Genomic DNA, 115,343 nt, shown 5'->3' on the forward strand with positions numbered 1-115,343 from the left:
CCCCGAACCGCCCGTGCTCGGCGTCTCGCCCTGGGTCCACCAGCGCGCCTCCCAGTGCCGGCCACCGTGCGAGACCTTCGCCCCGCCGTTGTAGACCGCCCCGGCCGACCACGCGTCGTACGTGCACGCGCCCGGCTCACCCGTGCCCGGGTCCGTCGGGTCGGTCGGGTCCGTCGGGTCCGTGGCGCACGCACCCAGGTCCTTCCACACCCCCGAACCGCCCGTGCTCGGCGTCTCGCCCTGGGTCCACCAGCGCGCCTCCCAGTGCCGGCCACCGTGCGAGACCTTCGCCCCGCCGTTGTAGACCGCCCCGGCCGACCACGCGTCGTACGTGCACGCCCCCGGCTCACCCGTCCCCGGGTCGCCCGGGTCCGGGTCGGTGGGCGTGCTCGTGCCGCCGACGTTGACGTCGACGCAGCTGTAGAAGGCCATCTCGGTGTTGGAGACGTTCCAGCGCGCCAGGATCGTGTGCTCACCCGCCGGGAGGTCGGTGAGCGTGTGCGAGACGGTCGACGGCGGCTGCTGGCCGCCCTGGTCGAAGGTGCGGTGGAGCACGCCGTCGACGAAGTACTCCCACGTGCTCGTGTTGTGAGCGGCCGTGAGGTTCCAGCGCAGCGTGACCGAGCTGCCCACGCCGGTCACGGGCCACGCACGGCTGTCGTCGTCGAGCACCGCGAAGCGCTCGTTGCCGCCGCTGCACTCGAGCGAGCCCTTGGGCGCCTCGACGCTCTGGGGCTCGTACTGGATCTGGCCGCAGTCGAACGCCGTCGCGCCCGAGGCGCAGTGGTCCTGCCGGCTCGGTGGGGACGTCACCCACCCGTGGGCCTCGGCGCTCGGCGCACCACCGACCGGGACGGCCAGCACCGCGACGAGGGCGGCGGTCAGCACCGCCGCACGGAATCGCTTCATCGAGACTTCCCCCTCTGCTCCGCCGGGCGGCACGCCGACCGGGTGGACGTTGCGTCGCACGCTAGGGCGGACGAGGGCCGGTGTAACTCGTGGCTTTCACGTGCCGGGCGGCCGACGCCGCACGTCGCGCACGGCGGCGACCGGCACCTACGGGTTTTCCCTCAGGGGGCGGGCCGGGGCCCGCCGGTGAGCACGCGGAGCGCGAGCTCGGTGCGTGAGCGCACGCCCACCTTGCGGAAGATGCTCGTCAGGTGGACCTCGACCGTGCGCACCGAGAGCCCGAGCACGCGAGCCACGTCCCGGTTGGACCCACCCGCGGCGACCGTGCGTGCGACCTCGAGCTCCCGCTCGGTGAGCGGCGCGGCCCATCCCGGGCGCCCGCAGCCGCCGTCCCCACCGGGCGGCTCCCGCCGTGCACCGGCGTCCTGCCCTCCGCCCCGCCGCGCGGGCACGCCCAGCGGCGCCGGGGCACCGGGCCGCACGTCCTCGCCGCGTGCGGTGCGCGCTCCCGGCGGCACCGCCCTCGCGGCGTGTGCCATGCGTCTCACGGGTGTCGCCGTCGCCGCACGGCGGTCGGAGGTCGCCCTGCGTCGCTCGACGGCCACCGCACCGGCTCCGTGGACCTCCCCGATGCCCGGGAGCCACAGCTCGAGCGGGCACGGATCGGGGCGTGCGGCGACCGCCGGCACCGTGCGGTGCCCGAGGACGCCCGGGCCGCCGTCCCCGTGCTGGGGCACGTGCCCGAACGATGCGGCCCGCAGCCGCGCCGTCGCCGCCAGACCCGCACGGATGCCTCGCGGCGGGCGCGCGGGCAGCAACCGTTCGAGCGCGGCGGCGAGCGCGTCGGGCCGCCCGTCCCGCAGCGTCGCGAGTCGACCCGCGACCAGCGCCGCGGCGCCCTCCCAGCACAGGGTCACGGGCGTGCGGCAGGCCGCGACGCGCACGGCGGTGAGCGCGGCGTCGAGCTCGTCGGCGCGCGCCTCGACCAGGGCCTCGGCGAGCTCGGTGCACGCCCGCGCGAGAGGGGGGAGGACGCCCGGGCCGGCGTGGTCGACGTCGGGCTCGAGGTCCGTCCAGGCCCCCTGGCCGGCCACGGGACCACGTGCGGCGCGCAACCGGGCGAGCACCGCGCGCGCCTCGTCCGTGCGGCGTGCCGCGCTGAGCGCGAGGGCCGCGACCGTCGCCGCCGCGGCGGCGAGCAGCGGGTCGTCGACGGGCACCGGGTCGAGCGTCGCGGCACGGTCGGGTCGACCGGACGCGAGCTCGACCACGGCGCGCGCGAGCTCGCCCGCGACGCCGTCGTCGGGCAGGTCGAGGCGGTGACCGCAGGGCGCGGACTCGTGCGCGCAGCGCTCGACGTGCAGCAGCACCGCGAGTGCGCGTCCGACGGCACCACCGGGGGCCGCGGGGACGTCCTGCCCCGTGACCAGCCTCGTCGCGAGGCCGAGGTCGTCGAGCACGGCAGGACGCGGTTCGGTGTGCAGGCGTGCGGCCCGGCGCAGCGCGGACTCGGCGTCGGCCACGTGCCCGGCGTGCAGCGCGGCGCGGCCCGCGAGCGCGAGCGCCTCGGCGCGTGTCTGGGCCGAGGCGTGGCTCGCGGCCTCGAGCGCCACCCGCTGCGCCCAGACGGCCTCACCGCGCTCGAGCATGCGTCCCGCGACGGCGAGCAGCGGCGGGACGAGCTCGACGTCGCCCGCGAGCGCGCTCAGCGCGCGGTGCCACGTCGCGGCCGCCACGTCACCGCTCTCGGTGCGCTCCTGGGCCAGGGCACGGTGCACCTCGGTGCGCTCCTTGAGGCTCGCGCGGGCGTGCACCACGGCGCGCACCCGCGGGTCGCGCACGCGCACGCGGCCCGCCACGAGGTGCAGCAGCGGCGCGGCCGGGCTCTCGAGGAGGGCGGCCATGTCGGTCGCGCACGCCCGCAGCACGGTCTCGGCCGAGTGGCCCACGTCGACCGCCGCCGTCAGGAGCAGTCGCAGGTCGCCGTCGGTGAGCGCGGTGAGCAGCGGGTCGACCGCGCGTCGCACGCTCGGCGCCACGGGGAGCGGGTCCGGGAGCAGGGCGAGCCCACGCAGCTGGGCGGGCTCGAGCAGCGTGGCCGTCTCGAGCAGCGCCCCCGGGGCGCCGTCGAGCTGCTCGACGAGGTGGACGGCGACGTGCGGAGCGACCGGGTGGGTGGCGTACAGGTGCAGCAGCTCGACCCCCTCGAGGGGCGTGAGCGGGACGAGCGGTCGCTCGACGAGGCCCGGCACGGCGCTGCGCAGGCCTTCCTCCGCGCCGGTGGCGAGCACCACGACGCGCCGCCCGCAGGTGAGCACCGCGTCGACGACAGCGTCGCGCACGGGTGGGGTGAGGGTGTCGACGTCGTCGACGGCGAGCACGACGACGCTTCCGGGTGGCCTGCTCGCGAGCAGCTCGAGCAGCCCGCGCCGCACTCCGGCCGGGGTCGAGCGCGCGTCCTCGGCGCGGCGGGTGGGTGGGGCCCCTCGGGGTCCCGGTACGTCACCTGCGTCGACGGCGACGACGGGTCGCCACGGGGCATGGGCGCCCGCTGCGCCCGACCACGCGCTCGGCGGGAGCCGGACGACGTCGGCCCCGGCGATCGCCGCGAGGTCGAGCACGTGCGCGAGGAGCCGGGTGCGACCCGATCCCGGACCACCGACCCACAGCACCCCGCCGGCGCCCGTGCGCACCGCGTCGAGGGCCGCCGCGATGTCGTCGGCACGACCCACCAGGCCGGGCCCGCCGGGCTCCGGGCCGCGTGTGCGGACGTCGACCTCGTCGGGATGTGCCTGCGGTGCTCGCACGGGACCTCCGGTGCCGGGTTCGGGCGCCGTGGCCTCGTGCACCGCATGCGCCCCCTGCATGGCCCGAGCCCCCGTCGTCGTCGACGGCGTCCCGTGAGGGGCCCGACCCGTGACCGCTGGATCCGTGACCGCCTGATGGACGTTCGTAAGGACTCTTTACTGATCCTGCCGCGCCTGCCCCGTCCGCGCAACCACCCTGCGCGCCCGCCGTTGCCGTCCGTGCGCGCTCAGATCCCCTGCCACGCGGGCTTGTCCGCCCACGTCTCGCGGTAGTAGCCCGCGAGCTGCAGCCGGCTCGCGGCCGCCTCGTCGACGAGCACCGTGACGTGGGGGTGGTGCTGCAGCACCGTCGCGGGCCACATCGCGCTCACGGGCCCCTCGACGAGCTGGTGCACGGCCTCGGCCTTCGCGCGCCCGCTCGCGAGGAGCACCAGGTGCCGAGCGCCCATGATCGTCGCGAGACCCTGGGTCAGCACGTGGCGGGGCACGTCGTCGCGCCTGCCCTCGAAGAACCGCGCGTTGTCCTCGCGGGTCTGTGCCGTGAGCGTCTTGATGCGGGTGCGCGACCCGAGCGACGAGCCCGGCTCGTTGAACGCGACGTGACCGTCGGTGCCGATGCCGAGGATCTGCAGGTCGACGCCCCCGGCGGCGGCGATCGCGTCCTCGTACCCCGCGCACGCGGAGGCGAGGTCCGCCGCGTTGCCGTCGGGCCCGCGCACCGCCCCGGGCGCGAAGTCGACGTGCGCGACCAGCTCGCGGTCGATCACCCGCCGGTAGCTCTCGGGGTGGTCCGGGGGCAGGCCCACGTACTCGTCGAGCAGGAACGCCCGGCTCCGCGCGAACGAGACCGCGCCCGCCCGGTGGCGACGCACGAGCTCGTCGTACACGCGCAGCGGGCTCGAGCCCGTGGCGAGGCCCAGCACCGCGTCCGGCCGGCGCGTGAGCAGACGCTCGACGGCGTCGGCCGCGACACGTGCGAGCGCGTCGGGCGAAGGATCGATCACGACCTCCATCAGGCGGGCACCTCCGTCACGGTGGGCAGCACGACGGCGTCCTGCGCGAGGCGCGCGGCGCCGACCGCCGCGACGTGGCCCTCGCGCGGCGCGAGCAGCACACGCTCGTCGAGGCGCAGGCTGCGCAGGAACGGCGACCCGGCCTCGGCCTCGCGCAGCACGCCGACGACGGCGTCGAGCAGCGGGGTGCCCAGCGCGCTGACTCCCCCGCCGAGCACCACGGTCCGCACCCCGGTCGTCAGGACCAGCACGCGGACGCACATGGCCACCGCCTCGGCGTGCTCGTCGCGGATCCGCACGGCACCAGGGTCCCCCGCGGCCGCGGCCTCGTACAGCTCGACCGGGGCGGGACGCCCCCGGCCGCTCGGCCAGGCGGCCCCGATCGCCGAGCCGGACGCGTAGAGCTCGAGGCACCCGCGCTGCCCGCACGGGCACTGCCGCCCGCGGTCACCCCAGGGCACGTGCCCGATCTCGCCCGCGACGCCGAGGTGACCGCGCCGCAGCCGACCGTCCAGGATGAGCCCCGCGGCCACCCCCGTGCCGAGGGCCAGGTACGCGAGGTCGCCCTCGATCCGCAGCACGTCGGCGGCCCCGAGCGCCGCGACGTTGACGTCGTTCTCGACGCGCACGACGTCGACCCCGAGCCGCTGCTCGAGCAGGCTCGCGAGCGGCACGGGGGCCTCGCCGAGCCCCAGGTTGACGGCGTGCGAGACCACGCCGCTCGCGCCGTCGACCATCCCGGGCACTCCCACGCCCACGCACGACAGCCCGGTCGGCGTGAGCCCGACCCCGGCGCACAGCCGTTCGACAGCCTCGACCACCGAGGTCACGACCCCGTCCACGCCGCGCCGGGTGAGCGTGCGGACGGCGGCACGCACCCGACCGTCCTCGTCGAGCAACGCGGCGTCGACCTTGGTCCCTCCCACGTCGACGCCCGCCGACCACGTCGCGCTCTCGACAGCCTGTGCGGTGGCCTGCGCGAGCGGCCGCACGCCGCTCATCCCTTCACCGCGCCGGCGACGAGCCCCGCCGTCATGCGGTGCTGGACGAACAGGAAGAACACGATCACGGGGACGGCCACGAGCGTGGCCCCCGCCATGACGACGCCCCAGTCGGTCGCGCGGTTCGTCTCGACCAGGCCCTGGAGCCACAGCGGGAGCGTGCGCTGCGCCGGGTCGGTCATGACCACGAGCGCGAGCGTGTACTCGTTCCACGCCTGGAGGAACCCGTACACACCCGACGCGACCAGCCCGGGGGCGAGCAGCGGGAACGTGATCCGGAAGAACGCGCCCACACGCGAGAGGCCGTCGACCATCGCGGCCTCCTCGAGCTCGATCGGCACACCCGCGACGAACCCGCGCAGCATCCAGATCGTGAAGGGCAGGATCGCCGCGACGTAGACGATCGTCAGACCGAGCACCACGTTCACCAGGCCCCAGCCGTCGAGCATCTGGTACTGGGAGATGAAGAGCCCCTCGGCCGGGATCATCTGCACCACGAGCACCGCGACGATGAAGCTCTTGCGGCCCCGGAACCGGAAGCGCGAGACGGCCACCGCGGCGACGAACGCGAAGACGATCGCCACGAGCAGGGTCAGGCCCGTCACCGCGAGCGAGACGCGGAAGGAGGCGTAGAAGCCGGGATCGGCGAGCACGCGCCGGAAGTTCGACAGCGTGCCGTCGACCGGGAAGAACGTGGGCGTCGGGGTGCGCAGCCGGTTGGTCGGCAGGAACGCGCTCGCGACCATCCAGTAGATCGGGAACGCCCACGCGACGGCGACGACCACCGCGAGCGCACCGAGCAGACGCGACCGCCAGCGGGCGCCGTCGGGCCGCCTGCGACCGCGACCCCCGGCCGGTTCGGCGCCCGCGGGCACCACCCCGCCACCGGGCAGCTGACCCTCCGACCGCCCCGGGGCGGTCGCCGTGCCCGCGGCGCTCACAGCTCCTCCGCCCTGAGCATGCGACGGATGTAGAACGCCGTGACCACGAGGGTCAGGACGAGCATGATCGTGGCCATGGCACCGGCCATCGAGAACTCCTCGGCGAGCGAGTAGATGTAGGTCCCCAGCAGGTGGGTGTCACGCGTGGGGGCGCCCGCGCGCTGGAGCACGTAGATCTGTGTGAACACGCGCAGGTCCCAGATCACCTGGAGCAGGATCACCACGAACAGCACGGGCTTGATCATCGGCACCGTGATCCGCCAGAAGCGCTGCCACGCCCCCGCACCGTCGAGCTGGGCGGCCTCCATGGTCTCGGCGGGCACCTGGAGCAGGCCCGCGTAGACGGTGAAGACCACGAAGGGCACGCTCATCCAGACCACGATCACCGTCGCGACCAGGTAGAACGACGTCGGCTCGATGAGCCACGAGTGGTAGCGCATGCCCTCCATGCCGAGCGGCTCGGCGAGCAGCCAGTTGATGACGCCGTACTGCGAGTCGAACAACCACTGCCACACGGTGAGCGTCGCGAGCACGGGCGTGCCCCACGCCAGGAGCATGCCCACCTGCAGCGTGATGCGCGCGGCCCGGCCCACGCGCGCCATGAGCACCGCGAGCGACATGCCGATCGCGACCGTGAGCCCGGCGTTGACCGCGCAGAAGAGCAGCGAGCGCCCGATCACGCCCCACACGTACGGGTCGGTGAGCAGTGCGACGTAGTTGTCCAGGCCCACCCACTCGGCCGGGCGCCCGAACTGCTGGGCGAGCCCGTACTCCTGGAACGAGAGGACGAACTGCCGCACGAGCGGGTAGCCGAGGCCCAGCGCGATCGCGCCGACGGCGGGGACGAGCAGCAGGTAGGCGGCCCAGCGCGACCACGGTCGCCGGCGGGGGCGCCGGGCGGGGGCCGCGGGACCCGGGACGGCGGGTGTGCGCACCGGGGTGCGGGAGACGGACATCGGGGCTCCGGTCGATCAGGGGACGACGGCGCGGCAGGGCGTGCAGGCGTGGCGTGCCGGCGTGGCGCCCGGCCCGGTCCGCACGGGGCGCGGCAGTGCCGCGCCCCGTGCGTCCGTGCGTCAGTTCAGCGTGTCCGCGATGAGCTGGTCGGTCGTCGCGGCGGCCTCGGCGATGTCCGCCCCGGCCGCGACCTGCTGGAAGAAGTCCTCGAGCAGGCGCTCACCCTCGACCGCGGCCCAGTTCTCGGCCGCCGGCGTCAGCTTGGCGTCGAGCGCCGCGGCGACGGCCGTGGTCGCGTAGACGTCGTCGCCCATCGCGCTCGCGTAGGTGCTGTTGCCCGGGATGAGCCCGTTGGACGCCAGCATCGTCTGGTACTCCTCGCTGAAGATGATCCGCAGCAGGCTCTCGGCGAGCTCGGGGTGCTGGGACTTCGCGGGGATCGCGATGTTGGAGCCGCCGGCGAACACCGTGGCGACCTCGCCCTCGGTCATGCCGGGGAGGGCGAAGATGCCCGTCTTCTCCTCGTTGCACGCCTGCTGCTCGGCGCGGAGCGCGGTCGCCTCCTCCGAGGTGTCCTCGGGGTCCACGCCCTTGTTGCACTCGGGCAGGTCGATGCTCCAGCGCGCCCAGGTGGGGGCCGAGAACATCGCGGCCTCACCGTTGTTGAAGGGCACCCAGGGCTCGTTGGAGTCGGCGTCGACGGGCGCGTTGGTGGCCTCGGTGAACAGCCGCTGCACCTCGGCCAGACCCTCCTGCGCCTCGGGGGCGGACAGGGCACCGACCCACTGGTCGCCCTCCTGGACGGCGAGGTCGCCGCCGTGGCTGTAGACCCAGGCGGTGCCGTTGTACCAGTCCTGCCCGGGGAACCAGAAGCCCGAGAAGTTCTCGGTGCCGTTCGGGTTCGCCTCCTGCATCGCGATGGCCGTCTCGGTGAACTCCGCGAGCGTCGTCGGCACCTCGAGCCCGGCCGCCTCGAACAGGTCCTTGCGGTAGAAGACGGCACGCGCGCCCGAGTAGTAGGGCACCGCGTACACGGTGTCGTCGGCCGTGCCGGCCTGGACGAAGCCCTCGAGCAGGTCGTCGCCGCCGAGCTCCTCGTAGAGCCCGTCGAGCGGGCGGAACGCACCCGCGTAGGTGAACGTGGGCGCCTGGGTGTTGCCGATCTCGACCACGTCGGGGGTCTGCGACTCGGAGGCGAGCGCGGTCTGCAGGCGCGGCACGAGGCCGTTCCAGTCCTGCTCCTCGATCACGAGGGTCGAGCCGGGGTTCTCGTCCTCGAACGTCGAGACGAGGTAGTCCCGCAGGTCCTGGGGCGTGTCGCCGCCGTTGATCCACAGGCGGATCTCGGCGGCCTCGGTCTCACCGGACGTGTCGTCGCCCTCGGCCTCCGGGGACGCCGTGCCGCCGCCACCGCTGCAGGCCGCGAGCGCGAGGACGCCGACGAGGGACGCGGCGACGCCGCTCTTTCGCACACTCTTCACTGGGGGTTCCTTCCCGATCCGTGGGCGGCGCCGGTCAGCGTCGTCACTGGGGTGCGCCCCGGGCCACCGACCGCCCGGGGATGGTGCTGCAGCGTGCGGAGGGGCGCATCGACCCGCCCGCGGACGAGGGCACGCGAGTTGCTCGCGCCGGCGACGCGCTGCTCGCCGTCCGTGCGGGGCCTCGTCGTCGAGACCCGGGCCGTCGTCCGTGGCTGCATATTTGTTAGTAGAGCGTCCTTACTATCCTGTGTCAAGGTGTTCGCACGGTCCCGCACGACGCTCGGACGCGTCGGCGCGGCCGTCCCTCGCGAGCCCGCACGTCCGCACGGAGGTCCCGATGGAGCCGCACCCCACCCCGACGCTCGCGCTGCGCGGTCGCGTCGTGACACCTGACGCGACCCTGCCCGACGGCGTCGTCGTGGTCCACGGGAGCATGCTCGCCTGGGTGGGGCCCGCCGACGACGCCCCGCTCCCCCACCTGCCGGCGCCCAGCGACCGGACGCTCCTCCCGGGCCTCGTCGACGTGCACTGCCACGGCGGCGGGGGCGCCGGGTTCCCCGAGGCGACCCAGCTCGCGCAGGTCCGCACCGCCGCCACCGAGCACCGCCGGCACGGGACGACGACGCTCGTGGCCTCCCTCGTGACCGCCGACCCGGCGACGCTCGAGGCGCGCACGGCCCTGCTCGCCGAGGCCGCCGACGCGGGCGTGATCGACGGCATCCACCTCGAGGGGCCGTTCCTCTCCGCGGCACGCTGCGGCGCGCAGGACCCTTCGCTCATGCAGCCCGGCTCGGCCGAGCTCGTGCGCCGGCTCGCGCGCACCGCCCACGGGCACCTGGTGAGCATGACGCTCGCCCCGGAGGTCCCGGGCGTCACCGGGCCCGACGGCGTGGTCGCGGCGCTCGCCGCTGCGGGGGCGCTGCCGTCGATCGGGCACACCGACGCCGCCGCGGGGGTGGTCGAGGCCGCGCTCGCCGAGGCGCGCGCGGCACTCGCGGGCCCCGGGGGGCGCTCGGCACTCCCCACCGCCACGCACCTGTTCAACGGCATGCCGCCGCTGCACCACCGCGCGCCGGGGCCGGTGGCCGCGCTGCTCACCGCCGCCTCGCACGGCGACGCCGTGCTCGAGCTCGTCGCCGACGGCGTCCACCTCGACCCGTTCACCGTGCGCACCGTCCTGGACCTCGTGGGCCCCGACCACGTGCTGCTCGTCACGGACGCGATGGCCGCGACCGGCATGCCCGACGGCGCCTACGAGCTCGGTTCGCTGAACGTCGAGGTCAGCGGCGGGACCGCGCACCTCGCGGGCACCACGACCATCGCGGGCAGCACCGCGCACCTGCTCGACGTGGTGCGGACGACCGTCGCCGGCGGGGTGCCCCTCGAGGTCGCCGTCCGCTGCGCCTCGCTCACCCCCGCGCGCGTGCTCGGCCGCGACGACGTCGGCGCCCTCGTCGCGGGCAGGCGCGCCGACGTGGTCGAGACCGATGCCGCACTCACCCCGCTACGCGTGCTGCGCGCGGGCCGCTGGACGGAGGACGCATGACCCCCACGCTCGTCCCGCTCCCGCTCGAGCTGCGGCCGGGCGACGGCGCGCCCTTCGTGCTCGGCGACCGGCTCGACGTCGTGGTGGACGCAGGGCTCGGGAGAGCCCCCGACGACGCCACGTCCGCCGAGGCGGTGGCAGTCGCCGGCGCCGTCGCCGAGCGGCTCGCCGCGGCGGCACGAGCCGTCGGCACCCCGACCGACGTGCGCGTGCACCCCCGCCGTGGGTGGGAGACGCCCGCGGACGAGGACCACGACGTGGCCGCCCGCACGCCCGACCCGGACGGCGTGGACGTGCCCGCCGTGACGCTGCGGCTCGTCGACGACGGCGTGCGGCTCGGGCTCACCGACGACGTCGCACCCGAGCGCGCTGCCGGCGCCTACCTGCTCGAGGTGACCGCGGACGCCGTCGTCGTGACGGCGCTCGCGCCCGCGGGGCTCGCGCACGGCGCAGCGACGCTCGTCCAGGCGCTCACCGCGGGGCCGCAGGACGTGCCGCACGTCCCCGCGATGACCGTGCGGGACGTCCCACGGTTCGGCTGGCGGGGGCTGAGCCTCGACGTCGCACGGCACTTCTTCGACGTGCCGACCGTGCTCGCGGTGCTGGACCTGATGTGGGGCCTGCGGCTCAACGTGCTGCACCTGCACCTCACCGACGACCAGGGGTGGCGCGTCGAGGTGCCGTCACGGCCGGAGCTCACCGACGTCTCGGGCAAGACCGCCGTCGGGGGCGACCAGGGCGGCTCGTACACGGTCGCCGACCTCGCCCGGATCACCGCGCACGCGGCCGCGCGGGGCATCACGGTGGTGCCCGAGGTCGACGTGCCGGGCCACGTCAACGCCGCGCTGCACGCCTGCCCCGAGCTCACGCCGGGCGGTCGCCCGGTCGACGCCTACACGGGGATCGAGGTGGGCTTCAGCCGGCTGCACGCCGACCTGCCCACGACCGACCCGTTCCTCGCGGAGGTGTTCGCGGCGGTGGCTGCCCAGACCCCGGGACCGTGGGTGCACGTCGGCGGGGACGAGGTGCTCGAGATGGAGCGGGAGGAGTACGTGCGGCTGGTGCAGGCCGCCGTCGGGCACGTGCACGCGGCGGGCAAGCGTGCGGTCGCGTGGCAGGAGGCCGCGCACGTCCCGCTGCCGCCCGGCACGGTGCTGCAGTACTGGACCCACGAGCAGGCCCCCGAGCCGGTGGCCGCGGCGGTCGAGGCAGGTGCGCTGCTGCTGCTGTCACCGGGCAACCGCGTCTACCTCGACATGAAGTACGACGCGGCGTCGCCGCTCGGCCTCGAGTGGGCCGGGCACATCGACCTGCGCCGGGCCTACGAGTGGGAGCCGCTCGACGTGGTGCCGGGCGTGCCGGCGTCGTCGGTGGTGGGTGTCGAGGCGGCGGTGTGGTCCGAGACCCTGCGCGACCTCGACGAGCTGTCGTGGATGCTGCTGCCCAGGCTCGCCGCCGTCGCCGAGGTCGCCTGGACCGAGCCCCGGCGGCGCGACTGGACGGACTTCCGTACGCGCGTGCGCGCCGTCGCCCCCACCTGGGCTCCCTTGAGCTGGAACGCCGACGCCCTGGACGCCTGACGCCCCTACCCCACCACCACGCGCGAGTTCGCACGGCCGCACCGAGTTCGCACCTGTGGAGGTGCGAACCGGGTGCGCGGGTGCGAACTCAGCGCTCGGGAGGCGTCGGAGCCGGACAGCGCGACGGCCCGGCACCCTCGTGGTGCCGGGCCGTCCTCGGGGTCACTCGGTGGGGGGCTCGTCCTGGCCGGACTCCTCGGCCGCGTCGGCCTCCTCCTTGGTCGCGTGCACCGCGCCCTCGGCGTGCTCGGGCGGGCCGTACACCGTGTAGAGGATCAGCGGGTTCTCACCCGTGTTGACGAAGTTGTGCTTGCGCCCAGCGGGCACCACCACCAGGTCACCGGCCGCGACCTTGCGCTTCTCGCCGGAGACGATCGCCTCGCCCACGCCGCTGACGAAGCTGAGGATCTGGTCGATGTCCTCGTGCACCTCCTCGCCGATCTCGCCGCCCGGCGGGACGGTCATGATGACGAGCTGGGTGTTCTTGCCCGTCCACAGCACCCGGCGGAAGTCCGGGCTCTGCTCGGCGACGGTCGCGATCGTGTAGTGCTCCATCGAGGGTGCTCCTTCGGTTGCGGTAGATCCTTGATACCGCTGCGGGGACCGCCCCGCGCGGTGAACGCGTCACTCGTCGTCGGCGTCGTCCGTGCGGCCACGGCTGAGACGAAGACGGCGGCCCTTGGCGACGTCCTGGGCGTGCTTCTCGAGCTTCTTGTCGCTCGCACGGGTGTCGCGGGGCGGCAGCTGGATGGTCTCCTCGGCGCGGATGCCGGCCTGGAGCTGACGGCCGCGCTCGAGCTCGGCGTCGAGCTCCGCCCCGAACAGCAGCGCGTTGTTGGTGAGCCACAGCCACAGCAGGAAGACGATGACGCCACCGAGCGTGCCGTAGGTCTGGTCGTAGGAGCCGTAGTTGGCGACGTAGAAGCCGAAGCCCATGGTCGCGACGGCCCAGACGAGGATCGCGACGAACGAGCCCACGCTCACCCAGCGGAACTTGGGCTGCTGCACGTTGGGCGTCGCGTAGTAGAGGATCGCGATGATCAGCGCCACCATGACCACGACGACGGGCCACTTGGCGATGCTCCACACGGTCACGGCGACGTCGCTCAGCCCGATGACGCCGCCCACGGCCTCGGCCACCGGGCCGGACAGCACGAGGGCCGCGCACACGAGCGCGACGAGCACCAGCATCACGAGCGTGACCAGCAGCATCACGGGACGCAGCTTCCAGATGGGCCGCCCCTCGTCGATCTCGTAGATCCGGTTCATGGCCCGGCTGAACGCGTTGACGTAGCCGGACGCCGACCAGAGCGCGACCGCGAGACCGGTGACGAGGGCGAGACCCGCGCTCGGCTGGTCCGCGAGGTCCCGCACGATGGACCCGACCGCATCGAGGTCCATCCCGGACGCGGTCTCCGCCTCCTCGAGCACGTCCGCGACGATCTGGTCGCCGTCGCCGAAGACGCCGAGCAGCGAGACGAGTGCGAGGGCCGCGGGTGCCACCGCGAGCACGGCCCAGTACGTGAGCGCGGCCGCCAGGTCGGGCACCTGGTCGCGCAGGAACTCCCGGAACGTCTTGAGGAGCACGTACAGCCAGGACGGCTTGGTGAGGTCCGGCGGCGAGTCGGGCTTGCGCGGGTCCTCCGGGTCGGGTGCGTCGACCCGTGCGGACGCCGGGTCGATGCCGTCGTCGGCCGCGACGCGGTGCTTCGGCTGGTCGGTGGTCATGCGTGACTCCTCGTCGGCGCGGGAACGGGCGGGGCGGGGACCTGCTGCGAGCGCGCGTAGGAGCGGGCACGCAGCCGGGCCACGAGCGGGTAGGTGCCGAGGCCGGTCGGGGCGTCGGCGGGGTCGAAGCGCACGTCGGGTGCGGTCTCGCCGCCGAGGGTGAGGCGCCCGACGACGTGCCACGGGCCGCGCGTCGCACCGTGCAGGAGGGCGAGCACCATCGGGCGGTGCGCGAGGCTCCGCAGCAGCGCGGCGGGGGCCGCGGGCCTGGGCACGCCGTCGACCGCGCGCGCGGCGAGCAGCACCGGGCCGCGGCGGCTCGCGAACGGGATCACCGAGCCGTAGAACGCCGTCGACGGCGACGCGTGCAGGGCCGGGACGTGCCGCAGCACGGGCGCGGCCCCCGAGCTCGAGAGCAGCACGTCACCTGCGCCGCAGCGCAGCGCGAGGCCCTGCACGTCGGGCAGCCACGTGGGCAGACCGCCACCGCGGGAGAGGCGCACGACGACGTCCTCGTCGCCCGGGGTGTCGAGCCACGCGACGCCCGTGGCCTCGCTGCCGGCCGGCGCGCCGTGACGCTCGAGCCGGCCGCGCACCGTGACGCCGTCGGGGTGGAGCGCGCGGTCGTGGCGCATCCGGGCGACGACGCCGAAGACGCCTCCGAGGATCCGGCCGGCGGCGACGCCGACGAGTCTCGGGAGCAGGTCACCGCGACGCCGACCCCCGACGCCTCGGACGTCGTCCGCACGCGCGGGATGCGTGGGGGCGGCGGGTGGTGCGGAGGTGCTCACGCACCGACGCTAGGCAGACCCACGGCTCCCCGCGACCGGAGCCGGACCGGTCCCGTCCGCCAGCCGATGTGGAGCGTTCCGGATGCGACACGCCGGGCGGGTGGGTCGGGAACGCTCCACATGGGCCGAGGACGCTCCACATCCGGGGGCGCGCCGTGCGCGGTCGCGGACCGGGGACGATCGGTGCGTGGGACCTCGGGCCCACGACCGACGGTGAGCCGTGGCGTCCGGGTGACGGTGCACCGCGGGTTACCGCCGATCGGGGTCACGGTTCGGTCACGGGAGTTGACGCCGGGACGGGGCGGGCGGGAACGTATTTGCACGGTCGGTGAGACCGGTCCCACACCTCGGCCACCGATGGCCGCGGCCAAAGGTGGGATCGATCCCACCGCCGAGGGTCTCCCTCCCCGGCGGGCCCGGCACCCGGACGGCACCGAGGCCGTCCCTGAGACGAAGGAGTCAGACGTGCGCTCGACTAGGACCTGGCTCGGCCTCACGGCCGGGATGGCCGGAGTGGCGCTCGCCCTCACCGGCTGCGCGAGCGACGCCGGTGACGGCGGCGACGGTGGCGACGGCGGGAGCGGTGGCAGCAGCGACGAGAAGATCACCCTCACGGTCGCGACCTTCAACGAGTTCGGCTACGAGGAGCTCGTGAAGGAGTACATGGAGCTCAACCCGAACATCACGGTCGAGCACAAGAAGGCCGCGACCGCCGACGAGGCGCGCGACAACCTCAACACCCGCCTGGCTGCCGGCTCGGGCCTGTCCGACATCGAGGCGCTCGAGGTCGACTGGCTCGCCGAGCTCATGCAGTACTCGGACAACTTCAACGACCTGTCCTCGGCCGAGGTCGACGGGCGCTGGCTCGACTGGAAGACCGAGGCCGCCACCACGGCCGACGGCAAGCTCATCGGCTACGGCACGGACATCGGCCCCGAGGCCATCTGCTACCGCGCCGACCTGTTCGAGGCGGCCGGCCTGCCGACCGACCGTGCCGAGGTCGCCACCCTGCTCGAGGGCGACTGGGACCGCTACTTCGAGGTCGGCAAGGAGTTCGTCGCGAACTCCGACGCCGCGTGGTTCGACTCGGCCGGCGCCACCTACCAGGCGATGATCAACCAGGTCGAGAACGCCTACGAGGAGGACGACGGCACGGTCATCGGCATCGAGCACGCGACCGTCAAGGACATCTACGACGACGTCCTGACCGCGAGCGTGGACGACGAGCTCTCGGCCGGCCTCGGCCAGTGGAGCGACGACTGGAACGCCGCGTTCCAGAACGGTGCGTTCGCGACGATGGCCTGCCCCGGCTGGATGCTCGGCATCATCGAGGGCAACGCGGCCGGCGTCGAGGGCTGGGACATCGCCGACGTCTTCCCCGGCGGTGGCGGCAACTGGGGCGGCTCGTACCTCACGGTGCCGACCCACACCGAGCACCCCGAGGAGGCCATCGCGCTGGCCCAGTGGCTGACCGCCCCTGAGCAGCAGATCAAGGCCTTCAAGTCGAAGGGCACGTTCCCGAGCCAGATCGAGGCGCAGGAGAGCGACGAGCTCCTCTCGACCACCAACGCGTTCTTCAACGACGCGCCGACGGGCGAGATCCTCGTCAACCGCGCCGAGGCCGTCACGGCCACGCCGTTCAAGGGTCCGAACTACTTCGCGATCCACCAGACCGTCGCGGACGCGCTGACCCGCGTGGACGTCGACGAGACCGACGACGCGAACTCGTCGTGGGACAAGGCCGTCCAGGCGTTCAAGGACCTCGGCCTCGAGTGACGAGTACCGGCCGGGTCGCCCTCGTGGCGGCCCGGCCGGTCCCCTCCCCTTCCCACGCAGGAGCAACCCATGGCCGTGACCCCAGCACCTGCGCCGCCCACGTCGGCCGCGCGGACCAGCACTCCCCCTCCCCCGCAGCGGCGGTCGTTCCGCGACCTGCGCGGCAAGCTCGACGTCAAGCTCTCGCCCTACCTCTACATCTCGCCGTTCTTCATCGTGTTCGCGGTCGTGGGCCTGTTCCCGCTCGCGTACACGGCGTTCGTGTCGGTGCACGAGTGGCACCTCATCGGTGGCCAGGGCGAGTTCGTCGGGCTCGGCAACTTCATCGACGTGATCCAGCAGCCGACCTTCGCGACGGCGCTGCGCAACACGTTCAGCATCTTCCTGCTGTCGTCGGTGCCCCAGGTGATCGCCGCCATCATCATCGCGGCGGTGCTCGACGCGAACCTGCGCGCCCGCACCTTCTGGCGCATGGGCGTGCTGCTGCCCTACGTGGTCATGCCCGTCGCCGCGGCGCTGATCTTCTCGCGCCTGTTCGCCGACGACGCCGGCCTGGTCAACACGCTGCTGGGCGGGATCGGCATCGACCCGATCCGCTGGCACGCCGACGTCATCCCCAGCCACGTGGCCATCGCGACGATGGTCAACTTCCGCTGGACGGGCTACAACGCCCTCATCTTCCTCGCGGCCATGCAGGCGATCCCGCGTGACCTGTACGAGGCCGCGGTGCTCGACGGCGCGAGCCGGGTGCGCCAGTTCCTCTCGATCACGGTGCCCATGCTGCGCCCGACGATCATCTTCGTGGTCATCACCTCGACCATCGGCGGTCTGCAGATCTTCGACGAGCCGCGCATGTTCGACCAGTTCGGCCGCGGTGGCTCCGACAAGCAGTGGATGACCGTGACGCTGTTCCTGTACGACCTGGGCTGGGGTGCCCAGAAGAGCTTCGGTCGCGCCGCGGCCGTCGCCTGGCTGCTGTTCCTGATCATCGTGGTCATCGGCCTGCTCAACTTCGCCCTCACGCGACGCATCGCCTCGGCGGGAACCGCCCTCGAGACCAAGAAGCGCCGTCGTCCCGGGGCCCGCAGCAACGGAGGTGCGCGATGAGCGTGTCCGTCCCCATGATCCGGCAGACCGCCGGACCCGCGGCCGCACGCGCGGCCGGACGCAAGCGCGGGATCGGCGGCCCCAACCGGCGCCCCGGCTGGGTCAGCTACACGCTGCTCGGCCTCGTGATCGCCCTGTCGTTCTACCCGATCTACTACTCGTTCCTGCTCGCGTCGTCGGACTCGGCGACCATCGCGCAGAACCCGGTGCCGTCGCTCATCCCCGGCCCGCACTTCTTCGACAACATCGGTCGCGTCGTCGGTGCGGACATCAAGTTCTGGGAGGCCGTGGGCAACAGCGTCATCGTCTCCGTGGTGACGGCGGCGTCGGTCGTGTTCTTCTCGACCCTCGCGGGCTTCGCGTTCGCGCGGCTGCACTTCCGCGGGCGCCGTCAGCTGCTCGTCTTCATCATCGCCACGATGGCCGTCCCGGCCCAGCTGGGCGTGGTCCCGCTGTTCATCGTGATGTCGAAGCTCGAGTGGACGGGCAAGCTCATCGGCGTGATCGTGCCCGGCATGGTCACCGCCTTCGGGGTGTTCTGGATGACCCAGTACCTCGAGAGCGCCCTGCCGCACGAGCTCATCGAGGCCGCGCGCGTGGACGGCTGCTCGATGATGCAGACGTTCTGGCACGTCGCCGCCCCGGCGGCGCGGCCGGCGGCCGCGATGCTCGCGCTCTTCACGTTCGTCTCGTCGTGGACGAACTTCTTCTGGCCGTTCATCGTGCTCGGGTCGTCGAACCCGACGCTGCCCGTGGCGCTCCAGCTGCTCCAGGCGTCCTACTTCAAGGACTACGCGCTCATCATGGCCGGTGTCGTCATCGCCACCGTCCCGCTGCTCGTGCTCTTCGTGGTCGCCGGTCGGCACCTGGTGTCCGGGATCATGCAGGGAGCGGTCAAGGGATGAGCCTCCCGAAGGACTTCGTCTGGGGGGCCGCCACGGCGGCCTTCCAGATCGAGGGAGCGAGCCACGAGGACGGCCGCACGGACTCGATCTGGGACACCTTCTGCCGCGTCCCGGGCGCCGTGGCGAACGGCGACGACGGCACGGTGGCGTGCGACCACTACCACCGCGTGGACGAGGACGTCGCGCTCATGGCCGAGCTGGGCCTGGACGCGTACCGTTTCTCGGTCGCGTGGCCGCGCGTGCTGCCCGAGCCCGGTGTCGTCAACCAGAAGGGCCTGGACTTCTACGGGCGCCTCGTGGACCGGCTGCTCGAGCGCGGCATCACGCCGTGGCTCACGCTGTACCACTGGGACCTCCCCCAGTACCTCGAGGACCGCGGCGGCTGGGCCTCGCGGGACGTCGTCGGCCGGTTCACCGACTACGCGCTGACCGTCCAGGAGGCGCTCGGGGACCGCGTGCGGCACTGGACCACGCTCAACGAGCCCTGGTGCTCGGCGTTCCTCGGCTACGGGGGCGGCCAGCACGCCCCCGGCCGCCAGGAGCCGCAGGCCGCGGTCTCGGCGGCGCACCACCTGCTGCTCGCGCACGGCCAGGCCGTGCGGGCGCTGCGCTCGGTGCGTCCGACGGCCCAGCTGGGCATCACGCTCAACATGGCCGTCTTCGACCCGGCGGACCCGGACGACGCGGCCGACCTGCGGGCCGCCGACCGCTCCGACGCGGCGCTCAACCGGGTGTTCGCCGAACCGCTGTTCCGCGGCACCTACCCGCAGGCGGCGGTCGACGCCTTCGCCTCGGCGGGCGCCGAGCTCCCGGTGCACGACGGCGACCTCGAGATCATCGCGGCCCCGCTCGACTTCCTGGGGATCAACTACTACACGGGCCACCTGGTCACGGGGCACTCCCCCGAGGCCGCGGACCGGCTGACGGCGACGGCCCCGGTCGAGCGCGTGACCTCGAACCCCAACGTGGGGGTCGACGACGTCGTCACGCTCTCGCGGTCGCTCCCCCGCACGGCGATGGACTGGGAGGTCCAGCCCGAGGGTCTGCGGCGCGTGCTCGAGCGCGTCCAGCGCGACTGGAGCGGTCCGGCCGGTGTGGCGCTGTACGTGACGGAGAACGGCTCCGCCTACGACGACGTCGTCGGGCCCGACGGCGAGGTCGAGGACGAGGAGCGCACGCGTTACCTGCTCGACCACCTCGACGCCGTCGAGCGCGCCCACGAGGCGGGCGTCGACGTGCGCGGCTACTTCGCGTGGTCGCTGCTGGACAACTTCGAGTGGGCGTACGGCTACGCGAAGCGGTTCGGGATCGTGCACGTGGACTTCGACACGCTCGAGCGCACGCCCAAGCGCAGCGCCCAGGTGTTCTCGCAGATCGCCCGGACCGGCAGCCTCCCGGTCGGCGGTACGGTCGGCGTGTGACCACCACAGCCCCACGCCCGGGGCCGCCGACGATCCGCCAGGTCGCGGCGGCCGCCGGGGTGTCGAGGGCCACTGCGTCGCGGGTCATCAACGGCGGTCACCTGGTGAGCCCGCAGGCGCGCGCCGCTGTGGAGGCCGCGATCGCCGAGCTCGGGTTCACGCCCAACCCGGCGGCACGCAGCCTCGCGACCCGGCGCACCGGCACGGTGGCGCTCGTCGTGCCCGAGCCCAACTCGCGGCTGCTGACCGACCCGTTCTTCGGCGGGATCATCAACGGGCTCTCGCTCGCGCTCGACGACTCCGACCTGCAGATGGTCCTGCTGATCGCGCGCCCCGGGGCGAGCACCGAGCGCGTGGTGCGGTACGTCACCACCGGTCACGTCGACGGGGCGGTGGTCGCCTCGCACCACCGTGACGACTCGCTCAACCGACGGCTGCTCGACGCGGACCTCCCGCTCGTCTTCATCGGCCGCGCGCTTGAGGACCCCACGGCCCTGCACGTCGACCTCGACAACACGACCGGCGCACGCCTCGCGACCGAGCACCTGATCTCGACCGGGCGGCGACGCATCGGGACGATCGCGGGGCCGCCCGACATGACGGCGGGCCTCGACCGGTTCGAGGGCTGGCGGGGAGCGATGGAGGCCGCCGGCCTCGCGACCGACGTCGTGGGCCACGGCGACTTCACCGTGCGCAGCGGGGCCACCGCAGCCGCCGAGCTGCTCGACGCCCACCCGGACGTCGACGCGCTGTTCGTCGCGTCGGACGCGATGGCGTCGGGTGCGCTGAGCGTCCTCGCGGCGCGCAAGCTGCTGGTGCCCGACGACGTCGCCGTGTTCGGCTTCGACGACCTGGGCGTCGCCGAGACCACCGATCCCCCGCTCAGCACGGTGCGCCAGCCGGTGAGCGAGATGGCGTCCGCGGCCGGCCGCCTGCTCCAGTCCGTGCTCGCGGGCGAGGACCCGGGCGACCCCGTGCTGTTCTCGCCCCAGCTCACGCTGCGCGAGTCGGCCTAGGTCACACCACCGTCGCGCCGAGCGCGGCCCCGATCGCCCAGGTGGTCGCCATCGCGAGCGCACCACCGAGCACGAGCCGCGCCACGGCGCGCAGCCGGTTCGCCTTGCCCAGCCGGGCGCTGATCGACCCGGTGAGCGCGAGCGCGACCACCACGGCCACGAACGTGACCGGCTCGCGCGCCGTCGGCGGCGCGAGGACCACCGCGAGCAGCGGCAGCAGCGCTCCCACGGTGAAGGCGACGGCCGAGGCGAGCGCGGCGTGCCACGGGTTGGTGCGCTCGTCGGGGTCGAGCCCGAGCTCGGCCTTGACGTGCGCCGCGAGCGGGTCCTTCGCCGTGAGCTCGCGCGCGACCTGCATCGCGGTGGCCGGCGTGAGGCCCTGGTCCTCGTAGATCTGGGCGAGCTGGAGCAGCTCGCCCTGCGGGTCCTCGGCGAGCTCGCGCATCTCCTCGGCGATGAGGGCGTGCTCGGTGTCGCGCTGGCTGCTCACCGACACGTACTCCCCGAGCGCCATCGAGACGGCCCCCGCGACGAGCGCTGCGATGCCCGCGACCAGGATCGCCGTCGCGTCGGACGTCGCGGCGGCCACGCCGAGCACGAGGCCCGCGGTCGAGATGATGCCGTCGTTCGCACCGAGCACACCCGCGCGCAGCCAGTTGAGACGCGCCTGGAGACCCACCCCGCCGTTGCGCGCGGGGACCGGCGCTGCGCCCGTGGGCGCGGTCACCACCGGGACGTCCTGCGGCTCCATGGGTCCGACGCTAGGCCTGCGCCGGCGCCCCCGCCAGCAAGGCAGGACTCAGCAAGGTGAGGCTCAGCGAACCTCGGCGAGCACCCCGCGCACCACGTCGAGCAGTCGCGGGTCGGCGAGCACCCGGAAGTGCCCCGGCGTGGACAGGCGCACGTTCATCGCGCCCTCGAGCTCGCTGCCCGCGGGCACGTGCGGGTCGAACACGCTGCCCACCGACGTGATGCGCGCGTTGACCTCGCGCTCGGCCGCGAGGCCGACCAGCGTCGCGTCGGTCGGCAGGAACGCGCGGACGGCCCGCACGGGCACCAGGCGTGCGTAGACCGAGCCGGCGAAGGGCGTGCTGACCGCGACCATCGCCCGCAGACGCCCGTCCGGGTCCTCGGCGAGCATCGCGAGCTTGCCCACCAGGCCGCCCTTGCTGTGGGCCACGACGACGACGTCGTGCAGGTCGTGCGTACGCAGGTGCTCCCCCACGAGCCGTGCGGTCTCGGCCACGGGTGCGCGGTTGTAGCCCAGCACGGGCAGCACGTGCACCGGGTGGCCGTCGTCGTGCAGGGCGTTCGCGAGCGGCCACATGAACCCCCACGGCTCGTAGACCCCGGGGAGCACGACGACGGGCGTCCGGTCACCGGTGCGCAGGTCCGCCGGGTCCGCGCGTGCGACCAGGGCGCCGAGCTGCCGGGCGGTCACGTAGAGGTAGTCCAGCGCCCACCACCAGGCGCGGCGGATCACACCCACCGGGCCACCAGCTCGGGCCGGCGCAGCATCGCGACGTGCCCCTCTCCGGGTACCTCGGCGAGCACCGGCTCCGGGTGCTCCGCCGCCCAGCGGGCCAGCACCTCGCGCGGTGTCACCGGGTCGTGCTCGCCCCGCAGCAGCGTGACCGGCGGTCGCACCTGCGCGAGCCGGTCACCGAGCGGGTAGTCGACCATCGGGCCGAGGCTGGCGGCGTACCAGCGCGGTCCGCACCGCAGCCAGTCGCGCAGCATGAGGACGTTCGCAGCCACGGACTCGCGACGCACGTCCCGGAGCAGCCGCCGGGCCTGCCGGCCGGCGCTGCGCGCCGCAGGGTCCGTCACGGGGCCGAGCAGCACGAGGCTGCGGACGAGGTCGGGTCGCACGAGCGCGAGCTCGGTCGCCACCTGTGCGCCCATGGAGTGCCCGAGCACGGTCGCGGGGCGGGACGGGTCGAGCAGCGGGTCGAGCAGCTCGGCGAGGACGCGTGCGTGCTCCTCGATCGTGAGGGGGCGGCGAGGCCTCGGGCTCCGGCCGAAGCCGGGCAGGTCGGGCGCGAGCACTCCCCGCCCCTCGCGTGCGAGGTGGGCCGCGAGCGGGCGGAAGTAGCGGTGCGAGACCCCGATCCCGTGCACCAGCACGACGTCGGGCTCGCCACCCCAGCGGTGCAGCGCGACCTCGTGGCCCCGCACGGTCACCTCCGAGGTCCGAGGTTCGACGGCGAGCATGGCTCGCACGCTACGGGGCGGCGCTCACGACCGCTCCTCGGCCCCACCGGTCACGACCGGTGCGGGCTCACGCGGGCCGGACCTCTGCGAGGGGACGTCGGCCGCGAGGACCTGCGGCACGCGACTCTCGATGTCAGCCACCTGATCGGGCACGCGCTCGGCCGGCACCGGCCGTCCGATGCCGTAGCCCTGGGCCGCGAAGCAGTTGAGCTCCTGCAGCGCGAGCAGGGTCGGTGCGTCCTCGACGCCCTCGGCGACCACGTCCAGCCCGAGGTGCCGGGCGAGCTCGATCGTCGAGCGGACGATGGCGGTGCTCGCCCCGCCCTGGGCGAGGTCGGCGACGAACGAGCGGTCGATCTTGAGTCGTCGCAGGGGCAGCCGCTGCAGGTACGCGAGCGAGCTGTAGCCGGTGCCGTAGTCGTCGACCGAGACCGTGATCCCCAGCCGGTCGAGCTCGCCCAGCACCTGGACGGCGCGCGTCGGGTCGAGCATCGCCATCGTCTCCGTGAGCTCGAGCTCGAGCATGGAGGCGGGCACGGCGTGGCGCTCGAGACAGGCCCGGACCTGCTCGACGAAGTGCGGATCGAGCAGGTCGCGCGCCGAGAGGTTCACCGAGACCGTCAGGTCGGACCCGGCGGCGCGCCACGCCGCCGCCTGCGCCACGGAGCGGTCGAGCACGTGCAGGGTGAGTAGCCGGATCAGGCCCGTCCGCTCGGCAGCCGGGACGAACGCGACGGGCGGGAGCAGGCCGAGCTCGGGGTGCTGCCACCGCACCAGCGCCTCGACGCCGAGCACGCGGCCGGTGCTCAGGCTCACCTGGGGCTGGTAGTGCAGCACCAGCTCCTCGTGCTCGATCGCACGCACGAGCTCGCTCATCAGCCGCGACGCGGTCGCGCCGTCGCGGTCCATGTCCCCCGCGTAGCGCGCGACGCGCTCGGGATGCTCACGCGCGGCCGCGAGCGCGACCACCGCGCGGTCGAGCAGCTCGTCCGACGTGGCGGCGTCGTCCGGGGCCCCCGCGACACCCACGGCGACGTCCACGGTGAGCGTCACCTCGCTCAGCGCGAACTGAGCGGCGAGCAGGTCACGCACGACGTGCGCCCTGCGGCAGGTCGCCTCGTCGGCCGCGGCCGGCAGGAGCACGCCGAAGGCCTCGGCGTCGATGCGCGCGACCACGCCGTCAGGTGCCGTGGCCTCGACCAGCCGATCGGCGATGGCCCGGACGAGCTCGGTCCCGGCGCGCTCGCCCAGGGTGTCGTTGATCTCGCGCAACCGGTCGACCCCCACCACCAGGAGGGTCACGGGCTCGTCGTCGTCGATCCGCTCGTCGAGCCGCTGCGCGAGGCGGCGCCGGTTCTCGAGGCCCGAGCGCGGGTCGGTCGCCGCGATCACCTCGAGCCGCCGCGCCTGCTCGTGCAGGTGCCTGACCACGTCGAACATCCGCATCATCACGAGCCCGATCAGCGCCACGGCGGCGAACGAGACCGCCGTGGTGTGGGTGGGCAGGCCGAGCGCCGACTCGACGAGGATCGTGCCGGGCAGGATGCACACCGCCACCGCCAGCAGCGCGACGCGACCCAGGGTGAGGGAGCCGGTGACCGAGCGTGGGTGGCCGTGGTCGGCCATCGTCGGGTGCAGGGCGGCGGTGCCCCACACCACGTAGGCCACGAGCCACGGGAGGTCGAGCCACAGCACGTGCTCGTCGAGGGCCGGGACGTAGGCGCTCGCCTGGAACAGGGTGTCGGCCACCAGCACGCCCACGAAGCCCGTGGTCAGCAGGCGCAGCGTGAGGGTGCGGCCCGTGGACGTCGCGGCGAGGTGGAGCAGCAGCGTCAGCAGGGCGGCGTCGCCGAGCGGGTAGGCCACCCCCACGAGGCGTGTGACCAGGTCGCCCTCCGCGGCCGTCCACGTGGGTTCGATGAACACCACCCACAGCACGAGCCCGAAGCAGCTCGCGGCGATGAGCGGGTCGAGGATGCTCGAGCGCCCGACGACACGCCGGTGGTCGGCGGACATGCGCCACACCGCCAGCACGAACAGCGGGTACCCGGCCAGGTAGGCGACGTCGGCGGCCGAGGGGAACGGGTCGATCCCGACGACGTGGTCGAACCACCACCACAGCAGGTCGCCCACGGCCCACGAACCGATGCCGGCGGCGAGCAGGTACCAGCCGGTGCGCTCGCGCGGGCGGTGGAGCCGCACGCCGATGAGCACGGCGACGACGGCGGCGACCGCGACCGTGAGGTACACGAGGTCGCGGGCGGAACCGCCGGGCATGGCGAGCTCCACGCCGGTGAGCAGGCCGACACCGACGGCGAACACGGCCCACGGCTTCATCGAGAGGTCACCACGATCACCTCATCGGCCGGGCGGACGCTCTGTGAAGCAGTCAGACCACCCCGCCGTGCTCGTCCTCGTCACGCCCCGGGAGCAGCTCGACCGGCAGCTGCGCGACGGGTACCACGACGACGTCCTGCACCTTCCAGTCGACGTCCGCGGCCGCACGTCGCGCCTCCTCGAGGTGCTCGAGCCTCAGCCCACCGCGGGGAACCACGAAGCACTCGACGTGGAACACGTGCCCCTCGTCGCGGACGCGCGACTGGGCGTCGGCGACCCACGGGAGCGCGCGCAGGCGCTCGTCGACCTGCTCGTCGAGCGGGTGCGGTTCCCCGTCGACCGTCAGCCCGCGCGCGTCCATGAGGGCCGTGACCGCGATCCGCAGGTTGCGCACGCCGTCGTGCAGGATGCTGCCGGAGATGAAGAGCGCGGCCGCCGCGTCAGCCCACCACAGCCCGAGGCCGATGCCGAGCACACCGACGATCCCGCCCGCCGCCGTCATCCAGTCGGCCTTGTTCATGTCCGCGTCGGCGTGGAGCACCCTGTCGTGCAGCGCCACGGCGAGCGGCAGCTTCGCGCGGCCGAGCAGCACCGGCGGCACCGCGGTGTACGCCAGCACCGCGATCATGAGCCAGCCCGACCAGACGGGCTGGCCCGCGAGCACCACGAGACCCACGGGCGGGTGCTCGGCGGCCAGCAGTCCCGAGGCCGAGTCCCACACCATGAACGTGCCCATGATGACCAGCGAGGTCGCGGCGACGAGGTGCCCGATCCCGACCGAGCGGTGGAACCCGTAGGGGTGCTTCGCGCTCGGCCGACGCCCCGCGATCCGGACCGCCACGAGGAACGTGACCGGGGGGATGAACGACAGCATGTCCTCGGCCCACGCGGCCTTCATCGCCTGCGAGCTGCCCATCGCCAGGTAGACCGCCACGACGGCCGTGACGAGGAAGCCGATGGTCCACCACGCGAGGTGCTCGGCCCTGCGCAGGGCTTCCTGCTGCTCGTCGGGCAGCGAGGTGTGCCCGAAGCTCGAGGGCCGACGCGTGAGCGACCGTCGTGCGGTGCGCGTCATCCCCGCTCCCGGTGCTCGAGGAGGAACCTGTCGACCTCGACGAGGAAGGCGTTCTCGCCCATGGGGGCTGCCCACACGTGCAGCTCGTCCTCGCCCCGGGGGCCGCGCACGGTCGCGAAGGCGGCGGTCAGCGCTGCCTTCTGCGACCACGGCGACGTCGACGTCAACCCGCCGACGACGAGGTCCAGGTCGCCCTCCTCGAGGGATGCGATCAGGCTGCCCTCACCGCCGACCGTCCACTCGACCTCGGCGTCGAGCCGGGTCGCGAGCTCCTCCACGAGCTCGACCTCGATCCCCGCGGGCTGCAGCCCGATCCCGGCGGGCCGCACGTCGTCCGACGTCGGTCCCGGCTCGAGGACCACCCAGGGCTCGTCGAGCGAGACCCCCACGGCGAGGGTCCCGCCCGTGACCCTGTCGAGCGTCCCCTCGGGGTCCGACGGGATCGTCGCGCCGCACCCCGCGAGCACGAGGGCCGCCGCAAGTCCCACGAGCGCCTGCGCCCCACCGCGGCCCTGCACCACCATGGAGCCATTGAAGCCCGCGTCCGCAGATCCGCATCCCGAGCCGGCGCGGGCGGCGTGCGAGCGGCGGCGGTCAGACCTCGCCGGCTCGCACGGCTCTGCGGTGAGCGACGACGTAGCGCCGGCCGGTCCACAGCCAGGCGAAGAGGACCACCACGAGGACGACGACGGCGACCAGGGCGGGGTGCGTCATCGTGGGCACCGTCCCGGGGCGCTCGAGGTCGAGGCCGGACGCCACGGCCCACACCGTGAGGACGAAGGCGGGGGCGGACACGACGAGCACCCCGAGCAGCAGACCCCACGCACGCGCGAGCCACACGTGGCCGCGGTGCTCGGTGGCGCGGACGGTCCGACCGAGCCGGAGCGCGGTGAGCACCACGGCGACGAGCACGAGGGCCGCCGCGAGCAGCGTCGCCACGAGCGGGTCCCCCTCACCTCGCGCGGTCGTGACGATGCCGAGGTCCCCGGGCATCGCCTCGAGGAACCCGCGCACCGGTGCACCGAGCACCACGAACCAGTCGAGCACCACGACCAGCGCCACGACCGGCACGCCGATCACCACGAGGAGGAAGGCGAGGCTGCCGAGCCCGCGGATCGTCCCGCCCACGCCGACACCTGCGCCGGGACCGCCCGCACCCGCCGGGCCGCGCGCGCCGGCGGCGACGTGGCCGGCACCACCGCACCTGTCGCACCAGACCGCGTCCTCGCGCCCGAACATCCGGCCGGAACCCCCGCACGCGGGGCACGTCGTCCTGGTGTCGGGCACGGTCGCCTCCCCTTCGCGCGACCGGGGGCGCCGCGCGTCCGTGCGACCGACCGTAGCGAAGGGCGCTCACCCTGCGCCGTCACCCGTTCGGGTGGTCGCCCTATGCTCGACACGTGCGCCGAGGAATCACCCGTGCCGGGCTCGCAGCCCTCCTCTTCGGTGCGTCGACCCCGTTCGCCGCACCGCTCGCGCGCGAGACGAACCCCTTCATGCTCGCGGGCCTGCTGTACCTGGGCGCCGCGCTCGCGGTCCTGCCGAGTGCCGTGCATCGCCCACCGGACCCTGCGGCGCTGCGTCGCGGGGGTGGGCGCCTGGTGGTCGCCGTCGTGCTGGGCGGGGCCGTCGGCCCGGTGCTGCTCGCCCTCGGCCTGCGCCGCACGTCGGCGGCCGACGCCTCGCTGCTGCTCAACCTCGAGCTCGTGCTCACGGTGGTGGTCGCGGCGCTCGTCTTCCGTGAGCACGTCGGACGGCGCGTCGTGGCCGGGGCCGCACTCGTCACGGTCGGGGCGCTCGTCCTCACCGGGCCCGGTGCGGCGCCCGAGATGCGGGTCGGCGCCCTCCTGATCGCGGCGGCGTGCCTGTGCTGGGCGCTCGACAACAGCGTGACGGCCGAGCTCGACGAGCTCGCACCCGCGCACCTGACCCTCGCGAAGGGCCTGGTCGCCGGTGGCGCCAACACCGCGATCGGCCTGGCTGCGGGAGCGTCGCCCAGCACGGGCACCGTCGCGGCGGCCCTGGTGATCGGCGCCCTCGGCTACGGCGCCTCGATCACGCTGTGGGTCGCCGGTGCCCGGGAGCTCGGCGCCGCGCGCGCCCAGGTCGTGTTCGCGACCGCGCCGTTCCTGGGCGCCGTGATCGCGTGGACGCTGTTCGGCGAGCCCGTCACCGCCGCCGCCGTCGCCGCCGTCCTCGCGGCCGGCGCGGGCGTCGCCCTCGTGACGCGTTCCGACCACGCCCACGAGCACGTGCACCCCGCCCTGGTGCACGACCACGAGCACACCCACGACGACGGCCACCACGACCACGAGCACCCCGACGGCTTCCGTGGGCGCCACCAGCACCCGCACGAGCACCGTGAGCTCGTGCACGCCCACCCGCACGTGCCCGACGTCCACCACCGGCACGAGCACTGACGACATGACCACGTCGCTGCCCCGGGCCTGGCACGGGACCCACCTGCCCGGGACCCCCGTCGTCGTGCTCGGCGTGACGCCGGGACTACCGGCCTCGGTGGTCCGGGCGGCCGCCGACCTCTCCGTACGCATGGGCGCCGATCTCGTCTGCGTGTGGGCCGACCCGAGCCGCGTGGCCGTCGGGCAGGACGACGACGGCACCCTGCGCTCGGTCCCGCTCGACCCGGACGCGGTCGACGAGGACGCGGTCGTGCCCGAGGAGGAGCGCACGATCGACGAGCTCGAGCACGCGCTCGCGGGCCGCAGCCTCGCGTGGCGGTTCGTCTACGCGGTCGGTGACCCGGCACGCGCCCTTGACGAGGTGGCGCACCGCACCGACGCCCTGCTGATCGCCGTCGGGCCGCGCCGGCCCGGCCTCGCGGGGTGGATGGACCGTCTGGTGGGAGGCACGGTCGCCGGCCACCTGGTGCACACCCAGCACCGCCCGGTCCTCGTGGTCCCGCCCGCGCGGCCCGACGCATGACGCGGCCGGCCCACCTCTCCGCGCCGCTCGTCGCCGTCGTCGCCCTGGGCGGCGCGCTCGGGACCGCGCTCCGGTACGCGACCACCGCGCAACTCGGCGCGCCCGGCGGATGGCCGGTCGGGACCCTCGTCGAGAACCTGCTCGGAGCGTTCCTGCTCGGGGCGCTGCTCGAGGTGCTCGTGCGCCGGGGCGACGAGTCACGCCGCGGCACCCTCGTGCGCCTCGCGCTCGGCACCGGCGTGCTCGGGGGCTTCACGACGTTCAGCAGCCTCGCGATCGAGCTCGAGCGCCTCCTGGCCGACGGCACGGTGGTGCAGGCCGTCGCGTACGCGACCGTGTCCGTGGTCGCCGGTGTGACCGCTGCGTTCGCGGGGGTGGTCGTCGGGGCACGCCATCACCGGTGGCGCCGAGACCGCGCACAGCCCGGTGCCGAGGCTCCCGCCCCGCGGCCGCAGCGCGCCGCGCCCGAGGCCTCCGGGCGCACACCCCCCGTCCCGACCCGAGAGGAACCCCCGCGATGACCGAGCTGCTCCTGGTCGCGCTGCTCGGCGGGGTGGGTGCGGCGACGCGGTTCGTCGTGGACGGCGCCATCCGGGCCCGCCGCGCGAGCGCGCTCCCGCTCGCGACCCTCCTGATCAACGTCAGCGGATCCGCCGTCATCGGCGCCCTCACGGGCGCCCACCTGTTCCACGGCCTCCACGACGGCGTGTTCACGGCCGCCGCGGTCGGGTTCTGCGGCGGCTACACGACGTTCTCGACCGCGATGGTCGAGACCGTCCGCCTCGTCCAAGGTGAGGAGTACCGCCGGGCGGCCGTCTACGTGCTGGGGTCCCTCGCGCTGAGCCTCGCGGCCGCTGCGCTCGGTGTCCTGGCCCTCTGGCTCACGCGCTGAGCCGCACGGCGCGGCTCACGCGCTGACCCGCACGGCGCGGCCGCCGCGGGTGCCACGCCCGTCGCCTCGTACCTGCCGCGCAGCTCGCGCGTCCCGCCCCCCGCGCCCGGACGTGCGACCTGTGCGACGGTGGCAGCACCCCGTCGTCGGCGCCTCCACGACGCGTCGTCCGCGCCGCCCGCACGTCGGAAGGAGCAGCCGTGCCGAACCGCCTCGCCCGGAGCACGAGCCCCTACCTGCAGCAGCATGCCGAGAACCCCGTCGACTGGTACGAGTGGGGCGAGGAGGCGTTCGCCGCCGCCCGTGAGCGCGACGTCCCGCTCCTCATCTCCGTCGGCTACGCCGCGTGCCACTGGTGCCACGTGATGGCGCACGAGTCGTTCGAGGACGAGGCCACGGCGGCGTTCATGAACGAGCACTTCGTCAACGTCAAGGTGGACCGCGAGGAGCGGCCCGACGTCGACGCCGTCTACATGGAGGCCACCCAGGCCACCACGGGGCGCGGCGGGTGGCCCATGACCGTGGTCGCGACCCCCGACGGTCAGCCGTTCTACTGCGGCACGTACTTCCCGCCCGTCCCTGCGCACGGCATGCCGTCGTTCGGGCAGGTGCTCGCCGCCCTCGCCCAGGCGTGGCAGGCCGAGCGCGCCGAGGTCGAGCGGAGCGCGCACGGGCTGCGCGACGCCCTCGCACGCCGTGCCGGCCCCCTCGTCCCGCACGCGGGCGACCAGGCCGCGCCCCTCGACGACGGCATCCTCGCGACCGCTCTCGGCAGCCTCGCGCACGCGTTCGACACCACGCGGGGCGGGTTCGGCGGCGCCCCCAAGTTCCCGCCGTCGATGCTGCTCGAGTGGCTGCTGCGGCACCACGCGCGCACCGGTGAGCCCCAGCCCCTCACGATGGCCGAGCGCACGCTCGCGGCGATGGCACGCGGCGGCCTGCACGACCAGCTCGCGGGCGGGTTCGCGCGCTACTCGGTCGACGCCGGCTGGGTGGTGCCGCACTTCGAGAAGATGCTGTACGACAACGCGCTGCTGCTGCGGGTCTACGCGCACTGGTGGCGCCTCGCCCCGCCCGGGTCGCCCGAGCGCGAGCTGGCCCGGCGCGTCGTCGTCGGCACGGCCGACTGGATGTCGCGGGAGCTGCGCACGCCCGAGGGCGGCTTCGCCTCGGCCCTCGACGCCGACAGCCCCGGGCCGGACGGCGTGCCGCACGAGGGGGCGTTCTACGTGTGGACCCCTGCGCAGCTCGCCGAGGTGCTCGGCGACGACGACGGCGCGTGGGCGGCCGAGGTGCTCGCGGTCACTCCCGAGGGCACGTTCGAGCACGGCACGTCGGTGCTGCAGATGCCGCTCGACCCGGACCCCGCGCGCTGGGAGCGCGTGCGCGCGGCCCTGCTCACCGCGCGCGACCGGCGGGCCCGGCCCGCACGCGACGACAAGGTGGTCGCGGCCTGGAACGGGCTCGCCGTCGCTGCCCTCGCCGAGGCCGGTGACCTGCTCCAACGGCCCGACTGGGTCGCCGCCGCAGTCGGTGCGGCCGAGCTGCTGCGCACGCACCTCGACGGCGGACGCGTCGCGCGGGCCTCGCGCGACGGTGTGGTGGGCGCGGCGGCGGGCGTGCTCGAGGACCACGCGCACGTCGCCGACGGCTTCCTCACGCTGCTCCAGGTGACCGGGGACGCGAGCTGGCTCGAGCCCGCCCGCGCGGTGCTCGACGAGGTGCTCTCGCAGTTCCGGGCCGACGACGGCGGCTTCTTCGACACCGCGGCGGACCGCACCGACCCGGTGCTCGCCCGGATCCGCCGTCCGCGCGAGCTCGCGGACGGCCCCACCCCGGCCGGGCAGACCGCGGCCGCCGGGGCGCTGCTGACGTACGCGGCGCTCACCGGATCGGCACGGCACCGTGAGGCGGCCGAGCGGGCGCTCGTCGGGCCGTTGCGCCTCGCCGTCGAGGTGCCGCGCGCCGCCGGCTGGGCCCTCGCGGTCGCCGAGGCGCTCGCGGACGGGCCGCGCGAGATCGCCGTCGTCGGGCCCGACGGCGAGCGCGAAGAGCTGTGGCGCGTCGCGGCGCTCTCCCCCGCACCGGGTGCCGTGCGGGTCGCGGGTGCGCCCGAGGCCGACGGCGTCGCGCTGCTGGCCGACCGGCCGGCGCTGGACGGCCGCCCGACGGCGTACGTGTGCCGCGGCTTCACGTGCGACCGGCCCACGACCGATCCCGTCGAGCTCGCGGCGCAGCTCGCGGGGCCGCCCTCCCGATGAGTTCCGCGTGGTCGGCGGGTCGGTACCTTCATCGCAACCCGCCACGAGAGGACCGCGCATGTCGTTCCAGGCCTACCTCGACGCCGTCGAGAAGAAGACGGGGCTGACCCCGCGCGAGTTGCTCGCCGTCGCGCGGCAGAAGGGCTTCGACGCGCCGTCGACCAAGGCCGGCGAGGTGGTCGCGTGGCTCGCGGAGGACTACGGCGTGGGTCGCGGGCACGCGATGGCGTTCTGGCACGTGCTGCGCAACGGCGCGCAGATCAGCACGAAGCACGTGGGCTCCGCGGGCTCGCACCGTGACGAGTCCGACACCCTGTGGCTCGACGGCGCCGCGAACCGCCCCGCGGGTTCCTGAGCCCACACCACCGCCACGCCCTGAACCCGCACCACCGGTCCACCGTGGACCCAGCCCGGTGTGGAGCGTTTCCGGGGGCGACACGCCGGTGGACCCGGCGGGAACGCTCCACACCGGCCGGGAACGCTCCACTCAGGTCGAGAACACTCCACACCGGCCAGGAACACCCCGCACGCCGCCGACGGTCCACACAGCGCAGGCAGCAGAGGGCTGACAGAGTGGTGGGATGAGCAGCGCGGGGGTCGTGGCACCGTCCTGGAACCTCGCGATCGCCGTCGTCGTCCTGGTGCTCGTGGCCGTGGCTGCGGTCGGCGCGGCACGGCTCGACCTGCGCCGCGCGATCCTCACCGCGGCCGGCCGGGCGACCGTCCAGCTCGCCGTGATCTCGGCGCTGCTGGTCGCGGTGCTCGGCTCGGTGTGGCTCACGTTCGCCTACCTCGCCGTGATGCTGACCGTGGCCGCCCTGACCGCCGCGGGCAGGCTGGGCCTGCCTCGCGTGCGCCCGTGGACCGTGCTGCCGATCGCGGCGGGCGCCCTGCCCACGGCCGCCGTCGTGCTCGCGTCGGGCGCCGTGCCGTGGGCACCCGAGAGCATCCTGCCGGTGGTGGGCATCCTGCTGGGCGGCGCGATGACCGCGACCACGCTCGCCGGCCGGCGCATGACCGACACCCTCGAGCAGCGGCACGGTGAGTACGAGGCCGCGCTCGCCGTCGGCCTCGAGCCGTGCCCCGCCGCGCTCGAGATCGCCCGGCCCTCCGCGGGCCTCGCGCTCGTCCCGCCGCTCGACCAGACCCGCACGGTCGGCCTCGTCACGCTGCCCGGCGCGTTCGTCGGTGTGCTGCTGGGCGGCGGCTCGCCCGCCGAGGCGGGGGCCGCACAGCTGCTCGTGCTCGTGGGCCTGCTCGCGGCCGAGGCCCTCGCGGTGCTCGTGACGATCCAGCTGGTCGCGCGGCGCCGCCTGCTCTCGCCCTCGCTCGTGGCGCGCCTGCCCACCTGAGCCTCCTGCGGCCGTTCTCACAGCGCCCGACGACGCTGTTCTCACAGCGCCCGACAGCGCGGCGTGCGGACAAGGTTCCGTGGCGGTAACACCGGCCGTCGCCGGGTGAAACACCCGCTTCCTAGCGTCGGGGCACCCGCTCGCCAGGACGCAGGAGGCACCATGACCGTCACCCGACCAGGCACAACGACGACGACGTCGGCCCCGCCCACCGCGCCTGCGGGCACGACCGAGACCGCGACCGCACCGCACGTCGTCGTCCGCCGGGGTCGGTGGATCGACCGGTGGGACCCCGAGGACGTCGCGACCTGGGAGGCCGAGGGCCGGCGGATCGCGCGCCGCAACCTCTACCCCTCGATCTTCGCCGAGTTCCTGGGCTTCGCGGTGTGGGCGTCGTGGAGCATCGTCGTGCCGCAGCTGTCACGCGTGGGCTTCGCGCTCACCGTCGACCAGCAGTTCTGGCTCATCGCGATCCCGGCGCTCGTCGGCGCCACCCTGCGGATCCCGTACACGTTCGCCGTCCCGCGCTTCGGCGGGCGCAACTGGACGATCGTCTCGGCCCTGCTGCTCCTGCTGCCGGCGAGCGCGCTCGCCTACGTGGTGACCGACCCGACCACGCCGTTCGGGATGCTCCTGGTGGTCGCGGCGCTCGCCGGGCTGGGCGGGGGCAACTTCGCCTCGTCGATGGCCAACATCTCGTTCTTCTACCCCGAGCGCGAGAAGGGCAAGGCGCTGGGCCTCAACGCCGCGGGCGGCAACATCGGCACGGCCGCCGTGCAGCTCGCGGTGCCGCTGGTGATCGTCGCGGGCGCCGGTCTGGCCCTCGAGCGCGCCGGGCTGATGTTCATCCCGCTGATCCTGCTCGCGGCGTTCCTCGCGGCCACGCGCATGCACAACCTGAGCGGCGCCCGCGCGGACTACAAGGCGTTCGGCGCCGCCGTGCACAACCGGCACACCTGGATCATCTCGTTCCTCTACATCGGGACGTTCGGCAGCTTCATCGGCTACTCGGGCGCGTTCCCGACGCTGCTCGCGGGGCAGTTCCCGCAGGTCACGCTCTCGCTCGCGTTCCTCGGCGCGCTCGTGGGCTCGCTCGCCCGTCCCGCGGGCGGGATCCTCGCCGACAAGCTGGGCGGTGCACGCGTGACCATCGCGTCCTTCGCGACCATGGCGTTGGGCGCCGTCGGCGCGGTGCTCGCGCTCCAGCGCGGCAGCTTCGCGCTGTTCTTCGGTTCGTTCCTGGTGCTGTTCGTCGCGACGGGCGTGGGCAACGGCTCGACCTACCGGATGATCCCCGCGGTCTTCCAGGTGGGCGCGACGACGCCCGAGCGCGCCGCGCGGGCCCGCAAGGCCGCGGCGGGATGCATCGGGATCGCCGGCGCGATCGGTGCCTTCGGCGGGTTCCTCATCCCGCGCGGCTTCGCGGTCTCGAACAGCGCCGCCGGGTCGCTCGAGCCGGCGCTGTGGGCGTTCGTCGGGATGTACGTGCTCATGGGCGCCGTCACCTGGTGGGTCTACCGCCGCCGCGGCGCTGTGCTGAGCGCGGCGGGCATCTGACGTGCCGGCCGGTCCCGGGACGCGGACGCACTGCCCGTACTGCGCGCTGCAGTGCGCGATGACCCTCTCCCCGCCCGACGACGACGCGCGGGCCGTGGGTGCGCCGGTCACGGTCGCAGGGCGGGACTTCCCCACCAACCGCGGCGGGCTGTGCCAGAAGGGCTGGACCAGCGCCCAGGTGCTGCGGGCACCCGACCGGCTGACCACGCCCCTCGTGCGCGACGCCGACGGCGAGCTGCGGCCCGCGTCGTGGGACGAGGCGCTCGACGTGGTGGCCGACGGCGTACGGCGCCTCCAGGCCGAGCACGGCCGCGAGGCGGTCGCGGTGTTCGGCGGCGGCGGGCTCACCAACGAGAAGGCGTACGCGCTCGGCAAGTTCGCGCGCGTGGTGCTGCGCACCCCGTTCATCGACTACAACGGGCGCTTCTGCATGGCGAGCGCGGCGGCCGGCGCCAACCGGGCGTTCGGGATCGACCGCGGGCTGCCGTTCCCGCTCGCGGACGTGGGCGCGGCGTCCGCCGTCGTGCTCCTCGGTTCGAACCTCGCCGAGACCATGCCGCCGTCGACGGCGCACCTGGGCGACGTCCGTGCGCAGGGCGGGCTGGTGGTGGTGGACCCGCGGCACTCGGCGACCGCCGCGCTCACCGACGACGGTGGCGGCCTGCACCTGCAGCCCGTGCCCGGCACCGACCTCGCGGTGCTGCTCGGCCTGCTGCACGTGGTGCTCGGCGAGGGCCTGGCCGACGAGGAGTACCTCGCCGCACGCACCACGGGGGCGGACGAGGTGCGGCGCAGCGTCGCGGCGTGGTGGCCCGAGCGCGTCGAGCAGGTCAGCGGCGTGCCGGCCGACCTGGTGCGCCGCACCGCGCGCATGCTCGCGGCCCGCGCGGCGCTGTCCCGGCGTGAGGGACGCGGCGGTGTCGTCGTCCTCACCGGCCGAGGCGTCGAGCAGTCGAGCCAGGGCACCGCGACGGTGAGCGCGGCGATCAACCTCGCCCTCGCGCTCGGCCTGCCGGGCCGCCCCGGGAGCGGGTACGGCGCGATCACGGGGCAGGGCAACGGCCAGGGCGGGCGCGAGCACGGCCAGAAGTCCGACCAGCTGCCCGGCTACCGGCGCATCGACGACCCGGCGGCGCGTGCGCACGTCGCGCGCGTGTGGGGCGTGGACCCGGACACGCTGCCCGGGCCTGGCGTGCCCGCGGTCGAGCTGCTGCGCCACCTCGGCACCCCGGCGGGGCCGCGCGCCCTGCTGGTGCACGGCTGCAACCTCGTGGTCTCGGCACCCGACGCCGACCGCGTGCGTGAGCGCCTGCGCGCGCTCGACCTGCTCGTGGTGTGCGACCTGGTGCCGTCGGAGACCACGCGCCTGGCCCACGTGGTGCTGCCCGTCACGCAGTGGGCCGAGGAGGAGGGCACCATGACCTCGCTCGAGGGGCGCGTGCTGCGCCGCCGTCGGGCCCTGCCACCCCCGCCCGGGGTGCGCTCGGAGCTCGACGTGCTGCACGACCTCGCCGCGCGCCTGGGAGTGCCGACGGGCTTCCCGACGGACCCGGCCGAGGTGTTCGACGAGCTCGCACGCGCGAGCGCGGGGGGCGTCGCGGACTACAGCGGGCTCTCGCACGCGCGCCTCGACGCGGCCGAGGCCGCGGGCCAGGCGCTGCACTGGCCGTGCCCCGAGGGCTCCGCCGGCACACCGCGGCTGTTCACGGAGTCCTTCCCGACCCCCGACGGCCGCGCGCGCATGGTCGCCGTCGACCACCACGGTCCCGCCGACGACCTGCGCCGCGACGCGCCGATCTACCTCATCACCGGGCGCGTGCTCCAGCACTACCAGTCGGGTGCGCAGACCCGTCGCGTCCCCGCGCTCGCGACGGCCCAGCCCGAGCCGTACGTCGAGCTGCACCCGCTGCTCGCGGACCGGTTGGGCGTGAGCGACGGCGAGCTGGTCGAGGTCACCTCGGCGCGCGGCACGGCGGTCGCGGCCGCGCACGTCACGCCGTCCGCCCGGCCCGACGCCGTCTTCATGCCGTTCCACTGGTCCGGCGAGGGCAGCGCGAACCGGCTCACGAGCGACGCGACCGACCCGGTCTCCGGGATGCCCGAGTTCAAGGTGTGCGCCGTGCAGGTGCGCGCCGTCGGCGAGACGTCCCGGGGAGCGGCCGACGAGCTGGAGGTGGTCCGGTGATGCGTGTCGTCGTCGTCGGGAACGGCATGGTCGGGTCGAGGTTCGTGGAGGATCTGCGGGCGCGTGCACCCCAGGCCGAGATCACGGTGGTGGGCGCCGAGGAGTACGAGCCGTACAACCGCGTGCTGCTGAGCGAGGTGGTCGCGGGTGCCGTGGGAGTCGCATCGATCACCCTGCCCACCTCCGACGTCGACGGTGTGCGGGTGCTGCGCGGGACCAGCGCGACCGCGCTCGACCGCACGCGCCGCGTGCTCGTCCTCGACTCAGGCGAGGAGCTCCCCTACGACCACCTGGTCCTCGCCACCGGGGCGCGGGCACGCATCCCGTCGGTCCCCGGTCTCGAGCGGCTCCCCGCCGGCGTGCATCCGCTGCGCTCCCTGGACGACGCCCGCGAGATCGTGGCGGCGACCGTCAACACGCGCCGGGCGCTGGTGCTGGGCGGCGGGGTGCTCGGGCTCGAGGTCGCGTGCGGACTCCGGCGCCGCGGCCTCGCCGTGACGCTCGTGCACGGCGGCCCGCACGTCATGGACCGGCAGCTGGGCGACGGTGCGGGCGCGGCGGCGCTCGCCGGGCTCACGCGGCTCGGGATCGAGCAGCGCACCGGCGTCGTCGCGGCGGAGGTGCACGTGTCGACCTTCGGGACGGCGGCCACGTGGGGCGCCCCGGACGGAGCGACGGCGGACGTGGCGACGACGGACACCGGTGCTGTCTCCCGGCGCGTGACCGGCGTGCGCCTGACCGACGGCAGCACCGTCGCCGCAGACCTGCTCATCCTGACGGCGGGCACGGTGCCCGACGTCGACCTTGCCGAGCGCGCGGGCCTCGAGGTGCGCCGGGGCGTCGTCGTCGACGCGGACCTGACCACGGCGGACCGGGCGGTCCACGCGATCGGCGACTGCGCCGAGCCGCCCGAGGGCGGCACCGGGCTGATCGCGCAGGGTTGGGAGCAGTCGCGCAGGCTCGCCGCGGTGCTCGCGGGCGCCGACGCACCGACGTCGTCGCCCCTCGGCGGCACCGACGTCGTGCGGCTCAAGGCCCACGGCCTCGACGTCGTCGCCATGGGCGCGCCGGTGGCCGGGGCACGCACCGTGACGCTGAGCGACCCCGCCGCGGGCCGGCACGTCGAGGTGTCCGTGGCGGACGGCGCCGTCGTCGCGGTCGCCTGCGTCGGGGCCCCCGAGGTGGGAGCCGACCTGACCACCGCCTACACCCGGGCCACGCCCGTCCCGGCCGACCCCGCGCAGCTGCTCCTCCGGCCCGTCCGCGGCGCGGCGACGACGGCCGAGCCGTCACCCACCCTCATGCCGGACCGCGCCACCGTCTGCCGCTGCAACGGCGTCACCAAGGGTGACATCGTCCGCTGCTGGGAGCACGGCGCGCGCTCGACGGACGACGTCGCCCGGGCCACACGGGCCACCACCGGCTGCGGCGGCTGCACCGAGGCGGTCTGCGGCCTCGTCGACTGGCTCGCCAAGGCGTCGCCCGACCCGTCGGCCGGGGCGCCTCACTCCAGGACGGCGAACGGCGCCCAGCCTGCGAGCACGTCACCCGCGGCGGTCACGTTGAGCGAGCCCGTGCCGTCGGGCAGCGGCACGGCCCAGCGGCGCGTGCCGTCGTCGAGGTCGTAGGCGGCGGCGCGGTAGCCGTCCGCCGCGTCGTACTCGAGCAGGGCGACACGGACGCCGTCGGTCACCGGCACCAGGTCGTGGAGGCTGAGCAGCGGGTCACGCGGCAGGCTCCACGCCTGCGCACCGGTGCGCAGGTCGACCGCGACGTGCGCGTCCTCGGTCTCGAGCAGCAGCCGGTCGCCCAGGCGCAGCAGCGCGCGGGAGACGGCCGGGCGCTCCCACAGCGTGCGGCCCGCGCGCACGTCGACCGCCCGCAGCCGATCCGCGTCCGTGACGAGCACGACGCCGTCACCCGCCGACGCGCCGACCGACGCCGAGCCGTCAGCAGCGACCGAGTCGTCGACGAGGACGGGCACGGGCCCGCCGGGGAGCTCGGCGCCCGCCCGCCCCGCGGCGTCGAACCACGTCGACGAGCGCTGCGACGTCGCGAGCACGAACCCTCCGGCGGCCGGTGCCGCGATCGCCTCCGCACCTGGCTCGCCGCCGCGCGCGGCCAGCACCGCGCCGTCGTCGGCGTCGAGCGCGGCGGCCACCGAGCCGCCCACCAGCACGAGGTCGCCGTGCGCACCGACGCGTACGCCGCGCGCACCCTCGGCGGGCACGACGTCGCGGAGCTCGGCACTCCAGCGCACCTCGCCGGTCGCCGTGTCGGAACGCCGCACGAGCACGTCGGAGCCGTCGACCGCTGCCCGCACCAGGTCGTCGTCGACCATGGTCCACGCGTCGCCCGCACCGACCTCGCGCACCGTCGTGCCGTCGTCCGCGTCGAGCACCAGCAGGCCGGCGCGCACCTCGCACACCAGCAGTGCGCCGTCACGCGTCGCGTGGGGGCAGCTCGCGTAGCCGTCGGGCACGGCCCGGGTCCACCGCAGCGCGCCGTCGGCGAGGGCACGCGCCTCGATCGTGTCGGACGACGCCGCGGGGCGCGCGATCACGACGTCGCCCGCCCACGAGACAAGCAGCCCGCCGCGCCACCGCTCGACCGGCGGCTCACGCAGCGGGCCGGCGACGTACGGCACGTCGTCGTACGCGGCCACCCGCGCGTCGTAGCGAGCGGCCTGCGCCCACTCGACCAGCCCACCTCCGCCGATGAGGGCCACCAGAAGCGCAAGCGCGACGAGCGTCCCGCGTCGCGGGCGGGGCCATGGGCGCCTCGTCGAACGGCCCGGATCGCCCGGGCGCGGATCCCCGTCCGCGTTCGGCCTGCCGTCCGGCTGCGGCGCGCCACCCCGGCCCGTCCAGCCCTGGCCCGCCCGGCCTCGGCCTGCGCCGCCTCGGCCTGCGTCGCCCCGGTCTGCGTCCTGCTCGCCGACCGCGACCGGTCCGGATCCCGCAGGGGCGCGCGCGTCGCCGTCGTCGTCGACCAGCTCGACGCCGACCATCTCACCCGTCTCGCCCGACCCGCGCCCCACACCTGACCCTAAGCCGCCCACTCCCCCGCGTCCTCGGCTCGCCCCCACCCCGGGCCCGCCCCGACCCCCAACCACCGCGAGTTCGCACCGGCGCACCGAGTTCGCATCCGCCCAGGTGCGAACTCGGTGCGCGAGTGCGAACTCGGCGGGCGGGCGCTTGGGGGGCCCGGGTGGGGGTGGGCGTGGGGCTGCGCGTGCCATTCGTCCCAGGTGTGGTGACGCTGGCCCGCCGATGATGGGGTGGGCAGCGAGCCCGACCTGGGAGGGGTGGCATGGGACAGCGTGTAGTGGTCGTGGGTGGCGGGTACGGCGGGGCGAGCCTCGCACGGCGGCTCGACGAGCACGTCGAGGTGGTGCTGGTCGAGCCCAAGGACGCGTTCGTGCACGCGTCGGCCGCGCTGCGCGTCGTCGTCGACCCCGCGTGGGAGGAGCGCGTCTTCCTCCCGCTCGACCGGCTGCTCACCCACGGCCGGGTGGTCCACGACTGGGCGCGCCTGGTGACCGACGGTCGCGTGCACCTGTCGGCGGGCGAGGCGATCGACGCCGACGTCCTGGTGCTCGCGACCGGCACCGGCTACCCGTTCCCCGCCAAGTTCCTCGAGGACAGGACCGACCTCGCGCAGGCCCGCCTGGCACGCCTGCGCGCGGACCTCGAGCGCTGCGAGCGCGTGATGATCGTGGGCGGCGGTCCCGTGGGCCTCGAGCTCGCGGGCGAGCTCACCGCGGCGGTCCCCGGGTTGGGCGTCACGGTGGTCGACCGCGAGCCCGACGTGCTGATGGCGGGCGACTACCTGCCCGAGCTGCGCACCACCGTCCGCGAACAGCTCGCGGCTCGCGGCGTGGACTTCGTGCTCGGCGCACCTCTGGGCTACCTGCCCATGCAGGACGTCGGCCTGTACGCACCGTTCTCGGTCGAGACGACGGCGGGCACGCGGATCGACGCGCAGATGTGGTTCCGGGCGTACGGGTCGCGCGCCCAGACCGACTACCTCGACACGCGCCTCGCGTCGCTGCGGCACTACGACGGCACGCTGCCGGTGACCGAGCACCTGACCGTGCGCGGCTACGACAGGCTGTTCGCGATCGGCGACATCAGCGACGTGCGCGAGTCCAAGCGTGCGAGCGCCGCGATGGACCACGCCGAGGTGGTCGCGACGAACGTCCTCGACGTCCTCGCCGGGCGGGCCCCGAGCGCGACCTACACGCCCGCCCGCGAGCGCATCGTGCTGCCTCTCGGCCCCGAGGGCGGCGCGTCGCAGCTCGAGGGAGAGCACGGTCGCGTCGTCGTCGGCCCCGTGCAGACGAGCGAGATCAAGGGCCGCGACCTGTTCAGCACCGCGATCGCGGAGCTCTTCAACCGCTGAGGACCAGCCGCTGCCGCCGCTCGTCAGATGGTCGGGAGCGCTGCCCGGGCCGGACCCGGCTCTTCGTCGGCCGCCTCGAGGAGGTCGACGACCACCGAGCGGAGCAGGAGCACGAGGCCCTGCGCCTGCAGGTCCGCCGAGTCGACGCGGTAGGGGTCCATGCCGCCCGCCACGCTACGGAGGTGCTCGCGTGCGACCGCGGTGTCGGCACCCGACGACAGCGCGCGCCCGAGGCGGTCGACACCGTCGGCCAGGTCCTCGAGGAGCTCCGGGAGCGGGTCGAGCGCGGGCGTGCCGACCACGAGCTGCGCCCGACGAGCCACGACCCGGGCCGTGCGCATCGCCCGGTCCACCGCGACGGCCGACGCGAGCAGCCGGGCGAGCTCGGGCAGGCGACGGCGGTGCGACGCGGAGACGCGCGCCGCGTGACGGGCGTCCTGCGCGACCGACCGCCAACGGTCGAGGGCGGGCCCCGACGTCCGCCCCCGCAGGAGCGCCTCCTCGACCTCCCCGGCGTCCGCCTCCCGCAGCCCGTGCCCGGTGAGCCGCAGCACCTGGGCCAGGGCGGAGCAGGACTCCCCGGCCAGTGCGTGCACCTCGCGGCGCGGGTCCTGCGGCGAGAGCGCCGCGACGACGAGCGCGACGGCGCCACCGACGAGGGCGTCGGTCCAGCGGGTGACCGCCGAGCCGACCTGCGCCGCGGGCAGCCCGACGATGACGATCGCCTGCACGCCGGCCTGCGTCGCGAGCAGGTCGCCCCGGTCGACGACGCGCGCGACGAGCGCCGCGACGGCCAGGACGAGGCCGACCTGGAGCGCCCCGGCGCCGATGAGGTGCACGAGGAGGTCACCGAGGAGCACGCCGACGGCGACCCCGACCGCGAGCTCGCCGACCCGGCGCGGGCGGCGGTTGGCGCTGAAGCCGAGCGCCACCCACGCCGACACCGGCGCGAAGAACGGCGACGGGTGTCCGAGCACGTCGGCGGCCAGGAACCAGGCCGCCCCGGCTGCCAGCGAGGCGAGCAGCACCGGGACGAGAGCCACGCGCGCCCGTGCGAGCCCGTCACGCGCAGCGACGGCGACGCGGCGACGCATCACCGTCCACCGCCGCGGGACGGTGGACGCGGACGGGGGCGAGGAGCTGACACGCACGGCCCCAGTCTCCCGCGCCGGCGTCTCCTGTGCCGACGACCGGGCACGTGCCCCGCCGGGATGACGATCGCCTGCGGCGAGGCGCCGGAGGGACCGCCGTCGCGACAGCGGGTCGGCGGGCTCGGTCAGGTGTCGCCGCGCAGCAGCTGGTCGAAGGGGGTCGGGTCGGCGAACGGGTCAGCGACCTGGCGCGGCTCGCGTGCCGCCACGAGCCCCGCGAGCTCCTCGGCCGCACGGTCGACGCGCGCCGCGAGGGGCGGGGTGCCGTCGCTCGCCGCGCGCCCGGCCGTGGCCCCGAAGTCCTCGGTCGCGCCGAACACAGCGGTCGGCACGGTCACCGCGCGCAGGTAGCTCAGCAGGGGCCGGACGGCGTGCTCGAGCGCGAGGGAGTGCCGCGGCGTCCCGGCCGTGGCCGCGATCAGCGTCGGCACCCCCGCGAGCGCGCCGTCGTCGATCACGTCGAAGAACGTCTTGAACAGGCCCGTGTACGAACCGCTGTAGACCGGGGTCACGGCGACGATCCCGTCGGCCGCCACCGTCGCGTCGAGCACGCGCTGGAGCTCGGGCGTCGCGAATCCCGTGAGCAGCATGTTCGTGAGGTCGTGCGCGTGCTCGCGCAGCTCGACGACCGTGACCTCGACGGGCACCGACCGGCTCGTGAGCGCCGCGACCGTGGCCTCGGTCAGGCGGTCGGCGAGCAGCCGCGTCGAGGACGGCTGGCTCATGCCGGCCGAGACGACGACGAGCCGGCGTGGGGCGCTCATCGCGTCACCGGCGCGGGTGCGCGGCCCGTGACGCCGTCGGCGTCCGCGTAGACGGTCGCGTCGCGGCCGCCACCCGCGGCCTCGACGCGGGCGGCGTGCGTGGGCGCGTCGGGCACGCGCGCGGGGCGTCCGACGGCGAGCTCCTTGCGCAGCACGGGCACCACCTCGGTGCCGAGGATCTCGATCTGCTCGAGTACCGTCTCGAGCGGCAGGCCGGCGTGGTCGATGAGGAACAGCTGGCGCTGGTAGTCGCCCACGTGGTCACGCATCGCGGCGTAGCGGTCGATGACCTGCTGGGGCGAGCCCACGGTGAGCGGGGTCATCTCGCTGAACTCCTCGAGCGACGGGCCGTGCCCGTAGACGGGCGCGTTGTCGAAGTAGGGTCGGAACTCCCGCACGGCGTCCTGCGAGCTCTTGCGCATGAACACCTGCCCGCCGAGCCCCACGATCGCCTGGTCGGCGCTGCCGTGGCCGTAGTGCTCGAAGCGGCGACGGTAGAGCTGGACCATCTGCTTGGTGTGGTGGATCGGCCAGAAGATGTTGTTGTGGAAGAAGCCGTCGCCGTAGTAGGCCGCCTGCTCGGCGATCTCGGGGCTGCGGATCGACCCGTGCCACACGAACGGGGGCACACCGTCGAGCGGACGCGGGGTCGAGGTGAACGACTGCAGCGGCGTGCGGAAGCGGCCCTCCCAGTCGACGACGTCCTCGCGCCACAGCCGGTGCAGCAGCGCGTAGTTCTCGACGGCGAGCGGGATGCCGTTGCGGATGTCCTGGCCGAACCACGGGTAGACGGGGCCGGTGTTCCCGCGACCCATCATCAGGTCCATGCGCCCCTCGGACAGGTGCTGGAGCATCGCGTAGTCCTCGGCGATCTTCACCGGGTCGTTGGTGGTGATCAGCGTGGTCGCGGTCGAGAGCGTGAGCCGCTCGGTCTGCGCGGCGACGTACGCGAGCGTCGTGGTGGGCGAGGACGAGAAGAACGGCGGGTTGTGGTGCTCACCCAGGGCGAAGACGTCGAGGCCCACCTCCTCGACCTTCTTCGCGATCGCGACGGCGGCGCGGATGCGCTCGTGCTCGCTCGGCGTGCGGCCCGTGGTCGGGTCCTGCGTGAGGTCGCTGACGGTGAACACGCCGAACTGCATCTGGGGTGCGGGCGCGGCACCCTGGGACGGGTGGGTGCTGGCGCTGGCCGGCTGGTCGCTCATCGTCACTCCTCGGTGTTGATAGTGAAACATTCAACCATCTGACTCCGAGAACCGCATCCGCCTCGCGGCTATTCCGCGCACACCCGTCCGCCTGTGCCCGGCTCGCTCACCCCACACGTGCGGCTCGCTCACCCCCACACGTGCGGCTCGCTCACCCCCACACGTGCGCGAGGGTCTGCGCGGCGTTGACCGCACGCAGCTGTCGCCGGCTCCACGCGCACAGCGCGGCGAGCCGCCGCGGCTCGACGACCTCGCACACCCAGTCCCAGTGCATCGTGCACCAGTCGCCGGGACGCAGGTCGCCCGCGAGGGCACGCCCGAAGGCCGCGACCCGCACCGTCTCGGGCCGCAGCGCCCCCTCGACCACCCGGTGCCCGTCCCACTCGAGCGGCCGCGAGCGCACGACGGCGTGCTCGGGCCCCACCGCGAGCACCTCGCCCCAGCGCACGCGACAGCGGTCGAGCACCTCGAGCGGGCGGTCGACGACGCCCGTGCGCAGCAGCCCGAGCCACGGCGACAGCGCGAGCACGTGCGCGCTGTGGTGCGGCGCCATCGTCGGCAGGGGCGCGGCCATGCGCTCCCACGCGGGGCCCAGCCGCGGCAGGCGGCTGCGGAACCGCTCCTCGGCCGCGCGCAGCAGCGCGCCGGGCGGCAGGCGCAACAGCTCGTTGCCCACCCAGTAGGCCTCGACCACGCGCTCGTCGAGCGGGTCGTCGATCCCGTGGGCCCCTGCGATGAGCTCGAGGTAGGGCCAGGCCCCGGCGAACCCGCGCGCGAGCGCCCGCAGCTCGCCGCCGTCCGGGCCCGACGGAGCCCGAGCCCCTCCGGTCGGCCGGGGGCCCTGCGTCGACGCCACGCTCGACACGCTCTCGAGCAGCTCGGCCGCGGCGTCGGGGCCGCAGTAGCCGCGCTCGTTGGGTGGGTACGCGTAGCGCGCGAAGAGGACGGGGCCGCTCACGTCACGTCGCGGCCTCCTCGAGCGAGCGGGACGCCGCGTGGGTGTCCCGCAGCACCGACCACGTGAGCACCGCGCCACCCAGGCCCACCACTCCGAGCCACAGCAGGTCGGTGGCCGCGACCTGTCCCGTGCGCACACCCGCGAGCGTCGCGGTCACGAGTGCGGCGAGCACCAGCACCGCCGTCACGTCGACCGCCTGGGCGCGCGCGAGCGCCGCGAACCACGTGCCGACGTACGCCGCGAGGACCACGCCGGTCAGCAGCACCCAGCGCAGCTGCTCGCCCGTCATCGCGAGCAGCGCACCCGCCTGGCCCTGCACCGCGAGCCAGCCCACGAGCACCGCGGAGCCCACGCCCATGCGCACCAGCGCCACGGTCCACGACGACACCGACGCGAGCAGCCGCTTGGCCACGACCACCTCGACCGACCAGAGCAGGGTCGCGGCGAGGATCATCGCCTCACCCGAGCCGAACCCGCGCGGCACGCCGCCCGACAGGCCGAGCTGCCCGAGCACGAGCAGCGCGACCGCCAGCGCGTGCCACCGGCCGAACCGCTCGCCGAGCAGCGGGACGGCCAGCAGCGCGACCCACACCACGAGCGTCTTGTGCAGGAAGGCCGACTGCGCGGACGACGCCCGCGCGAGACCTTCGAAGAACAGCACGAAGGGCACGCTGCCGCCGAGCACCCCGACGACGGCGAGACCTGCCCAGCCCCGGACGTCGTGCGGCCAGGTGAGGCGCGCGCGCCCGCCCGCGCCGAGGACGACGAGCCCCGCCGTGCACCACCGCACCGTCGCGGACCGTCGGTCCGACGACCGTGTACCCGCGCGCCGCGAGGGCGTCGATCAACCCTTGCAGCCCGTCGAGGTCGAGCACCCGCGTCACACCCATGGGACGCCTCCAGCGGCGAGGTCACCTCCCACGCTGCTCCCGCGCCCCGGAGGGGACCAGGGACCAAGGTCGCGGACCGGGACGAGACGGGCGGCTCGACCGAGGTCGCCGACCGGGCGAGAGGGGCGGCAACCCGTGCGCGTACCCCCTCCCGCGGCCGGGGCGTCGTCCGGCAGGATGGCGCGCGTGATCGACGACGACGGGGGCGCCCCGGTCAGGACCGCGGTACGCACGGCACCTCTCGCACCCCGACCAGCGTCGCTCGCGAGCTGGACGCAGCGCGTGGTCGCGTCGGTGCTCGACAACCTGCTGCTCGGGGGTGTCGTCTTCCTCGCGGTGCCGGTCCAGCCCACGGCGGCGCCGGACATGCTCGGTCCGGGTCTCCCCGCCGACGGCAGCGTGGTGTGGAACGACCCGTGGGTGCTCTCGGTCTTCGCCGCGATGCTCGTGATGCAGGCGTACCTCGGCTCGTCACCGGGCAAGCTGCTGCTCGGTATCGCCGTGGTGGACGCGGACCGCGGCCGCCCCGTGGGCCTGCTCCGCACGCTGGCCCGCTGGGTGCTGCACGTGCTCGACGCGATCCTGCTCGTCGGCTTCCTGCGGCCGTTGTGGCACCCGTGGCGGCAGACCTTCGCCGACTCGCTCGTCTCGACCGTCGCGCTCAGCACGCGCTCACCGCTGCCGCACCGCGGCCTCGAGCGCCTCGTCTCCCGCCGACGCGGAACGCAGGCCGTACCCGCGCACCCCGTCGCGACGCAGGCCGACCTCGCACCCGAGGTCGAGCTGCGGCGCCGCCCCCGGCCCGCCCCGGGTGCGGTGCTGCGCAACGTCGACGACCGGTCGCCGCGCTGGCGCCGGCTCACGACCCTCGGGTCGGCCGTCGTGGTGACGGCGGGCGCCGCGTTCGCGATCGGCCCCACCACCGGGACGAGCGCCCCGCAGACCTACTCGTGGTGCGAGGTCGCCGACCCACCGGACGCACCGTTGCGGCTCGTCCACGGCTCGGTGAGCACGTGGCCCGAGCCGTGGACCGAGAGCCGCTGGGGTGTCGAGCGCGTGCGCCTCACCGACCAGCCCCGCGGGCTGCACGTCGCCTGGGGGTGGGACGGCGAGGTGCCCCAGGAGGACGTCGTCATGCGCCTGCGGCTGCGCGACGCCGACGGCGGCACGCGCACGATCGACCACGTCTCACGCGGGGGCCAGATCCAGGACGGGCTCGGCACACCGGTGGGCGACACGAGCACCGAGGTGCTGCTGCCGCTGTCGGTCCTCGACGACGTGGGCGAGGAGTGGGGCTGGGAGCTCTCGATGGTCGTCGACGGCGAGGAGCTCCCGGGCTGCGGCGCGAGCGCCCCACCACCCGCCTGAGACCGGCGACCGCCGCGCCACCCTGGCGACCGGCCCCGCTTCAGGGCAGCGGGTCACGCTTCGTCGGGCACGTCATGCAGCGCGCGCCGCCGCGTCCCTTGCCGAGCTCGAAGCCCTCGATCTCGAGCACCTCGACGCCGTGCTCGGCGATGGTGCGGTTGGTCCAGACGTTCTTGTGGTATCCGACGACGACGCCCGGCTCGAGCGCGAGGAAGTTGTTGGCCGAGCCCCACTGCTCACGCGCCTGCTGGTCGTCGTCGCCGCCCGTCGGGACCACGACCAGCTCGGGCACGCCGAGTGCGTCGGCGAACGCCGCGAACACGTCGTCCTCGGGGAGCACCTCGAGGGAGCCGTCGCGGTCCCCAGGGCGCAGGGAGTACGCGCGCGCCGAGCCCATGACGGGCATGAACGCGGTCGCGGTGCCCACGTCGAGCAGCGTGAAGACCGTGTCGAGGTGCATGTACGCGCGGCTCGGCGGCAGGTCGACCACGAGCACACGGTCGGCCGCGTCGGCGCGGAACAGCTCGAGCGCGAGCTTCTCGACCATGGGCGCCGTCGAGCGCTCGCCGATGCCGATCGCGACCGCGCGGTTGCCGAGGGGCATCATGTCGCCGCCCTCGATCGAGGCACGACCGAAGTCCTCCTCGTCGAGCCCGCCGTCGTCGCCGAGCGGCGGGTACCAGTACTGCAGGCCCGCGTCGGCGAAGCGCGGGTGGTAGCGGTAGATGAGCGACTGGTTGACGGTCTCGAGGCGGCGCGCGTGCCAGAAGACGGGGTTGAGGCACACCCCGCCGTACAGCCAGGCCGCTGGGTCGCGCTGGAAGAGCGAGTTGGGCAGCGGCGGCAGGATGAAGTCGCGGCGGCGGGTCAGCGACGCCACGAGCGAGTCCGCGGGGGTCGCCCCCACACCGCCCGGCAGCCCGATGCCGAGCTCGTCCTTGGTGAGCCCGCCGATGAGGTGCCGCGCGAGCCGCGGCCCGTCCCAGGACGTGAGCTCGGCGCGCACCTCGTCCACGAGCACGGGCCCCACCGTCAGGTGGCTGACGGTGCGTTCGACGGCGTGCTCCTTGGCCTCGGGGCTCGCGTCGAGGGCCTCGGCGAGCAGCTCGTGGTGGTAGAGCACCTCGATGCCGCGCTCGCGCATGAGCGCGACGAACGCGTCGTGCTCCTTCTGCGCGTGCTCGACCCACAGCACGTCGTCGAACAGCAGGTCGTCGTGGTTGAAGGGCGTCAGCCGCTCGAGCGAGAGGTCGGGACGGTGGACGATCACCTGCCGCAGCCGACCGACCTCCGAGTGCACGCCGTAGCCGCTCACGTGGACCTCCCTCACCGCGGAGCCGACGTCCGCGCCGGACCCACCCCATCGCGTGGCCGCGGCGGACGCAAGACGGCCGCGACGGCCGATGGCCTCAGAGCCGGGCCGCCACCAGGAACGCCGTCCGGACCGCGTCGGCCACCTTGCCCGGTTCGACGCAGTCGCCCACGCGGTGCACGTGCGGGTCCTCGCCCACCGAGGCGCCCGTGAGCATCGCGTTGGGACGCATGCCGAACGCGGTCACCACGGTGTCCGCCTCGAGCCGCACCAGGCCGTCGTCGCCGCGGATCACCACGCCGTGCTCGTCGACCGACGTCACGCCGTGCTCGGTGATCACGCGCACACCCACCCCGGCGAGATGACGCAGCAGCGCCGCACGGTTCATCGGCACGGCGTCACGTGCGACCTCCTCGCGCTCCTCGACCACCGTGACCTCGTGCCCGCGCCGCGCGAGGTCGAGCGCGAGGTCGCAGCCCGAGAGCCCGCCGCCCGCGATCACCACGCGCCTCCCCACGTGTGCGCCGCGGTGCACCTCGATCACGTCGAGCACGCCCGCGCGCCCCTGCCCCCCGACCTCGACGGGGTGCGCGGGGCGTGCACCTGTCGCCACGACCACCTCGTCGGCGCGCGTCAGCACCCCCGACGCCGCGGAGATCGTGTGCCGGTAGTGCACCGTGACCTCGAGCTCGACCAGGCGGTGCCGGTACCAGTCGACCAGCTCGCGCAGCTCGTGCTTGAACTCCGGCGTGCCGGCCTGGGTGAGCACGCCGCCCAGGCGGTCGGTGCTCTCGTAGAGGTCGACCGTGTGGCCGCGCAGCGCCGCGACCCGCGCGGCCTCGAGGCCCGCGGGCCCACCTCCCACGACGACGACGTGCTTGTGCCGCCGCGCGCGCGTCACGGTGCGCGCCGCCTCGTGGCCGGCCTGGGGGTTGACCGCGCAGGTCACCGTCCCGCCGTCGAGCACCGCGGCGATGCACTGGTTGCAGCGGATGCACGGGCGCACGCTCGCGGGGCGGCCCGCGGCGAGGTGTCGGGGCAGGTCGGGGTCGGCGAGCAGCGCGCGTCCCATCCCGGCGAAGTCGATCGCGCCCGCCGCGAGGGCCTTCTCGGCGGTCTCCGGGGTCAGGTTGCCCACGGCCATCACGGGGATCCGCACCGCACGGCGCACCGCCGCGGCGTGGTCGAGGGAGGGCGCGTCGCCGTCGTACGCGGACGGGAACAGCCGGTCCGCGGTCTCGGCCGCACCCTCGTCGAGCACCAGCAGGTCCACCCCGGCGGCCTCGAGGAGCTCGGCGATCTGCACGGCCTCGACCAGGGACCGACCGCCCGGGACGTGGTGCGACGTCGCGAGGCGGAACGTCACGGCGAGGCCGGGCGCCGCGTCGCGTACCGCGCTCACGAGCCGCGTCGCGAACCGCACCCGGTTCTCGAGCGCGCCGCCGTACTCGTCGGGACGCCGGTTCCACACCGGCGTGAGGAACTGGTCGATCAGGTGGCCGCCGTGCCCGTGGAGGTCGATCGCGTCGAAACCGGCCGCGGCGAGGCGGGCGGCAGCGGCCCCGGTGGCCTCGACGAGGCGGTCGATCTCGTCGACGGACAGCGGACGGCAGAGCTGCTCGGGGTCGCGCAGCCACGGCGTGTCGGAGGACGAGACGGCCACGGTGCCGCCGGGCTCGGCCGGCCCCACGCGACCGCTGCCCGGCGAGAGCTGTGCGCCGATCCGGCCGCCCGCGGCGTGCACGGCGGAGGTGAGCCGCGCGAGGCCCGGGACGAACGCGTCGTCGTCCACGCGGGTCATGAGCGCACGCGGACGCTCGTGCTCGACGCTCGCGAGCATCGCACCCGTCATCACCAGGCCGGCTCCGCCGCGCGCGCGTGCCACGTGGTACGCGATCTCCTGGTCGCTCGAGCCGCCGTCGTGCGCGGCCGTGTGGGAGCGGACGGGAGGCATCACGATGCGGTTCGGCAGCTCGAGGCCGCCGATCCGTCCGGGTGCGAGCAGGTGCGGGTGAGCGCTCATCGACAGCCTCCTGGGTCGAGCGCGGGCCGACCCGCCGCGACGGTGCGGCCCGAGGACCAACCCATCATCTGCAGCGGACGGCCGCCCGCCCCGGGCCCATGGTCCCGAGCGCGCACTCCCCGCCCCGTCTCCCTCCCCCACCCGACCCCGTCTGCCTCACGCCCCTCCACCCGGCCCGCATCCCCGCCCAGATCAGCCTTTCCGTCGCTCTCCGCCCCGGGAAGGCGACGGAAGGGCCGATCTCGGGCGGGTCGGGGCCAAGGGGTAGCGTGCGGCGGGTGAGTGACGAGCGCGCCCCGAGCCCCTCCGACCCCCGACCCACGGCGCGCGCAGTCGCCGACCAATGGGTCGAGACGTTGGCGGACCTCGACCCGGTGGTGGGCACCGTGCTGGGCATCCGACCCGACGACACGCGGATGCCCGACCACTCCCCCGACGCACTCGCGGCCGAGGCCGACGCGATGCGCGCCGTGCTGACGGAGCTCGACGCCGCCGTGGTGCTCGACGAGGACGACCGGCGCTGCGCGACGCTCGTGCGCGAGCGGCTCGGCGCACGGCTGCTGGTCCACGAGTCCGACGAGGACCTCGTGAGCCTGCGTCCGATCGCGTCGCCCGTGCACACGCTTCAGTCGATCTTCCTCATGATGCCCACCGCGACCGACGACCACTGGTCGGCCGTCGCGGCCCGCATGGCACAGGTGCCGGCCTCGGCCGCGTCGTACCGCCACGCGCTCGAGGCCGGTCTCGAGCGCGACGCCCTGAGCGCACCACGCCAGGCCGAGGCCGTCGTCGGGCAGCTCACGGCATGGCTCGAGGGGGACGACGGCGTGGGCTGGCACCGCGGGTTCGTCACGTCGCCCGCGACCGAGCACCTGCCTGCGAGCCTGCGCGGTGACCTGCTGCGCGCCGCGGAGGCCGCCGAGCAGGGCGTGGCCGGGCTGCGCGACTGGATCGCGGGCACCTACCTGCCCGCCGTGGCGCACGTGCCCGACGGCGTGGGGCGCGAGCGCTACCTCGTCGCGGCGCGGCTGCACCTGGGTGCGCGCCTCGACCCCGACGAGGCCTACGCGTGGGGCTGGGAGGAGCTCGCGCGGATCGAGGCCGAGATGGCGCGCGAGGCCGACCGCGTGCTGCCGGGTGCGACGCCGGCCGAGGCGTTCGCGCACCTCGACGTCCACGGTCCCGCGGTCGAGGGCGTGGAAGAGGTGCGCGCGTGGCTCCAGACGATGATGGATCGCGCGATCGCCGACCTGGACGGCTCGGTCGTCGACGTGGCGGAGCCGGTCAAGCGGGTCGAGGCGATGATCGCGCCGCCGGGCGCGGCCGCCGCCCCGTACTACACGCGCCCGTCGCTCGACTTCTCGCGCCCGGGCCGCACGTGGCTGCCGACGCTGGGCCGCACGCGCTTCCCGACCTGGGACCTGATCAGCACCTGGTACCACGAGGGCGTGCCGGGCCATCACCTGCAGCTCGGCCAGTGGGCCTACCGCGCGGCGGAGCTGTCGCGCTTCCAGGTGAGCGTGGGCTCGGTCGCGGCGAACACCGAGGGCTGGGCGCTGTACGCCGAGCGCCTGGTCGACGAGCTCGGCTACCTCGAGGACGCGGGCGCCCGCCTCGGCTACCTGGACGGGCAGCGCATGCGGGCCGTGCGGGTCGTCGTCGACCTCGGCATGCACCTGGGCCTGCCGATCCCCGCGTCGTCACCCTTCCGCCCGGGCGGCACGTGGTCGGCCGAGGCCGGCGAGGAGTTCTTCGCGGCGCGCAGCGGGTCCCCACGTGAGTTCGTGAGCAGCGAGATCGTGCGGTACCTGGGCTGGCCCGGACAGGCCATCAGCTACAAGCTCGGCGAGCGCGCGTGGCTCGCGGGCCGGGCCGCGGCGCGGGCACGCCACGAGGCCGACGGCGGCACGTTCGACCTCCGCGACTGGCACACGGCCGCCCTCTCGCTCGGCTCGCTGGGCCTCGACGACCTCGAACGCGAGCTCGGCGCGCTCTGACGGGGTCGAGCGGGCCGCGGGAGGAGCTCACCTCAGACGCGGAAGCGCGCCGCCAGGCGGTCGTGGAGGGCGTCGAAGCGCTCGTCGACGACCTTGCGGGCCGGGTCCGCGTCGAACCACTCGACGATCTCGCGCGCACCCTGCTCGAACCGCACGTGCGTCGTGAAGTCCGGAACCACGCTGCGCAGCTTGCTCGTGTCGAAGACCGCGCAGTGGGCCTTGTCGCCCAGCAGCCACGGCCCCCACTCCGGGTCCTCGGCGGCGATCACGTCGGACGGCACGTGCACGATCCGCGCCTCGGCGCCGGCGGCGGCCGCGAGCGTGTGCGCGATCTGGTCCCAGGTCAGCACGTCGTCGCCGGTGATGTGGAACGCCTCGCCGAGCGTGCGCGGGTTGCCGAGCAGCGGCACGAGGCCCCGTGCGACGTCCGTGTGGTGGGTCAGGGTCCACAGCGAGGTGCCGTCACCGTGGATGACGACCTCCTTGCCCTGGCGCATGCGCTCGACCGCCGTCCAGCCGCCGTCGATGGGCACGAGCGTGCGGTCGTAGGTGTGCGACGGCCGCACCACCGTCGCGGGGAACGCGTGCTCCCGGTAGGCGCGCACCAGCAGGTCCTCGCACGCGATCTTGTCGCGCGAGTACTGCCAGTAGGGGTTGCGCAGCGGCGTCGACTCGGTGATGGGCAGGCGTGCGGGCGGCGTCTGGTACGCCGAGGCCGACGAGATGAAGACGTACTGGCCCGTGCGCCCGGTGAACAGGTCGAGGTCCGTCTGCACGTGCTCGGGGGTGAAGGCGACCCAGTCGACGACGGCGTCGAACTCGTGGTCCCCCAGGGCGGCCCGGGCCGACTCCGGGTCCCGGATGTCGCCGTGCAGCACGGTCGCGCCCTCGGGTGCAGGCCGCGTGGTCGAGGCGCCGCGGTTGAGCAGGTAGAGGTCGTAGCCGCGCTCGACCGCGAGGGCCGACGACGCCGAGCTGATGATGCCCGTGCCGCCGATGAACAGGACCTTGGGTGCGCTCATGCACCCACGCTAGCGTCGAATCGATCCGACGCCAGTGCTCACCTCTGCCCCACCCCGCTGCCTCTACCCCGCTGTCTCCGGCGGTGCCGCGAGCCAGGCCTCGACGTACGCGCGCGACGTCGCACCGTCGAGCACGTCGTCGGTCACCTGGGTGTAGGCCTCGCGCGCGGCCGCGGGGTCCACGAGCGCGAGGTACATCGCGAGGTACTCGCCGAACTGGACGCCGAACCCGCCCGGCGTGGCCTCGGCGACCGCCGCGCGCACGTGCGCGGCGTCGGCCGCGAGCGCTCCGTCGACCGGGACCATCGGGATGAGCTGGATCCCGAGGATCGCGTGCGGCTCGGCCGAGAACCAGGTGGCGTGGTCGCGCTTGGCCGACCAGACGATCGAGAACGTCTCACGCTCGAAGCCGACGAGCGACGGGTCGTCGAGGTCCGGCTCGGTCCAGTACGCGCGCGCGGTCGCCGCCTCGGTCGACAGCAGCCAGCGCGCCTGGGTCTCGAGCGCGTCGTCACCCGTGGCGCGCGCCCACAGCGCGAGCCCGTTCCACGCGGCGACCGCCTCCGACGTCGACTCCTGGTTGTTCCCGTCCGCGAACGGCGCGGTCCCCGAGGCCCACGAGTGCCCGCGGTACGCGTCGAACCCGCGCAGCGCGGGCAGCAGGTCGCTCGCGGTTCCCGAGGCGATGTCGGCGGCCACCGCGTCGAGCACGGGCGCGAGGTCGGCCGCGAGCTCAGGGTCGTCGGCCGCGAGGATCCCCGCCGCGCTCAGCAGGTAGCCGTGGTGGAAATGGTGGTCGTTGAGCTCCTCCGAGCCGAACGACGCCTCGAGCCCGACGACGGCGTGGGCGACCGGGTCGTGGACGAAGCACCGCACGTCGCGTACGACGCACCCGTCCGGCTCGGCCCACTCGCGCAGTGCCGTCTCGAGGCGATCCGCCTCGGGGGCGACGACGTCGTCCGCACCCAGCTCGCGCCCGAGCGCGACCAACGTCGCGGAGCGGTGCAGCGCCTTGGTCCCGAAGTACGTGTCGGACGGGTACGGCGGCGCCGCGGCGACGTCGGCCCGCAGCTGCTCGACCAGCCCGGCGCGCACCTCGTCGCCCAACCCGTCGAGATCGGGCACGACGGCGGCCTCGAGCGCGGGCGCCTCGGTCACGAGCGGTCCGGGGCAGAGCGCGAGCGTCCCGTGCACGCTCGGGTAGGTCCCGAGGCAGCCCTCGGGCCGCTCGTGGTGCGGCATCGCGACGACCAGGCCCGGCTCGTCGTCGTCGGTGCGCAGGTCGAGCGTCGTGCGCGCCACGTCGCCGAGCTCCCAGCCCACGTGCGCACGGACGACGGCGTGCTCGGCCGCCCGCGCGAGAGCAGCGCGCGTCGCCTCGGTCGCGTCGTCGGGCACGAGCGCGAGCGTGACGTGCTCGTCCGCCTCGAGCCGCACACCGCCGGCATCCTTGGACGTCCCGTCGGTCCACAGCCCGAAGGTGTGTCCTTCCGCCTCGAGCTCCGCACCCTCGGGCTCTCCCGCGGCGCCCAGGCCATCCCGGGCACCGGCGACCTCGACCTCGAGCCCCCCGCTCGCGACGAGGGTCACGAACGGCGACCCCTGCGCGAGCTCGAGGCGCGCGACCTCGCCGTCGGCACCCGTCAGCGCGACGGTCACCGAGGCGGCGTCGTAGGCGACGACCACGGGCTCGAGGGGCAGGCCGAGGTCGAGGGTGAGCGCCGCGACGTGCGGCCCGACCACGGCTGCGGGCGAGGCCGTGGGACGCGGCGCCCCCACCTCGACACCCGAACCCGTCACCGCGACCGAGAGCGGCAGCGGGAACACCGGCTGCGGTGCGTCACCGAACACCAGTCCGGTGAACCACCGGTTCGTGGGCGGGACGAGGCCGTGCGCGAGCCGCATCTCACCGAGGTCACCCGGTGAGGCCTCGGGGAGCTGGGCCAGGAGCTCCGCGTGGTCGTCCAGGCGCGTCGCGGCCGCCTGAGCGACCTCGCCCGGTGAGCGGGCAGGCCCCGCTCCCACGTCGTCGCCTCCCCCACCGGGCGTGCACGCGAGGAGCCCGCCGAGCGCGACGACGGTCGCCGTGGTGAGCAGCCCGGGTCGCGACGTCTGCCGCAGCGCCGGTCGCCGTGTACGTCGCCGGTCCCGCCCGGCTCGCGTCCTCATCCGAGCACCCGGGCGAGGAGGTCCTCGAGCGTGTCAGCGACAGTCGTCACCACGCCGTCGTTGCGCAGGTGCAGCACGGTACGCACCGGGGTCCCCGTGGCGGCGACGGCCGTGTCGTCAGCCGCGAGCACGGGCGTCGCGACCGTCACGGTCACGTCGGCGACCCCGCCCGCCGTGGTCACGACCGTCTCCTCGACCCGTCCGGTGACGGTGCTCGAGTCCGGCAGGGTGACGGTCACGCGCGCCTGGGGTTCGAGCCGTGCGAGCTGCTCGGGCGTGAGCCGGTGCTCGGCGCGTACGTGCCTCGTGCCGGCCCGCTCGATGCTCGCGAGCGTCGTCCCGGCCTGCACGAAGGTCCCGGCCTGCGCCGCGACCTCGCTCACGGTGCCGTCCCCGGTCGCGGTCAGGGTGAGCGTGCCGTCGTCCGCGACGAGGGCCCCCGCGGCGTCGTCGGTGACGAGCCCGATCTGGACGTCGTGCCGCAGCGTCGCGCTGTCGACCACGAACAACGGATCACCCGTGCGCACCTCGTCGCCCACCTCGACGAGCTGCGTGCGCACAAGGCCTGCGTAGGCCGAGCCCACGTCGTACGTCTCGGCCGCGACGGCGGCCGAGACGCTGTGGACCGTCCCCTTGCGCGCGTTGAGGTTCAGCGTGAGCCCACCCGTGACGAGGAGCACGAGCACGAGCCCGCCGACCAGCCGTGCCCGGGTGCGCCAGCTCATCGCACACCCCCAGGGACGAGGACGCCGACGGGTCGTACGGGCTCGCGCACCGCGGGGCGCACCTCACCCGCGTCGGCGCGATGCCTGGCCTCGCGACCGCGCCGTCGTCCCTCGCGCACCGCCGTGACGACGAACGCACCCAGCACGACGGCGTTCGTCGTGTTCCAGGCGAGCGCGAGGCTCACGTAGCCCTCGCCGACGGCGCGCCACGCCCCCACCACCGAGGTGAGCACGAGGAAGACGAAGAAGAGCACCTGCGGCACGACGAAGGTGAGCGGCGAGGTCACGGCGCCGCGTCGGCCCGTGACGTGCCAGGCCTGCTCACGCCGCAGCAGGGCGTTGACCAGGGCGCGGGTGTAGATCGGGAACGAGGCGGTGGCGAGCATGAGCACCTCCCAGCGGAACGAGCCGAGCGTGTAGAACGCCAGCACGATCTGCATGACGTAGAAGCCGGCGTAGTACACGAGCCACATGGCGGGTGAGATCTGCAGGTCGATCGGGCTCAGGTCGAGGTAGACGTGCAGCGGCGGCACCAGGAGCAGCAGCAGGGGGCAGATGCCCGTGAGGTAGTGGGTCGCCGTGACCGTGTACTGGAGCCGCTGGTCGAGCGTGAGCCTGCGTCGCCGCGACAGGGGGTTGTGCTGCAGCATGATCTCGAAGCCGCCGGTCGCCCAGCGCAGCTGCTGCTTGGTGTAGGCCTCGACGGTCTCCGGGGTGTCGCCCACGGCGAGCGTCGTGGGGATGTAGATGCTGCGCCAGCCGCGCTCGTGCAGCATGAGCGAGGTCCACACGTCCTCCGACTTGGAGTCGGTGTACATGCCGCCGATCTGGTCGATCGCACCGCGCCGGAAGATGACGTTGGTGCCGACGCAGAAGGCCGCGTTGAACCGGTTCCGGCCCGGCTGGACGAACCTGTAGAAAACCGCCTGCATGTACCCCGCGCCGCGCGCGACGAGGCCGTGCAGGTTGCCGTAGGTCTGCGGCGTCTGGACGAACGCGACGTCGTCGGCCGCGAAGAACGGCACGGTCTCGCGCAGGAACGCCGGCATCACGACGAAGTCGGCGTCGAGCACCACGAACAGCTCGCCGCGCGCGAGGGTGAGGGCGTGGTTGAGGTTGCCCGCCTTGGCGCCCCCGCCGCTCAACCTGCGCACGTAGCGGACGCCGAGCTCGGCCGCGAGCTCACGCACCTCGTCCGAGCGGCCGTCGTCGAGCACCCACGTGACGTGCGCGCCGTCCATGTCACGGGCCGCGACCACCGTGCGCCGGATCGTCGCGAGGTCCTCGCCGTAGGTCGTGACGAAGACGTCGACGGTCACGGGTCGGTCCCGCAGGTGCAACGCCCAGCGCCAGGGCTCGCGCTCGGCACCGTCGCGGATGATCTGCGGCACGTCGAACAGCCGCTCCTGCGCGTGGTGGAACGTGAAGCCGCGCGGGTCGTGCCCCGCCGAGAGGATGGTCCACATCGCCAGCAGCGCGTGCACCACGAGCACGGTCTCGGCGGTCATGACGAGCACGTACGGCAGCAGGTCGCCGCGGTTGGCCGGGTTGAGCAGGAACGCGGCGTAGGCGAGCACGCCGATGCTCGCGAGCAGCACGAGGAGCATGAGCGACGGTGACTCGGCGGTCGCGTTCTCGGCACGGGTCGCGGGTCTGGCCCGCGGGTCGTCGGTGCGGCGGGGCTCGACGAGCAGGCGGTCGAGGTCGGTCGTGGGTGAGGACATGGCACGCTCCACGGCGGAACGGTCGGCTCTCGGGGCGCGTCGTCACGCGTGGCTCACCGGCGGCGTCAGCGGCGGCTGGGGCGGGCACGGCCCGCATCGGGCGGGCATGTCGGACATGCCTGCACTTGTGACGTTAGGCCCGGCATGTGTCGGGCGCGTGAACGCGCGCTGTGGCGCCGGTCACGTCTGGGTGGCACGTCCTCAGCGCCGCCTGCCCCCGAGCCACCCGTGCCACACGCGTGCCCCCGCGACCGGTGCGGGGACGTCGTCGTCGGCCGGTGCGCGCGGGGTCGGTACACCCGGGCCGGGTACCTCGCCCCGGCGCAGCGGCAGCAGCGTGTGCGGTCCGCCGGCGGGCGGGACCCGCCGCAGCAGGTGACGCGCGACGTCGTCGACGGACTGGGGCTCCTGCGTGAGGATCATCTCGAAGGCGCCCCGGGTGGCGCGCGACCGGCGGGCGACGAGCGCGACGGCGAGGTGCTCGGTCAGGATCACCAGGAACGGCTGCTCGGCGAGCGGGTCGCTGCGCGGCACGGCGACGCCGCGGGCGTGCTCGCCCGGGTCCGGCGGGCAGGCCACGCCGAAGGCGACGGTGAGCACGGCCTTGGAGGTCAGGGGCACCATGTCGGCCAGCCGCGCGCGTCCGGCGGCGCGCCGCTCCTCGTTCTCGGGTCCGTCGCCGAGGCCCATCAGCACCACGGGGTGCGCGTCCGTCTCGACGGCGTGCGTGTAGAGCAGGCGCGCGATGGTCTCGAGCTCGGCGAGGGTCACCGTCCGGCGCTCATGGCCGGACAGGAGGTCGAACGGTGAGGGCACCGCGGGCTCGGGCGTCCAGTCCTGGCGCAGCGGCACCAGGGCGCGCGGCGCACGCACCTCCGCGGGGAGCGGACCGGGGGTGCCCAGGTGGTGGCCCTGGCCGTAGCGGGCGCCCAGGGCGCGGGCGAGGCGCACGTCGTCGTCGCTCTCGATCCCCTTGACCACGAGCTCCGCCCCGGCGAGCTCGACGTGCTGGAGCACCGCCGCGACCACGGGCGAGAACAGGCTGCCGTCGCCGCCGCCGAACGCCCGGATGCCGACCTTGACCACGTCGGCCCGGATCATCGGCAGCACCGACAGGCAGCCGAGGCTGGTGCCGAGGTCGTCGATCGAGATGCCCCAGCCCATGGCGCGGGCGCGCTCGACCGTCGCCACCAGCCCCGCCGGGTCGGCCGCGAGGGTGCCGTCGTCGACCTCGATCAGCACCCGCAGCTGCGCCTCGGCGTGGCCGACCACGGTCAGCAGGTCCTCGGGGCACTCGTCCAGGAGCGAGGCGATCTCGACGTTGACGAACAGCGACGCCGACGGCGGGACGTCGGCCTCGAGGAAGGCCCCGAAGGCGGCCGCCCGGCACACCCAGTCGAGCTCGGCCGTCCGCCCGAGCGCGGCGGCCCGCGCGAAGAGCTCGCCCGGGCTCTCGAACGCCGTGCCCTCGGGTCCGCGCGCGAGCGCCTCGTACGCCACGACCTCGCCCGTGACGAGCTCGACGACGGGCTGGAAGACCGCGGATACCCGCCGCTCGGTGAGGAGCCGGAGGAAGGCCGCGTCACTGGTCTGCTCGGTGACCTCGTCGCTGGCCTGCTCGGTGACCCCGTCGCGGGTGCCGGCCCCGTCGCTGGTCTGCTCGGTGACCTCGTCGCCGGCCTGCTCGGCAGCCACGTCGCTGGTGCCAGTCTCGCCACCGGTCTGCTCGGTGACCTCGTCGCTCGTGCCAGCGGCCCCGTCGCCCGTCCCGGGCCGCTCCGCGCCGGGCGCGCCGGTGTACCCGCGGAACGGGTCGTCGAGGTCGAGGGGCACAGCGCCTCCTGGCCGCGCAGGGACGGCGGGGCGGCCGCCCTGCCGCTCGACCCATCGTCCGGCCGGCCCCGCTGATGAGGGACCGTTCGGGGTCTCAGCCCTGCGCGTGCACCGCCCGACGGCGCACCCCTGCGAGGTGGCTCCGCATCGCGTCGGCGGCCCCTTCGGCGTCACCGGCCTCGACGGCCGCCAGCACGGCGGCGTGCTCCGCGAGAGCCTCGTCGGCGTCGGTCACCACACCGCCAGGGAAGCGACGGAACCGGTGTGCGTGCGCCGCGGTCGTCGCGAGCGCCGCCTCGAGGAACGCGTTGCCCGAGGCGTGCACCAGCACCTGGTGGAACTCGACGTCGGCGCGCAGGTACTGCTGGACGTCGTGCGCCGAGGGGCCACGGGGCGCCGTCGCCATCCGTGCGTGCACCTCGCGCAGCCGCACGGCCACCGCGTCGTCGCCCGCGGCGCTCGCGAGCGCGGCACCGGTGGGCTCGAGCAGCGCACGCACGTCCATGAGCTGGGCGAACTGCTCCTCGGTGAGCAGCGGCGCGACCTGGAACCCGCGCAGGGGCACGCGCTCGACCAGCCCGCTCGCCGCGGCGCGGCTCAGGGCCTCCCGCACGGGTGTGGGCGAGACGCCCCAGGTGCGCGCGAGGTGGTCGATGCGCAGCGGGCTCCCGGGGGGCGCGTGACCCTCGAGCAGCAGCTCGACGAGCTGGTCGTGCACCTCGTCGACCAGGGTGCGCCGTTCGACCTTGACACCCGCCGGGGCCGTTGCTTCACTCGACACGAACGGAATCGTATAGGAAATAGAGGCCAATGGTGGCTCCCCTGCCCTCGTCCGACACCCGTACCGAGGCCCCGTGGGGCAGTACCGACTGGCCGGTGGCGGCGGCGATGCTCCCGTTCCCGGCGAGCCAGGACGCGTCCGCGCAGACCTGGCTCGCCCAGCTCGCCGAGGTGGCCTACGAGGGCTTCACCGAGGTCGACCTGACGGACTCCTGGGTGCGCGTGGGCGACCTCGCGCCGTCGCGGCTCACCGAGCTCGCCGACGTGCTGGGCCGTGCGGGGCTGAGGGCCGAGGCGGTCTCAGCGATCCGGCGCAGCGTCATCGACCCCGAGCACGGCGCCGAGAACCTCGCCTACTCGCACCGCGTGATCGACGCCGCGGCGAGCCTCGGCTGCTCGGTGGTGAGCGTGGGTCTGCACCGGCCACTGCTCCCGGAGCAGCAGCGGGTGCTGTGGTTCTGGACGGTCGACGGCCCGCGCGACGACGACTCGACGGAGACCTGGCGGCTCGCGGTCGCCCGGCTGCGCGAGCTGGGTGAGCACGCGGCCGACGTCGGGCTCGACCTCTCGCTCGAGATGTACGAGGACACCCTGCTGGGCTCGTCGGCCTCGGCCGTGCGCCTGGTCGAGGACATCGCGCACCCGGCCGTGGGTCTCAACCCGGACCTGGGCAACCTGTTCCGCCTGCACCGCGACGTCGAGGACTTCCAGCAGGCCGTCGCTGCGTGCCTGCCCGTCTCGAACTACTGGCACGTCAAGAGCTACCACCGCGACCACGACCCGCGCACCGGTGCCGTGACCGCGGTCCCGGCGCCCATGGCGCACGGGTCGGTCAACTACCGCCAGGCGATCCGCACCGCGCTGGAGGTCGGCTTCGCCGGTCCCTTCTGCGTCGAGCACTACGGCGGCGACGGACTGGCGGTGATGGCCGAGAACCACCGCTACCTGCGCCGGCTGCTCGCCGTCGCGACGGGTGAGGTCGCACGCGAGGCGAGCACACGCGGGGTGACCCCGTGACCGCCCGCACCGCCATCAGGGCGGCCGGGAACACCCCCGCTCGCACCACGACCACGACCACGACCACGACAGAGGTGACCCCGTGATCGCCCGCACCACCGCCACGGCGGCCCTGAGCGCCCCCGCACGCACCACGACCACGACCACGACCACGACAGAGGTGACCCGGTGATCGCCGTCCTCGGCCTCGGCGCCATGGGACTGCCCATGGCCACCCACCTCGCGCGCACGTTCGAGGTCCGCGCGTTCGACGTCGCCGCGGCGCGGCTCGACCTCGCGGCCGAGGCCGGCGTCGCCGGGGCCCTCTCGCCGGTCGAGGCCGCACGCGGAGCCGACGTCGTGCTCGTGGGCGTCCGCGACGCCGCTCAGCTCGAGCAGGCGCTCTTCGCCGACGACGGCGCGGTGCACGGTCTCGCCGCGGGAGCGGTCGTGGTGCTGACGTCGACCGTCGGCGCCCCGGCCGCGCAGTCCGCGGCCGGCCGCCTCGCCGTCCACGGCGTCCACCTGGTCGACGCCCCGGTGAGCGGGGGTCCGGTGCGCGCCGGCACGGGCGACCTGCTGATCATGGTGGGCGCGCCCGACGACGCGCTCGGGCTCGCCCGCCCGGTGCTCGAGGAGCTGTCCTCGACCCTCGCGGTCGTGGGACCGCGCGTGGGCGACGGCCAGGTGCTCAAGACCGTCAACCAGCTGCTGTGCGGGATCCACACCGCGGCGGCCGCCGAGGCGCTCGCCCTCGCGCACGCGCTGGGGCTCGACCTCGACGCGACCCTCGACGTGCTCGGTGCCGGCGCGGCCGCCTCGTTCATGCTCGCCGACCGCGGCCCACGCATCGCGGCGCGCCTCACGGGGCGCGAGCCCGAGCTGCGCTCACGGCTCGACGTGATCTCCAAGGACATGGGCATCGTCGCGCGGCTCGCGCGCGACGCCCACGTCGCGACCCCCGTCGCGTCCGCGGCCGAGCAGCTCTACCTGCTCGCCGAGGCGCGGGGGCTCGCCGCCGAGGACGACTCGGTGGTCGCGACGACCCTCACCCGCGCGAGCGAGGAGGCGCTGTGACGCTGCTCTGGAACGACCCGGCCCAGTTCTCCGACGACGACTCGGCGGTCGCCACGACCCTCGCCTCCGAGAAGGACACGCGATGACCCTCCTCTGGAACGACCCGGCCCAGTTCTCCGACGACGCCCTCCGCGGCTTCGCCGACGCCCACGCCGACCAGGTGCGGCTCGTGCCCGGTGGCGTGGTCCGGGCGCAGCCGACGCCCGCCGGCAAGGTCGCCGTCGTCGTCGGTGGCGGCTCGGGCCACTACCCCGCGTTCTGCGGACTGGTCGGCGAGGGCTTCGCGGACGGCGCCGTCGTCGGGAACGTGTTCACGTCGCCGTCGGCCGACGACGCGGCCTCGGTGGGGCGCGAGGCCGACGGCGGCGCCGGGGTCGTGATGCTCACGGGCAACTACGCGGGTGACGTCATGAACTTCACGCTCGCCTGCCGCCGCCTCGCGGCCGAGGGGATCGACGCGCGCTACGTGCTCGTGACCGACGACGTCGCGAGCGCCCCCGCCGGGCAGGAGTCCGAGCGCCGCGGCATCGCGGGCGACCTCACCGTCTTCAAGGTCGCCGCGGCGGCGGCGGAGGCCGGGGCGAGCCTCGACGAGGTCGAGCGCCTCGCGCGTCACGCGAACGACCGCACGCGCACGCTGGGCGTCGCGTTCGACGGCTGCACCCTCCCGGGCGCCGACGCACCGCTGTTCGGGGTCCCCGAGGGCCGCATGGGCATCGGGGTCGGCATCCACGGCGAGCCGGGCATCGGCGAGACCGACATGCCGACCGCGCACGAGCTCGCGGTCACCCTCGTGGACCAGGTCCTCGCCGAGGCGCCCGCGCCCGGGCCGAGCCGGGCCGCCGTCGTGCTCAACGGCCTGGGCCGCACCAAGTACGAGGAGCTCTTCGTGGTGTGGGCGTCGGTGGCGGAGCGGCTTCGCGCGGCCGACGTCACCGTCGTGTCTCCCGACGTGGGCGAGCTCGTGACGAGCCTCGACATGGCGGGCTGCTCACTCACCCTCATGTGGCTCGACGACGAGCTCGAGCGCCTGTGGCTCGCGCCGTCCGACGCGCCCGCCTATCGCAAGGGCAGGTTCGACGCACGGGCGGCCGCGCGCCCGAGCACGCGGGCCGGCACCGCGCCGCACGAGGGCACGTCCGACCACAGCAGCGCGCCCGGCCACAGCACGTCTCACCACGGCACGTCTCACCACAGCACCGAGCTCCCTGCAGGCAGCGGCCCGCCGACGCGCGTCGCGACCGACCCCGACACGACGTCGGCCCCGGCTGGCCCCGCCGTCCGCGCTGCCGCGGCGGGACTGCTCACGCAGCTCGCGCACGCGCGCGACGCGGTCCGTGCCGAGGAGGCGCACCTCGGCCGGCTCGACGCCGTCGCCGGGGACGGCGACCACGGCCGCGGGATGGTCCGCGGGCTCACCGCGGCCCATGAAGCCGCCGCCTCGGCACTCGAGGCGGGCGGCGGGCCGGGCGACCTCCTCACGGCGGCCGGGCGGGCCTGGGCCGCCCGCGCCGGCGGGACCTCGGGAGTCCTGTGGGGTGCGATGCTCGAGGCTGCCGGCGCCGTGCTGCCCACCGACGACTCCGCCTGGGCCGCGGGGCCCTCGACCGATGCGGTCACCGAGGCCGTCGGCGCAGCCCTCGCCGCGGCTCGTGAGCTGGGCCGCGCCGACGTCGGCGACAAGACCTTCCTCGACGCGCTGGTCCCCTTCCACACGGCGCTCCGCGAGGGGAGCGACGACGACCTGGTGTCGACCTGGGGCCGTGCCACCGACGCGGCGCAGGACGCCGCGCAGGCGACCGCCGACCTCCGCCCGCGCGTGGGCCGCGCCCGCCCGCTCGCCGAGCAGAGCGTCGGCACCCCGGACCCGGGCGCGGTCTCGTTCGCGCTCGTCGTCCGCACGGTGTCGTCGGCGTCTCCCGAGGAGACGCCGTGAGCCGGCGGGCCGCCGTCCGCGCCGCGCACGTGACTTCATCGGAGGAGACGTCATGACCAGCCCGACCACCGAGCAGCAGCCCGAGCCGCTGCGCGTCGCCGTCGCCTGCGACGACGCGGGCCTGCGCTACAAGGCCGCACTGCGTGCCGACCTCGAGGCGGACCCGCGCGTCGCCGAGGTGATCGACGTGGGCGTGCCCGACGACGGCCCCGAGCGCGGCACCGCGTACCCGCACGTCGCGGTGACCGCGGCGCGGCTCGTCGCGGAGGGCCGCGTGGACCGTGCCCTGCTCGTGTGCGGCACGGGCCTGGGCGTCGCCATCTCGGCCAACAAGGTGCCCGGGGTCCGCGCCGTCACCGCGCACGACAGCTACTCGGTCGAGCGCTCGGTCCTGTCCAACGACGCCCAGGTGCTGTGCGTCGGGGAACGGGTCATCGGTCTCGAGCTCGCGCGACGCCTGGTGCGCGAGTGGGTCGGCCACCGCTTCGACCCGACGTCCGCCTCGGCCGAGAAGGTCGACGCCATCCGCGGCTACGACCAGCCGTCCTGACCACGGATGCCGTGGACGTCTCGAGGCGCCTGCGGGTCAGGGCGACCGGCTGCTCCGGACCTTCGGCGTCGCGTGGTGCGAGAGGCCGCGAGCGCTCAGCCCAGCCGGGCGACGACCGCCTCGCCGCCGTCCCAGGTCGCGACCAGTGCCGGACCCGTCCCTCGTGCGTCGTCCAGGTCGCGGACGACCCACATGCCTCGCTCGGCCGGGTCACCACCCGGGTCCCCTGCCAGGGCGGCCAGCCGCACCGTCGGCTCGCGCATCCCGACCTTGCGCCCGTCCTCCCACAGCTCGAGGGCTGCCTGCTCCTGCTCGCCCGCGATCGCGCGACGGAAGCACGCGACCGCGACCGGGTCGCCGGCGCCGTCGTACACCCAGCGCCGGCCCAGCTCGGAGTGCTCCATCGTCGCGATCAGGCGCGCCCCGGCCACGTCGAGAGGGGCGCCGCGGTAGGTGAGCACCACGTGACGCAGCTGCTCACCGTGCCGGACCACGAACGCCTCGACGCCGACCTCGCCCGCCGGGTCGTCGAAGCGGTAGGAGCCGAGAACCTCGACGGGGCCGCCGAGCTCCGCCTCGAGCAGCTCGGGCTTGGTCGGCCGGATCGTCGCGCCGGAGTGCAGGATCGCCATGCCGCACGACCCTACCGACGCTCGGTGCGAACCCGACGCTCGGTGCGAACCCAACGCTCGGTGCGAACCCAACGCTCAGTGCGAACCCGACCCTCGGTGCGAACCCAACGCTCAGTGCGAACGCCGCGCTCGGTGCGAACCACCCCTGCGTGCCTGCCGAGCCTGCGTCCCTCAGAGCTCCTCGGCCTGCGAGAGGTCCTCGACCCCCGTGGGGTCCCAGCCGGTCATCGTGACGAGCACCCCGTACGGCTCGCACACCGGCAGCCGCCCCTCGGCGAAGTGGATCGACCACGTCGCGGCCTCGCCGAACGTGAAGGCGGGCTCGGTCGCGAGCGGACGTTCGTCGCGGTCGGCCGCGGCGACGTCGTCGGCGGTCCAGCCGAACCGCTCGGGATCTGCCGCGACCTCGGCCGCGAGGTGGGCCTCGGCGACGTCGAGCAGCGCCTCGCCCCGCGTGAGGAGCCGCGCGGCGCGGTGCACGAGCTGCGCGTCGGGCGGGCCGTCGTCCGGGGTCAGCAGGTGCGCGACGAGCATGCCGTCGGGGCAGGTGCGGTGCTCGCAGGGGACGAGCACGCTGCGGTGCCAGGTGCCGTCGGGTACGGGTTCGGCCTCGTCGGGCCACTCGGGAGGGATCATGGACACTCCTTCACCGACGGTCCGGAACGGGCCATCACCACCGTCTCGTCGGGCCACTCGGGAGGGATCATGGACACTCCTTCACCGACGGTCCGGAACGGGCCACCACCGTCTCGCCTGGCCACTCGGGAGGGATCATGGACACTCCTTCACCGACGGTCCGGAACGGGCCACCACCACCGTAACCACCGAGCGGACTTCCGGCGCCGCGGCCGCTCGGCCCACCGACCCCACCTGCGAGGACGCGTGAAGATCCTGCTGCCGACGAGCATCCCGCTCGACCCGGACCTGCCCGACGGCGTCGAGGCGGTGCGGTACGACAACCGCGAACCCGTGCCGGACGCCCACCGCGACGCCGAGGCGCTCGTCGTCTGGGGCAACCGAGGTCCGGAGCTCGCCGACGCGGCCGCGCGGCTCACGCGCCTGCGCTGGGTCCAGACCCTCGCGGCCGGCCCGGACCAGGTGCTCGGTGCGGGCTTCGCGCCCGACGTCGTGGTGACCTCGGGTCGCTCGTTGCACGACCTGCCGGTGACCGAGCACACGCTCGCGCTGGTGCTCGCGGCCGCGCGCCGGCTGCACGTGCTCGGGCGGGCGCAGGCCGAGCACCGCTGGGTGCGCGAGCTCGGCGGGATGCAGCCGCTGGACGAGGTGGGCGCGTTCCGCACGCTGCGGGACGCGCGCGTGCTCGTGTGGGGCTTCGGCTCGATCGCCGCGACCCTCGCGCCTCTCCTCGCCGCGCTGGGAGCACACGTCACCGGCGTCGCGCGCACCGCGGGCGACCGGCACGGGTTCCCCGTGATCACCGAGGACGACCTCCCGGCGCACCTGCCCTCGACCGACCTGCTCGTGATGATCCTGCCCGCGTCGGCGAGCACGCACCACGCGCTGTCCCGCGAACGTCTCGCGCTGCTGCCGCCACACGCCTGGGTCGTCAACGTGGGCCGCGGGGCGACGCTCGACACCGAGTCGCTGCTCGAGGCCCTGCGCGGCGGGCGCCTGGGCGGCGCGGCGCTCGACGTGTTCGAGACGGAGCCGTTGCCCGCCGACTCGCCGTTGTGGGACGAGCCCGACGTGATCGTCTCGCCGCACGCCGCGGGTGGCCGACCGCTGGGCGCCGACGCCCTGATCGCGGACAACGTGAGGGCGCTCCTCGAGGGCCGCGAGCTCCGCAACGTCGTCGAGCGCTGAGGCGCTTGCCGCTTGACCTCCCGGTCCGGAGAGGCCACGCCTGCCCGCGTGACCTCCCCGCCCGGACAGGCCAGCTCAGTCGATCGCGACGCCGACGGTGCGCCGGTCGGCCGTGGTGACCTCGTGCACCTCGCCCGTGACGGTGAGGGTGCGGGTCTCGACGAGGTCGAGGCACGAGGTGCCGACCGAGACCTCGACGTCGCCCGGCTCGACGACGCGCACCAGCCGGCGGTCGCTGAACGCGAGCCGGGTGGTCGGGACGTCGAACGTCACGGTGCGCGACTCCCCCGCGCCGAGCTCGAGGCGCGCGTAGCCCAGCAGCTGGACCATCGGCCGCGTCACCGAGGCGACCAGGTCGCGCGCGTAGAGCTGCACGACGTCGGCCCCGGCCCGGTCGCCCGTGTTGGTGACGCGGACGCTCGCGGTGAACGCCCCGCCTGCCTCGACCTGCGCGCTCACCACGAGCTCGTCGTAGGCGAAGCTCGTGTACGACAGTCCGTGGCCGAACGGCAGCACGGGGGCCGTGTCGAGGTTGCTCACCGAGCTCGCCGCACCCAGGCGCGGGTGCAGGTAGCTGTAGGGCTGGGCGCCCACCGAGCGCGGCATCGTCAGCGGCAGGTGCCCCGAGGGGTTGATCCGCCCGCTCAGCACGCCCGCGAGCGCACGCGCCCCCTCCTGGCCCGGGAAGAACGACTGCACGACGGCGGCGCAGCGCTCGACGGCCCAGTCGATCGCGTAGGGGCGGCCCGTGAGCAGCACGAGCACCACCGGCGTGCCGGTCGCGAGAAGCTCCTCGACGAGCGCGCGCTGCACGCCCGGCAGCTCGAGTGAGTCGGCGTCGCAGCCCTCACCCGAGGTGCCGCGACCGAACAGGCCCGCGAGGTCGCCCATGACGGCGACCGCCACGTCCGCGCCGCGCGCGGCCTCGACCGCCTCGGCGAAGCCCTCGGTCGAGGTGCCGCGCACGTCGCAGCCACGCGCGTAGGCCACGTCGCCCAGCTCGCCCGTGAGCGCGTCACGCACGGTCGCGACGTCGAGCCCGAGCTCGTAACCCGGGTGCTGGGACAGGACGTGGTTGCTGAAGCTGTAGCAGCCGAACAGCGCCTCGGTCGCGTGGGCGTTGGGCCCGACGACGGCGACGCGGCGGCCCGGGGAGAGCGGCAGCACGCCGTCGTTGGTGAGGAGCACGACGGACTCCTCGGCGAGCCGCTCGGCGATCTCACGGTGCGCGGGCGGGTCGAGGTCGATCTCGCCGACGGCGTCGGGGTCGAACGTGGCGTCGAGCAGGCCGAGCCGCTCCTTCTGGACGAGCACGCGCACGAGCGCACGGTCGACGAGCCCCTCGTCGAACCGGCCGGAGCGCACGAGCTCGGCGAGCGGCTCGAGGTAGGCGGTGCCCGTGGGCAGCTCGACGTCGATCCCGGCCGTGAGCGCCTGCGCCGCGGCGTCACCCAGGTCGCCCGCGACGCCGTGCAGCGAGTGCAGGAACGCGACCGCGAAGTAGTCGGCGACGACGGTGCCCTCGAAGCCCCAGCGCCCGCGCAGCAGGTCGGTCAGGAGGCTCTCGTCGGCGGCCGAGGGCACGCCGTCCACCTCGGTGTACGAGTTCATGACCGAGCCCACCTCGCCGTCGAGCACCGCCATCTCGAACGGCGGCCAGAAGACGTCGGCGAGCTCGCGCGGGCCCGCGTGCACCGGGGCGAGGTTGCGGCCGGCGCGAGAGTTCGAGTACCCAGCGAAGTGCTTGAGCGTCGCGACGACCCCGGTCGACTGGACGCCCCGCACGTACGCCGTGGCCACGGTGCCGACCAGGTACGGGTCCTCCGAGATGCACTCCTCGACCCGGCCCCAGCGCGCGTCGCGCACGACGTCGAGCACCGGCGCGAGGCCCTGGTGCACCCCGAGCGACCGCATGGACTCGCCGATCGCCGCGCCCATGCGCTCGACCAGCGCGGGGTCGAACGACGCACCCCACGACGGCGGCGCGGGGAACGTGGTCGCCTTCCACGCCGCGAGGCCCGTGAGGCACTCCTCGTGCACGAGGGCGGGGATGCCGAGCCGCGTCTCGCGCTGGAGCCACTGCTGCTTGCGCGCGAGGGCGCGGGCCTGCTCGACGGGCTCGACGGGCGTCGTGCCGAACACGCGGGTCAGCTGGCCCAGACCGTGCGTCGCGAAGCCCTCGAGCTCGTCGACGTCGCTCTGCATCGCGTCCTGCATGGGGGCGACGTCACCGCCCTCGCCCGAGCCGCCGCGGCCCTCCCACAGGCCCACGAGCTGCGCGAGCTTCTCCTCGAGGGTCATCCGTGCGACGAGGTCGCGGACGCGCTCGCTGGCGGCCGGGACGCCTGCGTGGGCGGCGGTGGTGCTGGTCATGTCTCTCCCTCGAGGCGACCGTGGACGGGCGTGGGCCCGCGCGGAAAGCCCTCACCCTACGAGCCCTGGAACGATTCGACAACGTTTTCTGACTGACTTTTCCGTGCACACGGCCCGAAAGTTTCCTACGCTCCTCACATGTCCCGTGCCACGATCGCCGACGTCGCCCGGGCGGCGGGCGTGTCCGTCCCGACGGTCTCCAAGGTCCTCAACGGCCGCCCGCAGATCTCGACGGCCACGCGGCGACGCGTCGAGGAGGCCGTCGAGCAGGTGGGCTATGCACGGCCGGGACGCCCTCGCCGGCGTGCCGGTCTCGTCGACCTGGTGCTGGGCGCCGTCGACTCGCCGTGGGCGCAGGAGGTGGTCGCGGGGGCCGAGGCGGAGGCGCACGACGCCGGGGTGGGCCTCGTCGTGACGGCGAGCCGCGGTCCGGAGGCGGAGTGGCTGGGCGCGGCGTTGCGACGCAGGTCCGACGGCGTGGTGCTGGCCGTGACCGACCTCACCACGGCCACGGTCGACGCCCTGCTCGGGACCGGCGTGCCCGTGGTGCTGCTGGACCGCACCGGTCGTAGCGACCCGCGCCTGCCGAGCGTCGGGGCCGCGAACTGGTCTGGCGCGCTCGCCGCGACCGAGCACCTGCTCGGGCTCGGCCACACGCGGATCGCGACCATCGTCGGACCGGACCACCTCGCGTGCAGCGCCGAACGGGTCGACGGCTACCTCGCCGCGCTGCGCAGGGCCGGGATCCCGGCCGACGACGACCTCGTGGTGCAGGGCGACTTCCGGTCCGACGGTGGTCGACGTGCCGCCGCGGCGCTCCTCGACCTCGCCGCACCGCCGACCGCGGTGTTCGCGGGCTCGGACCTCCAGGCGTTCGGCGTGCTGAGCGAGGCACGGGACCGCGGGCTGCGCCTTCCGGAGGACCTGAGCGTCGTGGGCTTCGACGACCTCTCGGTGGCGCGGTTCGTCACGCCGGCGCTCACGACCGTGCGTCAGCCGCACGCGGACATGGCCGCCCAGGCGGTGCGGATCGCCCTCGGCCGCCAGCCCGCGCCCGAGAGCGGCCGCCTCGAGCTGACCACCCAGCTCGTCCTCCGCGCGAGCACCACGACCACCACCGACTGACCCCACCGGCGAACCAGCCCACCGACTCGAGCTGACCACCCAGCTCGCCTCCCACGCGCGCACCAGCACCACGCGCGCCCAGCCCTAGCCTTCCTGCGTTGCGTCGCGCACGGCGGCGAGCTCGGCGAACACCTCGCGCAGCTGCGGGTAGAGCCGGGCGTGGACGGGAGCGAGTGCGGCGTAGCGTGCGGCATCGGGTCCCGGGAGCACGTCATGCCCGGAAGGCTCGGTCACCGCGGTGACCGGGACGCCGTCGGCCCTCGCGAGGTGCTGCCGCGCGAGCACGGCCGCTCCCGCGGCGCTCACCTCGCCCGCCGCGCATACGCGCACCGGACGCCCGGTGACGTCGGCGACCACCTGAACCCAGAGCGCGCTGCGTGCTCCCCCACCCACGGCCCGGATGCCCGTGACAGGCACGCCCGTCGCGGCCTCGAGGCGCTCGAGGTGCAGCCGCAGCTCGAACGCCACCCCTTCGAGGACCGAGCGGTAGAGGTGTGCCGGCGTGTGCCGGCCGTGCCAGCCGACGACGGCGCCGCGCGCGAGCGGGTCCCACCACGGCGTCTGGGCGGCGTTCCAGTAGGGCAGCGTGAGCAGGCCCTCCGCTCCGGGACCCACCGCGGACGCGGCCCGCTCGAGTGCGGCCAGCCCTTCCTCGCCGGGCGCCCCGCCGAACTGCTCACGGCACCAGCTCGCGACGTACGCGGCCGCGTTCAGGACGGTCTCGAGCACGTACGTCCCGGGACGCGGCCCGACGAGAGTCCGGAACGCGGGGTCCCACACGTAGCCGTCGTGCTCGACGCCGAGCACCATCGACGTGCCGAGGTTGAGGTACGCGACCTGCTCGGTCATGCCGAGCGCGAGGCCCGCGGCCTGGCCGTCGCCGATGCCCGCCACGAGCACCACGCCGTCGGGCAGGCCGAGCTCGTGCGCCGCCGCGGTGGTCAGTGCACCCACGGGCTCACCCGCCGGGACGAGCGTCGGGAGCTGGTCGACGCGCACGCCGGCGAGGTCGCACAGCTCGGTCGACCAGGTGCGCGCCCGCAGGTCGAGCAGGCCCAGGGTGTCGCCGGACCCCTCGGCCGTCGCCCACCGCCCGGTGAGGCGCAGCGCGAGGAACGCGTGCACGTCACCCACGCGGTGCGCGGCACGCAGCACCTCGGGCTCGTGCCGCGCGAGCCACGCGAACTTGTAGATCGCGGGCGTCGTGTCCGGGGGCTTGCCCGAGAGTTCGTGGACGCGCGTCGAGCCCAGCTCGGCGATCTCGGCGTGTGCGCGGGCGTCGAGCCACAGCACCGCAGGACGCAGGGGCCGGTCGTCGGCGTCGAGGCAGACGAAGGACTCGCGCTGGTGCGTCAGGGCGAGGGCACCCACGAGCTCGGCGGCCTCCCCGAGCTGCCCGACGGCGTCCGCGACGGCGCCGCGCGTCGCGGACCACCAGTCCTCGGCGTCCTGCTCGTGCCAGGACGCGCGGGGGCTCGTCGTGGTGAGGGGCCGCGCCGCCTGGGCGACCACGCGGTCGCCGTCGTGCACCACGGCCTTGGCGGCCGTGGTCGAGCAGTCGACGGCCACGACCAGCCGCTGCGTGCTCATCCGCGCCGGCTCGGGTCGACGACGACCTTGAGGCCCTCGCGTCGTTCGGCGACCGCGAACGCCCGGGCGGCGTCGTCGAGCGCGAACGTGTCCGTCACGAGCGAACGCACGTCCACCGCGCCTCTGGTCGCGAGGTCGATGGTCCGGGGGTACATCTCCTTCATCCGACGCGACAGCTTGAGCGTGAGCCCCTTCCGGCGCGCGGCGCCGGCGGGGAAGGTCGTCGAGTCCTCGCCCGGGATGCCCGCGAGGATCACGGTCGCGCCCGGCGCCGTCGCCTCGACGCAGAGCCCGACGGCGTCGTCGTTCCCCGCGGCCTCGAACGCGACGTCCACCCCGAGGCCGGTCGCCTCGAGCACGCGTGCGACGACGTCGCCGTCGGCCGGGTCGAGCACGAGGTCGGCTCCGAGGCGCGCGGCAGCGGCGCGACGGTGGGCGAGCGGCTCGACGGCGATGACGGTGCGAGCGCCGCCGAGGCGTGCGAGCTGCACGACGGCGAGCCCGATGGGTCCGCAGCCCGCGACCAGCACGGACTGCCCCAGGCGCGTGTGGGCGAGGTCGTGGGCGTGGAGCGCGACACCGAGCGGCTCGAGCATCGCGGCGTCGGCGGGGCTGAGGGTGTCGGGGATCGGGTGCAGCAGGTGCGTCGGCCACGCGATGAGCTCGCGGAGCAGGCCGTCGTTGCGGCCGTGCCCGGCGAAGCGGACGCGCGGGCACAGGTTCCGGTGACCGGCGAGGCAGAGCTCGCAGCGCCCGCACGGGTCGGCGGGGTCGATCGCGACGAGCGTGCCGTCGAGTGATCCACCGACCACCACGCCGGCACCCTCGTGACCGAGCACAAGCGGATCTGCGAGCTGGGCGTCGCCGATCCCGCCCTCGCTGAACCAGTGCAGGTCGGACCCGCAGAGCCCGACGGCCGTGACCCGCACGAGCGACTCACCCGGACCCGGCACCGGATCCGCCTCCTCGCTGAGCCGGACGTCCCCGAGACCGTGCAATCGCGCCACCTTCATGGGCCACCTCCTCGCGAGATCCTAGGTGCGCCCACCCGGGACCCGCCCATCCACCCGGACGAGCCCATCCACCCGGACGAGCCCAGCCACCCGGCGGGTGCTTCCACCCAGGTGGCAGACCCACTCGAGCCGGCCCATCCACCAAGGCGAACCCATCCACGCAGGTGGCAGACCCACTCGAGCCGGCCCATCCACGCCGACGAGCCCATCCACGGGGCACGATCGGTGCGGCGGGTCGACGGTCGGAGGCCACGAGCGAGTCGGCCGGTCAGAACGGCGGATCGTCCGCTTCCGCGGGTGCGCACCGCCGCCCGGAGGCCTCGCCCGCACCCCTCGACGCACTGCGCACACCAACCGAGGCGCCCCCCGCCCCGCTCGAACGCTCGCCCACCCCGCTCGAACGCTCGGCCGCCCCGCTCGAACGCTCGCCCACCCCGCTCGAGCGCTCGGCCGCCCCGCTCGTGCGCTCGCCCTGTGCCGATCCCACGGCGCCCAGTCGCTCCTCGCGGTCGCCGCTGGGCGCGCCCGCACGGGCGCGCAGGTACTGCTCGAACGCCCCCGGGGGCGAGGAGTCGGCGACGCGAGGGTCGACAACCGGTCGAAGAGGTCGTCGCCGAGGCGGGGGTTCCCACTCGGGGTCGGCCGGGACGGGATCGCGGGTGTAGGTGGTGCCGTGGGGCGTGCGCCACCTGACAGCGCCTGTGGCGGGGTCGCGGGTGGGTGTCCAGCCTGCGTGGGTCTTGAGGCGGTGGTGGTGACGGCACAGCGCGATCAGGTTGTCCTCGCGGGTCTGCGCCGCGGCGTCGCCGGTGGCGTCGTAAGGGGTCACGTGGTCGATGTCGCAGCGCTCAGCCGGGATGCGGCAGCCCGGGAAGGTGCACGTCACGTCGCGGTCGACGACGGCGGTCGCCAGGCGAGGTGAGGGACGGTACGCCCGGCTGGAACGGGTCAGGGCCTCTCCGGTCCGTGGGTCGACCCCGACCGCGCGCCAGGTCGCCTCGGCGGCGACCTCCTGGGCGACCGGGAGCGGGATCGGCCCGTACCCGGCGAGCTCGGCCACTCCGACCGGGTCCAGGGCGACGCCCCCGGCCTCGGCGCCCAGGCCGCCGGCGGACAGGGTCAGGTGCACGTGCGGTCGGCGGTGCTGGGAGGTGGGGACCGGGCCGTCGGGGCCGACCCCAGTGTCCAGGACGCGGCGCAGCACGTCGGTCAACGCATCGGCCCGACGCGCCGCGAGGGAGCGCTCGTCTGCGGGTGCGGCAGCCGCCGCGAGCGCGTCGAGGCCGCTCATGACGGCGGCCGCATCGGTCGCCGGCAGGAACGCGGTGACCCACGCCATCGCGTCAGGGGCAGGAGTCATGCGCACGCAGCGTTCGGCGCGAGCCCTCGCGTGGCGCACGTGCGCCGTCCCCGGGTCGCGCAGGACGTCGGCACGGCGCAACGCCACCCGTAGCTGCGGACCCGTCTGCTCGGGCGCTCGCTCCAGCACGGCGCCGGAGACCGCACGAGCGTCCTGCGCGCTCAGGTGGTCGGTCTCACGCACCAGCACGTCCACCCGACGCGCGTCGAGGTCTCCGCTCGCCAGGAGGTCGTGGACCGCCGGCATCGTCGCGAGCCCCTCGGCCCTGCGCACGAGGTTCTGCGCGGCCCGCGAGGACAGCCGCAACCGCGCCGCGACCTCGTCCGCGACGAACTCCTGCGTGCCCCCGACCGCGCGCCGTCCCAGCTCAGCGATCGCCGCGGCCTGGCCCGCCGTCGCCCACGACGCCACCCGCTCCCACCCGGCCACCACCTCCACGAGCGCCGCGTCGTCCACGTCCGCGACCTCCACCGCGCCGAGCAGCGCCGCGAGCTCCGCGCCGGGAGCCGCGTCCTCCAGCACCACCGCAAGACCACGGGAGCTCGGCACGGACGCGTGCCCGCGCTTGCGTCCACCGAGCGGCTGCTCGGCGGGCGACTCGTGTAGGAAGGACATACCCGCACACTACGGACACCCTCCGACATGCCCGAGAACCGGCGCCCCGGAGGCACGGGCTCCCACCCACCGCAGGATCACGCTGCACAGACAGGCGGGCATCCGAACTCAGGTCCTCAGCCCGCACCGCCCCCCCTGGGCACTGCCGCGTCAGCCACCCGCGCCGTGGTACTCCCAGTGCCACGGCTCGGGCGGCCCCGAGCCGCCCGGCTGCATCGCGCGCGGGTGGAACCAGCCGAACGCCGGGGCGTGCCTGCGCAGCCACTGGTACGCGGCACCGTCGAACTCACCGAGACCACCGATCCCCGCGAGGTCGACTGCGATCCCCCGGCCGTGGTTCGACCGTCCTGGTGGCGCCGCGAGCCACCCGTGCGCCGCACGTGCGGCGGCCTGCTGCTCGCGCGACCGGTACGAGCTCGTGATCACCAGGTCCGTGCCGTGGGCCGCCCGGTAGGCGGCGGTCAGGGCGTCGAAGGCCGCGGCGGCGTCGCACCGCAGCAGGGCTGACGGGGCGACCCGGGGCGCGCACAGCTCACCGAGCGGGATCATCCCGTTGGGCCACGGATCCGTCCCGGCCGGGCCGGCGCTCGCAGGGTCCGGCGTCGGTCCCCCCACCCCGGGCTCGACGAGCGGGGCCACGACGACGGCGTCCGCGACGACCTCCTCGAGGTGGACCAGGCGGCTGGTCCGCACGACGTCGGCATCCGCCTGCTCCTGCGCCGCCTCCTCGACCGCGATCGAGAGGGCGAAGACCTCGCCGGCCGCCTCCTCGAGGCCCACCGCGTCGAGCTCGAGCGGCCTGACCGGAGGCTCGCCGACCGACGTCGGCGTCGACGCCTGCGCGGGTGTGAGCGCCTCGTCGGGCGACGCCATCGAGAGCGGCACGGGCGCCGCCACCGTCGTGAGCGGTGCGGTGAGCGCGTCGAGCCGTGCTCGCGCCTCGACCAGCCGCTCGAGCACCGCGGCGTCGAGCTCCTCCGACCCGCCCTCTCCCTCGGTCCTCGCCCCGGTCATCACTCCGTCGCCGGCCTCGACGTCGGCGCCAGTGTCAGCCCCGGCGTCGGTGTCGGCGACTGGCCCACCAGGGCCGTCAGCCGTGCGGTCCTGAGCCGCGCGCACGTCCTCGCGCCGACCGGCCCCGGCGGCCTCGCCGTCCAGCGTCCCCGCCACTGCGCCGTCCAGCGTCTCCGCCGGTGCGCCGCCGAGCCCCTCCGCCTCCGCGCCGTCGGTCCCCTCCGCGTCGTCGGTCCCCTCCGCACCGTCCGCGTCCGCGCCTCGCGGTCCGAGATCCGCCGCCGTGACGCCGCCCGCGACCCAGAGGCCGACGCCCACGAGGTCGAGCGCGGCGTCGCCGGCGACGGCAGCCGCGTGGGCGAGGTCGAGGGCCTCGGCGTCCTGCGCCCGGGCGTGCGCGAGGGCCGCGAGCGCGAGCCTGCTCCGCTCGGCACGCTGCACCTGGGCTAGGGGCGCGGGAGCGGTACGCACCGATGCGGGCCCGACCTCCGCCTCCGCCGCCGGAAGTGCCGGACCGGGGCCCGCCGTAAGTCCCGCAGGCCCGACGGCGACCGTCGCGAGTCCCGCGAGCACCGCGGCCCCTCCCGCGCGCCGCACGCGACGAGACCCTCGCCGGAGCCACCCGTCCCGCCGGTGCCGCGGCGCGCGACCGCTCCCCCACGGGCGTCCGTCGCGCGTCGAGCGAGCCATCCCAGTCCCCTGCGGAGTACCGACCACCGCGACCGCTCGCGCGCCGACGCGCGAGCGGCGGTGTCACTCCAGGGTCACACGAGATCGGCGGGACGAACAGACCCCGAGGGCCCCCGATCGCCGGTCAGGCGTCGCCGTCCGCCAGGAGGTCGTGCACCGGCGCGAGGGCCTCGAGCAGGCGCGGCAGCCGAGCACGCGTCGCGGCCGCGGCCGCGACGAGCTCGGGGTCCCGGCGGACCTCGACGGGCTCGGGCTCGTCGGAGTCACGCAGCAGCGGCACGGCCGCGACCGGCGAGGCGGCGCGCCCGAGCGCCGCGAGCCCGAGCGCCGCAGCGCCCAGGGCCGTGCCCTCCTCGGCCTCGGCGAGCACGAAAGGGCGGTCGAGGGCCGCGGCGACCACCTGGGTCCACAGCTCCGAGCGGAACACGCCACCGGTCGCCCGCACCGATGTCACGGGCGCGACGGCCCGGTCGATGCGCTCGGCGATGAGCGACAGCTGGAGCGCCACGCCCTCGAGCCCCGCGCGCAGCACGTGCGCACGGCCGTGCCGACGCGCGAGGCCGAGCAGCGCGCCGGGCACGTCCGGGTCCCACAGGGGGGCGCGCTCGGCGAGCACGTACGGCAGCATCACCAGTCCGTCGCTGCCCGGCGGCACGGAGGCCGCCAGGTCGAGCACCTGCTCGTCGACCCCGTGGCCGCCCGGCTGCTCGTGCAGGTCCGGGGTGAGGGCCCGGCCGGCCCAGCGGACGACGGCGCCCCCGGTGCTCACGGCACCGCCCACCACCCAGGTGGACTCCGTGAGGGTGTAGCAGAAGAGGGCGGGGTCGAGCCGTTCTGGGGGCGCGTCCACGACCATCCGCACGGCGCCGGAGGTCCCGAGCGACAGGCCGAGGACGCCTGGGTCGGTCGCTCCCGTCCCCAGGTTGCCGAGCGGTCCGTCCGCACCGCCGAGCACCACGGGCGTCCCGCTGCGCAGGCCGGTCACCTGCGCGGCCGACACCGCGAGCGGTCGCACGGCCGACGGCGGCAGCACGGGCGGCAGCCGGTCCGCTTCGACGCCCGCGACCGCGAGGGCATCGGGCGCCCAGGTGCGCGCGGTCCGGTCGAGCAGGCCGGTGCCGGAGGCCGAGCTCTGCTCGGTGAGCAGCTCACCCGTGAGGTGCAGCAGGACGAAGTCCTTGAGCCCCACCCACCAGCGCACGCGCTCACACGTCGCGGGCTCGTTCTCGGCGAACCACGCGAGCTTGGTGAGCGGGGTCATCGGGTGGACGGGTGTGCCCGTGAGGTCGTGCAGCCTGCGCGCCGTGCCGTCGGCGCGCAGGCGCGCCGCCTGGGTAGACGACCGTGCGTCGGCCCACGTCAGCAGCGGCGTCACCGGCCGGCGGGCAGCGTCGAGGCCGATGAGCCCGTGCATCGCGGAGCTCAGGGAGATGCCGATCACCGCGTCGGACCCCGTGGTCGCGACCACGTCGGCGAGCGCCCCGAGGGCCGCCGCGACCACCTGCTCCGGGTCCTGCACCTGGTGGCCGGGCTCGGGCTCGTGCAGCGGGTACTCCCGCTCGGTCGACCACCGCCACGGCAGGTCGACCCCGAAGGCCACCACCTTGGCCGCCGTCGTGCCGACGTCCAGGCCGAGGACCACCTCACGCGGGAGCTCAGGCATGGCGACCATCCTGCCCGACACGCAGGTGCCCGCCGACCGGAGGTCCTGCGGCCGCCGGGCCGTCAGTGACGACCGTGCAGCTTCATGCGCGGCGGCCGCCCGTCGGGGTCGACCACGACCCGGTAGACACCCGCGGCGAGCCACCGCTGCCAGCGCGGCGACGGCTCGACGTCGTGCGGACGCAGCTGCCCGGGCGGTCGTGGTCCGCGACAGCCGCCGCGGTGCCAGCGCTCGAGGGCCTCGGCGCTGCTCCGCAGGGTCGCGAGCGCGTCGGCCGGGTCGACCAGGCCGTCGTCGTCGGCGCGGTCGAGGTGCTCGCGCCACAGCTCGAGGCGCAGGTCACGCGCGAAGGTGCGGGCACCGTCGCCGAGGCCCGCCGGGTCCCGTGGCTCACGCTCGTCGCGACTCTCGTCGAGCACCGCGGCGGTGAGCTCGGAGTCGTGCGTCCACGAGCGCCGGTTGAAGTTGTCGCTGCCCACGGTCGCCCACACGTCGTCGACCACGCACACCTTGGCGTGCACGTACACCGGCTCGCCCGCGCGGTTCTCGACGTCGAGCACCACCACACGGTCGCCTCCCGCGGCGCGCACCATCTCGAGCGCGAGGTGGTGGCCGAGACGCACCGCCGGGACCGTGAGCCGACCGTCCTGGTCGGGGAAGCGGGGCACGACGACGACGAGGTGCAGCTCGGGGCTGCGACGCAGCGCGTCTGCGAACACCGCGGCCACGTCCGTCGACCACATGTACTGGTCCTCGACGTAGACGAGCCTGCGCGCGCGACGCAGGGCCTTGGCGTACCCGCGGGCCGCGCTGCGCTCGCCGTCGGGCGCGAAGGGGTAGCCCGGCCAGCGGTTGGGGTAGGTGCGCAGCAGCTGGACCGTGCACGTTCCCGCGGCCCCGGGGGCGGGCCACGGCTCTGCGAGGTCGTCCGCGTCGCGGTCGGTACCGCGCAGCAGGTCCGGCAGCACGTGCCACGGCAGCCGGGACAGCGCGGCGCCGTCCTCCCACCGTTCCCGGAACACGGCCTCGACCTCGGCGACGACGGGGCCGCGCAGCCCGACCTGCACGTCATGCCACGCCGGGCTGTCGCCGTACCAGCGTGCGAACGGCTGGGTCTGCGGGTCGCCACCGTGGTCGGCGTCGTCACGACGGCTGTGCGCGAGGTCGATCCCGCCCACGTACGCGACGTCGTCCTGCGGGCGGCCCGCGTGGCGGATCACGACGAACTTCTGGTGGTGGCTGCCCAGCGGACGCACCCGCTGGTCGAGCAGCACCTCACCGCCCGCCTCGGCGACCTCCTCCGACAGGTCCCGGTTCTGCTCGGCCGAGAAGCGCAGCCGGTCCAGGTGCGAGCGCCACAGCAGGCCCTTGACAGTGACCCCGCGCCGGGCGGCGTCGGAGAGCGCGCGCACCACCGTGGGCCCGTCGTCCGTCAGCAGCTCGTCCGGGTCGCCGCGCCAGTCGGAGAAGAGCACGAGGTCACCCGCGCGCGTCGCCTCGAGCGCCGCGAGCAGGTCGGCGAAGTAGGCCGACCCGTGCACGAGAGGGACCGCGGCGTTGCCGGTGGTCCAGGGCTGCAACCGGGTCGCCGGGTTGCCGCGCTCGTCCGCCTCGAGCAGCCACGGGTGCCCCGCGCCCGCGAACGGTCCGCCGTCGGGGTCGTCCGCCAGCAGGACGCCGTCGCGGCGCAGAGGGGGGCCGAGGACCCGACGGAGGCGCCGGCGCAGGGGGCTCATGCGCCCCACGGTGTCACGTCGCGGACCAGGGGACGCGGATGAGGTGGCAGGTTCATCCGGCCGCGCGCGCCCCCGCCTCGATCCGGGCGTGGTGCGGCCGACGCGCGGCGTACTCGCCGAGACCCTCGACCTCGCGGACCCCTCCGTCCGGCTGCGTGCGCAGGTACCGCTGCGGCGTCGCCTTCTCATCCATCGGACCAGCATCCCGGAGGGCACCGACACCGGGGCGAGGCCGGACGTGGACCACCCCGGGCCGCCCTGTGAGACCCGCCGGGTGATCTTGGAGTTTTTCACCCGCCCACGCGTTAGGTTTGCGCCAGGTCGTCCGGCACCGCCCGATTTCTGGGTCGCCCGAACGGCTCAAGGTCGCGCTCCTGCCGGCCGAACTCATCAGTGGATGGCGAACCGCACCCGCCTCCGCCCTGGTCACAGGGCCCCGGCGAGTGGCAGGAGGCGACTGTGTCGCGTACGCCCTTGTGGAGGGGACCGCACCATGGACAAGTGGCGCATCACGAAGAACAGCACCGTCGTCCGTCTGACCGCGAGCGCGGGAACGCTCGTCGCCGTCGCGGCGATCGTCGGCGCCGGCTGGAAGTGGGTCTGAGACCCGCCGGTGGCGGGTCCGCTCCCGCGGGCCCGCCACCACTTCTGGTGCCCTACGTGGCGTCCGTCGCGATCACGGGCGTCGCCCTCCTCCTGGTGGTGCTCGCCTCGACCCGCTGGCACCTGCTCCTCGACAGCTGGGCCCTGTGGCCCGCCGTGTTCCTCGCCTCCGCCGCGCTGATCGGCGAGATCAGGCCGCTCTACGTCTCCAAGGGCGACGCGCCCGCCGAGGCCATCTCGACGTCGACGCCGTTCGTCCTGGCCCTCGTGTCGCTCGGCGGGATCGGCCCGGCCCTGGTCACCCAGGTGCTCGCGAGCCTCGTCGACGACCTGCGCAACCGCCGCGGCCTGCAGAAGACCGCGTTCAACACGGGCCAGTACACGCTCAGCGTGCTCGCGGCCCGAGCCACCTACGCCGGCCTCACGGGTCTGCCGTTCTTCGGCGGCCCCGTCGGGGTCGACATCACCCACCTCTTCCCGCTGCTCGCGGGCGGAGTGGTGATGGTCGTGGTCAACCGCCTGCTCGTCGCGGTGGTGGTGTCGATCGCGTCCTCGGAGCGGCTGACGACGATCATCGGGCACGAGGCCGCGTTCTTCGCCGCGACCCAGCTGGTGCTCCTGTCGATCGGCGGCGTCGCGGCCAACGTCGCCGCGAGCGGCATCGCGTTCCTCGCGCTCCTGTGCGCCCCCGCCGTGGCGGTCTACCTCACGACGGCGGCCGGGATCCGCCACGCGCACCAGGCCTCGCACGACGCCCTCACCGGCCTCGGCAACCGCAGCCTGCTGCACCAGCGTCTGCGCACCGCCACGGCCCGCGCGCAGGCCGCGCACCGCGAGGGCCCGGGCCTCGTGCTGCTCGACCTCGACCACTTCAAGGACGTCAACGACACCCTCGGGCACATCGTCGGGGACGACCTGCTGCGCGAGGTGGCCCAGCGCCTCGTCTCGGTGCTCGGTGACGACACGCACGCCAACCGCCTGGGTGGTGACGAGTTCGCCGTCGTCGTGGACGGCGATCTCGTGGCCACCCAGACCCTCGCGCACGATCTGCTGGCCTCGCTCGAGAAGCCGATCCGCATCGGCGACGTCGAGCTGCTCGTGCGCGCGAGCGCGGGGGTCGCGATCGGGCCCGAGCACGGCACGGACGCCGACGAGCTGCTCAAGAACGCCGACATCGCGCTGTACCACGCGAAGGTCGAGCGCGACCGGATCAGCACCTACTCGGCCCGGTTCGACGTCAACACGGTCGAGCGCCTGCGCCTGCTCAACGACCTGCGCGTCGCGATCGAGCAGGATGCGCTGGGCGTCGTCTACCAGCCCCAGCTCGACCTGACGAACGGTCGCATCGTCGCGGTCGAGGCCCTCATCCGCTGGGAGCACCCCGTGCACGGCCACGTGCCGCCCGACAGGTTCATCCCGCTCGCGGAGAACTCCGGGCTCATCGCGGCCCTCACGGCGCACGTGCTCGAGACGGCACTCGGCTCGCTCGCGGCGTGGCGCGCCGCGGGTCACGACCTACGGATGTCCGTCAACGTCTCGGCCCGGCACCTGTCGGACCTCGCGCTCCCCCGACAGGTGCACGAGGCCCTGACCCGCCACGACGTCCCGGCGACGGCGCTCGTGCTCGAGGTCACCGAGACCGCGCTGCTGTCGGACCCGATCCGGGCACGCGTCGTGCTCACGGCTCTGCGGCGCCTCGGCGTCGCGATCGCGGTCGACGACTACGGCACGGGGCACGCGTCGCTCAGCTACCTCAAGAAGCTCGAGGTGGACGAGCTCAAGGTCGACCGCTCGTACGTGAGCGACATGGGTCGCGACGAGCACGACTTCATCATCGTGCGCTCGACGGTGGCCCTCGCGCGCGACCTCGGGCTGCGCGTGGTGGCCGAGGGCATCGAGGACGCGTCGACCGTGGTCGCCCTGCGGGGCCTCGGCTGCGACGTGGGCCAGGGCTACCACCTGGGGCGCCCGACCAGCGCGGACGGCATCGCCCAGCTGCTCGCGCTGCCACCGCACGACCCGTCGCGCGAACCCGCCCCGGTCCCGGAGCTGCCGACCGTGCCCGACGGCGCCACCACACCGCCGTCCGGAGGCACGCCCGTCTCGGCGACCGACCCGAGCGTGGGGGTCTAGTGCTGCTCATCGCGGTGTGCGCGCTCGCGCTGCTCTCACCCCTCGCCGTCGGCCGGTGGCCCGCCGGCGTGCTCCTGCGCCGCTGGCGGCTCACCCCGCTCGTGTGGCTCGCCCTCGCGGTGCAGGTCGTGATGGTGCAGGCCGCGCTGCCCGAGCCCGTGGCCAAGGGACTGCACCTCGCGACCTACGTCGTCGCCTTCGTCTTCCTGTGGGCCAACCGGGCGGTGCGCGGCGTGCTCGTCGTGGGCGCGGGCGCGCTGTCCAACGGCGTCACGATCGCGCTCAACGGCGGCTCGCTGCCCGCCTCGCCCCGGGCCGTCGAGCTCGCGGGGCTCGACCACGGCGAGGGCTTCTCGAACTCCGCCGTGCTCGCCGACCCCGTGCTCCCGTGGCTCGGCGACGTGTTCGCCTGGCCCGCGCCGCTCCCCCTCGCCAACACCTTCAGCGTGGGCGACGTGCTGATCGCCGTCGGCGTCGCGATCGCGGCATGGTCGGGCACGGCCCGGCTGGGCCGCACGCCTGCGGAGAGCGGACCCGAGGCCGACCCTCGGCCGTCCGTCCAGGCCTGACGAGGGACCCTCAGTCGTCGCGGGCCTGTCGGCCGAGGGCAGTCGTCGCGGGACTGTCGCCCGGGAGCAGTCGTCGCGGGAGGGCAGTCGTCGCGGGCCCGATGCGCGGGACGTCAGTCGTCGCCGCTCGCGGGCAGCGGCGCGAGGACGAGGTCAGGGTCGTCTCGCTGGAGCGAGCGCAGCCGCCACTGGTCACGCAGCAGGGCGAGCAGCACGCCGTCCGACCTGCGTGCGAGCTCGACCCCGGAGGCTCCGGCCAGCCGGCGGGCGTCGTCGTCGGTCGCGAGCCGGGCCATCTGGTAGGCGAGCTGCTCGGTGCGGATGGGCGCGCGGAACTCGTGCTCCATGCGGAAGGCCGCGACCTCGAACTGGAGCGGCCCGACGGCGGCCAGCACGGGCGCGCCGTCGCCACGGGCCTCCGAGACGAGCACCTGGACCACGCCCTCCTGCTCGAGCTGCGCGATGCCCTTGCGGAACTGCTTCGAGCGGCTCGGGTCCGCGGCACGCGCCACCATGAAGTGCTCGGGGGCGAACACGGGCATGGGCGGGAAGGTCACCGCCGGCCCGGCGGGGTCGTAGAGAGTGTCCCCCACGCTCAGCGCGGTCGCGTTCACGAGCCCGACGACGTCCCCCGGGTAGGCGCTCTCGATCGTGTCGCGCGAGCGGCCGAAGACCGACAGCGCGTACTTGGTCGCGAACGGTCGGCCGGTCTGCGCGTGCGTCACGACCTCACCGCGACGGAACTCGCCCGAGCACACGCGCAGGAACGCGACGTGGTCGCGGTGCGCCGGGTCCATGCCTGCCTGGATCTTGAACACGACCCCGCTGAACGGTGCGTCGACGGGCCGCGGCGTGCCGTCCACGTCGGGCCGGGCCGAGGGCGCCGGGGCGAGCGTCGTGACGACCTCGAGCATCTGCCGCACGCCGATGTTGGTGAGCGCCGCGCCGAACAGCAGCGGGCTCGTGCGGCCCGCCCGGAAGGACTCCTCGTCGACCTCGGGCAGCAGGCCCACGGAGTCGAGCGCGTCGGCGACCTCGTCCGGCACCCGGTCCCGCGCCTCGTCGAGCGTGAGCGGCTCCTCCTCGGCGAGCGAGGCCCCGCCGGGCGCGCGGCGGTAGAGGGTCACGCCACCCGTGCGCGTGTCGTAGAGGCCGCGCAGGTCACCTGCGGCACCGATCGGCCACGTCACCGGCGTGGGCTGCAGGTCGATGCGCCGCTCGAGCTCGTCGCACAGCGCGAGCGCCTCCTGGCCCGGGCGGTCCCACTTGTTGATGAACGTGATCACCGGGATGCCCCGGCGGCGGCACACGTCGAACAGCTTGAGGGTCTGCGGCTCGAGGCCCTTGGCCGCGTCGAGCAGCATCACGGCGGCGTCGACCGCGGTGAGCACGCGGTAGGTGTCCTCGGAGAAGTCGGCGTGGCCCGGGGTGTCGAGCAGGTTCACCACGACGTCGTCGAACGTGAACTGCAGGGCGGCCGAGGTGATCGAGATGCCACGCTTCTGCTCCATCTCGAGCCAGTCCGAGACCACGCCCGCGCGTCCACCCTTGCCGTGCACCGCGCCGGCCTCGGTGATGGCGCGCGCGTGCAGCGCGAGCGCCTCGGTGAGGGTGGACTTGCCCGCGTCCGGGTGCGAGATGACGGCGATGCTGCGGCGGGGTGCGGGTCCGGTCCCCGCCTCGTGCGCGGGCGCCGTCGTCGTGGGCTCGGTCATCGGTCTCCCTCGGGGTGGTGACGCAGGTGGCGGATCTCGCCGCGCAGGCTCGACGCGAACTGCTCCGCGCTGTCGAGGCGGTCACGCAGGCGGCGGCAACGGTCGTCGACCACGTCGCGGTAGCGTTCGAGCAGGGCCAGCAGCGCGACACGCTCCTCGGCCGACGGCGTCCCGGCGAGGACGTCGAGCGCCGTGAGCAGCTCGCGCATCTCGTCGAGCGAGAAGTCGAGCGGCTTCATCCGCATGACCAGCTCGAGCCGGGCCACGTCCGCCTGGGTGTAGAGCCGGAAGCCGCCCTGGGAGCGGCTCGACGGCGTGACGAGCCCGACCTCCTCGTAGTAGCGGATCGTGCGCAGGGACAGGCCCGTGCGCTCGGCGACCTCGCCGATCTGGTGGTGGTGGATCCCCACGGTGCGCCTTCCGGGTGGGGGTGGCGACCTGCCCGACGGCGAGGTCGACGTGCCGAGGCAGTCTACCGCCGCGTCAGGTTCGACTGCGGACGGCGACGTGGCGACCAGGTGTGTCGTCCGCCACGCCGCGCGCAGGTGTCACCCAACCCTCACGTCACGGTACGTTGGTCCCGGTCCCGAGGCGTGGCGCGCTGGTAGCCGCAGCCGCCACCCGGACCCCGCGCACCGACGCGCTCCCCGACCTGCCGGCCGCACCCGCGCGGCGAGCCCACGGGCGCGCACGCGCCCGGTGAACGAACGGAAGCCGTGTGACGACGTCCGACCACGACCTGCCCGACCCCACCGTGGCCGACCGCGCCGTGCCCGACCGCGAGCTCCGCGACGCTCCCACCCCGGTCGACGACCTCCACCCCCATGTCCCCGAGGCCGACGAGCGCGGCTCGATCCTCGCCGCGCTGCGCTCACCCCGCAGGCTGCGCACCGAGGTGCTCGCGGGCCTCGTCGTCGCCCTCGCACTGATCCCCGAGGCGATCTCGTTCTCGATCATCGCCGGGGTGGACCCCCGGGTCGGCCTCTTCGCATCCTTCACGATGGCGGTCTCGATCGCGTTCCTGGGCGGACGACCCGCGATGATCTCGGCCGCCACCGGCGCGATCGCCCTCGTGGTCGCGCCGGTGGTGCGCGACCACGGCCTCGACCACCTGATCGCGACGGTGATCCTCGGCGGGATCCTCCAGGTGGTGCTCGGCCTGCTCGGCGTCGCGAGGCTCATGCGGTTCATCCCCCGTTCGGTGATGATCGGGTTCGTCAACGCCCTCGCGATCCTGATCTTCCTCGCCCAGCTGCCGCACCTCACGGGCGTGCCGTGGGTCGTGTACCCGCTCGTCGCGCTCGGCATCGCCGTCATGGTCTTCCTGCCGCGGCTCACCACAGCCGTCCCCGCCCCGCTCGTCGCCATCGTCGGCCTGACGCTGATCACCGTGCTCGCCGCGGTCGTGGTCCCGACGGTGGGCGACGAGGGCGAGCTGCCGCGCTCGCTGCCCGCGCTCGTGGTGCCCGACGTGCCGTTCACGCTCGAGACCCTGCAGATCATCGCGCCCTACGCGCTCACCATGGCGCTCGTCGGCCTGCTCGAGTCGCTGCTCACCGCCAAGCTCGTCGACGACGTGACCGACACCCACTCGAACAAGACGCGTGAGAGCTGGGGCCAGGGTGCCGCGAACATCATCACCGGCTTCTTCGGCGGCATGGGCGGCTGCGCGATGATCGGCCAGACGATGATCAACGTGAAGGTCTCGGGCGCCCGCACCCGGATCTCGACCTTCCTGGCCGGCGTGTTCCTGCTGGCCCTGGTGGTCGGTGCGGGTGACCTGGTCGCGATCATCCCGATGGCCGCCCTCGTCGCAGTGATGATCATGGTGTCGGTCGCGACCTTCGACTGGCACTCCGTCCAGATCGGGACCCTGCGCCGGATGCCGCGCAGCGAGACCCTCGTGATGCTCACCACCGTCGTCGTCACCGTCGCGACGCACAACCTGGCCTACGGCGTCTTCGCGGGCGTGACCGCGGCGATGGTCGCGTTCGCGCGCCGCGTCGCGCACCTCACCGAGGTCACGCGCATCGACCAGGTGGACGACGACGTGCGCGTCTACCGCGTCACGGGCGAGCTCTTCTTCGCGTCGTCGAACGACCTCGTGTACCAGTTCAACTACAACGACGACCCGAAGAACGTCGTCATCGACATGTCGCAGGCACACATCTGGGACGCCTCGACGGTCGCGGCTCTCGACGCGATCCAGCAGAAGTACGCGTCGAAGGGCAAGACCGCCACGATCCTGCACCTGAACGACGACAGTGCGCGTCGCCACGAGCTGCTCGCGGGCCGGCTCGGCGCGGGCCACTGACGAGCCGCACCCCCTCCCACGTCGAGGTCGCCACCCCGCGCCGAGGTCGCCAGTCGCACGGCACTACCTCGGCGCGGAAGAGCGACCTCGACGTCAGGCGAGGGGAGCCAGGAGCTCGCGGAGGGCGCGGGCGGTCGGGACGTGGCCCGTGAGGACCACGCGGCCGTCGACGACGAGCCCGGGCGTGCTCATGACGCCCAGGGCAGCGATCTCGCCGTAGTCCGTGACCTTCTCGATGTCGGCCGCGACGCCGAGCTCGGCCACGGCCTCGCGCGTCACACGCTCGAGCGCGACGCAGTTGCGACACCCGGGTCCCAGGATCTTGATCTGCATGGTCCACCTCTCAGAAGACGGCGTTGAAGGTGAGACCGACGGCCAGGATGCCGACGGTGACGGCGCCGAAGAAGAGTCCGAGCAGCGGTGGCCTCAGCACGCGCCGCAGCAGCACCGCCTCGGGGATCGAGAGCGCGACCGTGGCCATCATGAACGCCATCACGGTGCCCGTGGCCATGCCCTTGGCCCACAACGCCTCCGCGATGGGGATGACCCCGGCGGCGTTCGAGTACAGCGGCACCCCGGCAAGGGTCGCGACGACGACGGCGAACGGGTCGTCCGGTCCCGCGTAGGCCGCGACGACGTCCGTCGGCACCCAGCCGTGGATCACCGCACCGACGGCGATACCCACGAGAACCCAGCGCCACACGCGGCCCACGATCTCCCGCGTCTCGGCGCGGGCGGCCTCGACGCGCTCGCTCAGTGACGGACGGTGCCCGTCGGCCGTGAGCCGCGCCACCGGGGCCTCGAGCACGAACGGCTCGACCCAGCGCTCGAGCGACAGCCGCGACAGGCCCCACCCCGCGAGGACGGCGAGCGTCAGGCCGGCACCCACGTAGGCGGCGGTGAGCTGCCACCCGAACAGGTCCGCGAGCATCACCACCGCGACCTCGTTGACCAAGGGCGACGCGATGAGGAAGGCGAGCGTCACGCCGATCGGCACACCGGCGGCGACGAAGCCGATGAAGAGCGGGATCGACGAGCACGAGCAGAACGGCGTGACGGCACCGAGCAGCGCGGCGAGGACGAGGGAGAGCGCGAGCGGCCGCCCCTCGAGGAACGCGCGGACACGCTCGGGGCGCAGGGTGGTGCGCAGCATCCCGATCGCGAAGACCAGACCCACGAGCAGGAGCAGGATCTTGACGGAGTCGTAGACGAAGAACTCGACGGCGCCCGCGAGCGCTCCCTCGGCCCCCACGGCGAGCGCGAGCGCGCGCCAGACGTGCTCGTTGGCGACGAGCAAGGCGACCCACGCGGCAGCGAGGAGCGCGAGGGCGCCCACGAGCCGCGTGCTGCGGGACCGCAGGCCCGGGGTGGCTGTCACATCCCCTCCTGACATCGACGCACATCGATACGTGCCACGTTAAGGGCCGGCCGGGCGGTGACACAGGACCTCCGTCCCGCTAGCATCGGCACATGCCGATGACAACGCACACGAGCGCTGCCGACGCCCTGGTGGGCATGGTCGAGGCCTCGTCCCTCTCCGCTCCCGCGGGCCTGTTCCGGGCGCTCGCCGACCCCTCGCGGCTGCTGATCCTGCGCCACCTCCTCACGGGCGAGCACCGCGTGGTCGACCTGACCCAGCACCTCGGCCTCGCGCAGTCGACGGTCTCGCAGCACCTCGCGTGCCTGCGCGACTGCGGGCTCGTCTCCTCGCGCGCCGTCGGCCGTGCGTCGTGGTTCGCGCTCACCCACCCCGAGGCCGCGCTGGACGTGCTGGGCGCCGCCGAGCGTCTGCTCGCACTCACCGGCGACGCGGTCGAGGGATGCGCGACGGCGCGTCGCGACGTGCGCACCGCGCAGGGCGCACGCCGTGGCTGAGCACCAGCATGGACGGTCCACGGCCACGGCACGACACCGTCGCGCCCTCAGGTGGGCCCTCGCCGTCACGCTCGCGGTGGTCGGCGTCCAGGCCGTCGGCGGGTTCCTCACCGGGTCCCTCGCGCTGCTCGCCGACGCCGCCCACATGCTCACCGACGCCACAGGCATCGTCGTCGCCCTCGTGGCCGCGCGGCTCGCGACCCGACCCGCCACCAGCGCACGCACCTTCGGGCTCCAGCGCGCCGAGGTGCTCGCGGCCCTCGCCAACGCCCTGCTGCTCGGCGGCCTCGCGATCTGGGTGCTCGCCGAGGCGGCGCAGCGGTGGGCCACGCCGCCTGAGGTCGCGAGCGGGCCCATGATCGCCGTCGCCGTGCTCGGCGGCCTCGCCAACCTCGTGAGCCTCGCGCTGCTCCACCGCGGTCAGCGCGAGAGCCTCAACGTCCGCGGCGCCTACCTCGAGGTGCTGGGCGACCTGGTGGGATCGGTCGCCGTCGTCGTCGCGGGCGTCGTGATCGCCGTGACCGGCTGGACCCGGGCCGACGTCGTCGCGTCGGTCGCGATCGGGCTGTTCATCCTGCCCCGCGCGTGGCGGTTGCTGCGCGAGGTCGTCGACGTGCTCCTCGAGGCGACGCCGCGCGACATCGACCTCGACGAGGTGCGGCGCCACGTGCGCGAGGTCCCGGGCGTGGTCGACGTGCACGACCTGCACGCGTGGACCATCACCAGCGGGGTGCCCGTGCTCTCCGCCCACGTGGTGGTCGACGACGCCTGCCTCGCGGACAACCGCTCGGGCGACGTGCTCGACGCGCTCGGCCGGTGCCTCGGCGAGCACTTCGACACCGAGCACTCGACCTTCCAGCTCGAGCCCCGCACCCACGCGACCCACGAACCCCCCACCCACCCCTGACCCGAGCAGGCCCACCCCTCCCCCGTCACCCCCGCCCCACGCGGTCCGCGAGGTGGGCGGGAGGCTGGGGAGGGTGGGGGCGGGGTGGTGTGCCTAGGGTGCGGGGATGGAGGGGCCCGGGTGCGAGGCGGTCGGCGAGGGGTGGCTCGCCGAGCCCGTCGCCGCCGTCACCAGCCTCGCGTTCGTGGTGGCAGCGGTCGCGGTCCTCGTCGGTGCCCCGCGTCCGTGGGGGCGACGCACGCTCGTCTACGCAGCGCTCGTCGCGGGGATCGGGGTGGGCTCGTTCGTGCAGCACGGACCGGGCGGCCGCTCCCCGGCGTCCACGTGGGTCGACGTCGCGCACGACCTCCCGCTGCTCGCGGCCCTCGCCCTCCTCGGTGCCGACGCGCTCGCGTCCCTCCGCGGCGCCTCGCTGCGCGACCGCACGTGGGTGCTGCCCTCGCTCGTGGTGCTGGTCGTCGTGGTCGTCGCACCGCGCGCGGGCGACCTGGTGCAGGTCGCGCTCGCCGTCGTCGCCGTCGTGCTCGTGCTTCTGCGCGCCCGCGCTGTGCCCACCACTCGCGCGCGCACCCTCGTCGCGCTCGGCCTGCTCGCGGTGGGCGGGACGCTCGGCACGCTCTCGCGGGCCGGGTGGCCGCTGTGCGATCCCAGCAGCCCGTGGCAGGGGCACGCCGCGTGGCACGTGCTCGCCGCAGCGGCCCTCGTCGCGCTCGAACCGACCCTCGGCGCCCGGCCTCCCGACGTCAGGAGCTGACGACGACGTCCTTGTGCCAGGACTGCGTCGAGTAGGACGTCACGAAGCCCTCGGCCGCGTACAGCTCGTTGGCGCCCGTCGGCGAGTCCGCGTCGACCTCGAGCGACACCCGGGCCCGTCCGCGGGCGGCCGCGTCCGCGACCACCGTTCGCAGCAGGGACTTGGCGACACCGCGACCGCGAGCCGAGCGCAGGACCCCCAGGTACGCGACGTAGGTGCTCGCGGGGGCCTCGTCCGCACCCGGGGAGACCGTGCCGACGAGCGCACCGGCCGGTCGCGTCTCGCCGTCCTGCGTGAGCTCGGCGAGCCACCAGTGGTCCCAGCGGTGGCCCGGGTCCTCACGCAACCGCGAGAGGAACTCGTCGAAGGTCTCCTCGTGGTAGTTGAAGTGGTCGGCGAACGCCTCCTCGAGCACGTCGTGGACGGCCACGAGGTCGGCCTCGTCGGGCATCCCGCCACCCGCGCGACGCACGCGGCGCACGGTCAGGTCCGGGTGCATCTGTGCGGCGGCGTCCGCGTCGTCCTCGCTCACCGGTCGACCCATCTGCCACCAGGTGCGCGTGTGGTCGAAGCCCGCCGCACGCAGGAACCCCTGCTGACGCTCGTCCGCCGCGAACGCACCGCTGTCCATCTGCGTGAGGTCGAGGCCGCGCTCGCGCGCCAGGGCGGACGACGCGCGCTCGGCCCAGCCGAGCAGGGCGTCGGCGAGCGTCGCCGCGACGTCGTCGGGCAGGTGCGGGTCGACGACGGCGGAGACGAGCACCCGACCGGCCGCGCGGTCGTGGACGGTCCCCCAGCCGCGCGCACGGCCCCTCGCGTCGCTCACGAGCACGTGCCTGCGGGTGTGCCGCCCGGGGCCCGTGACGTCGGCCTCGACGTCGGCGAGGCCTGCGGACGACCTTCCCCGCGCGGCGACCTCGTGGCGCCGCAGCAGGTCGTGCAGGTCCGCCGTGTCGGCACCGTCCGGCGCGCCGGCCGACCACCCGGGCGGCAGCGCGTCGAGCGGGAGCAGCGGGGCTCCCGGGTCGCCGTCGGAGGTGGCCGGATGGGCGTCGGTGGAGGTGCTCACAGCCCGATTCTTCCGCACCCGCGCGTCCCACCCCAAGCCGAGCTCGCCCCCGCACTCCTCTCCGGTGGCGTGTTTGCCCAGGTGGGAGCACCATGGAGGTTCTGGGACGCGAGGAGGCGACCATGGTCCAGGTGCACACGATCCACGACGGCGGTCAGTGGCGGAACCGGGTCGACGGCCTCCAGCAAGGCACGGCGTACGACGACCGTTCCTGCGCGGTGGCCGCCGGACGGCTCATCGTCTCGGAGCTCGGCGGGACCTTCTACGGGCACGACGTCGACGGTCACGTCGTCGAGAGCTGGGCGAGCTCGGCCCGCCCGCGCCGCGAGACGGTCACGGCCCGCTACACGGCCTGAGCCAGGGCGAGCGTCACCTCGTTGCGCCACGGGTCGTGCAGGGTGAGGCTCCGCCCGTCGTCGGCGACCTCCACGCCCCGGTGGCGCATGCGATCGGCGACGGCGTCCAGGTCGGCCCGCGCGGGGACCGTCACGGTGACGGCACCCAGGCCCAGGGTCGACGCACGTGGGCCCGCGCCGCGGCTGTTCCAGGTGTTCACCGCGATGTGGTGGTGGTATCCGCCGGCGCTCACGAAGAGCGCTCCGGGCAGCCGGGCGGTCGTCTCGAAACCGAGCGCGTCCACGTAGAAGCCGTGCGCCGCGTCGACGTCGCCCACCTGCAGGTGCACGTGGCCCACCTGGGCCGGCGCCGCGGCGAGCCCGCCCGCGGCGGCCTCGGTGAGGTGGCGCCGCAGGAACGCCTGCGGGTCGAGGTACAGCGTGTCCATCTGCACCTGCCCGTCACGCCACTGCCAGGTCGAGCGGTCGCGGTCGTGGTACAGCTCGATCCCGTTGCCCTCCGGGTCGGTGAAGTAGAAGGCGCTGCTCACCAGGTGGTCGGCGCTGCCCACGTAGCGGGAGAGCGGGTGACGCGCGGCGCTCGCGACCGCCGCCGCGAGGTCGCTCTCGGTGGCGAAGAGGATCGCGGTGTGGAACAGCCCGGCCTGGGTGCGTGCGGGTCGGGGCAGCCCCGGCGTGTGGCGCAGCACGAGCACGACGGTGCGGCCCCGGCCCAGGCGGCGCAGGCCCGCACCCTCGTCGACGACGACGAGGCCGAGCGCGTCGCGGTAGTACGCGGTCATCGCCTCGAGGTCACCCACGTGCAGGGTGACGGCGTCGACGTCGGCAGCGGCGGGCAGCAGGTCCTGGAGCTGACGCGCTCCGGGCCGGGGTGCGGTGACGGACATGGCTGCCTCCTGGGCACGAACGACTCACGACGGGTGTTAGTTGAACGTACAACTAACCTACGTCATTCCCCAGGGTCGGTCGAGGTCCTCAGGACGAGCGGCGCGAGGACGCGGGGCACCGGCGCGGCACCCGGGCCACCCGCGCGCATCCAGTCCCCCAGCTGCGCCGTGGGTCCCTCCCCCGCCAGCCGCTCGAACCACACCGGCGCAGCGCCCCGGGCGCGGCACGCCGGGGTCGGCCGAGCTACCACGACGTCACCGCGCTCGCACTCGTCGAGGCACTCGACGAAGGTCAGCCGCGCGACGCCGGCCGTCGCGAGGGCCTCGAGCCGGGCCCGCTGGGCCTCGGGCTCGCCGAACGTCTCACCCGCGCACAGGCTGCACGCGGTGAGACCCGGCACACCGGCGGGGGCAGGCCGGACGCCGCGGCCAGGGAGATCGGTCACGGGGCGTGACGGTACCCGCTGAACCGCCGGTGACCGTCACCGCGGCGCCGTCCCTCGCCGGAACGACCCGCGTGTGCACTCGCCCCCGCGTCACGGCGCCGACGACGGCCGCGGCACCGTCCCGACGGCACCGCCCTCGGGACGGGGAAGCGTGCGGGTCTCGACCACCTCGGCCGCGATCTCGTGCAGGCGGCGGTTGGCGTGCTGACTCAGCCGCACGAGCACGCCGAACGCGCGGTCGGGCGCCAGGCCGAAGCGCTCCATGACGATGCCCATCGCCTGCCCGATCACGTCCCGCCGCGCGAGCGCCTCACGCAGCTGCTGCTCACGCTCGGCGCCCACGAGCGCGACCGCCGCATGGGTCGCGAACAGCTCGGCCACCTGCAGCGCATCGGCCTCGAACCCGCCCTGGCGCGTCGACGAGAGGTTGAGGGCGCCGAGGTCGTCGCCGTGCACCCACAGCCGCACGCACAGCATGGCCCGCACGCCGAGGCCCCGCGCCGCGGCGGCGAGCACCGGCCAGCGGTCGTCCGCACCCACGTCCGCCGTCTCCACCACGGGCTGCTCGAACAGCGCGTCGAGGCACGGGCCCTCGCCCGTCTCGTACTGCGCCGCGTCGAGGCGTCTCGCGACGTCGTCGGACGCCGCGCGGGTGGTCACGGTGCGTCGACGGCGCGTGACCATGGAGATGCTGGCGCGCTCGGCACCCGGGACGGCCCCGACCGCGCCGTCGACGACGGCACGCAGCGTCGCCTCGAGGTCGTCGCTGCCCTCGAGGTCACGTGCGAGCTCGGCGAGCTCGCGGGCGAGGTCGGCCCCGCCCGCCCGCTGCGTCACGGGGCCGGCTGCCGGGGCCACGCCGTCGTCGTCTCGCACCTTCGCGAGCCTACGCGTGCACCCCCGTGCCCGCCCCCGTACGCTGGCACCACCATCGGGTGAGGACACCGCTCGGTCCGGTACGTCGACGACGACGCCGCGCGTCGTCGCGCCTGCACCCTGGAGCCCCGGCGATGGACGAGAAGAGCCCCCGAGGATCGATCACCGTCGACGCCCAGTCGTCGTTCACGTTCGTCCGGCTCGCCGGAGAGGTCGACGTGACGCTGCGCCCGCAGGCGAGCCACGCGCTCGCGGTGTGCGTGACGCGCGGCGTGCCCGTCGTGGTCGAGTCGCAGCGCGCGACCTTCGCCGACTCCTACACGCTCGCCTTCCTGCTCCAGCTCTCGCGCGCCTGCGGCGAGGACGGCGTGCGGGTCGCGCTGCCGGATCCTTCACCTGCGCTCGCCGGCCTTCTCCAGATGACCGGCACGGACACGCTCTTCGACCTGGGCGCGCCCGCTCAGGCGCCCGACGAGGCGACGAGCTCGCGCACCACGGGGGCGACCTCCGCGCCGTAGCGACGCAGCACGTCGCCGTCGTCGGCCGCGAGCACGAAGCCCGTGACGCGGTGCTCGAGCGCGAGGCCCGCGAGCTGCTCGGCCCACTGGCGGGGCGGGCCCACGAGGAAGCCGCCGTCACCCTCGGTGAAGCGGCCGCCGACGTTGAGCAGCCTGCGCACGGCCCTCGGGTCGCGGCCCGCCGCGTGGGCGGCGTCGTCGATACGGCGGTGCCCCTCGTCGAGGTCACGCAGCGAGTCCAGGTAGCCGAGCGACGGGAGCCAGCCGTCGGCCTTCGCGCCGACCAGCCGCAGCATGCGTGGCTTGTAGGCGCCGAGCCACAGGCCGACCGGATGGGCGGGCGCGGGCCCGCGCTTGGCCCCGTCGAGTCGGTAGGCCTCGCCGTCGACGCGCAGCCGCGAGCGCTCGTCGTCCGCCCACACGCCCCGGATCACCTCGATCGCCTCGTCGAGCGCGGTCACCGCCTCGCCCGGCGTGCGGCGCGGCCCGCCCATCGCCGCGATCGCGTCCCAGAAGGCACCCGCCCCCAGGCCCAGCTCGACGCGGCCCTCGCTGAGCAGGTCGAGGCTCGCCGCGGCCCGTGCGAGCACCGCGGGCGGGCGCAGCGGCAGGCTCGCGACGTTCGGGGCCAGGTGCACGCGCTCGGTGCGCGCCGCGACGTACGACAGCAGCGTCCAGGTGTCGAGGAAGGCCGGCTGGTAGGGGTGGTCCTGGAACGTCACGAGGTCCAGGCCCGCGCGCTCCGCCTCGACGGCGAGGGCGACGGTCGCCGAGGGATCGGCGGCGGTCGGGGTGACGAAGGCGCCGAAGACGAGGGCCGGGAGGCCGCTCGTGCCGGTGGTCGAGGGGGCGGGTGCGTCCATGTCCGTACAACGGGCCCGACGGCGGGCTGTTCCCGGCGGGCGCGGTGCGGGGAGAGGAGAGCATGCCCGCGAGCGCCGTGCGGTCGCACGTGTCGGTGGCGCGGAGCAGGATGCGCATGTGCTCCTCGCCGACGTCGCCGCGACCTCGGGCGCGCTCGCCGCGACCCGCTCGAGGCTCGCCAAGCGCGCGCTGCTCGTCGAGCTGCTGCGCCGTGCCGAGCCTGGGGACCTCCCCGTGCTCGCGTCCTACCTCGGTGGGACCCTGCGTCAACGCCGCACCGGGCTGGGCTGGCGCTCGCTCGCCGACCTGCCCGAGCCCGCGGCCCAGCCCAGCCTGACCCTGGACGAGGTCGACGCCGCCTTCGAGCGGATGAGCACGCTCGAAGGTCCTGGCTCGTCCCGCGCCCGTGCGCGCGAGGCCGGCGAGCTCTTCGCACGCGCGACGACGGACGAGCAGCACCTGCTGCGGGGGTTGGTGAGCGGCGAGCTGCGCCAGGGGTCGCTCGACGCGCTGCTGCTCGACGCGGTGGCCGAGGCCGCCGGTGTGCCGGCCGCGACGGTGCGGCGCGCCGCGATGCTCGCGGGGGCGACGGCGCCCGTACTGGTCGCGGCGCTCGGTGCGGGATCACCCGAGGCCGCGCGGGCCGCGCTCGAGGAGGTCGGACTGACCGTCGGCCGCCCCGTGCGACCGATGCTCGCGAGCTCGGCGCCCGACGTCGCGGCGGCGCTCGCGGGGTTCGAGGGCCGCGAGGTGGTGGTCGACGCCAAGCTCGACGGCATCCGCATCCAGGTGCACCGCGACGGCGACGCCGTGCAGGTGGTCACCCGCAGTCTCGACGACATCACGACGCGCGTCCCGGAGGTCGTGGCCGTGGTGCGTGACCTTCCGGTGCGCAGCGTCGTCCTCGACGGCGAGGCGCTCGCCCTCGATGCCGACGGTCGTCCGCGGCCCTTCCAGGAGACCTCGGCGCGCTCGGCGACGCGCGACGCCGAGCTCGCCGCGACCACCACGCTCACCCCGTTCTTCTTCGACGTGCTCCACGCCGACGGCGTCGACCTGCTCGACGCACCGCTCCGGGAACGGCTCGAGGTGCTCGACCGGATCGCGCCGGGCCACGGCGTCGAGCGGCTCGTGACGACCGACCCGGCTCAGGCGCAGGAGCTCTTCGCGCGCCTCGTGGCCCACGGTCAGGAGGGCGTGGTCGTCAAGGACGCGGACGCTCCCTACGAGGCGGGCCGTCGCGGCAGCGCCTGGGTCAAGGTCAAGCCGCGCCACACGCTCGACCTCGTGGTGCTCGCCGTCGAGCGCGGCTCGGGCCGCCGCACCGGCCTGCTGTCCAACATCCACCTGGGCGCCCGCGATCCGGCCGGCGGGTTCGTGATGCTCGGCAAGACCTTCAAGGGCATGACCGACGAGATGCTCGCCTGGCAGACCGAGCGCTTCCGCGAGCTCGCGGTCGAGGACGACGGCTGGACCGTCACGCTGCGACCCGAGCAGGTGGTCGAGATCGCGTTCGACGGGCTCCAGCGCTCGTCGCGCTACCCCGGCGGGCTCGCGCTGCGCTTCGCCCGCGTGCTGCGCTACCGCGACGACAAGCCGGCGAGTGAGGCGGACACGATCGACGTGGTGAGGGCGCTGGTGCGCTGAGGGCAGGTGCCCGCTGCGACGCTCGACCCGTCCGCGCCCGCGAGTGTGGAGCGTTTCGGCTGCGACACGCCGGGCCAGAGGTCAGGAACGCGCCACACGAGTCGGAGACGCTCCACACCAGGCCGGGAACGCGCCACACCAGCCAGGAACGCTCCACACCAGGCCGGAACGCTCCACACGAGCCAGGAACGCTCCACATGCGTCGGGAACGCTCCACACGGGCAGTGGGCTCGGGACGCCGGTGCCCGGAATGGCCGGCGGGGTGGCGAGGTTCTGGCGGGTGCGTGATCGCGCGCACCCCGAACCGAGGAGGACCTCCATGACCACGTTCGCCGTCACCGGAGCCAGCGGCAAGCTCGGCCGCCGCGTCGTGACCGAGCTGCTCGACCGCGGCGTACCCGCGCACGACGTCGTCGCCGTGGTGCGCGACCCCGCGCGGGCGACCGACCTCGCCGAGCGCGGCGTGGAGGTGCGCGTGGGCGACTACGCGCGCCCCGAGACGCTCACCCCGGCGCTCAGCGGTGTCGACCGGCTGCTGCTCGTCTCGGGGAGCGAGCCCGGCAACCGCGTCGCGCTGCACGGGGCCGTGATCGACGCCGCCGTCGCGGCCGGCGTCTCGCGGATCGCGTACACGAGCATCCTCGACGCCGGGGCGAGCTCGAACCCGCTCGCCGGTGAGCACCGCGGCACCGAGGAGCTGCTGCGCGCCTCGGGCCTGCCCACCACGCTCCTCCGCAACGGCTGGTACGCCGAGAACTACACGGACCAGATCGCTGCGAGCCTGGACCGCGGAGTGCTGCTGAGCGCCGCGGGCGACGGGCGCATCTCCGCCGCCCCGCGCGCCGACTACGCCGTCGCCGCGGCAGCAGCCCTGCTCGACGACGCGCCGGGCGACCGTGTGCACGAGCTCGGCGGACCCTCGTTCGACCTCGACGAGCTCGCGGCGACGGTCACCGAGGTCACCGGCCGCCCCCTGGTGCACCGCTCGCTGCCCGCCGCCGAGTACGTCGCGGCCCTCGTGGAGGCGGGCCTCGACCAGGGCACCGCGACGTTCCTCGCGGCGCTCGACACGTCGGTCGCGGCTGGTGACCTCGAGACCGACAGCCGGGACCTCGAGCAGCTGCTCGGACGCCCCGTCACCCCGCTCGCGGACGTGGTGCGCGAAGCTCTGGCCTGAGTGGATCGCTGGGCGCTCGCCCGAGCGGTGCGTGATGCGGGAACAACGGCGCGCCGTCCGCCGTTGTGAAGGGTGCTGCCCCGGATCGAGACCCCGGGCTCCACATCTCGCCGCCACGAGCGGCCACGCGCCGAGAGGCGTCCGCCGGGGCAGCACAGAGGGCGGCAGACCATCGGTCTGCCGCCCTCGTCGCGTCGTGCCCCGGGCCGGTGCCCCGGCCCGGGGCCCCGACTCAGCCGTCCCGGTGCGTCCCGGCGGGCTCATGCGTCCCTGCAGGCTCGGACGCCACGTCGTGCTGCGCGTGCGCGTGCGGGTGGCGCCGCTCGAGCTTGGCACCCTCGACGTCGACGTCCGGCAGGATCCGCGCCAGCGGGCCTGGCAGCCACCACGCCCCGGCCCCCGCGAGGTGCATGAGCGCCGGCACGAGGACCATGCGCACGACGAACGCGTCGAGCAGCACGCCGAACGCGAGCGCGAACCCGATGGGCCGGATCATCGCGGTGTGCGAGAAGACGAACCCACCGAACACCGACGCCATGATGATCGCCGCGGCTGTGACCACGGCACGCCCGGCGTGCAGGCCCTGCACCACGGCCAGCCGCGGCGGGGCGCCGTGCGCGTACGCCTCGCGCATGCCCGAGCCGATGAACAGCATGTAGTCCATCGCGAGGCCGAACAGCACGCCCACGAGGATCGTCGGCAGGAAGCTCAGCACCGGGCCGGGCGAGTGCACGCCGAACAGGTCGCCGAGCCAGCCCCACTGGTAGATCGCGACCACGCCGCCCACGGCCGCGAAGTACGACAGCACGAAGCCCGCGGTCGCGATCACGGGCACCAGCAGCGAGCGGAACACGAGCACGAGGATCACGAGCGACAGGCCGACGACCACGGCCAGGTAGACCGGCAGGGCGTCGCCCAGCTTCTCGGAGATGTCGACGTTGCCGCTCGCGAGGCCCGCGACGGACAGCTCGACGTCGCCGCCGGCGGCCGTGACGCCGGTCGCGTCGCGCACGGCGTGCACGAGCTCCTCGGTCGAGACGCTGTTGGGGCCCTTGGCCGGGATGACCTGGAAGGTCAGCATGTCCCGGTCGGCGGACGTGGCCGCCGGGGCGACCGCCACGACGTCGTCGAACTCCGCGAGACGCGAGCCGATCTCGGCCTGGACGGACGGCAGATCCTCCTCCGCGACCGGTGAGGCGAGGTCCGCGACCACGAGGAGCGTCCCGTTGATGCCCTCGCCGAACTTCTCGGCGACCGTCGTGTACGCCCGGTACTGGGTCGAGTCCTCGGGCTCCGACGAGCCGTCGGGGAGCCCCAGACGAAGCGACATGGCGGGAACCGCGAGCACGAGCAGCGCGGTCACGCCGACGAGCACGCGCACGACGGCGGACCACGTCGCCATGGGGCGTGAGGGCCCGGCCGCGGGCGCGGTGAGCTTCTCGGCCTCGGCCTTGGCGCGGTCCCGCTTGCGCAGCACGCGGGTGCCGAGCATGCCGAGGATCGCGGGCGTCAGGGTGACCGCGACCAGCACGGCGACGGCGACGCACAGCGCCGCGACCGTGCCCATGAGCCCGAGGAAGGGCACGCCGGTGACGTTGAGCGCGAGCAGCGCGATCAGCACGGTCGCCCCGGCGAAGACGACGGCGTTGCCCGACGTCCCGTTGGCGAGCCCGATGGACTCGGCGACGTCGTAGCCCTGGAGCAGCTGGCGGCGGTGCCGGTTGACGATGAAGAGCGAGTAGTCGATCCCGACGGCGAGCCCGAGCATCACGCCGAGCACCGGCGTCACCGAGATCATGTCGACGACTCCCGAGAGCGAGAGCGCGACGAGCGCGCCCACCGCGACACCCACGAGCGCGGTCACGATCGGCAGAGCGGCTGCGACAGCAGTGCCGAGCATCACGAGCAGGACGACGGCCGCGACCACGACGCCGACCACCTCGCCCACGCCCAGGATCTCGGGAACGCCCGCGGTGATCTCGGCCGAGATCTCGACGTCGACGCCGTCGATCGGCTCGGCCGTGAACGCCTCGACCACGGACTCCTTGACCTCGTCGGGCACGTCGAGCGCCGCCTCCTCGAAGACGACGGTGGCGACCGCGGCGCTGCCGTCGGCCGAGACGGTGCGCACCTCCTCCGCCAGCTCGAGCAGGGTCGCGGCGCTCTCGAGGTTCGCGCTCTGGGTCTCGAGCTCGGCGAGGCCCGCGTCGAGCTCCGCCTGACCGGCCTCGAGCTCCGCGAGGCCCGCGTCGATCTGCGCCTGGGCGGCGTCCAGCTCGGCCTGCTGCGCGTCGAGCTGTGGTGCGCTCAGCTCGAGCATCCCGGCCGCCTCGGCCTGGGCCCGTGCGGCATCGAGCTGCTCCTGACCCGCGTCGAGCTCGGCCTGGCCCTGCTCGAGCTGGGTGCGCGCGGCGTCGAGCTCGGCCTGGCCGGCCTCGATCTCCCCGCGCGCCTGCTCGATCTGCGCGGCGCCCTGGGTCACCTGCTCCTGCGTCGCTGCGCGCTCGTCCTCCGTCTGGAACGGGTCGACGACGGTCCGCACGCCGTCGAGGCCGGCGGCGTCCGCGATGCGCTCGCGCACGGCCTCACGCTGCGCGTCGGTGAAGGCCTCGCCGTCGGAGGTCGCGAGCACCACGCTGCCCGTGCCGCCCGAGGCCTCGGGCAGCTCGTCCGCGAGACGGTCGGTCACCTCGGCGGTGGGCGTGCCCGGGATCGAGACGTTGGTCGCGAGGGTCCCCGCGCCGACGAGGTAGGCCGCGACCGACGCGACGAGCACGACCGCCCAGACGGCGACGACGGTGCGGGCCCGGCGGACGGCGAACCGCCCGATCCGGTAGAGGAGCTCTGCCATGGTGACCTTCCCAGGAGGGTCGTACGTGGTGGGTGGGTGAGCCGTGCCGCGCGCCGTCACGCGGGACGGGGTTCAGGAGTGACGTGCCGCGCGTGCCCGGTAGCCGTCGCCGACGCTCGCGACGAGCCGCTCGACGAGCTCGGCCCACAGGGCACGCGAGGCGTCGTCGTCGGCCGCGCCCGTGCGCAGGTACCAGTGCCGGTGCAGCACGACGACGCCGCTCAGCATCGCGTTGACCATGAGATCCACGTCGAGCGGCTCGGCGTCGGGGTGGCGTTCGACGAGGGCCGTCGTGAAGCGGTCGGCCACGTGCTCGAGGCTCCGCTGCAGCAGCACCGCGCGTGCGGGCGACGTCTCGCCGTCGTAGCCGAGGGTGCGCGTCAGGTAGGCCATCGGCGTCACGAGGTCCGTGCTGCGCAGCGCGTGCACGATCTCGTCGAACATCACCTCGTCGGACGTGCCCTCCGGAGCGCCGTCGGGACCGTTCCCGGGTGCCGGGGCGACGGCCGCGCTCGCGACGAACCGCTCGACGAGGGCACCCAGGACGTCGGCGCAGACCTCGCGCACCACGTCGTCGAGCGAGGCGAAGTGGTTGAACACCGTGCGGCGCGAGACGTCCGCACGCGCGGCGAGGTCGTCGACCGAGAACTCGATGCCGCCCGTCGACTCCATGAGGGAGGACGCGGCGTCGATGATCGCGCGCCGGTGCCGCTCCTTGAGCGCGGCGCGGCGATCGGGCGCGGTCGACGCGGCAGGGCTCGAGGTCACATCGCTACACTAGGTGCATCGATGCACTCGGTGCAATCAGGGCCAGGCCCCACGCCGGGCCGCGAGCGCCCGGCTCAGTAGCCGCCGCCCCCCTCGCCCGAGGCACCCTCGAGCACCGCCGCGGTTCCCGACAGACCGAGCCGCGTCGCACCGGCGGCGACCATCGCCTCGGCCTGCGCGCGCGTGCGCACCCCGCCCGAGGCCTTGACACCCAGGCGTCCGCCCACGGTCGCGGCCATGAGCCCGACGGCGTGCACGCTCGCGCCGCCCGCGGGGTGGAAGCCCGTCGAGGTCTTGACGAAGTCGGCCCCGGCCGACTCGGCGGCGCGGCACACGGCCACGATCTCCTCGTCCTCGAGGGCGGCCGACTCGATGATGACCTTGAGCAGGGCGCCGGGGATCGCAGCCCGCACGGCCGCGATGTCGGCCTCGACCGCGTCGAAGCGCCCGGCCTTCGCAGCGCCGACGTCGATCACCATGTCCACCTCGGCCGCGCCGTCGGCCACCGCCCGAGCCGCCTCGGCCGCCTTGATCTCGCTGTGGTGCTTGCCCGAGGGGAAGCCGCACACGGTCGCGACCACCAGGTCACCCGCGTCCACCGTGAGCGGGAGCATCGAGGGCGACACGCAGATCGCGAGGACCCCCAGCTCACGCGCCGAGGCGACGTGCGCCTCGACGTCGGCGACCGTCGCGGAGGGCGCCAGCAGGGTGTGGTCGACCAGGCGGGCGAGCTCGGCCGTGGGGATGCCGGGAGCGGTGGAGGACATGCGGACTCTTCCGTCGACGGGGCGGTGCGGGCCCATCCTCGCACCGCACGCGGGGCCAGGCGACCGACCTCCGTCCGGTCAGGCGGTCTGCGGGGTGCGGTACACCAGGCGCCGGTAGAGGGCCTCGGCCGGACCGCGCCTGCCGGCGCGCTCGAGCAGCACCGCGACCACCACGGTGACCAGCCACACGCCGACCGCCCACGCGACCACCTGTGCCGAGCTCAGGTGCTCGCCCAACCCCCCGGCCCAGCCGCGCAGCGGGAGCACGAACAGCACCGACTGCAGCAGGTAGCACGTCAGCGAGCGCACGCCGACAGCACGTAGGGCCCGCCCCACGGGCCCGAGGCCCGCCACGGTCGCGCCACGAGCCGCGACCACCCAGGCCACGAGCGACGCGAACGCCACCCCACCGGCCATCCCCGTGAGCTCGTGCAGGGTCGCAACCCCGAAGACCCCCGCGGGGCCCGGGTCCCACACCCGCGCGACCGCGAGAGCCATGGGCAGGCCGCCGACCACGCTCACCGAGAGCCCGCCGAGCACCCACCGCCGCAGCAGCGCGAGGTGCCGCTGCGGCTCCTCGAGCACCGACGACCGCGCGAACCACAGACCGAGCAGCACGAGCGGCAGCGCGAGGGCCACGCCGAAGGGCGCGGCGAACAGGCTCATCAGACGCACGACCATGGCCCCGAGCACGTGCTGCTCGGCGTCGCCGAGCAGGGCCAGGTCGCCCGCTGCGCCCTCCCATGCCGCGAGCGCCTGCGCCGAGCCCGCTCCGATCGCTCCGAGCGCCGCTGCGATCCCGCCCACGACGGCGAGCGTGCGACCGCGTGCCCGCACGAGCGTCACCGCGAGCAGTCCGGTGAGCCCGTAGGTCGCGAGGATGTCGCCCTCGAAGAGCAGGACGATGTGCACCGCACCGAACGCGGCGAGCACGGCGGCGCGGCGCACCAGGTCACCCCGCGCCGCGAGCCACGGCACACCCGCCTGGGCGCGCCGCCGCAGCACCACGCCGATCCCGTAGCCGTACAGCAGGGCGAACATCGGCATGGTGCGACGGTCGACGAGCAGCGACACGACGCCGTCGACCACGCGGTCGAGCGTCGACCCGTCCACGGGACGCAGACCCGCGCCGACAGGCCCTCCCCACAGGTGGATCACCGAGTTGGCGATCGCGATGCCGAGCAGCGCGAGCCCGCGCGCGACGTCGGGCGCCACGGCGCGCCGGCTCAGCTCGAGCGGTGTCGCCGGCGGGACGGGCGACGCCCCGTGCGCGGCCTGCGGCGGGCCCGTGCCTACGGGCGGCGCCGCAGGTGGGGACGCAGGAGGGGTGGGTGCCTGGGACGCGGGAACCCCGTCGCGGTCCACGGGCGTGCTCGGGCTGCTCGGCGTGCTCATGCCGCCCAGCCTCCCGGGTGCGGCCCGCGCCGCGCCTCGGCCGCGAGGTGGGTCCCGTGGTCCGCCGCGAGGATGACGCGCGGGAGGATGCCCCGCGCGGCCGCGGACGACGGCGCCCGGCGCCAGTGGCTCGCCGCCCTCAGCCGAAGGACAGGCCCTCGCCCCGGTACGTCGGGACCACGTCGAGATCGCCGTCGGGCCCGACGAGGGCTGCGGTCGCGAACCGTTCCATCACCTCACCCGCCTTGGCGTGGCGGAACCACACCCGGTCCCCGACCGCGAGCCGTCGCGCCCCTGGGCCCCGCACCGGCGTCTGCACCTCACCCGCCCCCTCGGAGCGCACCAGGCGCAGGCCGTGCGGGTGGACCGGTGAGGGTGCACGTGCCGGGCCGACGGGTCCCGACGCGATGTACCCGCCGCCGAACAGCGTCGCGATCTGCTCGGCCGGCCGCCGCACCACGTCGAGGCCGAAGAAGGCTGAGGGCGTCAGCCGACGGTGCCCCGCGGGCACGCGATAGCCGTCGAACAGCGTGGGTGAGAGCAGCCCGGAGCCACTCGTGAGCTCGGTCACGGCGGGGTCCGCGGCGGTCGCGGTGAGCGAACCCGTCCCGCCACCGTTGACGAGGTCCAGGGGCCCGACGGCGCGCTCGACCGCCTGCGCGACGGCCCCACGGCGCTCGGCGAGCTCGGCGAGCGACGCGCGCTTGACCCCGCGCACGGCAGGTGAGGAGTCCGGCAGCCCGGCCACCTGCGCCTCGTAGAACATCAGGCCCCGCACCTCGTGACCCCGACGGGCAACCTCACGCGCGAGCGCCGCGGCCGCGTCGGGCGTCCGGACGGGTGACCGACGCACGCCCAGGTGCACACGCTCGCCCGGCCCCAGGCGCAGCGAGGCGTCGACGTCGAGGCACACCCGCACGCGCGCGTCGGGCTCACCGGCCGCGGTCCGCGCCCGGTCCACGAGGTCGAGCTGGGCGACGTCGTCGACCATGAGCGTGACCGCCGCGCGCGCTGCCGGGTCCGCCACGAGCTCGGTGAGCGCGGCGAGATCGGCGGTCGGGTAGCCGAGCAGCACGTCGTCGGCGCCGCGCCCCACCCACCACAGCGCCTCGCGCAGCGCGTAGGCCATGAGACCCCTGAAGCCCTCGGCGAGCGCGCGGTCGATCAGCGCCGGCACGCGCACCGACTTGGTCGCCAGGCGCACCGGCCGGCCGTGCGCGCGACCGAGCAGCTCGCGGGCGTTGGTGTCGAAGGCCGCGAGGTCGACGACGACGAGCGGCGCGGGCAGGTCCGCCGTGGCGGTGCGGCACACGACCGGGATCATCGGGCCATCGTGGCGGCCCACCTCTTGACGGCGCCACCCCTGCGCCGATAGTCACCGCACATGATGATCGGCGTCGGGCAGCGCAGCGCGCCGCGCACGTGGCGCAACTGGTCGCGCACCGCGACGGCGCACGCCCAGCAGTTCTGGCGGCCCCGCGACGTCGCCGACGTGGTGCGCGCGGTGCGGTTCGCGGCGCGCACGGGGACGCGGCTGCGCGTCGTCGGCGGCGGTCACTCGTTCACCCCGCTCGTCGCGACCGACGGTGTGCTGCTGAGCCTCGACCACCTCGCCGACGTGCAGCGCGTCGAGCCGACGCCCGACGGCGGCGCACGCGTGACCGTGGGCGCCGGGATGCGGCTGCGCACGCTCAACGCCGAGCTCGCGCGCCGGGGCCTGGCGATGGAGAACCTGGGCGACATCGACCACCAGTCGGTCGCCGGGGCCGTGTCGACGGGCACCCACGGCACGGGCGCACGGTTCGGAGGCCTGGCCACCCAGGTGCTCGGCGTGCGGGTGGTCACGGCCGACGGCGAGGTGCGCGAGGCCGACGCGGACCACGACCGCGAGCTGTGGGAGGCCGCGCGGCTCGGGCTGGGCGCCGTGGGCGTGCTCGTGGCCGTGACGCTGCGCGCGGTGCCCGCGTTCGACCTGCGTGCGCGCGAGCACGTCGTCGGGCTCGCGGACGTGCTCGACGGGCTCGAGGGACCCGACGGCTGGATCGAGCGCACCGACCACCTGGACGTCTACTGGTTCCCGTTCACGCGCCGCGCACTGGTCAAGGCGAACGAGCGCGTGCCCGCGTCGGGGCGGTCGACCCTCGCACCCGCGCGGCGCTGGGTCGAGGACGAGCTCGTCGCGAACGGCCTGTTCGCGGTGACGAACCGGCTCTCGGCGGCGGCCCCGCGTGCGGTCCCGGCGGTCAACTCCGTCGCCGCACGCCTGCTCGCGGACCGCGAGTACCGCGCGCCGTCGACCGAGGTGTTCGTCTCGCCGCGCCGGGTCCGGTTCCGCGAGATGGAGTACGCCGTGCCACGCGAGGCCCTCGCGCACGTGGTGACCGAGGTGGACACCTGGCTGCGCCGCAGCGGCGAGCCCGTGCCGTTCCCCGTCGAGATCCGCGTGACCGCGCCCGACGACGTCTGGCTGTCGACCGCGCACGGCCGCGCGACCGCCTACGTCGCCGTGCACCAGTACCACCGCATGGAGCACGCGCGGTACTTCGCGGCGGTCGAGGCGATCGCGCGTGAGGTCGACGGGCGGCCGCACTGGGGCAAGATGCACGGGCTCGGCGCGGAGCGGCTGGCGGCGCTGTACCCGCGCTTCGAGGACTTCCGGGCCGTGCGCGCCCGCGCGGACCCGGACGGGCTGTTCACCAACGCCGAGACCGAGCGGGTGCTGGGGCCCGTCCGTTGACCGCGGACCGGTCGACCCTCAGCCGCCGATGTACCGCCCGGGCCGGTGGTTCATCACGAGGACGAGGTTGAGCAGGGCCGCGCCGAGGGCCGAGGCCGCGACCACGTGCACGGGGGTCACCGTGAGCGCCAGGGCGATGATCACGACGTCGAACGCGAGCTGCACGTAGCCCGCACGCCAGCCGAGCGTGTCCTGCGCGAGCAGCGCGAGGGTGTTGAGCCCGCCCATGCTGCCGTTGTGCCGGAACAGGATCAGCATGCCGACGCCGATCACGAGGTTCCCGGTGAGGGTGCCGTGCAGCAGGTTGAGCTCGCGCACGTCCATCAGCAGCGGGTGGAGCTCGGTCCACAGACCCACGAGCACGATCGACACGGCCGTGCGAGCCGCGAACACCCAGCCGCGCCGCCACGCACCGAGCGCCAGGAACGGCAGGTTGAGCAGCAGGAAGACCGGTGCGAAACCGAGCCCCGTGCCGTAGGCGATCAGCAGCGCGAGGCCCGCGGTGCCGCCCGTGACCGCCTCGACCGTGTGCAGCAGGTGCACGCCGAGGGCCGCGAGGTAGGTGCCGATGAGCGTGGCGACGACGTCCTCGACGCGGCTGTGCCGCACGGGCTGGAACGGCAGGGGCCCCGCAGGCACGTCGGCACGCGCCTCGACCGTCTCGTCCGCCACGCCCGCTCCCGCCTGCTCGCCCACCCGTGCCCCGCGCACGCTACCCGAGCCGTCTCGACCCGTGGACACCGGCGGGGCGCGGGGCGCTGCTGCTAGTTGAGCGACGGGTCGTCGGGGAAGGTCGAGACGATCGCCATCGCACCGCCCTGCCGGCGCATCACGGTGCGCCACAGGTGCTCGGGGTCGGTCGACACGACGTCGGCCGGCAGGGCCGGGAAGACGAACCAGTCCCCCGCCGCGACCTCGCCCTCGAGCTGGCCGCCCGACCACCCGGCGTGGCCCGCGAAGACGCGCAGCCCGAGCACGTCGCGCACCGCCTCCGGCTCGGCGTCGAGGTCCACCAGGCCGAAGCCGGACGCGACGCGGGTCACGGCACGCGGTGGCGCGACCCCAGCCCGCAGTGTCGCGACACCCAGGGCGCCGTCGAGGCCCACCGGCCCGCCCTGGAAGAGGGTCGAGGGTTCCGCCACCGACTCCTGCCAGGCGGGCAGGACGGCGGCCACGGGGACGGGGATCGGACGGTTGAGCACCACCCCGAACGCGCCCTCGTCGTCGCGGTGCAGCACGAGCACGACGGCGCGCCGGAAGTTCGGGTCCGTCAGGTGCGGCACGGCGACGAGCAGGTCGCCCGGGCGCGGCGGGGTCGACATACCCTCATCCTCACCGAGACCCCGGCTCCCGCGCGCCCCGACCGCGGGTACGCCATGCCACGCAGCGCAGCACCCCCGAGCCGCGGTCCCACGTCGAGACCACCCAGCCCCGGAGCACCATGACCTCGCCCCGCCCGCCCGTCGAGGCCCGCCTGCGCCATGCCCGCGCGGCGGTGTCGACGCTCTTCTTCCTCAACGCGGTGCTGTACGCGAACCTCGTGCCGCGGCTGCCCGAGGTCAAGGCCACGCTGGGCCTGAGCAACGCCGAGCTGGGAACCGCCATCGCGGCGATGCCCGTCGGGGCACTCGTCTCGGGCCTCTTCGCCCCGGTGCTCATCCAGCGGCTCGGTTCGGGCCGGGTCGCCTCGTTCGGGCTCGTGCTGCTCGCGGGCACGATCGCGCTGTTCCCGCTCGCCCCCTCGTGGGCGGCGCTCGCGTCGCTCATGCTGGTCGCGGGCGTGCTGGACTCCGTGGTCGACGTCGCCCAGAACGCGCACGGCTTCCGGGTGCAGCGCGCGTACCGTCGCTCGATCGTGCACGCCTTCCACGGGGTGTGGAGCGTGGGCGCCGTCGTCGGCGGGCTGCTCGGCTCGGCCGCGGCCGGGCTCGACGTGCCCCTGCCCACGCACCTCGCGCTTACCGCGGGGGTGTTCGCCGTCGTCGCCGTGGTCGCCTCGCGGTTCCTGCTCACCGGCCCGGAGGACGCCGAGCGCGAAACGGCTGACGACGCCGCGAGCCACGTGGGGGCGCGTCTGCGCCACGTGGCCGGGCGCACCCTGCTCGTCCTCGCAGGGCTCGGTGCGCTGGCTGCCGCGGGCGCCTTCGTCGAGGACGCGGGCTCGTCCTGGGGCGCGCTCTACCTGCGCGACGAGATCGGCACGAGCGCCGCCGCCGCGGGACTCGCCTTCGTGGCGCTCCAGGTCGCCATGACCGTGGGCCGCCTCACCGGCGACCGGGCGGTCGACCGCTTCGGCCAGCGGGACGTGACGCTCGTCGGCGGGCTGCTCGTCGCCGGCGGCATGGGCGGGGCCCTGCTCGTGCCCGGCCTCGGCACCACCGTCGCGGGGTTCGCCCTCGCGGGCCTCGGCGTCGCGACGCTCGTGCCGGCCGTGATGCACGCCGCCGACGAGCTCCCCGGCCTCCCGCCCGGCGTGGGGCTCACGGTCGTGAGCTGGCTGCTGCGCGTCGGCTTCCTGGTCTCCCCCGCCGCCGTCGGGCTGGTCGCGGACGCGACGAGCCTGCGGGTGGGCCTGCTCGGGGTGGTCGTCGCGGGCGTCGTGATGCTCGCGTGCGCGCCGCTCCTCACCGCCCGCCGCGCGTCCGTGCCCGACGACGCACCGTCGTCGCCCCCGCTGGGCGGCCCGCCGTCCGCCCAGCCCACGCCCTGACGCGTCTCCCCTCTCGTTCACGCGCGCCCGTTCGACGGCCTGGACGGCGGCGCGACCACTCAATTGAAGACTTCTTCATGTCGTGAGATCGTCAGATCGTGAACGTCCCCCTCCACCAGGCCAAGGCCGAGCTCTTCCGCACCCTCGGTCATCCCGTGCGCATCAGGGTCCTCGAGCTGCTCGTCGAGCGCCCGCACCAGGTGCGCGAGCTCCTCGCGGCGATCGAGGTCGAGGCGTCGAACCTCTCCCAGCAGCTCGCCGTGCTGCGCCGGGCCGGCCTCGTGACGTCGACGCGCGAGGGGTCGACGGTCGTCTACCGGCTGAGCACGCCCGACGTCGCTGAGATGATGCTCGCCGCCCGTCGCATCCTCACGTCGGTGCTCACGGGCCAGGAGGAGCTGCTCGCCGAGCTCCGCTCCCAACCGTCGTGACCGCCGCCGACCCGCTCGCGGACGGACCCGCGCGCGGGGTGCGAGGCAGGCTGCGCACGCTGCTCCCGGGGCGCGCCGACTGGGCCGCCGTGCGCCGCGACCCGCGGCGGGACCTCGTGGCCGGGGCCACGGTCGCGATCGTCGCGCTGCCGCTCGCCCTCGCCTTCGGCGTCGCCTCGGGACTCGGCGCGCAGGCCGGGCTCGCGACCGCCGTCGTCGCCGGGGCCGTCGCGGCCGTCTTCGGCGGGTCCAACCTCCAGGTCTCGGGGCCCACCGGGGCGATGACGGTCGTCCTCGTCCCGATCGTCCACCAGTTCGGCGCGTCGGGCGTGCTCATGGTCGGCCTCATGGCCGGCGCGGCCCTCGTCGCGATGGCCCTCGCGGGGCTCGGGCGCTACGTGCGCTACCTGCCGGCCCCCGTGATCGAGGGCTTCACCGCCGGCATCGCCGTCGTCATCGCGCTCCAGCAGGTGCCCGTCGCCCTCGGTGTCACCGGGCTCGAGGGCGAGAAGGTCTGGGCCCTCGCGGCCCAGGCCGTGACCGAGTTCGTCGCACAGCCCGACCCCGCACCCCTCCTGATGGCACTCGGCGTCACCGCGGTGATCCTGCTCGGGGCCCGATGGCGTCCCGCGGTGCCGTTCTCGCTGCTCGCGGTCGCCGCGGCCACGGCGGCCACCGCCGCCCGCCCGCTCGGCCTCGAGACCCTGGACGGGCTGCCCGCGGGGCTCCCCGCGCCGTCGCTCGCGTTCTTCGACGCGAGCGCCCTGAGCACCCTCGCCACGGCGGCCGTCGCCGTCGCCGCCCTCGCGGCGCTCGAGAGCCTGCTGAGCGCGACCGTGGCCGACGCGATGAGCGTCAACGAGCGCCACGACCCGGACAGGGAGCTGTTCGGCCAGGGCCTCGCGAACATCGCCGCGCCGCTGTTCGGCGGGATCCCGGCCACGGCCGCGATCGCGCGGACCGCCGTCAACGTGCGCGCCGGCGCGGGGTCGCGGCTCGCGGCGCTCGCGCACGCGGTCGCGCTGCTCGTCGTCGTGCTGGTCGCCGCGCCGCTCGTGCGGCACGTGCCGCTGGCCGCACTCGCCGGCGTGCTGTTCGCGACGACGGTGCGGATGGTCGAGGTCGCCTCGCTGCGTGCACTCGCCCGCGCGACCCGCGGCGACGCGTTGATCCTCGCCCTGACGTTCGCCGCGACCGTGGCGATCGACCTCGTGACCGCCGTCGTCGTGGGCCTCGGCGTCGCGGTGCTGCTCGCGCTGCGCGCCGTCGCCCGTAGCGCGCGGCTCGAGCAGGTGCCGCTCGAGCCGGGCGACCACTCGGCCGAGGAGCACGCCCTGCTGAGCGAGCACATCGTCGCCTACCGCCTCGACGGCCCGCTGTTCTTCGCGGCCGCGCACCGGTTCCTGCTCGAGCTCACGGAGATCGCGGACGTGCGGGTGGTCATCCTGCGGATGTCCCGGGTCACCACCATCGACGCGACCGGGGCCCAGGTGCTCGGCGACGCCGTCGCGCAGCTCGAGCACCGCGGGATCGTCGTGCTGCTCTCGGGCATCCGGCCCGCGCACGACGCCGTGATCTCCGCGCTGGGCGTGGCGTCGCACCTGGTCGCGGCGGGCCGCGTGTTCACCGACACCCCGAGCGCGATCGCCCACGCCCGTGCGCTGGTGCAGCCCGATCCCGGCCGGGATGCGGGGGCTCTCGCGGGCTCCTAGCGTCGAGGAGGGCGCCGCCCGGCGTCCCACCGGACCGAAGGAGGAACCGCCGTGACGACCGTCGAGATGCTCCGGAGCCACCCCGTGACCGACGGCGTCGACCGCGAGCTGCTCGCCCGCACGGTCGATGCCCTGCACGCGTGCGCGCAGGCGTGCACCACGTGCGCCGACGCGTGCCTCAACGAGGAGATGGTCGCCGAGCTGCGCACGTGCATCCGCACCGACCTCGACTGCGCCGACGTGTGCACCGCGGCGGCTCACGTGGCCTCACGGCTGACCGAGGGCGCGACGGCCGTGCTGCGCGCCCAGCTCGAGGCGTGCGTCGCCGCGTGCCGTGCGTGCGGCGACGAGTGCGCCCAGCACGCCGAGATGCACGAGCACTGCCGCGTGTGCGCCGAGGCGTGCCGCACCTGCGAGCAGGCGTGCACCGAGCTGCTCACCGCGCTCGGCTGAGGAGGGGTCAGGCCCAGCGCGAGTCGATCTCGAACTCGGTCGCGACCGCGCGGATCTCGTCGCGCGTGAGCCCCTCGGCGACCCCGCCCGCGAGGAGGTTCATGTACTCGTAGCGGGCACCCGTCTCGGCGTACTCGATCCTGTCGGTCGCACGCGTCACCGACAGGTCCGAGCGCGCCATCACGCCGTGCTTGGACCAGACGACGATCTGGAACTCGCGCAGCCCCTCGACGTTGGCGCGCATCATCGCGTCGGAGCCAGGGACGAGGAACGGCAGCACGCCGATCCCCTCGCTCAGGGCGACGATGCTCTCGGGCTCCCACCGCAGCACACGGCCGTTGAAGGTCGCGGTGTCGCGGTAGGCGGGCACGTGCGAGAGGTACGTGAGGTGCATCGGCTGTGCGTGCACGACGGCCTGGAAATCTATGCCGCGCCGCGCGACCTGGTCCTGGTGCACAGCGAGGTGCGAGTTGAACTCACTCGTGAGCCTCGTGA

The 115,343-nt window shown here is 74.8% G+C and carries 97 protein-coding genes and 1 pseudogene (1 of these 98 cut by a window edge); 41 read left to right on the forward strand and 57 right to left on the reverse strand.

Annotation, left to right across the window (positions count from 1 at the left end):
• From GXB85_RS18640 to GXB85_RS00085, 7 genes and pseudogenes are all read right to left on the reverse strand, one after another.
• Positions 1-909: pseudogene (locus GXB85_RS18640) on the reverse strand (lytic polysaccharide monooxygenase); the annotation flags it as partial.
• Positions 910-1,070: 161 nt separating this feature from the next.
• On the reverse strand, positions 1,071-3,716 hold the full coding sequence (locus GXB85_RS18680; RefSeq protein ID WP_161915622.1) for a helix-turn-helix transcriptional regulator: 2,646 nt from the start codon (positions 3,714-3,716) through the stop codon (positions 1,071-1,073).
• A gap of 227 nt (positions 3,717-3,943) precedes the next feature.
• A complete protein-coding gene (gene nagB / locus GXB85_RS00065; protein ID WP_161915623.1) occupies positions 3,944-4,729 on the reverse strand; it encodes a glucosamine-6-phosphate deaminase in 786 nt (261 codons plus the stop codon).
• On the reverse strand, positions 4,729-5,730 hold the full coding sequence (locus GXB85_RS00070; RefSeq protein ID WP_161915624.1) for an ROK family protein: 1,002 nt from the start codon (positions 5,728-5,730) through the stop codon (positions 4,729-4,731). Before GXB85_RS00070 ends, nagB begins: the two co-directional genes overlap by 1 nt.
• Positions 5,727-6,671 (reverse strand): carbohydrate ABC transporter permease, encoded by a 945-nt coding sequence (locus tag GXB85_RS00075; protein WP_370523905.1) that lies wholly within the window; start codon positions 6,669-6,671, stop codon positions 5,727-5,729. The genes GXB85_RS00070 and GXB85_RS00075 overlap by 4 nt, the downstream gene beginning before the upstream one ends.
• Positions 6,668-7,627 carry a carbohydrate ABC transporter permease gene (locus GXB85_RS00080; protein WP_161915625.1) on the reverse strand — a complete coding sequence of 320 codons (960 nt, stop codon included), beginning with the start codon at positions 7,625-7,627 and terminating at the stop codon, positions 6,668-6,670. Before GXB85_RS00080 ends, GXB85_RS00075 begins: the two co-directional genes overlap by 4 nt.
• Positions 7,628-7,747: 120 nt before the next feature.
• On the reverse strand, positions 7,748-9,109 hold the full coding sequence (locus GXB85_RS00085) for an extracellular solute-binding protein (RefSeq protein ID WP_161915626.1): 1,362 nt from the start codon (positions 9,107-9,109) through the stop codon (positions 7,748-7,750).
• Between the two features lie 337 nt (positions 9,110-9,446).
• Between GXB85_RS00085 and GXB85_RS00090 the strand changes: the two genes are divergently transcribed.
• Both GXB85_RS00090 and GXB85_RS00095 read left to right on the forward strand, forming a co-directional pair.
• The gene (locus GXB85_RS00090) at positions 9,447-10,655 is read left to right on the forward strand and encodes an N-acetylglucosamine-6-phosphate deacetylase (RefSeq protein WP_161915627.1); all 1,209 of its coding nucleotides are present in this window, start codon (positions 9,447-9,449) and stop codon (positions 10,653-10,655) included.
• On the forward strand, positions 10,652-12,235 hold the full coding sequence (locus tag GXB85_RS00095) for a family 20 glycosylhydrolase (RefSeq protein ID WP_161915628.1): 1,584 nt from the start codon (positions 10,652-10,654) through the stop codon (positions 12,233-12,235). The genes GXB85_RS00090 and GXB85_RS00095 overlap by 4 nt, the downstream gene beginning before the upstream one ends.
• A 162-nt stretch (positions 12,236-12,397) precedes the next feature.
• Here GXB85_RS00095 and GXB85_RS00100 read toward each other — a convergent pair whose 3' ends face one another.
• The 3 genes from GXB85_RS00100 to GXB85_RS00110 all read right to left on the reverse strand — a co-directional run bounded on the left by GXB85_RS00100 (position 12,398) and on the right by GXB85_RS00110 (position 14,754).
• Positions 12,398-12,790, reverse strand: coding sequence for a cupin domain-containing protein (locus GXB85_RS00100; protein ID WP_161915629.1), 393 nt, complete (start codon positions 12,788-12,790; stop codon positions 12,398-12,400).
• A gap of 69 nt (positions 12,791-12,859) precedes the next feature.
• Positions 12,860-13,963: a YihY/virulence factor BrkB family protein gene (locus GXB85_RS00105; protein ID WP_161915630.1), complete on the reverse strand. Its 1,104-nt coding sequence runs from the start codon at positions 13,961-13,963 to the stop codon at positions 12,860-12,862.
• Complete coding sequence (locus tag GXB85_RS00110) at positions 13,960-14,754, reverse strand: hypothetical protein (protein ID WP_161915631.1); 795 nt, start codon at positions 14,752-14,754, stop codon at positions 13,960-13,962. The genes GXB85_RS00105 and GXB85_RS00110 overlap by 4 nt, the downstream gene beginning before the upstream one ends.
• A 465-nt stretch (positions 14,755-15,219) precedes the next feature.
• Between GXB85_RS00110 and GXB85_RS00115 the strand changes: the two genes are divergently transcribed.
• The 5 genes from GXB85_RS00115 to GXB85_RS00135 all read left to right on the forward strand — a co-directional run bounded on the left by GXB85_RS00115 (position 15,220) and on the right by GXB85_RS00135 (position 20,979).
• Positions 15,220-16,530: an extracellular solute-binding protein gene (locus GXB85_RS00115; RefSeq protein WP_370523906.1), complete on the forward strand. Its 1,311-nt coding sequence runs from the start codon at positions 15,220-15,222 to the stop codon at positions 16,528-16,530.
• 69 nt (positions 16,531-16,599) lie between these two features.
• The gene (locus GXB85_RS00120) at positions 16,600-17,637 is read left to right on the forward strand and encodes a carbohydrate ABC transporter permease (protein WP_161915632.1); all 1,038 of its coding nucleotides are present in this window, start codon (positions 16,600-16,602) and stop codon (positions 17,635-17,637) included.
• On the forward strand, positions 17,634-18,542 hold the full coding sequence (locus tag GXB85_RS00125; protein WP_161915633.1) for a carbohydrate ABC transporter permease: 909 nt from the start codon (positions 17,634-17,636) through the stop codon (positions 18,540-18,542). Before GXB85_RS00120 ends, GXB85_RS00125 begins: the two co-directional genes overlap by 4 nt.
• Positions 18,539-19,963 carry a GH1 family beta-glucosidase gene (locus tag GXB85_RS00130; RefSeq protein WP_161915634.1) on the forward strand — a complete coding sequence of 475 codons (1,425 nt, stop codon included), beginning with the start codon at positions 18,539-18,541 and terminating at the stop codon, positions 19,961-19,963. The genes GXB85_RS00125 and GXB85_RS00130 overlap by 4 nt, the downstream gene beginning before the upstream one ends.
• Entirely contained in the window at positions 19,960-20,979 is a 1,020-nt protein-coding gene (locus tag GXB85_RS00135) for a LacI family DNA-binding transcriptional regulator (protein WP_161915635.1), read from the forward strand. Before GXB85_RS00130 ends, GXB85_RS00135 begins: the two co-directional genes overlap by 4 nt.
• A 1-nt stretch (position 20,980) precedes the next feature.
• On the opposite strand, the gene GXB85_RS00140 is transcribed toward GXB85_RS00135, so the two are convergent.
• The 7 genes from GXB85_RS00140 to GXB85_RS00170 all read right to left on the reverse strand — a co-directional run bounded on the left by GXB85_RS00140 (position 20,981) and on the right by GXB85_RS00170 (position 27,892).
• Complete coding sequence (locus GXB85_RS00140) at positions 20,981-21,730, reverse strand: VIT family protein (protein ID WP_161915636.1); 750 nt, start codon at positions 21,728-21,730, stop codon at positions 20,981-20,983.
• A 63-nt stretch (positions 21,731-21,793) separates the two neighbouring features.
• On the reverse strand, positions 21,794-22,468 hold the full coding sequence (locus tag GXB85_RS00145; protein WP_370523907.1) for an esterase/lipase family protein: 675 nt from the start codon (positions 22,466-22,468) through the stop codon (positions 21,794-21,796).
• On the reverse strand, positions 22,459-23,193 hold the full coding sequence (locus GXB85_RS00150; RefSeq protein WP_161915637.1) for an alpha/beta fold hydrolase: 735 nt from the start codon (positions 23,191-23,193) through the stop codon (positions 22,459-22,461). The genes GXB85_RS00145 and GXB85_RS00150 overlap by 10 nt, the downstream gene beginning before the upstream one ends.
• A gap of 24 nt (positions 23,194-23,217) precedes the next feature.
• Positions 23,218-25,530: a bifunctional diguanylate cyclase/phosphodiesterase gene (locus GXB85_RS00155; RefSeq protein WP_161915638.1), complete on the reverse strand. Its 2,313-nt coding sequence runs from the start codon at positions 25,528-25,530 to the stop codon at positions 23,218-23,220.
• 52 nt (positions 25,531-25,582) lie between these two features.
• Positions 25,583-26,605 carry a cation transporter gene (locus GXB85_RS00160; protein ID WP_161915639.1) on the reverse strand — a complete coding sequence of 341 codons (1,023 nt, stop codon included), beginning with the start codon at positions 26,603-26,605 and terminating at the stop codon, positions 25,583-25,585.
• The gene (locus GXB85_RS00165) at positions 26,602-27,129 is read right to left on the reverse strand and encodes a transporter substrate-binding domain-containing protein (RefSeq protein WP_161915640.1); all 528 of its coding nucleotides are present in this window, start codon (positions 27,127-27,129) and stop codon (positions 26,602-26,604) included. The genes GXB85_RS00160 and GXB85_RS00165 overlap by 4 nt, the downstream gene beginning before the upstream one ends.
• A 70-nt stretch (positions 27,130-27,199) precedes the next feature.
• Positions 27,200-27,892, reverse strand: a complete 693-nt coding sequence (locus GXB85_RS00170; protein WP_161915641.1) for a hypothetical protein — start codon at positions 27,890-27,892, stop codon at positions 27,200-27,202.
• A gap of 113 nt (positions 27,893-28,005) precedes the next feature.
• On the opposite strand from GXB85_RS00170, the gene GXB85_RS00175 reads away from it, so the two are divergent.
• From GXB85_RS00175 to GXB85_RS00230, 11 genes are all read left to right on the forward strand, one after another.
• Positions 28,006-29,025, forward strand: a complete 1,020-nt coding sequence (locus GXB85_RS00175) for a DMT family transporter (RefSeq protein ID WP_161915642.1) — start codon at positions 28,006-28,008, stop codon at positions 29,023-29,025.
• A 4-nt stretch (positions 29,026-29,029) separates the two neighbouring features.
• The gene (locus tag GXB85_RS00180; protein ID WP_161915643.1) at positions 29,030-29,548 is read left to right on the forward strand and encodes a universal stress protein; all 519 of its coding nucleotides are present in this window, start codon (positions 29,030-29,032) and stop codon (positions 29,546-29,548) included.
• Entirely contained in the window at positions 29,545-30,069 is a 525-nt protein-coding gene (locus GXB85_RS00185) for a CrcB family protein (protein WP_161915644.1), read from the forward strand. The genes GXB85_RS00180 and GXB85_RS00185 overlap by 4 nt, the downstream gene beginning before the upstream one ends.
• Positions 30,066-30,440, forward strand: a complete 375-nt coding sequence (locus GXB85_RS00190) for a CrcB family protein (RefSeq protein ID WP_161915645.1) — start codon at positions 30,066-30,068, stop codon at positions 30,438-30,440. The genes GXB85_RS00185 and GXB85_RS00190 overlap by 4 nt, the downstream gene beginning before the upstream one ends.
• A gap of 200 nt (positions 30,441-30,640) precedes the next feature.
• Entirely contained in the window at positions 30,641-32,701 is a 2,061-nt protein-coding gene (locus GXB85_RS00195) for a thioredoxin domain-containing protein (protein WP_161915646.1), read from the forward strand.
• 58 nt (positions 32,702-32,759) lie between these two features.
• The gene (locus GXB85_RS00200; RefSeq protein WP_161915647.1) at positions 32,760-33,056 is read left to right on the forward strand and encodes a DUF4287 domain-containing protein; all 297 of its coding nucleotides are present in this window, start codon (positions 32,760-32,762) and stop codon (positions 33,054-33,056) included.
• Between the two features lie 226 nt (positions 33,057-33,282).
• Positions 33,283-34,053, forward strand: coding sequence for an ABC transporter permease (locus tag GXB85_RS00205; protein ID WP_161915648.1), 771 nt, complete (start codon positions 33,283-33,285; stop codon positions 34,051-34,053).
• Between the two features lie 162 nt (positions 34,054-34,215).
• The gene (locus tag GXB85_RS00210; protein WP_161915649.1) at positions 34,216-35,610 is read left to right on the forward strand and encodes an MFS transporter; all 1,395 of its coding nucleotides are present in this window, start codon (positions 34,216-34,218) and stop codon (positions 35,608-35,610) included.
• A gap of 1 nt (position 35,611) precedes the next feature.
• The gene (locus tag GXB85_RS00215) at positions 35,612-37,795 is read left to right on the forward strand and encodes a molybdopterin oxidoreductase family protein (RefSeq protein WP_370523908.1); all 2,184 of its coding nucleotides are present in this window, start codon (positions 35,612-35,614) and stop codon (positions 37,793-37,795) included.
• A complete protein-coding gene (locus tag GXB85_RS17995) occupies positions 37,795-39,423 on the forward strand; it encodes an FAD-dependent oxidoreductase (RefSeq protein WP_161915954.1) in 1,629 nt (542 codons plus the stop codon). The genes GXB85_RS00215 and GXB85_RS17995 overlap by 1 nt, the downstream gene beginning before the upstream one ends.
• A gap of 1,684 nt (positions 39,424-41,107) precedes the next feature.
• Entirely contained in the window at positions 41,108-42,199 is a 1,092-nt protein-coding gene (locus GXB85_RS00230) for an FAD-dependent oxidoreductase (RefSeq protein WP_161915652.1), read from the forward strand.
• A gap of 23 nt (positions 42,200-42,222) precedes the next feature.
• Here the strand turns inward: GXB85_RS00230 and GXB85_RS00235 are convergent, their stop codons facing one another.
• From GXB85_RS00235 to GXB85_RS18685, 5 genes are all read right to left on the reverse strand, one after another.
• Positions 42,223-43,350 (reverse strand): aromatic acid exporter family protein, encoded by a 1,128-nt coding sequence (locus GXB85_RS00235; protein WP_370523909.1) that lies wholly within the window; start codon positions 43,348-43,350, stop codon positions 42,223-42,225.
• Positions 43,351-43,475: 125 nt separating this feature from the next.
• Positions 43,476-44,114 (reverse strand): FMN reductase, encoded by a 639-nt coding sequence (locus GXB85_RS00240; protein WP_161915653.1) that lies wholly within the window; start codon positions 44,112-44,114, stop codon positions 43,476-43,478.
• The gene (locus tag GXB85_RS00245; protein WP_161915956.1) at positions 44,111-45,256 is read right to left on the reverse strand and encodes an LLM class flavin-dependent oxidoreductase; all 1,146 of its coding nucleotides are present in this window, start codon (positions 45,254-45,256) and stop codon (positions 44,111-44,113) included. Before GXB85_RS00245 ends, GXB85_RS00240 begins: the two co-directional genes overlap by 4 nt.
• 214 nt (positions 45,257-45,470) lie before the next feature.
• Positions 45,471-46,277, reverse strand: coding sequence for a DUF6390 family protein (locus GXB85_RS00250; protein ID WP_161915654.1), 807 nt, complete (start codon positions 46,275-46,277; stop codon positions 45,471-45,473).
• A 1-nt stretch (position 46,278) separates the two neighbouring features.
• Complete coding sequence (locus GXB85_RS18685; protein WP_161915655.1) at positions 46,279-47,067, reverse strand: DMT family transporter; 789 nt, start codon at positions 47,065-47,067, stop codon at positions 46,279-46,281.
• 286 nt (positions 47,068-47,353) lie between these two features.
• Between GXB85_RS18685 and GXB85_RS00260 the strand changes: the two genes are divergently transcribed.
• Entirely contained in the window at positions 47,354-48,535 is a 1,182-nt protein-coding gene (locus GXB85_RS00260) for an RDD family protein (RefSeq protein ID WP_161915656.1), read from the forward strand.
• Between the two features lie 40 nt (positions 48,536-48,575).
• Here GXB85_RS00260 and GXB85_RS00265 read toward each other — a convergent pair whose 3' ends face one another.
• Positions 48,576-49,850 (reverse strand): arginine deiminase, encoded by a 1,275-nt coding sequence (locus tag GXB85_RS00265; RefSeq protein WP_202627394.1) that lies wholly within the window; start codon positions 49,848-49,850, stop codon positions 48,576-48,578.
• A 94-nt stretch (positions 49,851-49,944) separates the two neighbouring features.
• Positions 49,945-51,870, reverse strand: a complete 1,926-nt coding sequence (locus GXB85_RS00270; RefSeq protein WP_161915658.1) for an FAD-dependent oxidoreductase — start codon at positions 51,868-51,870, stop codon at positions 49,945-49,947.
• A gap of 278 nt (positions 51,871-52,148) precedes the next feature.
• On the opposite strand from GXB85_RS00270, the gene GXB85_RS00275 reads away from it, so the two are divergent.
• The gene (locus GXB85_RS00275) at positions 52,149-53,867 is read left to right on the forward strand and encodes a DUF885 domain-containing protein (protein WP_370523910.1); all 1,719 of its coding nucleotides are present in this window, start codon (positions 52,149-52,151) and stop codon (positions 53,865-53,867) included.
• A gap of 32 nt (positions 53,868-53,899) precedes the next feature.
• Here the strand turns inward: GXB85_RS00275 and GXB85_RS00280 are convergent, their stop codons facing one another.
• From GXB85_RS00280 to GXB85_RS00305, 6 genes are all read right to left on the reverse strand, one after another.
• Positions 53,900-54,889: an SDR family oxidoreductase gene (locus GXB85_RS00280; protein ID WP_161915660.1), complete on the reverse strand. Its 990-nt coding sequence runs from the start codon at positions 54,887-54,889 to the stop codon at positions 53,900-53,902.
• A 63-nt stretch (positions 54,890-54,952) separates the two neighbouring features.
• Complete coding sequence (locus GXB85_RS00285) at positions 54,953-57,058, reverse strand: glycosyl hydrolase (RefSeq protein ID WP_161915661.1); 2,106 nt, start codon at positions 57,056-57,058, stop codon at positions 54,953-54,955.
• Positions 57,055-57,783, reverse strand: a complete 729-nt coding sequence (locus GXB85_RS00290) for an HlyD family efflux transporter periplasmic adaptor subunit (protein ID WP_161915662.1) — start codon at positions 57,781-57,783, stop codon at positions 57,055-57,057. The genes GXB85_RS00285 and GXB85_RS00290 overlap by 4 nt, the downstream gene beginning before the upstream one ends.
• Positions 57,780-59,507: a glycosyltransferase gene (locus GXB85_RS00295; protein WP_161915663.1), complete on the reverse strand. Its 1,728-nt coding sequence runs from the start codon at positions 59,505-59,507 to the stop codon at positions 57,780-57,782. The genes GXB85_RS00290 and GXB85_RS00295 overlap by 4 nt, the downstream gene beginning before the upstream one ends.
• 201 nt (positions 59,508-59,708) lie before the next feature.
• Positions 59,709-61,340, reverse strand: coding sequence for an EAL domain-containing protein (locus GXB85_RS00300; RefSeq protein WP_161915664.1), 1,632 nt, complete (start codon positions 61,338-61,340; stop codon positions 59,709-59,711).
• Positions 61,341-61,434: 94 nt separating this feature from the next.
• A complete protein-coding gene (locus tag GXB85_RS00305; protein WP_161915665.1) occupies positions 61,435-62,121 on the reverse strand; it encodes a GntR family transcriptional regulator in 687 nt (228 codons plus the stop codon).
• Positions 62,122-62,153: 32 nt separating this feature from the next.
• Between GXB85_RS00305 and GXB85_RS00310 the strand changes: the two genes are divergently transcribed.
• From GXB85_RS00310 to GXB85_RS00325, 4 genes are all read left to right on the forward strand, one after another.
• A complete protein-coding gene (locus GXB85_RS00310) occupies positions 62,154-63,137 on the forward strand; it encodes a sugar phosphate isomerase/epimerase family protein (RefSeq protein ID WP_370523911.1) in 984 nt (327 codons plus the stop codon).
• A 168-nt stretch (positions 63,138-63,305) separates the two neighbouring features.
• Positions 63,306-64,193 carry an NAD(P)-dependent oxidoreductase gene (locus tag GXB85_RS00315; protein WP_370523912.1) on the forward strand — a complete coding sequence of 296 codons (888 nt, stop codon included), beginning with the start codon at positions 63,306-63,308 and terminating at the stop codon, positions 64,191-64,193.
• Positions 64,194-64,275: 82 nt separating this feature from the next.
• Positions 64,276-66,129, forward strand: coding sequence for a dihydroxyacetone kinase family protein (locus GXB85_RS00320; protein ID WP_161915667.1), 1,854 nt, complete (start codon positions 64,276-64,278; stop codon positions 66,127-66,129).
• A gap of 52 nt (positions 66,130-66,181) precedes the next feature.
• On the forward strand, positions 66,182-66,679 hold the full coding sequence (locus tag GXB85_RS00325) for a ribose-5-phosphate isomerase (RefSeq protein WP_161915668.1): 498 nt from the start codon (positions 66,182-66,184) through the stop codon (positions 66,677-66,679).
• A 95-nt stretch (positions 66,680-66,774) separates the two neighbouring features.
• Here the strand turns inward: GXB85_RS00325 and GXB85_RS00330 are convergent, their stop codons facing one another.
• Positions 66,775-67,311, reverse strand: a complete 537-nt coding sequence (locus tag GXB85_RS00330) for a hypothetical protein (protein ID WP_161915669.1) — start codon at positions 67,309-67,311, stop codon at positions 66,775-66,777.
• Positions 67,312-67,482: 171 nt separating this feature from the next.
• The gene (locus GXB85_RS00335; RefSeq protein ID WP_161915670.1) at positions 67,483-67,947 is read right to left on the reverse strand and encodes a hypothetical protein; all 465 of its coding nucleotides are present in this window, start codon (positions 67,945-67,947) and stop codon (positions 67,483-67,485) included.
• Positions 67,948-68,193: 246 nt separating this feature from the next.
• Between GXB85_RS00335 and GXB85_RS00340 the strand changes: the two genes are divergently transcribed.
• The gene (locus tag GXB85_RS00340) at positions 68,194-69,135 is read left to right on the forward strand and encodes a phosphoglycerate dehydrogenase (RefSeq protein ID WP_161915671.1); all 942 of its coding nucleotides are present in this window, start codon (positions 68,194-68,196) and stop codon (positions 69,133-69,135) included.
• 75 nt (positions 69,136-69,210) lie between these two features.
• On the opposite strand, the gene GXB85_RS00345 is transcribed toward GXB85_RS00340, so the two are convergent.
• Positions 69,211-71,508: a glycoside hydrolase family 3 N-terminal domain-containing protein gene (locus GXB85_RS00345; RefSeq protein WP_161915672.1), complete on the reverse strand. Its 2,298-nt coding sequence runs from the start codon at positions 71,506-71,508 to the stop codon at positions 69,211-69,213.
• Positions 71,509-71,646: 138 nt separating this feature from the next.
• On the opposite strand from GXB85_RS00345, the gene GXB85_RS00350 reads away from it, so the two are divergent.
• Positions 71,647-72,633 (forward strand): LacI family DNA-binding transcriptional regulator, encoded by a 987-nt coding sequence (locus GXB85_RS00350; protein WP_161915673.1) that lies wholly within the window; start codon positions 71,647-71,649, stop codon positions 72,631-72,633.
• An 84-nt stretch (positions 72,634-72,717) separates the two neighbouring features.
• Here the strand turns inward: GXB85_RS00350 and GXB85_RS00355 are convergent, their stop codons facing one another.
• The 7 genes from GXB85_RS00355 to GXB85_RS00385 all read right to left on the reverse strand — a co-directional run bounded on the left by GXB85_RS00355 (position 72,718) and on the right by GXB85_RS00385 (position 82,507).
• Positions 72,718-74,223 carry an FGGY-family carbohydrate kinase gene (locus tag GXB85_RS00355; protein ID WP_161915674.1) on the reverse strand — a complete coding sequence of 502 codons (1,506 nt, stop codon included), beginning with the start codon at positions 74,221-74,223 and terminating at the stop codon, positions 72,718-72,720.
• Complete coding sequence (locus tag GXB85_RS00360; protein WP_161915675.1) at positions 74,220-75,236, reverse strand: zinc-binding dehydrogenase; 1,017 nt, start codon at positions 75,234-75,236, stop codon at positions 74,220-74,222. Before GXB85_RS00360 ends, GXB85_RS00355 begins: the two co-directional genes overlap by 4 nt.
• 268 nt (positions 75,237-75,504) lie before the next feature.
• The gene (locus GXB85_RS00365; protein WP_161915676.1) at positions 75,505-77,211 is read right to left on the reverse strand and encodes an HNH endonuclease signature motif containing protein; all 1,707 of its coding nucleotides are present in this window, start codon (positions 77,209-77,211) and stop codon (positions 75,505-75,507) included.
• Positions 77,212-77,361: 150 nt separating this feature from the next.
• Positions 77,362-78,666, reverse strand: coding sequence for a M15 family metallopeptidase (locus GXB85_RS18690; protein WP_161915677.1), 1,305 nt, complete (start codon positions 78,664-78,666; stop codon positions 77,362-77,364).
• A gap of 373 nt (positions 78,667-79,039) precedes the next feature.
• Complete coding sequence (locus tag GXB85_RS00375; RefSeq protein WP_161915678.1) at positions 79,040-80,578, reverse strand: gluconokinase; 1,539 nt, start codon at positions 80,576-80,578, stop codon at positions 79,040-79,042.
• Between the two features lie 62 nt (positions 80,579-80,640).
• A complete protein-coding gene (locus GXB85_RS00380; protein ID WP_161915679.1) occupies positions 80,641-82,314 on the reverse strand; it encodes a phospholipase D-like domain-containing protein in 1,674 nt (557 codons plus the stop codon).
• A 52-nt stretch (positions 82,315-82,366) separates the two neighbouring features.
• Positions 82,367-82,507: a hypothetical protein gene (locus GXB85_RS00385; protein ID WP_161915680.1), complete on the reverse strand. Its 141-nt coding sequence runs from the start codon at positions 82,505-82,507 to the stop codon at positions 82,367-82,369.
• A 467-nt stretch (positions 82,508-82,974) separates the two neighbouring features.
• Here GXB85_RS00385 and GXB85_RS00390 point away from each other — a divergent pair, with 467 nt between their 5' ends.
• Positions 82,975-85,050: a bifunctional diguanylate cyclase/phosphodiesterase gene (locus GXB85_RS00390; protein ID WP_161915681.1), complete on the forward strand. Its 2,076-nt coding sequence runs from the start codon at positions 82,975-82,977 to the stop codon at positions 85,048-85,050.
• Positions 85,050-85,619: a DUF5317 domain-containing protein gene (locus tag GXB85_RS00395; RefSeq protein ID WP_161915682.1), complete on the forward strand. Its 570-nt coding sequence runs from the start codon at positions 85,050-85,052 to the stop codon at positions 85,617-85,619. Before GXB85_RS00390 ends, GXB85_RS00395 begins: the two co-directional genes overlap by 1 nt.
• Before the next feature lie 113 nt (positions 85,620-85,732).
• Here the strand turns inward: GXB85_RS00395 and GXB85_RS00400 are convergent, their stop codons facing one another.
• Both GXB85_RS00400 and GXB85_RS00405 read right to left on the reverse strand, forming a co-directional pair.
• The gene (locus GXB85_RS00400) at positions 85,733-87,334 is read right to left on the reverse strand and encodes a peptide chain release factor 3 (protein ID WP_161915683.1); all 1,602 of its coding nucleotides are present in this window, start codon (positions 87,332-87,334) and stop codon (positions 85,733-85,735) included.
• Positions 87,331-87,744 carry a MerR family transcriptional regulator gene (locus GXB85_RS00405; RefSeq protein WP_161915684.1) on the reverse strand — a complete coding sequence of 138 codons (414 nt, stop codon included), beginning with the start codon at positions 87,742-87,744 and terminating at the stop codon, positions 87,331-87,333. The genes GXB85_RS00400 and GXB85_RS00405 overlap by 4 nt, the downstream gene beginning before the upstream one ends.
• 359 nt (positions 87,745-88,103) lie before the next feature.
• Between GXB85_RS00405 and GXB85_RS00410 the strand changes: the two genes are divergently transcribed.
• The gene (locus tag GXB85_RS00410; RefSeq protein ID WP_161915958.1) at positions 88,104-89,648 is read left to right on the forward strand and encodes a SulP family inorganic anion transporter; all 1,545 of its coding nucleotides are present in this window, start codon (positions 88,104-88,106) and stop codon (positions 89,646-89,648) included.
• 93 nt (positions 89,649-89,741) lie between these two features.
• Here GXB85_RS00410 and GXB85_RS00415 read toward each other — a convergent pair whose 3' ends face one another.
• Together GXB85_RS00415 and GXB85_RS00420 are read right to left on the reverse strand one after the other, a co-directional pair.
• A complete protein-coding gene (locus tag GXB85_RS00415; RefSeq protein WP_161915685.1) occupies positions 89,742-89,981 on the reverse strand; it encodes a thioredoxin family protein in 240 nt (79 codons plus the stop codon).
• Between the two features lie 10 nt (positions 89,982-89,991).
• Complete coding sequence (locus tag GXB85_RS00420; protein ID WP_370523913.1) at positions 89,992-91,026, reverse strand: permease; 1,035 nt, start codon at positions 91,024-91,026, stop codon at positions 89,992-89,994.
• A 98-nt stretch (positions 91,027-91,124) separates the two neighbouring features.
• On the opposite strand from GXB85_RS00420, the gene GXB85_RS00425 reads away from it, so the two are divergent.
• From GXB85_RS00425 to GXB85_RS00435, 3 genes are all read left to right on the forward strand, one after another.
• Positions 91,125-91,523: a metalloregulator ArsR/SmtB family transcription factor gene (locus GXB85_RS00425; RefSeq protein WP_161915959.1), complete on the forward strand. Its 399-nt coding sequence runs from the start codon at positions 91,125-91,127 to the stop codon at positions 91,521-91,523.
• A complete protein-coding gene (locus GXB85_RS00430; protein WP_161915687.1) occupies positions 91,516-92,430 on the forward strand; it encodes a cation diffusion facilitator family transporter in 915 nt (304 codons plus the stop codon). The genes GXB85_RS00425 and GXB85_RS00430 overlap by 8 nt, the downstream gene beginning before the upstream one ends.
• 106 nt (positions 92,431-92,536) lie before the next feature.
• Positions 92,537-93,184, forward strand: coding sequence for a hypothetical protein (locus tag GXB85_RS00435; protein ID WP_161915688.1), 648 nt, complete (start codon positions 92,537-92,539; stop codon positions 93,182-93,184).
• Here the strand turns inward: GXB85_RS00435 and GXB85_RS00440 are convergent.
• Positions 93,174-94,253 (reverse strand): GNAT family N-acetyltransferase, encoded by a 1,080-nt coding sequence (locus tag GXB85_RS00440; RefSeq protein ID WP_370523914.1) that lies wholly within the window; start codon positions 94,251-94,253, stop codon positions 93,174-93,176. The genes GXB85_RS00435 and GXB85_RS00440 overlap by 11 nt on opposite strands.
• Before the next feature lie 92 nt (positions 94,254-94,345).
• Between GXB85_RS00440 and GXB85_RS00445 the strand changes: the two genes are divergently transcribed.
• Entirely contained in the window at positions 94,346-94,609 is a 264-nt protein-coding gene (locus tag GXB85_RS00445; protein WP_161915689.1) for a DUF2188 domain-containing protein, read from the forward strand.
• On the opposite strand, the gene GXB85_RS00450 is transcribed toward GXB85_RS00445, so the two are convergent.
• From GXB85_RS00450 to GXB85_RS18695, 3 genes are all read right to left on the reverse strand, one after another.
• Positions 94,597-95,496 carry a VOC family protein gene (locus tag GXB85_RS00450; protein ID WP_161915690.1) on the reverse strand — a complete coding sequence of 300 codons (900 nt, stop codon included), beginning with the start codon at positions 95,494-95,496 and terminating at the stop codon, positions 94,597-94,599. The genes GXB85_RS00445 and GXB85_RS00450 overlap by 13 nt on opposite strands.
• 62 nt (positions 95,497-95,558) lie before the next feature.
• Positions 95,559-95,942, reverse strand: coding sequence for a hypothetical protein (locus GXB85_RS00455; RefSeq protein WP_370523915.1), 384 nt, complete (start codon positions 95,940-95,942; stop codon positions 95,559-95,561).
• Between the two features lie 90 nt (positions 95,943-96,032).
• The gene (locus GXB85_RS18695) at positions 96,033-96,818 is read right to left on the reverse strand and encodes a GAF and ANTAR domain-containing protein (RefSeq protein WP_161915691.1); all 786 of its coding nucleotides are present in this window, start codon (positions 96,816-96,818) and stop codon (positions 96,033-96,035) included.
• Positions 96,819-96,952: 134 nt separating this feature from the next.
• On the opposite strand from GXB85_RS18695, the gene GXB85_RS00465 reads away from it, so the two are divergent.
• The gene (locus GXB85_RS00465; protein WP_161915692.1) at positions 96,953-97,336 is read left to right on the forward strand and encodes an STAS domain-containing protein; all 384 of its coding nucleotides are present in this window, start codon (positions 96,953-96,955) and stop codon (positions 97,334-97,336) included.
• Here GXB85_RS00465 and GXB85_RS00470 read toward each other — a convergent pair.
• A complete protein-coding gene (locus GXB85_RS00470) occupies positions 97,279-98,199 on the reverse strand; it encodes an LLM class flavin-dependent oxidoreductase (RefSeq protein WP_161915693.1) in 921 nt (306 codons plus the stop codon). The two genes, GXB85_RS00465 and GXB85_RS00470, sit on opposite strands and share 58 nt — an antisense overlap.
• A gap of 118 nt (positions 98,200-98,317) precedes the next feature.
• Here GXB85_RS00470 and GXB85_RS00475 point away from each other — a divergent pair, with 118 nt between their 5' ends.
• On the forward strand, positions 98,318-99,847 hold the full coding sequence (locus GXB85_RS00475; RefSeq protein ID WP_161915694.1) for an ATP-dependent DNA ligase: 1,530 nt from the start codon (positions 98,318-98,320) through the stop codon (positions 99,845-99,847).
• A 319-nt stretch (positions 99,848-100,166) separates the two neighbouring features.
• The gene (locus tag GXB85_RS00480; protein ID WP_161915695.1) at positions 100,167-101,024 is read left to right on the forward strand and encodes an SDR family oxidoreductase; all 858 of its coding nucleotides are present in this window, start codon (positions 100,167-100,169) and stop codon (positions 101,022-101,024) included.
• 232 nt (positions 101,025-101,256) lie between these two features.
• Here GXB85_RS00480 and GXB85_RS00485 read toward each other — a convergent pair whose 3' ends face one another.
• From GXB85_RS00485 to GXB85_RS00505, 5 genes are all read right to left on the reverse strand, one after another.
• The gene (locus GXB85_RS00485; RefSeq protein WP_161915696.1) at positions 101,257-103,875 is read right to left on the reverse strand and encodes an MMPL family transporter; all 2,619 of its coding nucleotides are present in this window, start codon (positions 103,873-103,875) and stop codon (positions 101,257-101,259) included.
• Positions 103,876-103,947: 72 nt separating this feature from the next.
• On the reverse strand, positions 103,948-104,643 hold the full coding sequence (locus tag GXB85_RS00490) for a TetR/AcrR family transcriptional regulator (protein WP_370523916.1): 696 nt from the start codon (positions 104,641-104,643) through the stop codon (positions 103,948-103,950).
• A gap of 74 nt (positions 104,644-104,717) precedes the next feature.
• Positions 104,718-105,410: a deoxyribose-phosphate aldolase gene (deoC, locus tag GXB85_RS00495; protein ID WP_161915697.1), complete on the reverse strand. Its 693-nt coding sequence runs from the start codon at positions 105,408-105,410 to the stop codon at positions 104,718-104,720.
• Positions 105,411-105,488: 78 nt separating this feature from the next.
• The gene (locus tag GXB85_RS00500; protein ID WP_161915698.1) at positions 105,489-106,805 is read right to left on the reverse strand and encodes a DUF418 domain-containing protein; all 1,317 of its coding nucleotides are present in this window, start codon (positions 106,803-106,805) and stop codon (positions 105,489-105,491) included.
• A gap of 139 nt (positions 106,806-106,944) precedes the next feature.
• Positions 106,945-108,129, reverse strand: a complete 1,185-nt coding sequence (locus GXB85_RS00505; RefSeq protein WP_161915699.1) for an alanine racemase — start codon at positions 108,127-108,129, stop codon at positions 106,945-106,947.
• A gap of 60 nt (positions 108,130-108,189) precedes the next feature.
• Between GXB85_RS00505 and GXB85_RS00510 the strand changes: the two genes are divergently transcribed.
• Positions 108,190-109,542 (forward strand): D-arabinono-1,4-lactone oxidase, encoded by a 1,353-nt coding sequence (locus tag GXB85_RS00510; protein ID WP_237727849.1) that lies wholly within the window; start codon positions 108,190-108,192, stop codon positions 109,540-109,542.
• Between the two features lie 18 nt (positions 109,543-109,560).
• On the opposite strand, the gene GXB85_RS00515 is transcribed toward GXB85_RS00510, so the two are convergent.
• Together GXB85_RS00515 and GXB85_RS00520 are read right to left on the reverse strand one after the other, a co-directional pair.
• Complete coding sequence (locus GXB85_RS00515) at positions 109,561-110,214, reverse strand: YitT family protein (protein WP_370523917.1); 654 nt, start codon at positions 110,212-110,214, stop codon at positions 109,561-109,563.
• 92 nt (positions 110,215-110,306) lie between these two features.
• Positions 110,307-110,864, reverse strand: a complete 558-nt coding sequence (locus GXB85_RS00520) for a YqgE/AlgH family protein (protein WP_161915700.1) — start codon at positions 110,862-110,864, stop codon at positions 110,307-110,309.
• 119 nt (positions 110,865-110,983) lie between these two features.
• On the opposite strand from GXB85_RS00520, the gene GXB85_RS00525 reads away from it, so the two are divergent.
• The 4 genes from GXB85_RS00525 (at position 110,984) to GXB85_RS00540 (ending at position 114,848) form a co-directional block, all read left to right on the forward strand.
• The gene (locus GXB85_RS00525) at positions 110,984-112,252 is read left to right on the forward strand and encodes an MFS transporter (protein ID WP_161915701.1); all 1,269 of its coding nucleotides are present in this window, start codon (positions 110,984-110,986) and stop codon (positions 112,250-112,252) included.
• 98 nt (positions 112,253-112,350) lie between these two features.
• On the forward strand, positions 112,351-112,683 hold the full coding sequence (locus GXB85_RS00530) for a metalloregulator ArsR/SmtB family transcription factor (RefSeq protein WP_161915702.1): 333 nt from the start codon (positions 112,351-112,353) through the stop codon (positions 112,681-112,683).
• Positions 112,680-114,395: a SulP family inorganic anion transporter gene (locus tag GXB85_RS00535; RefSeq protein ID WP_370523918.1), complete on the forward strand. Its 1,716-nt coding sequence runs from the start codon at positions 112,680-112,682 to the stop codon at positions 114,393-114,395. Before GXB85_RS00530 ends, GXB85_RS00535 begins: the two co-directional genes overlap by 4 nt.
• Before the next feature lie 51 nt (positions 114,396-114,446).
• The gene (locus GXB85_RS00540; RefSeq protein WP_370523919.1) at positions 114,447-114,848 is read left to right on the forward strand and encodes a four-helix bundle copper-binding protein; all 402 of its coding nucleotides are present in this window, start codon (positions 114,447-114,449) and stop codon (positions 114,846-114,848) included.
• Between the two features lie 7 nt (positions 114,849-114,855).
• Here the strand turns inward: GXB85_RS00540 and GXB85_RS00545 are convergent, their stop codons facing one another.
• Positions 114,856-115,343 carry the 3' portion of a class II aldolase/adducin family protein gene (locus GXB85_RS00545; RefSeq protein ID WP_237727850.1) on the reverse strand. 373 nt of this gene lie beyond the right edge of the window, so 488 of the gene's 861 nt are visible here — the last part of the coding sequence; the start codon falls outside the window, past its right edge; the stop codon is at positions 114,856-114,858.

Origin of the sequence: Cellulomonas sp. APG4, assembly GCF_009996735.1 — a bacterium.
Lineage (GTDB): Bacteria > Actinomycetota > Actinomycetes > Actinomycetales > Cellulomonadaceae > Actinotalea.

What these genes read in the sequence shown, in the direction of transcription:
- nagB (WP_161915623.1), bottom strand. Translation starts at nt 4,729, where the DNA reads ATGGAGGTCGTGATCGATCCTTCGCCCGACGCGCTCGCACGTGTCGCG.
- GXB85_RS00070 (WP_161915624.1), bottom strand. Translation starts at nt 5,730, where the DNA reads ATGAGCGGCGTGCGGCCGCTCGCGCAGGCCACCGCACAGGCTGTCGAG.
- GXB85_RS00080 (WP_161915625.1), bottom strand. Translation starts at nt 7,627, where the DNA reads ATGTCCGTCTCCCGCACCCCGGTGCGCACACCCGCCGTCCCGGGTCCC.
- GXB85_RS00090 (WP_161915627.1), top strand. Translation starts at nt 9,447, where the DNA reads ATGGAGCCGCACCCCACCCCGACGCTCGCGCTGCGCGGTCGCGTCGTG.
- GXB85_RS00095 (WP_161915628.1), top strand. Translation starts at nt 10,652, where the DNA reads ATGACCCCCACGCTCGTCCCGCTCCCGCTCGAGCTGCGGCCGGGCGAC.
- GXB85_RS00100 (WP_161915629.1), bottom strand. Translation starts at nt 12,790, where the DNA reads ATGGAGCACTACACGATCGCGACCGTCGCCGAGCAGAGCCCGGACTTC.
- GXB85_RS00105 (WP_161915630.1), bottom strand. Translation starts at nt 13,963, where the DNA reads ATGACCACCGACCAGCCGAAGCACCGCGTCGCGGCCGACGACGGCATC.
- GXB85_RS00120 (WP_161915632.1), top strand. Translation starts at nt 16,600, where the DNA reads ATGGCCGTGACCCCAGCACCTGCGCCGCCCACGTCGGCCGCGCGGACC.
- GXB85_RS00125 (WP_161915633.1), top strand. Translation starts at nt 17,634, where the DNA reads ATGAGCGTGTCCGTCCCCATGATCCGGCAGACCGCCGGACCCGCGGCC.
- GXB85_RS00130 (WP_161915634.1), top strand. Translation starts at nt 18,539, where the DNA reads ATGAGCCTCCCGAAGGACTTCGTCTGGGGGGCCGCCACGGCGGCCTTC.
- GXB85_RS00140 (WP_161915636.1), bottom strand. Translation starts at nt 21,730, where the DNA reads ATGGAGCCGCAGGACGTCCCGGTGGTGACCGCGCCCACGGGCGCAGCG.
- GXB85_RS00150 (WP_161915637.1), bottom strand. Translation starts at nt 23,193, where the DNA reads ATGCTCGCCGTCGAACCTCGGACCTCGGAGGTGACCGTGCGGGGCCAC.
- GXB85_RS00155 (WP_161915638.1), bottom strand. Translation starts at nt 25,530, where the DNA reads ATGAAGCCGTGGGCCGTGTTCGCCGTCGGTGTCGGCCTGCTCACCGGC.
- GXB85_RS00160 (WP_161915639.1), bottom strand. Translation starts at nt 26,605, where the DNA reads ATGACGCGCACCGCACGACGGTCGCTCACGCGTCGGCCCTCGAGCTTC.
- GXB85_RS00165 (WP_161915640.1), bottom strand. Translation starts at nt 27,129, where the DNA reads ATGGTGGTGCAGGGCCGCGGTGGGGCGCAGGCGCTCGTGGGACTTGCG.
- GXB85_RS00180 (WP_161915643.1), top strand. Translation starts at nt 29,030, where the DNA reads ATGACCACGTCGCTGCCCCGGGCCTGGCACGGGACCCACCTGCCCGGG.
- GXB85_RS00185 (WP_161915644.1), top strand. Translation starts at nt 29,545, where the DNA reads ATGACGCGGCCGGCCCACCTCTCCGCGCCGCTCGTCGCCGTCGTCGCC.
- GXB85_RS00190 (WP_161915645.1), top strand. Translation starts at nt 30,066, where the DNA reads ATGACCGAGCTGCTCCTGGTCGCGCTGCTCGGCGGGGTGGGTGCGGCG.
- GXB85_RS00200 (WP_161915647.1), top strand. Translation starts at nt 32,760, where the DNA reads ATGTCGTTCCAGGCCTACCTCGACGCCGTCGAGAAGAAGACGGGGCTG.
- GXB85_RS00205 (WP_161915648.1), top strand. Translation starts at nt 33,283, where the DNA reads ATGAGCAGCGCGGGGGTCGTGGCACCGTCCTGGAACCTCGCGATCGCC.
- GXB85_RS00210 (WP_161915649.1), top strand. Translation starts at nt 34,216, where the DNA reads ATGACCGTCACCCGACCAGGCACAACGACGACGACGTCGGCCCCGCCC.
- GXB85_RS17995 (WP_161915954.1), top strand. Translation starts at nt 37,795, where the DNA reads ATGCGTGTCGTCGTCGTCGGGAACGGCATGGTCGGGTCGAGGTTCGTG.
- GXB85_RS00230 (WP_161915652.1), top strand. Translation starts at nt 41,108, where the DNA reads ATGGGACAGCGTGTAGTGGTCGTGGGTGGCGGGTACGGCGGGGCGAGC.
- GXB85_RS00240 (WP_161915653.1), bottom strand. Translation starts at nt 44,114, where the DNA reads ATGAGCGCCCCACGCCGGCTCGTCGTCGTCTCGGCCGGCATGAGCCAG.
- GXB85_RS00245 (WP_161915956.1), bottom strand. Translation starts at nt 45,256, where the DNA reads ATGCAGTTCGGCGTGTTCACCGTCAGCGACCTCACGCAGGACCCGACC.
- GXB85_RS00270 (WP_161915658.1), bottom strand. Translation starts at nt 51,870, where the DNA reads ATGAGCGCTCACCCGCACCTGCTCGCACCCGGACGGATCGGCGGCCTC.
- GXB85_RS00280 (WP_161915660.1), bottom strand. Translation starts at nt 54,889, where the DNA reads ATGAGCGCACCCAAGGTCCTGTTCATCGGCGGCACGGGCATCATCAGC.
- GXB85_RS00285 (WP_161915661.1), bottom strand. Translation starts at nt 57,058, where the DNA reads ATGAGGACGCGAGCCGGGCGGGACCGGCGACGTACACGGCGACCGGCG.
- GXB85_RS00290 (WP_161915662.1), bottom strand. Translation starts at nt 57,783, where the DNA reads ATGAGCTGGCGCACCCGGGCACGGCTGGTCGGCGGGCTCGTGCTCGTG.
- GXB85_RS00295 (WP_161915663.1), bottom strand. Translation starts at nt 59,507, where the DNA reads ATGTCCTCACCCACGACCGACCTCGACCGCCTGCTCGTCGAGCCCCGC.
- GXB85_RS00320 (WP_161915667.1), top strand. Translation starts at nt 64,276, where the DNA reads ATGACCCTCCTCTGGAACGACCCGGCCCAGTTCTCCGACGACGCCCTC.
- GXB85_RS00325 (WP_161915668.1), top strand. Translation starts at nt 66,182, where the DNA reads ATGACCAGCCCGACCACCGAGCAGCAGCCCGAGCCGCTGCGCGTCGCC.
- GXB85_RS00330 (WP_161915669.1), bottom strand. Translation starts at nt 67,311, where the DNA reads ATGGCGATCCTGCACTCCGGCGCGACGATCCGGCCGACCAAGCCCGAG.
- GXB85_RS00335 (WP_161915670.1), bottom strand. Translation starts at nt 67,947, where the DNA reads ATGATCCCTCCCGAGTGGCCCGACGAGGCCGAACCCGTACCCGACGGC.
- GXB85_RS00345 (WP_161915672.1), bottom strand. Translation starts at nt 71,508, where the DNA reads ATGACCAGCACCACCGCCGCCCACGCAGGCGTCCCGGCCGCCAGCGAG.
- GXB85_RS00350 (WP_161915673.1), top strand. Translation starts at nt 71,647, where the DNA reads ATGTCCCGTGCCACGATCGCCGACGTCGCCCGGGCGGCGGGCGTGTCC.
- GXB85_RS00355 (WP_161915674.1), bottom strand. Translation starts at nt 74,223, where the DNA reads ATGAGCACGCAGCGGCTGGTCGTGGCCGTCGACTGCTCGACCACGGCC.
- GXB85_RS00360 (WP_161915675.1), bottom strand. Translation starts at nt 75,236, where the DNA reads ATGAAGGTGGCGCGATTGCACGGTCTCGGGGACGTCCGGCTCAGCGAG.
- GXB85_RS00365 (WP_161915676.1), bottom strand. Translation starts at nt 77,211, where the DNA reads ATGTCCTTCCTACACGAGTCGCCCGCCGAGCAGCCGCTCGGTGGACGC.
- GXB85_RS00375 (WP_161915678.1), bottom strand. Translation starts at nt 80,578, where the DNA reads ATGCCTGAGCTCCCGCGTGAGGTGGTCCTCGGCCTGGACGTCGGCACG.
- GXB85_RS00380 (WP_161915679.1), bottom strand. Translation starts at nt 82,314, where the DNA reads ATGAGCCCCCTGCGCCGGCGCCTCCGTCGGGTCCTCGGCCCCCCTCTG.
- GXB85_RS00385 (WP_161915680.1), bottom strand. Translation starts at nt 82,507, where the DNA reads ATGGATGAGAAGGCGACGCCGCAGCGGTACCTGCGCACGCAGCCGGAC.
- GXB85_RS00400 (WP_161915683.1), bottom strand. Translation starts at nt 87,334, where the DNA reads ATGACCGAGCCCACGACGACGGCGCCCGCGCACGAGGCGGGGACCGGA.
- GXB85_RS00415 (WP_161915685.1), bottom strand. Translation starts at nt 89,981, where the DNA reads ATGCAGATCAAGATCCTGGGACCCGGGTGTCGCAACTGCGTCGCGCTC.
- GXB85_RS00425 (WP_161915959.1), top strand. Translation starts at nt 91,125, where the DNA reads ATGACAACGCACACGAGCGCTGCCGACGCCCTGGTGGGCATGGTCGAG.
- GXB85_RS00435 (WP_161915688.1), top strand. Translation starts at nt 92,537, where the DNA reads ATGGAGGGGCCCGGGTGCGAGGCGGTCGGCGAGGGGTGGCTCGCCGAG.
- GXB85_RS00445 (WP_161915689.1), top strand. Translation starts at nt 94,346, where the DNA reads ATGGAGGTTCTGGGACGCGAGGAGGCGACCATGGTCCAGGTGCACACG.
- GXB85_RS00450 (WP_161915690.1), bottom strand. Translation starts at nt 95,496, where the DNA reads ATGTCCGTCACCGCACCCCGGCCCGGAGCGCGTCAGCTCCAGGACCTG.
- GXB85_RS00465 (WP_161915692.1), top strand. Translation starts at nt 96,953, where the DNA reads ATGGACGAGAAGAGCCCCCGAGGATCGATCACCGTCGACGCCCAGTCG.
- GXB85_RS00470 (WP_161915693.1), bottom strand. Translation starts at nt 98,199, where the DNA reads ATGGACGCACCCGCCCCCTCGACCACCGGCACGAGCGGCCTCCCGGCC.
- GXB85_RS00480 (WP_161915695.1), top strand. Translation starts at nt 100,167, where the DNA reads ATGACCACGTTCGCCGTCACCGGAGCCAGCGGCAAGCTCGGCCGCCGC.
- GXB85_RS00485 (WP_161915696.1), bottom strand. Translation starts at nt 103,875, where the DNA reads ATGGCAGAGCTCCTCTACCGGATCGGGCGGTTCGCCGTCCGCCGGGCC.
- deoC (WP_161915697.1), bottom strand. Translation starts at nt 105,410, where the DNA reads ATGTCCTCCACCGCTCCCGGCATCCCCACGGCCGAGCTCGCCCGCCTG.
- GXB85_RS00500 (WP_161915698.1), bottom strand. Translation starts at nt 106,805, where the DNA reads ATGAGCACGCCGAGCAGCCCGAGCACGCCCGTGGACCGCGACGGGGTT.
- GXB85_RS00505 (WP_161915699.1), bottom strand. Translation starts at nt 108,129, where the DNA reads ATGATCCCGGTCGTGTGCCGCACCGCCACGGCGGACCTGCCCGCGCCG.
- GXB85_RS00510 (WP_237727849.1), top strand. Translation starts at nt 108,190, where the DNA reads ATGATGATCGGCGTCGGGCAGCGCAGCGCGCCGCGCACGTGGCGCAAC.
- GXB85_RS00520 (WP_161915700.1), bottom strand. Translation starts at nt 110,864, where the DNA reads ATGTCGACCCCGCCGCGCCCGGGCGACCTGCTCGTCGCCGTGCCGCAC.
- GXB85_RS00525 (WP_161915701.1), top strand. Translation starts at nt 110,984, where the DNA reads ATGACCTCGCCCCGCCCGCCCGTCGAGGCCCGCCTGCGCCATGCCCGC.